Source organism: Streptomyces mashuensis, from assembly GCF_014654785.1.
GTDB lineage: Bacteria > Actinomycetota > Actinomycetes > Streptomycetales > Streptomycetaceae > Streptomyces > Streptomyces mashuensis.
Genome location: NZ_BNBD01000020.1, coordinates 1 through 97,756, shown reverse-complemented (window position 1 = coordinate 97,756; position 97,756 = coordinate 1). Strand labels below are relative to the sequence as shown.

The 97,756-nt window shown below is 70.7% G+C and carries 99 protein-coding genes and 5 pseudogenes; 49 read left to right on the top strand and 55 right to left on the bottom strand.

Translation table 11 applies throughout. The features are described 5' to 3' along the window. The 5 genes from IE305_RS30070 to IE305_RS30050 all read left to right on the top strand — a co-directional run. Positions 1 to 575: transglycosylase SLT domain-containing protein (locus IE305_RS30070; protein WP_190132972.1), on the top strand; the 575-nt coding region annotated here is incomplete at its 5' end. Between the two features lie 177 nt (positions 576 to 752). After that, positions 753 to 1,652 carry an HNH endonuclease family protein gene (locus tag IE305_RS30065; protein WP_190132971.1) on the top strand — a complete coding sequence of 300 codons (900 nt, stop codon included), beginning with the start codon at positions 753 to 755 and terminating at the stop codon, positions 1,650 to 1,652. Positions 1,653 to 1,695: 43 nt separating this feature from the next. After that, positions 1,696 to 2,709 carry a hypothetical protein gene (locus IE305_RS30060; RefSeq protein ID WP_190132970.1) on the top strand — a complete coding sequence of 338 codons (1,014 nt, stop codon included), beginning with the start codon at positions 1,696 to 1,698 and terminating at the stop codon, positions 2,707 to 2,709. Between the two features lie 105 nt (positions 2,710 to 2,814). Beyond that, on the top strand, positions 2,815 to 3,624 hold the full coding sequence (locus IE305_RS30055; RefSeq protein WP_190132969.1) for an alpha/beta fold hydrolase: 810 nt from the start codon (positions 2,815 to 2,817) through the stop codon (positions 3,622 to 3,624). Between the two features lie 202 nt (positions 3,625 to 3,826). After that, positions 3,827 to 5,488: an ABC-F family ATP-binding cassette domain-containing protein gene (locus IE305_RS30050; RefSeq protein WP_190132968.1), complete on the top strand. Its 1,662-nt coding sequence runs from the start codon at positions 3,827 to 3,829 to the stop codon at positions 5,486 to 5,488. Positions 5,489 to 5,562: 74 nt separating this feature from the next. Here the strand turns inward: IE305_RS30050 and IE305_RS30045 are convergent, their stop codons facing one another. Then, positions 5,563 to 6,444, bottom strand: a complete 882-nt coding sequence (locus tag IE305_RS30045) for a geranyl diphosphate 2-C-methyltransferase (RefSeq protein WP_190132967.1) — start codon at positions 6,442 to 6,444, stop codon at positions 5,563 to 5,565. Positions 6,445 to 6,900: 456 nt separating this feature from the next. On the opposite strand from IE305_RS30045, the gene IE305_RS30040 reads away from it, so the two are divergent. Together IE305_RS30040 and IE305_RS30035 are read left to right on the top strand one after the other, a co-directional pair. Beyond that, entirely contained in the window at positions 6,901 to 8,112 is a 1,212-nt protein-coding gene (locus IE305_RS30040; RefSeq protein ID WP_190132966.1) for a family 2 encapsulin nanocompartment cargo protein terpene cyclase, read from the top strand. 190 nt (positions 8,113 to 8,302) lie between these two features. Beyond that, on the top strand, positions 8,303 to 8,608 hold the full coding sequence (locus IE305_RS30035; protein WP_190132965.1) for a hypothetical protein: 306 nt from the start codon (positions 8,303 to 8,305) through the stop codon (positions 8,606 to 8,608). Between the two features lie 93 nt (positions 8,609 to 8,701). On the opposite strand, the gene IE305_RS30030 is transcribed toward IE305_RS30035, so the two are convergent. After that, entirely contained in the window at positions 8,702 to 10,030 is a 1,329-nt protein-coding gene (locus IE305_RS30030; protein WP_190132964.1) for a YhgE/Pip family protein, read from the bottom strand. 148 nt (positions 10,031 to 10,178) lie between these two features. Between IE305_RS30030 and IE305_RS30025 the strand changes: the two genes are divergently transcribed. Then, a complete protein-coding gene (locus tag IE305_RS30025) occupies positions 10,179 to 10,823 on the top strand; it encodes a MerR family transcriptional regulator (protein WP_190132963.1) in 645 nt (214 codons plus the stop codon). Between the two features lie 6 nt (positions 10,824 to 10,829). Here IE305_RS30025 and IE305_RS30020 read toward each other — a convergent pair whose 3' ends face one another. Continuing rightward, the gene (locus IE305_RS30020) at positions 10,830 to 11,393 is read right to left on the bottom strand and encodes a YbaK/EbsC family protein (protein ID WP_190132985.1); all 564 of its coding nucleotides are present in this window, start codon (positions 11,391 to 11,393) and stop codon (positions 10,830 to 10,832) included. 144 nt (positions 11,394 to 11,537) lie between these two features. Here IE305_RS30020 and IE305_RS30015 point away from each other — a divergent pair, with 144 nt between their 5' ends. Continuing rightward, positions 11,538 to 12,053, top strand: coding sequence for a hypothetical protein (locus IE305_RS30015; protein ID WP_190132962.1), 516 nt, complete (start codon positions 11,538 to 11,540; stop codon positions 12,051 to 12,053). Positions 12,054 to 12,073: 20 nt separating this feature from the next. On the opposite strand, the gene IE305_RS30010 is transcribed toward IE305_RS30015, so the two are convergent. After that, positions 12,074 to 12,814, bottom strand: a complete 741-nt coding sequence (locus IE305_RS30010) for an AfsR/SARP family transcriptional regulator (RefSeq protein ID WP_190132961.1) — start codon at positions 12,812 to 12,814, stop codon at positions 12,074 to 12,076. A gap of 184 nt (positions 12,815 to 12,998) precedes the next feature. Here IE305_RS30010 and IE305_RS30005 point away from each other — a divergent pair, with 184 nt between their 5' ends. Continuing rightward, entirely contained in the window at positions 12,999 to 14,186 is a 1,188-nt protein-coding gene (locus tag IE305_RS30005; protein ID WP_190132960.1) for an SUKH-4 family immunity protein, read from the top strand. Positions 14,187 to 14,321: 135 nt separating this feature from the next. Beyond that, on the top strand, positions 14,322 to 14,699 hold the full coding sequence (locus IE305_RS30000) for a hypothetical protein (protein ID WP_190132959.1): 378 nt from the start codon (positions 14,322 to 14,324) through the stop codon (positions 14,697 to 14,699). On the opposite strand, the gene IE305_RS29995 is transcribed toward IE305_RS30000, so the two are convergent. Continuing rightward, positions 14,696 to 15,031, bottom strand: a complete 336-nt coding sequence (locus IE305_RS29995) for a cupin domain-containing protein (protein WP_190132958.1) — start codon at positions 15,029 to 15,031, stop codon at positions 14,696 to 14,698. The two genes, IE305_RS30000 and IE305_RS29995, sit on opposite strands and share 4 nt — an antisense overlap. 72 nt (positions 15,032 to 15,103) lie before the next feature. On the opposite strand from IE305_RS29995, the pseudogene IE305_RS29990 reads away from it, so the two are divergent. Together IE305_RS29990 and IE305_RS29985 are read left to right on the top strand one after the other, a co-directional pair. After that, positions 15,104 to 16,030 (top strand): annotated as a pseudogene (locus IE305_RS29990) (GlxA family transcriptional regulator); the annotation flags it as partial. A 202-nt stretch (positions 16,031 to 16,232) separates the two neighbouring features. Further along, a complete protein-coding gene (locus IE305_RS29985; RefSeq protein WP_190132957.1) occupies positions 16,233 to 17,384 on the top strand; it encodes a methyltransferase domain-containing protein in 1,152 nt (383 codons plus the stop codon). On the opposite strand, the gene IE305_RS29980 is transcribed toward IE305_RS29985, so the two are convergent. From IE305_RS29980 to IE305_RS29960, 5 genes are all read right to left on the bottom strand, one after another. Then, complete coding sequence (locus tag IE305_RS29980) at positions 17,377 to 18,561, bottom strand: acyl-CoA dehydrogenase family protein (RefSeq protein WP_190132956.1); 1,185 nt, start codon at positions 18,559 to 18,561, stop codon at positions 17,377 to 17,379. The genes IE305_RS29985 and IE305_RS29980 overlap by 8 nt on opposite strands. Positions 18,562 to 18,605: 44 nt before the next feature. After that, on the bottom strand, positions 18,606 to 20,231 hold the full coding sequence (locus tag IE305_RS29975; RefSeq protein ID WP_190132955.1) for a purple acid phosphatase family protein: 1,626 nt from the start codon (positions 20,229 to 20,231) through the stop codon (positions 18,606 to 18,608). Between the two features lie 104 nt (positions 20,232 to 20,335). Next, a complete protein-coding gene (locus tag IE305_RS29970; protein WP_190132954.1) occupies positions 20,336 to 21,151 on the bottom strand; it encodes a nucleotidyltransferase domain-containing protein in 816 nt (271 codons plus the stop codon). Positions 21,152 to 21,286: 135 nt separating this feature from the next. Then, the gene (locus tag IE305_RS29965) at positions 21,287 to 22,279 is read right to left on the bottom strand and encodes a PI-PLC domain-containing protein (protein WP_190132953.1); all 993 of its coding nucleotides are present in this window, start codon (positions 22,277 to 22,279) and stop codon (positions 21,287 to 21,289) included. Then, positions 22,276 to 23,544 (bottom strand): MFS transporter, encoded by a 1,269-nt coding sequence (locus IE305_RS29960; protein WP_190132952.1) that lies wholly within the window; start codon positions 23,542 to 23,544, stop codon positions 22,276 to 22,278. Before IE305_RS29960 ends, IE305_RS29965 begins: the two co-directional genes overlap by 4 nt. 86 nt (positions 23,545 to 23,630) lie before the next feature. Here IE305_RS29960 and IE305_RS29955 point away from each other — a divergent pair, with 86 nt between their 5' ends. Beyond that, positions 23,631 to 24,098, top strand: a complete 468-nt coding sequence (locus IE305_RS29955; RefSeq protein WP_190132951.1) for a winged helix-turn-helix transcriptional regulator — start codon at positions 23,631 to 23,633, stop codon at positions 24,096 to 24,098. 44 nt (positions 24,099 to 24,142) lie between these two features. Here the strand turns inward: IE305_RS29955 and IE305_RS29950 are convergent, their stop codons facing one another. Then, a complete protein-coding gene (locus IE305_RS29950; RefSeq protein ID WP_190132950.1) occupies positions 24,143 to 25,072 on the bottom strand; it encodes a LysR family transcriptional regulator in 930 nt (309 codons plus the stop codon). Between the two features lie 119 nt (positions 25,073 to 25,191). Here IE305_RS29950 and IE305_RS29945 point away from each other — a divergent pair, with 119 nt between their 5' ends. Continuing rightward, positions 25,192 to 25,794: a maleylpyruvate isomerase family mycothiol-dependent enzyme gene (locus IE305_RS29945; RefSeq protein ID WP_190132984.1), complete on the top strand. Its 603-nt coding sequence runs from the start codon at positions 25,192 to 25,194 to the stop codon at positions 25,792 to 25,794. On the opposite strand, the pseudogene IE305_RS29940 reads toward IE305_RS29945, so the two are convergent. Further along, positions 25,781 to 26,296: pseudogene (locus IE305_RS29940) on the bottom strand (sigma-70 family RNA polymerase sigma factor family protein); the annotation flags it as partial. The gene IE305_RS29945 and the pseudogene IE305_RS29940 sit on opposite strands and share 14 nt — an antisense overlap. Positions 26,297 to 26,477: 181 nt before the next feature. Between IE305_RS29940 and IE305_RS29935 the strand changes: the two are divergent. Then, positions 26,478 to 27,377: a hypothetical protein gene (locus tag IE305_RS29935; RefSeq protein WP_190132949.1), complete on the top strand. Its 900-nt coding sequence runs from the start codon at positions 26,478 to 26,480 to the stop codon at positions 27,375 to 27,377. Here the strand turns inward: IE305_RS29935 and IE305_RS29930 are convergent. The 5 genes and pseudogenes from IE305_RS29930 to IE305_RS29910 all read right to left on the bottom strand — a co-directional run. Beyond that, on the bottom strand, positions 27,347 to 27,787 hold the full coding sequence (locus IE305_RS29930) for a hypothetical protein (RefSeq protein ID WP_190132948.1): 441 nt from the start codon (positions 27,785 to 27,787) through the stop codon (positions 27,347 to 27,349). The genes IE305_RS29935 and IE305_RS29930 overlap by 31 nt on opposite strands. After that, positions 27,784 to 29,853 carry an integrase gene (locus tag IE305_RS29925; protein WP_190132947.1) on the bottom strand — a complete coding sequence of 690 codons (2,070 nt, stop codon included), beginning with the start codon at positions 29,851 to 29,853 and terminating at the stop codon, positions 27,784 to 27,786. Before IE305_RS29925 ends, IE305_RS29930 begins: the two co-directional genes overlap by 4 nt. Further along, positions 29,850 to 31,763: a hypothetical protein gene (locus IE305_RS29920; RefSeq protein WP_190132946.1), complete on the bottom strand. Its 1,914-nt coding sequence runs from the start codon at positions 31,761 to 31,763 to the stop codon at positions 29,850 to 29,852. Before IE305_RS29920 ends, IE305_RS29925 begins: the two co-directional genes overlap by 4 nt. Beyond that, entirely contained in the window at positions 31,747 to 33,129 is a 1,383-nt protein-coding gene (locus IE305_RS29915; RefSeq protein ID WP_190132945.1) for a site-specific integrase, read from the bottom strand. Before IE305_RS29915 ends, IE305_RS29920 begins: the two co-directional genes overlap by 17 nt. A gap of 203 nt (positions 33,130 to 33,332) precedes the next feature. Continuing rightward, a pseudogene (locus IE305_RS29910) lies at positions 33,333 to 33,713 on the bottom strand (sigma factor); the annotation flags it as partial. Positions 33,714 to 33,814: 101 nt separating this feature from the next. Between IE305_RS29910 and IE305_RS29905 the strand changes: the two are divergent. Then, positions 33,815 to 34,234: a hypothetical protein gene (locus IE305_RS29905; protein WP_229891709.1), complete on the top strand. Its 420-nt coding sequence runs from the start codon at positions 33,815 to 33,817 to the stop codon at positions 34,232 to 34,234. Between the two features lie 49 nt (positions 34,235 to 34,283). On the opposite strand, the gene IE305_RS29900 is transcribed toward IE305_RS29905, so the two are convergent. Together IE305_RS29900 and IE305_RS29895 are read right to left on the bottom strand one after the other, a co-directional pair. Further along, on the bottom strand, positions 34,284 to 34,616 hold the full coding sequence (locus tag IE305_RS29900) for a DUF6355 family natural product biosynthesis protein (RefSeq protein ID WP_190132944.1): 333 nt from the start codon (positions 34,614 to 34,616) through the stop codon (positions 34,284 to 34,286). A 163-nt stretch (positions 34,617 to 34,779) separates the two neighbouring features. Beyond that, entirely contained in the window at positions 34,780 to 35,166 is a 387-nt protein-coding gene (locus IE305_RS29895) for a hypothetical protein (RefSeq protein WP_190132943.1), read from the bottom strand. Between the two features lie 102 nt (positions 35,167 to 35,268). On the opposite strand from IE305_RS29895, the gene IE305_RS29890 reads away from it, so the two are divergent. Then, the gene (locus tag IE305_RS29890; RefSeq protein ID WP_190132942.1) at positions 35,269 to 36,099 is read left to right on the top strand and encodes a rhomboid family intramembrane serine protease; all 831 of its coding nucleotides are present in this window, start codon (positions 35,269 to 35,271) and stop codon (positions 36,097 to 36,099) included. A gap of 11 nt (positions 36,100 to 36,110) precedes the next feature. Here the strand turns inward: IE305_RS29890 and IE305_RS29885 are convergent, their stop codons facing one another. The 5 genes from IE305_RS29885 to IE305_RS29865 form a co-directional block, all read right to left on the bottom strand. After that, positions 36,111 to 36,326 (bottom strand): hypothetical protein, encoded by a 216-nt coding sequence (locus tag IE305_RS29885; RefSeq protein WP_190132941.1) that lies wholly within the window; start codon positions 36,324 to 36,326, stop codon positions 36,111 to 36,113. 105 nt (positions 36,327 to 36,431) lie between these two features. Next, the gene (locus IE305_RS29880) at positions 36,432 to 36,944 is read right to left on the bottom strand and encodes a class F sortase (RefSeq protein ID WP_190132940.1); all 513 of its coding nucleotides are present in this window, start codon (positions 36,942 to 36,944) and stop codon (positions 36,432 to 36,434) included. A 107-nt stretch (positions 36,945 to 37,051) separates the two neighbouring features. Continuing rightward, positions 37,052 to 37,750 carry a DUF4142 domain-containing protein gene (locus IE305_RS29875; RefSeq protein WP_190132939.1) on the bottom strand — a complete coding sequence of 233 codons (699 nt, stop codon included), beginning with the start codon at positions 37,748 to 37,750 and terminating at the stop codon, positions 37,052 to 37,054. A gap of 166 nt (positions 37,751 to 37,916) precedes the next feature. Continuing rightward, positions 37,917 to 38,432, bottom strand: a complete 516-nt coding sequence (locus IE305_RS29870; protein ID WP_190132938.1) for a hypothetical protein — start codon at positions 38,430 to 38,432, stop codon at positions 37,917 to 37,919. Positions 38,433 to 38,520: 88 nt separating this feature from the next. Beyond that, positions 38,521 to 39,051: a YqxI family protein gene (locus IE305_RS29865; RefSeq protein WP_229891707.1), complete on the bottom strand. Its 531-nt coding sequence runs from the start codon at positions 39,049 to 39,051 to the stop codon at positions 38,521 to 38,523. Between the two features lie 557 nt (positions 39,052 to 39,608). Between IE305_RS29865 and IE305_RS29860 the strand changes: the two genes are divergently transcribed. From IE305_RS29860 to IE305_RS29835, 6 genes are all read left to right on the top strand, one after another. Further along, positions 39,609 to 40,475, top strand: a complete 867-nt coding sequence (locus IE305_RS29860) for a GDSL-type esterase/lipase family protein (RefSeq protein ID WP_190132937.1) — start codon at positions 39,609 to 39,611, stop codon at positions 40,473 to 40,475. A gap of 10 nt (positions 40,476 to 40,485) precedes the next feature. Then, positions 40,486 to 40,770 (top strand): ribosomal protein L7/L12, encoded by a 285-nt coding sequence (locus IE305_RS29855; RefSeq protein WP_190132936.1) that lies wholly within the window; start codon positions 40,486 to 40,488, stop codon positions 40,768 to 40,770. 45 nt (positions 40,771 to 40,815) lie between these two features. Then, entirely contained in the window at positions 40,816 to 41,487 is a 672-nt protein-coding gene (locus IE305_RS29850; RefSeq protein ID WP_190132935.1) for an SMI1/KNR4 family protein, read from the top strand. A gap of 69 nt (positions 41,488 to 41,556) precedes the next feature. Continuing rightward, positions 41,557 to 42,177 (top strand): LysE family translocator, encoded by a 621-nt coding sequence (locus tag IE305_RS29845; RefSeq protein ID WP_190132934.1) that lies wholly within the window; start codon positions 41,557 to 41,559, stop codon positions 42,175 to 42,177. 245 nt (positions 42,178 to 42,422) lie between these two features. After that, positions 42,423 to 43,190: a class I SAM-dependent methyltransferase gene (locus IE305_RS29840; protein WP_190132981.1), complete on the top strand. Its 768-nt coding sequence runs from the start codon at positions 42,423 to 42,425 to the stop codon at positions 43,188 to 43,190. Positions 43,191 to 43,271: 81 nt separating this feature from the next. Next, positions 43,272 to 44,570: a glycosyltransferase family 4 protein gene (locus IE305_RS29835; protein WP_190132933.1), complete on the top strand. Its 1,299-nt coding sequence runs from the start codon at positions 43,272 to 43,274 to the stop codon at positions 44,568 to 44,570. Here the strand turns inward: IE305_RS29835 and IE305_RS29830 are convergent. From IE305_RS29830 to IE305_RS29820, 3 genes are all read right to left on the bottom strand, one after another. Continuing rightward, positions 44,542 to 44,808, bottom strand: a complete 267-nt coding sequence (locus IE305_RS29830) for a hypothetical protein (protein ID WP_190132932.1) — start codon at positions 44,806 to 44,808, stop codon at positions 44,542 to 44,544. The genes IE305_RS29835 and IE305_RS29830 overlap by 29 nt on opposite strands. A 556-nt stretch (positions 44,809 to 45,364) precedes the next feature. Next, the gene (locus IE305_RS29825; protein ID WP_190132931.1) at positions 45,365 to 45,739 is read right to left on the bottom strand and encodes an RDD family protein; all 375 of its coding nucleotides are present in this window, start codon (positions 45,737 to 45,739) and stop codon (positions 45,365 to 45,367) included. Between the two features lie 417 nt (positions 45,740 to 46,156). Further along, a complete protein-coding gene (locus tag IE305_RS29820) occupies positions 46,157 to 46,510 on the bottom strand; it encodes a zinc ribbon domain-containing protein YjdM (RefSeq protein ID WP_308440287.1) in 354 nt (117 codons plus the stop codon). Between the two features lie 373 nt (positions 46,511 to 46,883). On the opposite strand from IE305_RS29820, the gene IE305_RS29815 reads away from it, so the two are divergent. The 3 genes from IE305_RS29815 (at position 46,884) to IE305_RS29805 (ending at position 49,159) form a co-directional block, all read left to right on the top strand. Further along, a complete protein-coding gene (locus IE305_RS29815; protein ID WP_190132929.1) occupies positions 46,884 to 47,582 on the top strand; it encodes a hypothetical protein in 699 nt (232 codons plus the stop codon). 49 nt (positions 47,583 to 47,631) lie between these two features. After that, positions 47,632 to 48,267, top strand: coding sequence for a hypothetical protein (locus IE305_RS29810; protein WP_190132928.1), 636 nt, complete (start codon positions 47,632 to 47,634; stop codon positions 48,265 to 48,267). An 85-nt stretch (positions 48,268 to 48,352) separates the two neighbouring features. Next, positions 48,353 to 49,159, top strand: coding sequence for a DUF2625 domain-containing protein (locus tag IE305_RS29805; RefSeq protein ID WP_190132927.1), 807 nt, complete (start codon positions 48,353 to 48,355; stop codon positions 49,157 to 49,159). 94 nt (positions 49,160 to 49,253) lie between these two features. On the opposite strand, the gene IE305_RS29800 is transcribed toward IE305_RS29805, so the two are convergent. Then, complete coding sequence (locus IE305_RS29800) at positions 49,254 to 50,153, bottom strand: AraC family transcriptional regulator (protein WP_190132980.1); 900 nt, start codon at positions 50,151 to 50,153, stop codon at positions 49,254 to 49,256. A 153-nt stretch (positions 50,154 to 50,306) separates the two neighbouring features. On the opposite strand from IE305_RS29800, the gene IE305_RS29795 reads away from it, so the two are divergent. Then, on the top strand, positions 50,307 to 51,110 hold the full coding sequence (locus IE305_RS29795) for an alpha/beta fold hydrolase (protein ID WP_190132926.1): 804 nt from the start codon (positions 50,307 to 50,309) through the stop codon (positions 51,108 to 51,110). Here IE305_RS29795 and IE305_RS29790 read toward each other — a convergent pair. Beyond that, a complete protein-coding gene (locus tag IE305_RS29790; RefSeq protein WP_190132925.1) occupies positions 51,101 to 51,703 on the bottom strand; it encodes a TetR/AcrR family transcriptional regulator in 603 nt (200 codons plus the stop codon). The two genes, IE305_RS29795 and IE305_RS29790, sit on opposite strands and share 10 nt — an antisense overlap. Positions 51,704 to 51,805: 102 nt before the next feature. On the opposite strand from IE305_RS29790, the gene IE305_RS29785 reads away from it, so the two are divergent. Next, positions 51,806 to 52,192, top strand: coding sequence for a nuclear transport factor 2 family protein (locus IE305_RS29785; protein ID WP_190132924.1), 387 nt, complete (start codon positions 51,806 to 51,808; stop codon positions 52,190 to 52,192). Between the two features lie 129 nt (positions 52,193 to 52,321). Next, a complete protein-coding gene (locus tag IE305_RS29780; RefSeq protein WP_190132923.1) occupies positions 52,322 to 55,486 on the top strand; it encodes a tetratricopeptide repeat protein in 3,165 nt (1,054 codons plus the stop codon). Here the strand turns inward: IE305_RS29780 and IE305_RS29775 are convergent. Next, positions 55,483 to 56,418: a LysR family transcriptional regulator gene (locus tag IE305_RS29775; protein ID WP_190132922.1), complete on the bottom strand. Its 936-nt coding sequence runs from the start codon at positions 56,416 to 56,418 to the stop codon at positions 55,483 to 55,485. The genes IE305_RS29780 and IE305_RS29775 overlap by 4 nt on opposite strands. Before the next feature lie 148 nt (positions 56,419 to 56,566). Between IE305_RS29775 and IE305_RS29770 the strand changes: the two genes are divergently transcribed. Then, positions 56,567 to 57,811 (top strand): MFS transporter, encoded by a 1,245-nt coding sequence (locus IE305_RS29770; RefSeq protein ID WP_190132979.1) that lies wholly within the window; start codon positions 56,567 to 56,569, stop codon positions 57,809 to 57,811. Positions 57,812 to 57,825: 14 nt separating this feature from the next. Here IE305_RS29770 and IE305_RS29765 read toward each other — a convergent pair whose 3' ends face one another. Further along, entirely contained in the window at positions 57,826 to 58,767 is a 942-nt protein-coding gene (locus tag IE305_RS29765; RefSeq protein WP_190132921.1) for a helix-turn-helix domain-containing protein, read from the bottom strand. Between the two features lie 121 nt (positions 58,768 to 58,888). On the opposite strand from IE305_RS29765, the gene IE305_RS29760 reads away from it, so the two are divergent. Next, the gene (locus IE305_RS29760; RefSeq protein ID WP_190132920.1) at positions 58,889 to 59,473 is read left to right on the top strand and encodes a quercetin 2,3-dioxygenase; all 585 of its coding nucleotides are present in this window, start codon (positions 58,889 to 58,891) and stop codon (positions 59,471 to 59,473) included. A 94-nt stretch (positions 59,474 to 59,567) separates the two neighbouring features. Here the strand turns inward: IE305_RS29760 and IE305_RS29755 are convergent, their stop codons facing one another. Together IE305_RS29755 and IE305_RS29750 are read right to left on the bottom strand one after the other, a co-directional pair. Continuing rightward, the gene (locus tag IE305_RS29755) at positions 59,568 to 60,515 is read right to left on the bottom strand and encodes a Gfo/Idh/MocA family protein (protein WP_229891705.1); all 948 of its coding nucleotides are present in this window, start codon (positions 60,513 to 60,515) and stop codon (positions 59,568 to 59,570) included. 111 nt (positions 60,516 to 60,626) lie between these two features. After that, complete coding sequence (locus IE305_RS29750) at positions 60,627 to 61,475, bottom strand: VOC family protein (protein ID WP_229891716.1); 849 nt, start codon at positions 61,473 to 61,475, stop codon at positions 60,627 to 60,629. A gap of 139 nt (positions 61,476 to 61,614) precedes the next feature. Here IE305_RS29750 and IE305_RS29745 point away from each other — a divergent pair, with 139 nt between their 5' ends. After that, on the top strand, positions 61,615 to 62,649 hold the full coding sequence (locus IE305_RS29745; RefSeq protein ID WP_190132918.1) for a helix-turn-helix transcriptional regulator: 1,035 nt from the start codon (positions 61,615 to 61,617) through the stop codon (positions 62,647 to 62,649). Here the strand turns inward: IE305_RS29745 and IE305_RS29740 are convergent. Together IE305_RS29740 and IE305_RS29735 are read right to left on the bottom strand one after the other, a co-directional pair. Continuing rightward, a complete protein-coding gene (locus tag IE305_RS29740) occupies positions 62,613 to 62,936 on the bottom strand; it encodes a hypothetical protein (RefSeq protein WP_190132917.1) in 324 nt (107 codons plus the stop codon). The two genes, IE305_RS29745 and IE305_RS29740, sit on opposite strands and share 37 nt — an antisense overlap. Positions 62,937 to 63,279: 343 nt before the next feature. Beyond that, the gene (locus IE305_RS29735; protein ID WP_190132916.1) at positions 63,280 to 63,933 is read right to left on the bottom strand and encodes a cutinase family protein; all 654 of its coding nucleotides are present in this window, start codon (positions 63,931 to 63,933) and stop codon (positions 63,280 to 63,282) included. A gap of 264 nt (positions 63,934 to 64,197) precedes the next feature. Between IE305_RS29735 and IE305_RS29730 the strand changes: the two genes are divergently transcribed. The 3 genes from IE305_RS29730 to IE305_RS29720 all read left to right on the top strand — a co-directional run bounded on the left by IE305_RS29730 (position 64,198) and on the right by IE305_RS29720 (position 66,152). Continuing rightward, positions 64,198 to 64,701 carry a hypothetical protein gene (locus IE305_RS29730; protein ID WP_190132915.1) on the top strand — a complete coding sequence of 168 codons (504 nt, stop codon included), beginning with the start codon at positions 64,198 to 64,200 and terminating at the stop codon, positions 64,699 to 64,701. 200 nt (positions 64,702 to 64,901) lie between these two features. After that, a complete protein-coding gene (gene nbaC, locus IE305_RS29725) occupies positions 64,902 to 65,426 on the top strand; it encodes a 3-hydroxyanthranilate 3,4-dioxygenase (RefSeq protein ID WP_190132914.1) in 525 nt (174 codons plus the stop codon). A gap of 147 nt (positions 65,427 to 65,573) precedes the next feature. Continuing rightward, positions 65,574 to 66,152 (top strand): hypothetical protein, encoded by a 579-nt coding sequence (locus IE305_RS29720; RefSeq protein ID WP_190132913.1) that lies wholly within the window; start codon positions 65,574 to 65,576, stop codon positions 66,150 to 66,152. A gap of 512 nt (positions 66,153 to 66,664) precedes the next feature. On the opposite strand, the pseudogene IE305_RS29715 reads toward IE305_RS29720, so the two are convergent. From IE305_RS29715 to IE305_RS29675, 10 genes and pseudogenes are all read right to left on the bottom strand, one after another. Continuing rightward, a pseudogene (locus IE305_RS29715) lies at positions 66,665 to 67,105 on the bottom strand (hypothetical protein). 91 nt (positions 67,106 to 67,196) lie between these two features. Further along, positions 67,197 to 67,802: a class I SAM-dependent methyltransferase gene (locus IE305_RS29710; RefSeq protein ID WP_190132912.1), complete on the bottom strand. Its 606-nt coding sequence runs from the start codon at positions 67,800 to 67,802 to the stop codon at positions 67,197 to 67,199. After that, complete coding sequence (locus tag IE305_RS29705; RefSeq protein ID WP_190132911.1) at positions 67,799 to 69,088, bottom strand: MFS transporter; 1,290 nt, start codon at positions 69,086 to 69,088, stop codon at positions 67,799 to 67,801. Before IE305_RS29705 ends, IE305_RS29710 begins: the two co-directional genes overlap by 4 nt. After that, on the bottom strand, positions 69,085 to 69,720 hold the full coding sequence (locus tag IE305_RS29700) for a hypothetical protein (protein WP_229891714.1): 636 nt from the start codon (positions 69,718 to 69,720) through the stop codon (positions 69,085 to 69,087). The genes IE305_RS29705 and IE305_RS29700 overlap by 4 nt, the downstream gene beginning before the upstream one ends. A gap of 117 nt (positions 69,721 to 69,837) precedes the next feature. After that, positions 69,838 to 71,628: an ABC transporter ATP-binding protein gene (locus IE305_RS29695; protein WP_229891703.1), complete on the bottom strand. Its 1,791-nt coding sequence runs from the start codon at positions 71,626 to 71,628 to the stop codon at positions 69,838 to 69,840. Beyond that, positions 71,603 to 73,624, bottom strand: a complete 2,022-nt coding sequence (locus tag IE305_RS29690; protein ID WP_229891702.1) for an ATP-binding cassette domain-containing protein — start codon at positions 73,622 to 73,624, stop codon at positions 71,603 to 71,605. Before IE305_RS29690 ends, IE305_RS29695 begins: the two co-directional genes overlap by 26 nt. Before the next feature lie 177 nt (positions 73,625 to 73,801). Beyond that, positions 73,802 to 74,266, bottom strand: a complete 465-nt coding sequence (locus IE305_RS29685) for an NUDIX domain-containing protein (protein WP_229891700.1) — start codon at positions 74,264 to 74,266, stop codon at positions 73,802 to 73,804. Between the two features lie 897 nt (positions 74,267 to 75,163). Further along, positions 75,164 to 75,286, bottom strand: coding sequence for a hypothetical protein (locus tag IE305_RS33610; RefSeq protein ID WP_268255956.1), 123 nt, complete (start codon positions 75,284 to 75,286; stop codon positions 75,164 to 75,166). 264 nt (positions 75,287 to 75,550) lie between these two features. Next, complete coding sequence (locus IE305_RS29680; RefSeq protein ID WP_190132909.1) at positions 75,551 to 75,748, bottom strand: hypothetical protein; 198 nt, start codon at positions 75,746 to 75,748, stop codon at positions 75,551 to 75,553. Positions 75,749 to 75,920: 172 nt separating this feature from the next. Then, positions 75,921 to 76,334 carry a hypothetical protein gene (locus IE305_RS29675; protein ID WP_190132908.1) on the bottom strand — a complete coding sequence of 138 codons (414 nt, stop codon included), beginning with the start codon at positions 76,332 to 76,334 and terminating at the stop codon, positions 75,921 to 75,923. A 585-nt stretch (positions 76,335 to 76,919) separates the two neighbouring features. On the opposite strand from IE305_RS29675, the gene IE305_RS29670 reads away from it, so the two are divergent. Together IE305_RS29670 and IE305_RS29665 are read left to right on the top strand one after the other, a co-directional pair. Next, positions 76,920 to 77,921 (top strand): aldo/keto reductase, encoded by a 1,002-nt coding sequence (locus IE305_RS29670; RefSeq protein WP_190132907.1) that lies wholly within the window; start codon positions 76,920 to 76,922, stop codon positions 77,919 to 77,921. Positions 77,922 to 78,100: 179 nt separating this feature from the next. Then, positions 78,101 to 78,298, top strand: a pseudogene (locus IE305_RS29665) (IS5/IS1182 family transposase); the annotation flags it as partial. 24 nt (positions 78,299 to 78,322) lie between these two features. Here the strand turns inward: IE305_RS29665 and IE305_RS29660 are convergent. Beyond that, the gene (locus tag IE305_RS29660; RefSeq protein ID WP_229891698.1) at positions 78,323 to 78,706 is read right to left on the bottom strand and encodes a winged helix-turn-helix transcriptional regulator; all 384 of its coding nucleotides are present in this window, start codon (positions 78,704 to 78,706) and stop codon (positions 78,323 to 78,325) included. Positions 78,707 to 78,799: 93 nt separating this feature from the next. Here IE305_RS29660 and IE305_RS29655 point away from each other — a divergent pair, with 93 nt between their 5' ends. The 4 genes from IE305_RS29655 (at position 78,800) to IE305_RS29640 (ending at position 85,232) form a co-directional block, all read left to right on the top strand. Next, positions 78,800 to 79,444 (top strand): NADPH-dependent F420 reductase, encoded by a 645-nt coding sequence (locus IE305_RS29655; protein WP_190132906.1) that lies wholly within the window; start codon positions 78,800 to 78,802, stop codon positions 79,442 to 79,444. Positions 79,445 to 79,973: 529 nt separating this feature from the next. Then, positions 79,974 to 81,230 (top strand): serine hydrolase domain-containing protein, encoded by a 1,257-nt coding sequence (locus tag IE305_RS29650; protein ID WP_229891696.1) that lies wholly within the window; start codon positions 79,974 to 79,976, stop codon positions 81,228 to 81,230. A gap of 1,226 nt (positions 81,231 to 82,456) precedes the next feature. Next, positions 82,457 to 82,807 carry a hypothetical protein gene (locus tag IE305_RS29645; protein ID WP_190132904.1) on the top strand — a complete coding sequence of 117 codons (351 nt, stop codon included), beginning with the start codon at positions 82,457 to 82,459 and terminating at the stop codon, positions 82,805 to 82,807. Between the two features lie 844 nt (positions 82,808 to 83,651). Further along, entirely contained in the window at positions 83,652 to 85,232 is a 1,581-nt protein-coding gene (locus IE305_RS29640) for a TROVE domain-containing protein (RefSeq protein WP_190132903.1), read from the top strand. 372 nt (positions 85,233 to 85,604) lie between these two features. Here the strand turns inward: IE305_RS29640 and IE305_RS29635 are convergent, their stop codons facing one another. The 7 genes from IE305_RS29635 to IE305_RS29610 form a co-directional block, all read right to left on the bottom strand. Continuing rightward, positions 85,605 to 85,934 carry a hypothetical protein gene (locus IE305_RS29635; protein ID WP_229891694.1) on the bottom strand — a complete coding sequence of 110 codons (330 nt, stop codon included), beginning with the start codon at positions 85,932 to 85,934 and terminating at the stop codon, positions 85,605 to 85,607. Positions 85,935 to 86,384: 450 nt separating this feature from the next. After that, positions 86,385 to 86,870, bottom strand: coding sequence for a hypothetical protein (locus tag IE305_RS29630; RefSeq protein WP_190132902.1), 486 nt, complete (start codon positions 86,868 to 86,870; stop codon positions 86,385 to 86,387). Between the two features lie 789 nt (positions 86,871 to 87,659). Further along, positions 87,660 to 88,388 carry an NUDIX hydrolase gene (locus IE305_RS29625; RefSeq protein ID WP_229891693.1) on the bottom strand — a complete coding sequence of 243 codons (729 nt, stop codon included), beginning with the start codon at positions 88,386 to 88,388 and terminating at the stop codon, positions 87,660 to 87,662. A 625-nt stretch (positions 88,389 to 89,013) separates the two neighbouring features. Continuing rightward, positions 89,014 to 89,154: a hypothetical protein gene (locus IE305_RS33280; protein ID WP_229891719.1), complete on the bottom strand. Its 141-nt coding sequence runs from the start codon at positions 89,152 to 89,154 to the stop codon at positions 89,014 to 89,016. A gap of 109 nt (positions 89,155 to 89,263) precedes the next feature. After that, the gene (locus tag IE305_RS29615) at positions 89,264 to 90,382 is read right to left on the bottom strand and encodes an NUDIX hydrolase (protein WP_229891692.1); all 1,119 of its coding nucleotides are present in this window, start codon (positions 90,380 to 90,382) and stop codon (positions 89,264 to 89,266) included. A gap of 52 nt (positions 90,383 to 90,434) precedes the next feature. Continuing rightward, complete coding sequence (locus tag IE305_RS33605; protein WP_268255955.1) at positions 90,435 to 90,560, bottom strand: hypothetical protein; 126 nt, start codon at positions 90,558 to 90,560, stop codon at positions 90,435 to 90,437. Next, positions 90,544 to 91,059 carry a type 2 periplasmic-binding domain-containing protein gene (locus IE305_RS29610; protein WP_190132901.1) on the bottom strand — a complete coding sequence of 172 codons (516 nt, stop codon included), beginning with the start codon at positions 91,057 to 91,059 and terminating at the stop codon, positions 90,544 to 90,546. The genes IE305_RS33605 and IE305_RS29610 overlap by 17 nt, the downstream gene beginning before the upstream one ends. A gap of 85 nt (positions 91,060 to 91,144) precedes the next feature. Between IE305_RS29610 and IE305_RS29605 the strand changes: the two genes are divergently transcribed. The 3 genes from IE305_RS29605 to IE305_RS29595 all read left to right on the top strand — a co-directional run bounded on the left by IE305_RS29605 (position 91,145) and on the right by IE305_RS29595 (position 92,618). Then, positions 91,145 to 91,576, top strand: a complete 432-nt coding sequence (locus IE305_RS29605) for a VOC family protein (protein ID WP_190132900.1) — start codon at positions 91,145 to 91,147, stop codon at positions 91,574 to 91,576. 200 nt (positions 91,577 to 91,776) lie between these two features. After that, positions 91,777 to 92,163: a hypothetical protein gene (locus IE305_RS29600; RefSeq protein ID WP_190132899.1), complete on the top strand. Its 387-nt coding sequence runs from the start codon at positions 91,777 to 91,779 to the stop codon at positions 92,161 to 92,163. Beyond that, positions 92,160 to 92,618, top strand: coding sequence for an NUDIX domain-containing protein (locus IE305_RS29595; protein WP_229891690.1), 459 nt, complete (start codon positions 92,160 to 92,162; stop codon positions 92,616 to 92,618). The genes IE305_RS29600 and IE305_RS29595 overlap by 4 nt, the downstream gene beginning before the upstream one ends. Positions 92,619 to 92,871: 253 nt before the next feature. Here IE305_RS29595 and IE305_RS33275 read toward each other — a convergent pair whose 3' ends face one another. Further along, complete coding sequence (locus IE305_RS33275; RefSeq protein ID WP_229891688.1) at positions 92,872 to 93,342, bottom strand: hypothetical protein; 471 nt, start codon at positions 93,340 to 93,342, stop codon at positions 92,872 to 92,874. Between IE305_RS33275 and IE305_RS33270 the strand changes: the two genes are divergently transcribed. The 3 genes from IE305_RS33270 to IE305_RS29580 all read left to right on the top strand — a co-directional run bounded on the left by IE305_RS33270 (position 93,265) and on the right by IE305_RS29580 (position 95,120). Further along, complete coding sequence (locus IE305_RS33270; RefSeq protein ID WP_308440288.1) at positions 93,265 to 93,564, top strand: peptide deformylase; 300 nt, start codon at positions 93,265 to 93,267, stop codon at positions 93,562 to 93,564. The genes IE305_RS33275 and IE305_RS33270 overlap by 78 nt on opposite strands. Before the next feature lie 203 nt (positions 93,565 to 93,767). Next, on the top strand, positions 93,768 to 94,358 hold the full coding sequence (locus tag IE305_RS29585; RefSeq protein WP_190132898.1) for a hypothetical protein: 591 nt from the start codon (positions 93,768 to 93,770) through the stop codon (positions 94,356 to 94,358). 396 nt (positions 94,359 to 94,754) lie between these two features. Continuing rightward, positions 94,755 to 95,120 carry a hypothetical protein gene (locus IE305_RS29580; protein WP_190132897.1) on the top strand — a complete coding sequence of 122 codons (366 nt, stop codon included), beginning with the start codon at positions 94,755 to 94,757 and terminating at the stop codon, positions 95,118 to 95,120. Between the two features lie 157 nt (positions 95,121 to 95,277). On the opposite strand, the gene IE305_RS29575 is transcribed toward IE305_RS29580, so the two are convergent. Next, the gene (locus IE305_RS29575; protein WP_190132896.1) at positions 95,278 to 95,691 is read right to left on the bottom strand and encodes a DUF5959 family protein; all 414 of its coding nucleotides are present in this window, start codon (positions 95,689 to 95,691) and stop codon (positions 95,278 to 95,280) included. 199 nt (positions 95,692 to 95,890) lie between these two features. Here IE305_RS29575 and IE305_RS29570 point away from each other — a divergent pair, with 199 nt between their 5' ends. After that, a complete protein-coding gene (locus IE305_RS29570) occupies positions 95,891 to 97,180 on the top strand; it encodes a DUF4241 domain-containing protein (protein WP_229891684.1) in 1,290 nt (429 codons plus the stop codon). The last annotated feature ends 576 nt before the right edge of the window (positions 97,181 to 97,756 follow it).

Genomic DNA, 97,756 nt, shown 5'->3' with positions numbered 1-97,756 from the left:
TCGCGGGCAACGCTGTTGCCGCCGATTCCGCCACGGTGAAGCCGGTGGCGTGGAACGCGGGGACCTTTGGTGCGACGCAGGATGCCGAGCTGGCCAAGGAGCTGGACGCCGTCAAGGACAAGGCTGCTGCCGATGCTGCCGCTGCCGTGAAGGCGAAGGCGGACGCCGGTCGCAAGGAGCAGGCCGCCAGCCGCTCCACCGACCGCGCGGCCCTCAAGCCCGCCGCCCCGGCCGCCCCGGCGCCGAAGAAGTACGCGGACAACCTGGACGGCTGGATCAACCAGGCGCTGGACATCATGCACGCCAAGGGCATCCCCGGCTCCTACGAGGGCGTCAAGCGCAACATCATGCGTGAGTCGACCGGTAACCCGCGGGCGATCAACGGCTGGGACGTCAACGCCGTCAACGGTGTGCCGTCGAAGGGTCTGCTGCAGATCATCGACCCGACCTTCAAGGCCTACCACGTCGACGGCACGTCGTGGGACATCTACGACCCGGTGGCCAACATCGTCGCGTCCTGCAACTACGCCGCCGACAAGTACGGCTCCATGGACAACGTCAACTCCGCCTACTGACGCAACAGGCACGGAGAAGACACATGCACCGCCGATGGGCGGCACCCACCCCGGGTGCCGCCCATCGGTGTGTTCGGTGCGTGGTGAACGGGTGAATCGCCATGCAGGAGTGCATATATTTCCGCCCGCGGCACACTCGGACGGTCGCCATCCCCGTCGAGCGTTGGAGGAGCGACCATGCGCCGTGCCCGGGAGCCGAGAACCGTCCGCGCGATCTCCGCGATATCCGCTGCCGTACTCCTGGCCACCGTCCTGCCCGGTGCCGTGGCCGGGGCCGCGTCGCGTCCCGCAGGGACGGGACACGCCACCGGGGGCGCCGTGGCGCCGCAGGACTACGACGAGACCGCGTGCGAAGGCCCGCCGGCGGACGAAGGGGACGTCTACTCCCGGCCGCCCAAGACCTCGCCGAACAGCACGCCCCCGCGAACCTCCCAGGGCACGCCCCCCAAGGGCGCGCCGAGCGGCAAGCCCGCGGAAACGGCGTCGAAGGGCGGGGCGCCGGGCAGGCCCGGCAAGTGGCCCCGCGGCATCCCCGACCGCGACGACGCCGAGCGCATGCTGGACGACCTGAAGGTCCGGCCCTTCGACGACAAGGGCTACGACCACAAGAAGTTCGTCGGCGGATCCTGCTGGGTGCAGCACGGCGTCGACCGGTGCACCACCCGCCAGATCGCCCTGCGGTTCCACTCCGTGACGCCGGTGAAGCTCGACGGGCCCTGCCGCATCGTCTCCGGCGAGTGGCGCAGCGAGTACGACGGCCGCGTCATGGCCGACCCGCTGCACGTCGACGTCGACCACGTCGTGCCCCTGCGGAACGCCTGGGGCTCGGGGGCGAGCCAGTGGTCGTTCGAGAAGCGCCGGGAGCTGGCCAACGATCTGGTGGCCAGCCCCGAGCTGATCGTCGTGTCGACCTGGAGCAACCGCGCCAAGGGCGACAAGGGGCCGGAGAAGTGGATGCCGAAGGGGTCCGAGTGCATGTACGCGCGGGCCTGGATCGCGGTGAAGGACTACTACCGGCTCTCGGTGACCAAGGCCGAGCAGTCCGCGCTGTACAAGGCCCTCGACAGCTGCACATGAGAGAGGGACCGGAGCCCTCCAGCACACCGGCTACAGTGCACGGATGATATTCGGACATGGCCGGTTTCCGGCGGCCGTCGCGGCTTACGAAGCGGCCGTACGGGCCCGGGACGCGGACGCGGCGGAGCCGGCCTTCGAGCGGCTGACGCGCGCTTTCGGCAAGGCGGCGGACGCCGGTCTACGGGCGGCGGGCCCCAGGCTCGCCGCCCTGCTCGCCGAGACGCCGCCCGGGCCGCGGGCCGTGGTGGCCGTCATGACCGGGGCCTGCGCCGAGCGCGGCGCCGACCCGCTGGCCTGTGCGCCCGCCGTGTTCGCGAGCGCACAGGACGCCTTCGAGCAGGCGGCCGTGTTCTGCGAGCGGTGGACGGCGGCGGGCCGTGGCGAGCTGCCCGGCCACGAGGGCGAGGGACTGGAGGAGGGCGACTTCGAGCGGTTCGGCTTCCTGCCGGTCATGGCGTGGCAGTCGCTCCCGCAGTTCGAGATGACGTGCGTGGCGATGCTCAACTTCTCGCGGGTGCGCCGCGAGGTCCCCGGCCGTGAGGGGCTGGCAGCAGCCGTGACGAGGGTCGCGGAGCTGTCCGCCGAGCCGTTCCAGTGCCTCACGTACGCCCTCGCCGTCCTCGACGACGAACCGCTCGTCGCCCTCGACCGCGCGACGGGCGCCGGCTTCGTCCTGCGCATGTCCGGCATCGGCGACAACTTCCAGCTGCACACGCTCCTCGCCGACGCCCTGATCGGCCGGGGCCTGGTGGCAGGTGAGGCGCCGTCGCCCGAGGCGGTCGCCCGCTGCCGCGACCAGCCCGGGATGGTGACCACCACCGGCTCCTTCAACCTGGTCGGCGCCGACGGCGAGTGGATCTGGAACGAAGGCAGACCGTCGGACATCCCCCTCGTCTCCGGCGTCCGGCTCGTCCTCCTCGACCCGCCCCCGTACCGGCGCAGTTGGCCCGCCGGCCGCTTCTTCCCCGGCATGCCGGGCGACCTCCTCTACGAACGCGCCCTGGCCCCGGAGGAGGCGGCGACCCTCTGGGCACTGACGGCCCCGCCGGCCCGCTGACGGCCGGGCCCTTCGCCGGCGGCACCCGCAGGTCGGCCTCCGGGCCGTCCGGCGGCACGGCTACTCTCGTCCCTCCTCATTGATCTGCTGGCAAGGAGTCAGGCCGTGCGCAACGCCGTTGTGACGCCCCAGGGCGACCGGATCCGCTGGGTCGAGCTGCCGGGGCGGGAACCCACCCGTGTCTACGTACACGGGCTGGGCGCCACCTCACCCGCCTACTTCGCGGAGATCGCGGTTCACCCGCTGCTCGCAGGCAGCCGTTCCCTGCTGATCGACCTCCTCGGTCACGGCATCAGCGACCGCCCCACCGCCTTCGACTACACCCTCGAAGCACACGCCGACGCCCTGGCGCAGGCACTGACCTCCGCCGGCGTCGCCGGCGCCCAGCTGATCGCCCACAGCATGGGCGGTTCGGTGGCCATCGTGCTGGCCGCCCGTCATCCGCACCTGGTGTCCCGCCTGGTCCTGGTCGACGCCAACCTCGACCCGGTTCCGCGGCGGCCCGGCGCAGGCGGCAGCAGCGGCATCGCCGCCTACTCCGAGGAGGAGTTCCTCGCGCACGGCTGGCGCGAGGTCCGTGACCGCGTCGGCGCCCACTGGTGGTCCACCATGCGCCTGGCCGGCCGCGAGGCCCTGCACCGCAGCGCGGTCCACCTCACCCGCGGCACTGTTCCGACGATGCGTCAACTCCTCCTTGGCCTGGACATCCCCCGCACCTACCTCCTGCCGGCGGCCGACGGCCCGCTCCCCGGCGGTGACGTCCTCGCCGCGGCGGGAGTGGCCGTCGTACCGATCCCCGACTGCGGACACAACATCATGCTCGACAACCCCGACGCCTTCGCCCGCGCCACGGCCGCCGCGCTGACCGGTGACGGCCAGGAACGACCGGCTCCGAACCCGTCCCTGCTACACTGAACGAACTTTTGATCATGCGTTGAGGAGACCGGACATGGTGGTGGACGACGACATCTCCGGGTGATACCCGGACCCGACAGGCCACCGGCCGGTGCGCGGAAGCACCGCCGTCGTGGCTTCGTTGTCGTCCCTCCCTTCCCCTTGTCTGCTGCCGAGGCAGAAGTGCCGCTCCTGCCTCCTGCTCCCTCGCGAGGTCACCTCCATGTCCGGCGTTTCCGTCGTCTGTTCCCACCTGTCCTTCGCCTGGCCCGACGACACCCCTGTCTTCCAGGACCTGTCCTTCACGGTCGGCCCGGGCCGCACCGGCCTCGTCGCGCCCAACGGCACCGGCAAGAGCACCCTGCTCAAGCTCATCGCCGGTGAACTGCGGCCCCGCACCGGGTCGGTGTCCGTGGCCGGCACCCTCGGCCACCTCCCGCAGAACCTCCCCCTGACCGGCGACCTCACCGTCGCCGAGGTGCTCGGCGTCGCCGCCGTCATCCGGGCCATCGACGCCGTCGAGTCGGGGGACACCGACGAGAAGCACTTCACCACCATCGGCGACGACTGGGACATCGAGGAACGCACCCGCGCCCAGCTCGACCGCCTCGACCTGGCCGACCTCTCACTGGACCGCACGCTGAACACCCTCAGCGGCGGCCAGATCGTCTCCCTCGGCCTGGCCGCCCAGCTCCTCAAGCGGCCCGACGTGCTGCTGCTCGACGAGCCCACCAACAACCTCGACCTCCACGCCCGGCACAAGCTCTACGACGTCCTGGCCGACTTCCCCGGCTGCCTGCTCCTCGTCAGCCACGACCGCGCCCTCCTCGACCGCATGGACCGCATCGCCGAACTCGACCGCGGCGAACTCCGCCTCCACGGCGGCAACTTCACCATCTACGAAGAGGCCGTCAGGGCCGAGCAGGAGGCCGCCGAGAGGAACGTCCGCAACGCCGAACAGGAGCTGAAGCGCGAGAAGCGCGAAATGCAGCAGGCCCGGGAACGGGCCGAGCGGCGGCAGAGCAACGCCGCCCGCAACCTCAAGAACGCCGGCCTGCCCCGCATCTTCGCCGGCACCATGAAGCGCGGCGCGCAGGAGGCCGCCGGACGGGCCGGCCAGATGCACGCCGGCCGGGTCGACGAGGCCAGGTCCCGGCTGGACGAGGCCGGGCGCGCCCTGCGCGACGAACAACGCATCACACTGGACCTGCCCGACACCACCGTCCCCGCCGGCCGCACCCTCTTCTCCGGCGAACAGCTCCAGGTCCGGCTCGGCGACAACGACCTGTTCGCGAGCAGCGGCACCGGCCCTGGCCACCGGACCGGCATCGACCTGACGATCCGGGGCCCCGAACGCATCGCGCTCACCGGCCCCAACGGCGCGGGCAAGAGCACGCTGCTCCGCCTCCTCAACGGCGACCTCACGCCCCGGCACGGCGAGATCAGGCGTGCCGACGGGCGCATCGCCCACCTCTCCCAGCGCCTGGACCTGCTCGACGAGGACCGTACGGTCGCCGAGAACTTCGCCGCCTACGCCCCGGCACGGCCGGAGGCCGAGCGGATGAACATCCTCGCCCGATTCCTCTTCCGGGGTGCCCGCGCCCACCTGCCCGTCGGTGTGCTCTCCGGCGGCGAGCGGCTGCGCGCCACCCTGGCCTGCGTGCTGTTCGCGGAACCGGCCCCGCACCTGCTGCTCCTGGACGAGCCGACGAACAACCTCGACCTGGTCAGTGTGGGCCAACTGGAGAGCGCCCTCAACGCCTACCGGGGGGCGTTCGTGGTGGTCAGCCACGACGAGCGGTTCCTGGACGGGATCCGCGTGGACCGGTGGCTGCGGCTGGCCGGCGGTGAGCTGACCGAGACGGCCGGCTTCGGAACGAACTGACGCGAGGGCGAACTGACGCGAGGGCGCGTGGCGGAGCCGGTGACGGCCCCCACGCGCCCTCGCAGCGCGTCGCCTCAGATGCGGTCGGCGGCGATGAGCAGGTAGTGGAAGCTGCCCTCCCGGTACGCGGTCAGGAACGGGTCCTCCACGCCGGTGGCCACCGAGGACTGCGCCCGCAGCTCCCAGTACGGGATGGTCGCCGCCGTCAGGTCGACGACGTTCATCGGCACGAGACCGTTGGCGGCCATCGCCTTGAAGTAGGCGCTGCGGGGGTGGATGTTGCACGTGTAGTGCTCGTCGATGCGGCTGACGGCCTTGGAACGGCCGCCGGTGACGTCGTTGTAGCAGCCGGTGATGACGACGTAGCGGCCGCCGTACGCCAGCTGGCGGGCGTGCTCGGCGAAGAGCTCGAAGAGGTCCACGTACATGGTGGACTCGTTGTTCCAGATGCCCTGGAAGGCGCCGGTGGGCAGCCCGGTGTCGAGCATGTTGCGGAAGTGGTAGCGCACCTTGTCGGCGACGCCGCGCTTGCGGGCCTGCTCGTTGGCGAAGTCGACCTGCGCCTGGGAGATGGAGACGCCGTCGACCTGGCATCCGAAGCGGGCGTTGGCCATGATGCTGCTGCCGCCGCGGCCGCAGCCGGCGTCCAGGAGGCGCTGGTCCGGCCGGACGGTGCCGAGGTGGTCGAGGAGGACGTCGGCCTGGGCGGACTCCAGGCGGTGGAGCTCCTCGATGATGCGGGCGTCGCGGGTCTCCTCCGGGCCCTCCAGGGCCGACGGGTCGTAGTCGCCGATGCCGTAGTGGTGGTGGTAGAGGCCGTCCACGTCGCCCAGACGCAGGTTGACCGGGTCCTTCTCCTTGTTCCAGTAGTCGGCGACCGACTTCTGGTAGGCGGTGCGCAGGACGGTGGAGGGCAGCACGGAGGTCTGGGCGGGCGCGTCGGGAGTGGTGGTCATGGGCGGGGGCTCCTTACGGCGGTGCCGGTGCTTCCAGGTATGCGGAACGTGCAGACACGGCAGGGATCGCGCAGACGGGAACGACCGGTCCACGACGGGTGGTTGGGCTGGATCCGGAGCTGCGCGCCGCAAGTGAAGCAGCGGGTAACGATGTTGGTCGAGCAGGCCGGAACGTGCCCCCTCTGTTTTCGCCACCCTCCGCACCCTCCACGTGCCGTGTGCGGCGTGCACGGATGCCCCGGAACGGCCGCTCCGAGCGGAAGCAACCGTTCCCGAGGATGGCTTGAATCGCGCGAACTGATCGCGGCCACCCGGCCGTGCGTACGAAGAAAGACCTTGGCGAAGGCGCACGTCAGGGGCGCGTGAGAGGGCAGGGGCGACCTTGTGGCGCTCTCTTCACGAGTGCTATCCCTTCGACGAGGACGGCGAGTCAAGCCATTGCGGACGGAGTTGCGGATGAAGGCACCAACCCCCGGCACGACCGATGCACTTCCGGCCGCTGCCGGCTCGTCCCCTCTGGTGGCGCGCCTGTTGTACGGGCCGACCGGGATCGGCACGCACTCCCTGCGCTTCGCCCCCGCGCTGCAACCGGTCCCCGCCCCGCCCGCGGTGCCGGAGCCGCCGCACGCGCTGCATGCGCCGCAGCCGCCCGAGCAGCCGGAGCCGCAAGCTCCCTCCACCCCCTCGTCCTCCTCTCAGCGGATCGAGGGGCTCTACTGCCCGCCGGCCGTACGGGACGACCGCGCGCTGGCCGACGAGGTCAACGCCCGGCTCGTCGAATGGGCCGAGAAGGAGGTGGGCCTCTACCCGGAGACCGAACTGCGCGACGCGCTCGTCGGCTTCGACGCCGGACGGTCGGTGGTCCTGTGCCACCCGGACGCCGTTGGCATCGACCACCTCATGGCCGCCGCCCGTCTCCTGATCGGTGAGAACGCCGTCGACGACTACTTCTGCGAAGCCGAGTACGGCGGCACGGCCGACCGCCGTGGCGCGGCCCTGGCCGTCGCCCAGTCCGCGATCGACCCCGCCCACAACATCCCGCGCTACGAGGCGGACTGGCGGGCGGGGCTCGACTCCCATCCCGCCCTGCGCTCGATGCGGTCGGCCATGGACTACTTCGAGGCCCTGGCGACCCCGGCCCAGGCGCACCGCTTCCGGCACGACATCGCCAACCTCTACCTCGGCTACAACGCGGAGGGCGACTGCATCAGCCGCGAGCGCACCCCCACGGTGTGGGAGTACCTCGTGCAGCGGCAGTTCAACAACTTCCGCCCCTGCCTGACCCTCACCGACTCCGTCGGCGGCTACGAGCTGCCCGCCCACCTCTTCGCGGACCCCCGCGTCCAGCGGGCCGTCACCCTGTCCTCCAACGCGTCGACGATCTGCAACGACCTGTACTCCCTCCGCAAGGAGCAGGCGAGCGGCCGCTTCCACTACAGCCTGCCCACCGTGATCGCCGCCGAGGAGGACTGCTCCATCGAGGACGCCTTCCAGAAGGCGATCGAGGTCCACAACGACATCGTCCACCTCTTCGAGGAGCAGGCCGCCGAGCTCTCCGCGACGAACCCGCTCGTCGCTCGCTTCGTGGCGGGGCTCGCGAACTGGATGAGCGGCAACCACGAGTGGCACGCCGGCAACGTCGGCACCCGGTACGCGACGTCGCCCTGACACGCGCGCACCATCTGTGGGCGTACGCGGCCCGGCCGCCCACGCCGCCTGCTCGCGCCGCGTCCGTTCGGGGCCGCCCGCGCGGGGCGTGCGGGCGGGCCCGCCCCGGTACGCCCGGGGCACCCGCTTCCTGCGGCACGGGCTCCGGGCCCACCATCGGGGGACACGCTCGAACGAGAGAGGCAATCCCGTGATATCGAGGAAGATCCGCCTTGCCCCGGTGGTGCTGGCCACCGCGGGAGCGCTGTTCGCCGGCACGGCGGGAGCGGCCGTCGCCGCTCCACTGGACGACCCCCCGAGCCCGTCGAGCAGCGCCACGAGCGAGGAGGCGAAGGCGGACTGGAAGCCGGGCGGCTGGTACGACGACGAGGCTTCCTGCAAGAAGGCGGGCGAGCAGGGCCGGCACGACGGCAAGTGGGCCGAGTACCGCTGCAAGCGCGAGGAAAGGCATCCGGGCCAGTACGACTACCAGTGGCACCTGTACTACCACCGCTGAACGGCGGACCGGGGCCGCTACGACGCGACCGTGCCCTCCGGGGGAGACCCGGAGGGCACGGTCGTGGTGGTTTGTGGGCCCGTGGCCCGTGGCTCAGGCCGTGGCGGGCGCCGGCTCGGCCACCGGCTCCGAGGAGTCCGAGGAGGGGGTGTCGTCGGTGGGCCGGGGGATGCGGTCCATGCCCTTGCGGTCGTAGAAGCGGGTGACGCCGAAGCCGAAGAGGACGGAGACGACCAGCGCGATGCCCATGGACACCCAGGCGCGGGTCAGGCCCGCGTCGGCCTGGGCCCCGTAGTACAGGATGGAGCGCGCGCCCCCGGTGATCTGCCGGAGCGGCTCGAACGCGGCGAGCCCGCGGAAGAAGTCGGGCAGTGCCTGCAGCGGGACGGTCGCGCCGGAGGAGGGCACCGCCATGGCGACGAAGATGATGGCCGAGAGCAGCATGCCCGGCACGCCGAACGCGGAGAGCAGCGCCAGGGCGCTCACGCCGACGACCGCGATCGCGGCCACCGAGTAGAGCCACAGCAGGCCGAGGTGCGAGGCGTCCATGCCGAGGATGCCGACGGTGGCGAACTCGACGAGGCTGCCCATGACGACGGAGAGCGCGAGCATCAGGACCACGCCGACGCCCAGCGTGCGGACGCGGCTCGTGTGCTGGAGGGGCTTGCGCAGGCGGACGGGCCCGTAGTCGGCGTGCAGGTAGCCGAGCGCGGTGTCGACCTGGGAGTTGATCGCGTTGGCGCCGAGCATGCCGCAGACGACCAGGACCAGCGCGTAGTAGAAGGCGCTCAGGCCCATGGCGCTGTGGGTGCCGAGCGGGTGGCCGTCGGCGACCTGCACGGTCGCCGGGTCGGCCAGCATCAGCTGGGCGGCCGGCGGGAGCGGGGTCTTCTGCGCGGCGGCGCGCTTGAGGAGCTCCTGGCCGATCTTGGCGGAGGCGCCGTGGGCGGCCTTCTGGGCCGCCTGGCTGGCCATGGAGGAGCCGATGCTGCCCGCCGACTGGTTGGTCAGCACCGTCAGGACGGGGCGGACGGGCTCCTTCTGCTGCGGGCTCGACAGCCCCGCCACCGACGCGGTGAAGTTCTCCGGCACGACGAGCGCGCCGAAGACCTTGCCCTGGCCCAGCCGCTTGTCGGCCTCCTTGCGGCTCACGACCTGCCAGTCGATGCTGCGGTTGTCCCCGGCGCTCTTCGTGATGCCGGAGACCACCTGGTCACCGAGGTTGACGTGCTTGCCGCCCGCGTCGGCCCCGCGGTCGCTGTTGACCAGGGCGACGGGCAGGTCGCGCAGATTGCCCTTCGGGTTCACGTTGCCACCCACGTAGAGCAGGGCGAACAGCGTCGAGACCACGGCGAGGATGAGTCCTGATCCGATCCACAGCCGTGGGCTGCGCAGCGCGGAAGAGGGCTGAGGGGAAGGCATTGACCGCTCCGGGGGTTACATGCAGTAACTGAGTAGCTAGATAGTCAAGGTATCGAGTACTGGATAGTGGCACTATCTTCTTAAGGTGTCCAGTCGGCGACGTCCGACGCCGAGGGACGCCCGCCCGCACCACCAGCGAGGACGCCGCATGAAGATCTCCGAGCTCAGCCGCAGGACCGGCGTGCCGGTCGCCAGCATCAAGTACTTCCGCCGGGAGGGCCTGCTCCCCGCCGGCCGGGCGACCGCCGCGACCCTGGCCGAGTACGGGGAGGAACACGTCCAGCGCCTCCGGCTGATCAAGGCCCTGACCACCCTCGGCGGGCTGTCCATCGCCGCCACCCGCGACGTCCTGACGGCGGTCGACCAGGCCGAGACCACCGACGGCACCCTCCGGGCGATCAGCTACGCCCTGCCCGTACCCGTCACGGCGGCCTCGGCCGGGGACCCCGACCGTGACGCACAGGCCGAGGCCGCCGCCCGAGCGGACGTGGCCGACCTGATCGCCAGGATGGACTGGGAGGTCGCCGACAGCTCCCCGCACGTCCAGGCCCTGACGACGGCGCTGAGGGAGCTCAGGCGGCTCCACGCGGACTACCGTCCGGAAGGACTCGTCGCCTACGCCGAGCTGGCCCATGCGATCGCCGGCCTGGACCTGGAGCGAGCGGCCGCCCTCGGCGATTCGCCGGCCCTGGCCGAACAGGCGGTCATCGTCCTCGCCCTCTCCGGCCCCGTCATCGAACTGCTGCGCCGCCTCGCCCAGGAGGACCAGGTGCGCCGCCGCTCCCTGGGATGAGCGGACTCACCGGGCCAGGCCGGTGACGACCTCCGCGTTCGGCAGGCCGGCCAGGGCGGCCCCGGGCAGGATCAGCTTGCTCCGGCGCAGGCCGCTGCCGATCAGGACGGACGGCGTGGCGACGACGGCCTCGTCGAGGAGCAGGGGCCAGCCGTCCGGCAGCCCGACGGGCGTGATCCCGCCGTACTCCATGCCGGTCTCCGCCACGGCCGTCTCCATCGGCGCGAACGACGCCTTGCGGGCGCCGAGGCGCTTGCGCACCACCGAGTTGACGTCCACGCGGGTGGTCGCCAGGGCGACGCACGCCGCGTACGTGACCTTCTCGCCGCGCCGGGCGGCGACGACCACACAGTTCGCGGAGACGTCCAGGGGCACGCCGTACGTGTCGCTGAACGCGGCGGTGTCGGCCACCGCGGGGTCGGTGTCGACGACCAGGACGGAACCCCCCGGCCCCGTACCGCCCCATCGGCCGAGCGCCGCGGCCACGGGCCCGGCGAGCAGCTCGGGACGGGACACGGCCGACCAGGACTCCTCGAAGCGGCCGAAGGGCGTCGACGGCGATGAGCGGATCACGGCACCAGGGTAGGGCCCGCGGCCGGTGCAGGGGCCACCTGCGGCGTTGCACGGGCGTCACGCGGCGGTGACGCCGCCACGACGAGACTGGCAGCGTCCGGGGTTCGCCGCAGAACGAGCAGCACGAACGGAGCCGTCACCATGAGAGTCCTCAGCCGTGGCCGACCGCTGACAGCCGCCTGCGCGGCGGCACTGCTCGGAGCCGGCCTGATCTGCGCACCGGGAGCGGCGGCGGCCGCAGTGGGACACACCCCGGCCTCCCTGTGCGTCACGCGTCCTCCCCACACCGGCTTCCCGCCCGCCGGAGGCACCGACATCGGGGGATCCCCGCCCCGCTACCAGTCGGGCAACAGCCCGTACCTCGGGGCCCGCTTCGACAGCTGCCCCAGCACGGTGAGGGCCTACTACGGCGGCTACGCCGGAACGGGGCTCTTCCACTACACGTACTACGTCATGCAGTACACAAAGCCCGGTGAACTCGGCTGGAAGACGATCAACCTCACCATCGGGGAACACCGCCTCCTGACCTTCCACGAGGCCTCCAACGGCGACTGGAACTTCAAGGTCAAGGCGTGCTTCGACGCGACGGTGCAGGGTGGCGGGCAGCGCGCGTTCTGCAGCCCCTGGTCGCCGCAGATCTACCTGAACGCCCGGTGACGGTGACCGGACGCCGGTCCTCACCGGGACCGGGAGCCCGGGCTCTCCCGCACGAGCCGGCGCAGCCCGGGCGCCGGCCGCAGCCCGGTCTCCGCCCGAAGGCGCCGCTCGTAGCGCTCGAAGCTCTGTGCGGCATCGGACGTGTTGCCTTCGGCGAGGTGGGCGCGGATCAGTGACGCCTGGCTGCTCGCGCGCAGCGGGGCGGCGCGCACGGCGGCGTGGGCGGCGGTGACCGCCTCGGCGAAGCGCCGCGCTGCGAGGAACTCCGCCGACAGCCGTTCGAGGGCGTGCGTGCGCAGGTCCCGCCAACTGTCCGCCTCCAGCAGCACCCAGTCCTCGTACCAGCCGGGGAGGAGGTCGGCGGAGAGCGCGAGGACGGTCGTGGCCCCGAGGCCGGCGTCCGCCACGGCGGTACGCCCGTCGAGGACGAGGTGGGCGAGCGACCGGGCGCGGTGGAAGTCGACGCCGACGTCACGGGCCAGACGTACGGTGGTGTTGGTGACGTCCAGGGCCGCACGGCCGGAGTGCTGAAGGCGCGACAGCGCGGACCGGAGGTTCGCGAAAGCGCAGTGCTCGGGCGTGTCGGGCCACAGGGTTCCGGCGACGAGGGCCCGGGGGACGGCGCCGTTGCAGGAGAGGGCGACGAAGGCCAGCACGCGCTCCGACGACGGCGGGACGCTCAGCGGCTCGTCACCGACGGTCAGCGAGAAACCGCCGAGGAGCGACAGGCGTACGGCGGACGGAGCAGGACCGCGTTCCATGACAACCCTCAGCGCGTGGTCGCCGGCAGCATGCGGCGCCGAGTGGCGGACCGAGCCGCCGGGTTCGTCCCTTCCAGGCTAATCGGCGCGGCGCGTTCCGTCCTGCCGTGCTCGGGCCGGTGTCAGTGGCTCCGGCTAGGGTCGGCCACGACGACGGGCATCACGGAAAGCAACGGGCGGGGACATGAACGCGACGGACATCCAGCAGGGCGGCAGAGCGACGGGGGAGAGCGCGGTGTGCCGGCCGGCGCCGCGGGCGTTGCCGAAAGGGCTGACGCATGAGGCGAGCCGTCGTTTCCTCGTGACGGAGGGCCTGCCCGGCCGGGCCGCGGACCTCGACCTCCGCGTGGTGGGCGAGGACCGGGAGCTCGAGGTCTTCGACGACGAGGGAAGGCTGTTCGTCATCGGGGAGACCGACTACTGCGACAGCAACGTCGTCCTCGACGGCGTGACGGGCGAGGTGCACCTCGCCCGCTGGGACGTGGGAGACCTGTCCCGTGACCTCCTGGCGTCGGACCTGACCGCGTTCACCGGCCTGATACGGGAAGTCGAGGCGCTCGCCCCGGCGCCGGTGGACGAGGGCGCGGACGATGACCGCCGCGGGCCGGGGACCGTGGCCGAGGTGGTGGAAGCGGCCGGGCGCCGGATGCGCACCATCGACCCGCGCCTGTTCGCGGCCGGCGCGGCCGTGGCGCACTGGCCCACCGCCGTGATGGTCCGTTCGCTGCGCTGGGGTGCCCGGCCCGGCGGGCCCGGAGAACCGGCGTACGTGCTCGGGCCGGACCTGGTGGAGGACCTGGCCCGGCTCACCGGCGAGGGCGCGGTACGCCGCTTCCGGCCCGAGGAACTGCCGGCCGGCCTCACCCACGCCCCGACCCGGCGGCTCCTCACCGAAGCCGGACTGCCCCTGGACGGCCAGGCGTTCGTGGCCCACACCGGGCCGCTCCGCACGATGGGCGAGGCCTATCCCCAGTACTTCGAGGACCCCTCCGACGACCGGGCATACCAGCGCGACTTCTTCGCCGTCGGCTGGTGGCCCCACGACCTGGAGATAGCGCTCGACGGCACCACCGGCCGGCTGGAACTGCCCGACTGGTACGACGACGGCGAGCCGGACGCCTACCTCAATCGCGACCTGTCCGCGCTGCTGTACGCGCTGTGGACGCACGGGCGCATGAGGGCCGAGTGGTACCGCTACGAGTACGACGGCGACGGCGACCTCGGCGCGTGGGAGGCGTTCGACCCCCGGGCGCTGCTGCACCATCATGTCGACGCGCTGGTGCAGGCCGTCGACCCGGAAGCGTTCGCGACGCCCGGCCGCTCGTGGCGGCTGCTCGCCGAGGACGACTACACCGGGGGCCTGCTCTCGTGAGGACCGCCGGGGCCGATGCCAGGGGCCCGGCACCGAGGCCACCGCCGAACTCCTCAGCCAGGAGGAAGCGACGGTGGCCCACCACTTGTGCCTCGCCCACCACCGCCTGGACGCCCACCACTCGCCGCCCGGCGGGTGAGGGTCACGACCGGATGCCGACCGAGCCGCACGTCCTGCACAAGCACCGGAGGTGCGCCTCCTTCCGCACGGCCGTGCACCTGGCCGCTGTTCCACGCCGCCTACCAGCGCATCGTCCGCTGCATCCTCCTGGGCGACGCCGCCACCGACGACGAACGGAGCACCGAGCTCCGCGACCGGCTCCGGGCCGACGGCAACTGGTTCATGCTCCACCGCCGGCACCACGCCCTGCGCCGCGAACTCTTCGCCCGCACACAGCAGTACATCGACCGGGCCGGGCCCGGCGGTGGCCTCGCCCGGGCCATTGTCGAGACGCCGCGCACGGCCGACCACACCTCCCTGCGCTTCACCGCCGCGCCCCGGCCGGCCGGCTAACCGGCCGGATAGAAGAGGAACAACGTGCAGCCCGTGGTGGTCGCGGGCACGTGCCACGTGCCGGCCGGGGCGTGCAGGAATGTCCCGGCCGGATAGTCGCGTGCTCCGTCGTTGAAGGTGCCCGCGACCACGTAGACCTCCTCCGGACCGGGCTCGTGGACGTCGCGGTGCGGCCAGGAGGCGCCCGGGTCCATCTCCAGCACGTTGGCGTGCGCGCCGGCCGGCCCCTGCCACAACCGGCGGAGCCGGATGCCGGGGAAGAGCTCACGGACGGGGGACTCGTCGACGGAAACTGAGGTGTAGCCCTCCTGGGCAAGAATCTCGGGGTGCATGCCTCCCACGGTGCCGTGCGCGGGCCACCGCGGGTCAGAGCCCCGGACGACATCATGGGGTACTTTCCTGCCATGCATCGCGTGGTGGTCCTGGTCCGGCCGGTGCAGCCGACGTTCGAACTCGGCTGTGCCCACGAGGTCTTCGGCACCGAGCGGACCGGCGTCCCGCAGCACTACACGTTCGAGGTGTGCACGGAGACGCCGGGCGCGGTGCAGACGTCGAGCGGGTACGCGATGCACGTGCCGCAGGGACTGGAGGCGCTCGGGTCCGCGGACACCGTGATCATCCCGGGCTGGCTGCCGGTGGAGTCGCCGCTCTCCGACGCCGTACGCCGCGCCCTGCTACGGGCGCACGCGCGGGGAGCACGGCTGGTCACCATCTGTTCCGGCGTGTTCGCGCTGGCCCGGACGGGCCTGCTGGACGGCCGCTCGGCCACCACGCACTGGCAGCGGGCCGAGCAACTGCAACGGGAGTTCCCCCAGGTGCGGGTGGAGCCGCACAGGCTGTACGTGGACCACGGCGACGTCGCCACCAGCGCCGGCGCGGGCGCGGGCATCGACCTGTGCCTGCACCTGGTCCGGAACGACCACGGGGCCGCACACGCCGCCCTCGTCGCACGCCACATGGTGATGCCGCCGCACCGCGAGGACGGCCAGGCCCCGTACGCGCCGCCCGCACCCCCCGGGGACGCGCTCGGCGACCTGCTCGACTGGGCCGGCGCACGCCTCGGGACACCGCTGTCCGTGGACGACATGGCCGCACACCTCGGCGTGTCGCCCCGCACCCTGGCCCGCCGTTTCGCCGAGCGGCTCGGCACGAGCCCCGGCGCGTGGCTGCTCTCCCGCCGGGTGGCCGAGGCACGCACCCTCCTTGAGGAGACGGACCTGCCGGTCGAGGCGATCGCCGCCCGCGTCGGTCTCAGCTCGGCCGTCAACCTGCGCCGCCGCTTCCGCGCGCAGGTCGGCACGACCCCGGGCGCCTACCGACGGGCGTTCCGGGGGACCGGACCCCTGAACCACTGTCACGACGCGCCGGCCGGGCAGTACCGTCGGTCCGACACCGACCCGAAGGAGGCGCGCATGGGCAAGCACGGTGACGGCAAGGGCGGCGCCGAGGGGGACAAGCAGCAGTCCCCGCGGGAGAGCGACGGACAGTGGAACAAGCCGGTCTCCAACCCGCCGAAGAAGTAGTCGCCGTCGTATGAGCTCCCCGGAACGCCTCCTCGAGATCCTGATCAACAAGGGTTCCCTGGACCCCGCTTCCCGCTGGGCGGCCGCAGTGGCCGGAGTCCGGCGGGAGCTGTTCCTGGGGAACACCTTCGAGGCCGACGGCCGGACGTTCGACCGGCGGGCGGACCCGGAGCGGTGGGCGTGGGCCGTCTACGCCGACCTGCCGCTGACCACCCAGGTCGACGAGGGCCAGGACCTGGGCGAGGACGCGTACCGCAGACCCACCTCGTCCAGCTCCATGCCCACGGTCATGCTCCAGGCCCTCGGCCTCCTCGACGTGCACGACGGCCACCGCGTCTTCGAGGCCGGGGCCGGCACCGGCTACAACGCCGCCTGGCTGTGCCACCGCCTGGGCCCGGACCGCGTGACCACCATGGACATCGACGCGCGCGTCGCCGCACAGGCCGAGGCCGCCCTCGCCGCCGCGGGCTTCCACCCGCACGTCCTGTGCGGCAACGCCGAACGGGACCTCCCCGACGGCGAAACGTACGACCGGATCCTCGGTACCTACACCGTGCCCGACATCCCGTACGTCTGGGTCGAGCGGGCACCCGGCGGCCGGATCGTCACCCCGTGGGGCGGCGGCATCTTCCACTACTCCTTCGCGGTCCTCGACGTCGGCGAGGGCGAGGCCCACGGCCGGTTCGCCGGCCACCCCGCCTTCATGAGCACCCGGGCCCGCCCCGCCGCCGGCGGCCGCGTCAGCGACGTCTACCGCCCCGGGGACCAGGGCGTCGCCGGCCGCACGGACATCAGCCCCCGTGCCGTCGCCGGCGACCGGGACGCGCTGTTCTGGACCGACCTCATGGTCCGTGACGCCTGGCACCACGTCGGCGAGGCCGGCGACGGCAGCGACGAAGCCACCCTGTGGCTGTTCTCCACCGACCGTTCCTCGTGGGCCACCGCCGAGTACGTGCCGGGACACGACGCGTACGAGACCGAGCAGTACGGGCCCCGCCGGCTCTGGGACGAGGTGGAGACCGCCTACCGGACGTGGCAGCGGCTCGGCTCACCGGACCGCGACCGCGCGGGCCTCACGGCCGACCGGAAGGGCCAGCACGTGTGGCTGGACCGCGTCGGCAACACGGTTCTCGACGTGCCTCCTGCCGCGGAACTCATATGAGGGGCGTGACCTGCTCCTCGATGCCGAGCAGCGCCCGGCCGTAGAGCTCGCTCGCAACGGCCGGGTTGGTCATGGCGTGCCGGCTCGCGGTCTCCTGGTCGCGCCACAGCCGCTGCAGCGGGTTGGCCTCGGTGAAGCTCCCCGCGCCGTGCAGGTTCAGCAGGATGTCCAGCGCCTCCCGCGAGCGCCGGGCGACCGTGGCGGTGTCCATGCGGACGCGGGCCCGCTCGCGCAGCGGCATGCGGCGGCCGCTCGCCGCGCACGCGTCGATGTCGTCGGCCGCGCGCATCAGGTGCAGCCCGGCCGTGTCGACCAGCTGGGCGGCCTCGGCGAGCTGCATCTGCGTGGAGGACGCCTCACGGGCCCGGGTGAAGAACGTGTGCGAGAGGGGACGCCCCTCGGCGAGGGACGCCGTCACCAGTTCCAGCCCGCCGCGGGCCATGCCCCACTGGGGGCCCACGAGCACGGAGGCGAGGACGGGCACGAACGGGGCACGGTACAGGGCCTCGTCCGTGAACTCGGTGGGGTACTCGCCCCGCAGCGCCCTCGACACCGACAGGATGCGGTGGCCGGGCACGAACACGTCCTCCGCGACGAGGGTGTGGCTGCCGGTGCCGCGCATGCCCACGGTGTGCCAGGTGTCCTCGACCGCCAGCTCGGCCATCGGCACCAGCGCCACGCCCCGGTCCAGCTGCTCGCCGGCGGCGCCGGTGACCGGCGTGCCGAGGAGCGCCCACTGCGCGTGCAGACAACCGGACGCGAAGGGCCACCGCCCGCTGATGACCTGCCCCGAGCCCGCCGCCCTGCTCGTTCCGCCGGGGGTGAAGACGGAACAGACACGGGCGCCCGGGTCCTCCCCGAACACCTCCCGCTGGGCACGCTCCGGGTACAGGGCGGTGATCCAGGCGCACACGTTGACCAGAGCGGTGGTCCAGGCGGTGGACCCACAGCCACGACCGAGCTCGGCACTGACCTCCAGGAGCGCACGGACGCTCGCCTGATGGCCACCGAACCGCCCGGGCACCGTGAGTGCGAACAACCCGGCGCCGGCGAGGGCCTCGATGTTCTCCTCGACCACCCGCCGCCCCTCCTCGGTACGCGCGGCATTGCCCCGTAACAGCCCGACGAGCGCGGCAGCCCGCTCGGTCAGGTCCTTGCCCTTGGTGTCGGTCGTCATGACGTGCCCTCCATGCCGGAGTGTCGGGAGCCTGCCCGGAGCGCTCAGTGGCGCACGTCCGAACGCGGCCGCTGCAAGGTGAAGGTGTCGACGGGCGTCAGGTCGCCGTGGGGGCCGTCGAACGTGTAGTACGTGACCCGCATGCGCGTCAGGCCCTCGCGGTGGTCGCCGGGGTCGACGTCGAACGCGGCGAAACCGCGGTTGTACTTACGGTCCTGGACGGCTGCCCACGGTGCTTCCTCGGGGATCCAGACCGCCTCGCGGTGGCCGGAGGCGGTCCTGTCGTCCTTGAGGCCCACCAGGACCCGGGCCTGCGGCGTGTCGAAGAGGTCGTCCTGGCTCGTGGCGATGTTGCCGCCCGCGCCGATGACCATGTGGACGGTGCCCTTGCCCGTGTCGATCAGATCGGTGCGGGTGGAGACCGGAACGGGGGTGCGGGCCTCGTTGGGCAGCGTGCCGCGCACCGGGTGCGACCGCTCGTAGTGGTGCTCGTGCCCGCTGACCACCAGGTCGACGCCGTACGCGTCGAACAGCGGACCCCAGGCCCGGCGCACCCCCAGGTCGCTGCCGGCGCTCCGGTGACTGGAGATCATCGGCTGGTGCATGCACACCACGATCCAGTCGATGCCCCGGTCCGCCCGCGCCGCCTTGAGCTCGCGCTCCAGCCAGCGCCGCTGGGCGCCGCCGGAGTAGCCGCTGATGTACGTGTCCCCGCCGTCCTGGAGCGCCACGTCGTCGTTGGCGAGGCTGATGAAGCGGACGGCGCCGACCGTGAAGGCGTACCACATGCCCCGCGTCTCCTCGTCGGAGGAGGTGGACGACGAGGGAAGGGCGAAGTAGGTCTGGTAACCGGCCGCGCCGATGGGCCCGTTGCCCTTCTCGTTCTCGTGGTTCCCCGCACACGGCATCCAGGGGCGCAGGCGGGTGGAGCGGCTGTTGTTGATGAACCAGTCCGCCCAGGTCGCCACCCGGCTCGTGCCCCACGCCCCGGCGATCGCCGCGTAGCACAGGTCACCGTTGACGAAGTTGAACAGCGGAGCGACCCGCTCGACGGCCGCGACGATGTCCGCCGAGGCGGGCGAACCGACCTGGCTGCTGGTGTGCAGGGGGTACCGGTTGACGGGGGAGGGGACGCCGTCGGGGAGGTGGACGACCCGGCGCAGGTTCGGCGTCGCCTGGTCGCCGAAGCTGGTGAAGGTGAAGGCGGCGCGGCCGCGCGGCGCCGTGGTGAACGAACCGGTCTCCGGGGTCGCGCCGTCGTGCCCGGCCGCGTACAGGTACGTGGTCGAGGGCCGCAGGCCGGTGATCCGGGCGTGGTGGACGTACACCTCCTCCTTCGACAGCCCGTCCCGGTACGTGCGCGTCTCGGCGTCGACGACCCGCCCGCCGTGCCCGCCCGCGGGCGAACCGAGCCGCACCTGCGGCCGGCGCACCGACTGCGGGGTGATCCAGGAGACGGTCATCTCCGAGGACGGGTCGGAGCCGAACTGCAGGTGGACGCCCAGGACCCCGGGCGCGCCCAGCCGGTGCGGCCGGCTCTGGAGCAGCGGCCCGGGCTCCGGTGCCGCCGGCGCCGGGGCCGCGGCGGCCTCCCCTGCGGCGCCGGTGACGAACGGGACGGCGGCCGCGGCCGACGAACCCTTGAGTACCGATCTACGCGTGATCGCCATGAAACGCCCTGCTCCTGTGGGGGAGTTGCTGGTCCTGGGCACTGTAGGTGATCGACGCCCGATGATCTACGGTTGATCCGCCGGCGGCCGCATCCCGCCCACCCTCACCGCGCGAGCGCGTGGCACACCTCGGCGGCCAGCCTGTCGGCGGCGTCGAGGACGGCGGCGAGCGAGTCCGGGCTGGTGCCGAGCCCGGAGAAGAGCCCGTGAGCCCGCCCGGCGAAGTCCGCAGGGGCCGCGGCCAGCCCGCCTGCGGCCTGAACAACCCCTTTTTCGTTGAGTACCCAGCACCCGGCATGGGCGTGGAGGGCATGCACGAGGAGTCCCACCGCGCGGAACAGGCAGCCGGCGACGTAGAAGGCGTCCCCGCGGGCCGCCCCCTTGCGGGCGTTGGCGAGGATGAAGGGGGCCTCCCATCGCGCGTTGTCGATGAGTGCGGTGCGCAGCGGCGGAGGGTAGTGGCGGGTCTGTTCCTGGAGCGCCAGGAGCTTGCCGCTGGGGTCGGAAAGGATGCGCCCGAGCGCGATTTCGCCGGCGTAGGAGTGGGAGTACACCCCCAGGGGATGGCCGGGCTGGGCGCCGATCTCGAACTGCCCGGCCCGGCACTGCTGCCAGACGTGGTGCACCCGGTCGAGGTTGCGGTAGATCCAGTCGACGCGGTGGCCGTCGATGGTCAGCCAGGCCCCACCGTCCACCCACGGGCCCCAGCCGCCCGGCTCGGTCACCTCCACCGTGTCCCCGGTGAGCTCGGCCGCGAGCAGACGCAGGGCAGCGGTGTCCAGCGGCGGCCGGTAGTACAGGCCCAGGTCGTAGTCGGAATCGGGGCCGTGCGTCCCTCTCGCGCGGCTGCCTCCGAGACACACACCGACGACGCCGCCGACAGCGGTCAGCCGGTCCGCGATGTCCGCCAAGCGTTCCATAGTGGGCAAGTCTGCCCAGACGGATCACCGTCCGCCACCGATTTCCCTCGCAGCCGACGGCCCGGGGGCGCCCTCGGGCGCCGGGCCCGCGGGCCCCGGGCGGTACGGAATCCGCCCGGGGTCCGCGGCTGTCCGCTACCTGAACAGGCGGTCACCGCTGGTGGCCATGCGGTGGGTGGAGCCGTGGCGGTTCACCCAGTCGCGGATGAGCTTGATGGAGTTGGCGCACTGCCAGCTGTTGTCGTACTCGCGCACCCCGGTGAACGCGCCGTAGCCCGCGATGATGCCGTCCACCCGGGCGTCACCCAGCAGTTTGTCGACGTACCACGGGTCGTTGTAGGTGGTCGTCCAGGACAGCGTGGCGACGAGCCGGCCGGCGGCACGGTCCCCGGCGCCCTTCTTCAGTTCGGCGCACGTGTTGTAGCCGGCTTCCGTGCAGTTGCCGAACCCCTTGGTGATGTCGGTGTCGCCGTAGTCCATGGCCCGGTGACCGGCCGGGAACCCGGCGCCGGACCGGTCGAACGCCTTCCGGACCTGGTCGCGGGTGCCGGTCGTCGTGATGCCCTCCAGCGTGCCGAGCCTGCCTTCGAGGCTCTTCCAGCCCCTGCCGCCGACGTCCGGGTTGCTGCCGCCGTGGTACTCGTAGAACCCGTACAGCACCTGGATCCCGGCGGCCGTCAGCCGCTGCGCCTTGTCGCGCAGCCCGGCGACGCTGCATCCGCGGTTCGGTGCCTCTCCGCAGTAGTTCGGGTCCTTGATGTCCAGCCAGACCAGTGCGAGCCGGCGGCCCGCCCTGGCGTGGGACAGGATGCGGTCGATCATGCTGTCGAAGCCGGGCCCCCGCCGGTTGTCACCGGCCGAGGAGCAGTCGTGGTAGGCGCGCCATTCGTTGGGGTTCCACCAGGCGCATACGTCGATCTCGATGGCGTTGGCGCCGTGGCCGAGCGCGGCGTCCACGCCGTCGAGGGTGTCGACCCGGTGGGCGATGGCGTAGATCGCGTGACGTTGACCGGCTGCTGCCGCGGACGTCGTACCGAGCGCGGTGGCACCGATGATCCCGCACAGTGCCGTCAGCAGCGCCGCCAGTGCCCTCCGCGGGCGGGCGCCATGACGTAAGTGGGTGCTCAAGGGAGGTACCCCTTCATGTCGGTGTGCTGAAGCGGAATGCCGATCCCACCATCCGCGCGTTGGCATGTGATGAATGGCGGCTGAACGTATCCGGGTGAGCAGGGGCGGTGACGGCGGGACAGCAGCCTGTCGGCCGCCTGGACGGCCAGTGCGCAGGCGGCGAAGCCCGCCCCGAGGAGGCAGCAGCCCGCCCAGCCGTGGGCGGCGAAGACCGCGGTGGTTGCGGCGGCACCGGAGGCGGAGCCGAGCGAGTAGAAGACCATGTAGCTGCCGATGACGCTGCTCGTGCGATCCGGGTGCGCGGTGGTGAGCACGTGCTGGTTGCTCACATGGACGACCTGGACGGCGAAGTCGAGCAGCACGATTCCGGCGGCGAGGAGCCACAGCGACCACGGCAGCTGCGCGATCGCCGCCCACGAGGCGATGAGCAGGGTGAGCGCCAGGCCGGTGACCCGGGTCGCCCGTCCTGCGTCCGCCCACCGTCCGGCGCGGGCCGCGCCGAGTGCGCCGGCGAGTCCGGCGATGCCGAACAGCCCGGTCTGCCCCTCGCTCAGCTGCCACGGCTCGGCGGCCAGGGGCAGGGACAGCCCGCTCCACAGGGTTCCGAACGAGGCGAACAAGAAGAACGCGACGAGCCCGCGCGTGAGGAGGACGCGCTGCCGGAACAGTCCGGCGAGCGAGCCGACGGCCTGCCGGTACCCCGACGGCCGACCGGGGCGCCTCTCCGACGGCAGTACGGCGAGGACCAGGGCGGCGAGTGCGAGCGACAGCACCGCGAGCAGGGCGTAGATGCTCCGCCAGCCCCACGTCTCGGCGAGCGTGCCGGTGACGATCCGCGCGCCCAGGATGCCGGCCACCACGCCCGACGTCACGGTGCCGATGTTCCGTCCTCGTTCGGCCGGTGGTGACGCCGACGCGGCGTAGGCCACCGTCGTCTGCACCACGACGGCGAAGGCCCCGGCCGCCGCGAGCCCGGCGAACGCCATCCATGCGGCGGACGCCGAGGCCGTGAGGGCCAGTCCCCCCGCGGTGACCGCCAGATGGGCGGCGATGAGCCGGCGCCGGTCGGCCGTGTCGCCGAGCGGCACCAGCAGCACCAGCCCCGCCAGGTAGCCGAACTGGCCGGTCGCGACGATCCAGCCGGCGAGCCCCGCCGGCACACCGAGATCGTGGCCCATCGGCTCCAGAACCGGTTGCGCGGCATAGACACCCGCCACGGCAACCCCGCACACGACTGCGAGCAGCAGCCGTCGCCACACGTTCACGCTCCCCAACCCCAATCGGTAGCAGATTGCAACCGTTTGGACGGTACGGCATGATGGTTTCAATCTGCAACCCATCAGGAGGTGTCATGCCGCGCACCACCCCGCGCGCCCCGGGCCTCGACTGGACCGACCCGGAGTGCCCCGTCGCGCGCACGCTCGACCTCGTCGGCGACCGGTGGAGCCTTCTCGTCGTCCGGGACGCAATGGACGGGGCGCGCTCGTTCACCGAGTTCCAGCGGCGCACCGGCATCGCCCGCAACATCCTCACGGACCGCCTCCGCAAGCTCACCGCCCACGGACTCCTCGCCCAGCGCACCGCACCGTCGGGCCGCCGCCAGGAATACGTCCTCACCGACGCCGGCCACGACCTCTTCGCGGTCGTCCTCGCCCTGCGCCAATGGGGGGAACGCCACGCCTTCGCACCCGGCGAGCCCCGCTCCACCCTGGTCGACCGGCACGGCACGCCGGTGCCGGAACTCGCGCCGGCCGGCGCCGACGGCACTCTCCTCGACGCCGGCACCACCCGCGTGCACAAGCCCGAAAAGCCCGAGTAGAACTTGGCCCTTCAGGCGTGCCCCGGGTCCTCGAATGCCGAGAGCTACAGGTCCTGCCGGCCCAGCGGCGTCTTCGGCAGGGCCTCGCGGAGGCGGTCGAGCAGTGCCCGGGACGCCGGGCTCGGCAGGCCGGTGGCCCTCCAGGCGAGGACGATCCGGGCCCGTACGCCGGGTTCGGCGATGCGCAGCGTACGCAGCGGCCCGCCGGAGTCCGGCTCCTCCTCGCCGAGGGGCAGCACGGCCACACCCAGGCCCCGCGCGGCCAGCTGCGCGAGGACGTGCGGGCCGGCCGCCTCCAGGGTGACGCGGGGCCGGAACCCGGCCTGAGCGCAGGCCCGTTCGAGGGCCGCCCGGACCCCGGTCCCGTGCGGCAGGCAGATCAGCGGGCGGTCCCGCAGCTCGGCCAGGGGGACGTCGGTGCGGCCTGGGGAGGTGAGGAGAGGGTCGCCGGGGGCGACGGCGGCGCCGAGCGGGGTGTCGATGACCGTCTGCCAGGAGAGACCCGGCGGGGGCTGTTCCCCCGTGGGCCCGAGGAGGGCGACGTCGATCCCGCCGGCCAGCAACGCCGCCTGCATCCGCTCCGAGGTGTCCTCCGTGAGCGCGATCTCCAGAGCGGGATGGGTGCGGTGGAAGTCCGCGAGGAACGAGGCGATGTCGAAGGCGCGGCCGGTGGCGCCGGAGACGAGCCCGAGCGTGACCCGGCCGCGCAGCAGCCCGCTGTGCTCGTCCACGGTCTGCCGCACCGCGTCCGCGGCGGCCAGCGCGGCGCGCGCGTACGGCAGAACGGCGCGGCCCACCTCGGTCGGCGTGACCGAGCGGTTGGACCTGTCCAGCAGCGGCTGCCCCAGCTCCTTCTCCAACTGGCGTATCTGCGCGCTGAGTCCGGGCTGGGCCAGGTGAAGCCGGGCGGCTGCGCGCGTGAAACCGCCCTCCTCGACGACGGTGACGAAGTAGCGCAGCTGACGGAGCTCCATAACTGCTGATTCTAGGCGGCAGCAGATGAATCTATTGGAGATATGGCCCGGCCGGCCGCAGGCTTGACCAGGTGAACAGCACGACATCGCGCAAGGACAGCAACGCCGCGCTCAGGGCCATGATCGCGGCGGAACGCCAGGAGCTGGCCGACCTGCTCGACGGCCTGCGGCCCGGTCAGTGGGACGAACCGAGCCTCTGTACCGGATGGCGGGTCCGTGAGGTCGCGGCCCACATGTCGACGGGGTTCCGGCTCTCCCTGCCCGCGACGGTCGGCGCACTGGCCAAGGCCCGGGGAAACCTGCACCGCATGACCGACCAGGTCGCCCGCAAGGACGCGGCGGCCCATTCCACCGCCGACCTCGCCGCGTTCCTGCGGCGGGGCGCGCACCACCCCTGGACCCCGCCGGTCGGCGGATTCACGGCGGCGCTCGGCCACGACGTCGTCCACGGACTGGACATCACGGTCGCTCTCGGCCTCGGCCGGCGGGTCCCCGAGGACCGGCTGCGGGTGCTGCTCGACGCGATCCGGCCCAGCGGCCTGCGGTTCTTCGGCGTCGACCTCACCGGAGTACGGCTCTGCGCCGAGGACCTGGACTGGTCGTACGGCTCCGGCGCCCCCGTGCACGGCGCCGCCCAGGACCTCCTCCTGCTCGCCTTCGGCCGCCGGCTCCCCGGCGGCCGGCTCAGCGGCGAACCGAGCAGCCGTTTCACGGCCGCCTGAGCCCACGCCACGGCCGCAGCTTCTCCGGGTTCCGCACCACCCAGATCCGGGTGACGCGCCCGTCGAGGACGCCGAACGAGGCCACGGTCTCGACGACGCCGGCACGCAGGGCCACCAGGCCCGGCCCACCGTTCACCGACCGCTCCTGGAGTTCGAGGGGTTCGAGGCGTTCGGGCCCCGGGGCCCTGCCGGCCATGGCGACCATGTACTGGGCGATGCGCGCACCGCCCTCGACCGGGCGCAGGACGGCGCCGGCCACGCCGCCGCCGTCGGCGGTCATCACGGCGGCCGGGTCGAGGAGACCGACGAGAGCGGCGATGTCCCTGGCCTCCCACGCTTCCTTGACGCCCCTCACCACCTCGGCGCGGCCGGCCACCGCCGCTGTCGCTGCCGGCGCAGCGCCCGCGCCGTCCACCCGCCGCCGGGCGGAGGCCGCCAGCTGCTTGCAGGCCGCGGGGCTCCGGCCGAGAACACCGGCGATCTCGGCGAACGGGTACCGGAAGTGTTCTCCACCGTTTGGGACTCTCATGAGACGCGAGCCAGCGGAAGCAGCGAGGGCGTGAGAAAACTCAGTTGTCCCCCGTCCCACCTGTCTTGAGAGTTAGCCTCTCAGCCCCAGACCACCCGAGCGAGTGACACGTGAGGGCAAGCTCGGCATGTCAGGCAAGACAGGAAGGCGGGGGATGACCGCGGAAGCCAGCACAGAGTCCGTTCTGCGGCTGATGGCAGACAAGCCTCGTGAACAGACGGCCTTCATGTCCCTCATCGCGGGCCTGCGGACGGTAGGACTCGAAGCCGACCTCCTGGGAAGCCCTGAGCGGCAGGAAGGCTTGTACGGGCATGCCCCACCGATTCCTATCGACGCAGAGGTCGCAATCAATGGAGTCGCCGGGTTCGTCGATCACACTGTGGTGCCTGCGCCGCAAGAAGATCCCCGCCGTGTCGCCACTCAGGATGTCGTTGCGCATGAGCTGATCGGGCGGCTTCAGGACCTGGCGGCGGAAGCGCCAGGTGGTGGCCTGTGGGTGTCCATCAGTGCCAGTCCATGGCTCGGCGCGAAGAAGAAGGATCGCGAGCGGCTGTATGACCGGGTCGTGGAGATGGCCAGGAAGGCAGTCGAACGGAGAAAGCCTTTCGTAGACCTCAAGAAGCTGCCGCAGAAGCCGTTCCCCGTCCCCACGATCGGTTTCTGTGAGGCGCCGGAAGATCACCGGGTAACGATCGCTTTCGATGATCTCACCTTGGGCTGGTCAGGGCGCTTCGGTTCTGATGGCCAGTGGTCGTGCACGATCGGAGAGATGAGAAACAGCGTCGGTCGTGCGATCGAGGGCAAGCTGAAGAAGCAGTTGGCTCGTGTGCGCGCCGTCGAGGCGGACAAGCCGATCGGCCTGCTGCTCGACAGCAGGCCGATGCATGGAGCGAAGGGCAAACCTGAACCTGTTTTTGATCTTCCTCCCTTGGTGCTTCGACACATGCTTTTTGAGATTGCTGAAGATTGGCCCGGTGTGCTGTCCAAGGCATGGCTCATCTCGCCGCAGGGCCTCAGCGCGGTTTATGGCGACCCAGATGCGTTCGATTGGTGACTTTGCTGCTGGATAGGTAACGCGACAAGCCTGCCCGCCTGGTGGTGCTCGGCTCGCAGCAGCTGGTTGTCGTGGTGGAGCGAGGCAATGACCGTGGTCGCGGCGGTCAGCCGCCGGTTGAGTTCGGTGATCTCCTTCTTCGCTGCGGCGAGTTGTCGGCGGAGGTCGTCAATGTCGGCGTCCCGGCGGGCCTCGCCGGGGGTGAGGCAGCCGTGGGTATCGATGTGGGCGTCCCAGTCAGCCAGGACGGCCTTCGCTCGGAACATCGTGGCGGGGCTGACACCCGCTTCCAGGGCGAGGTTGTTCTTCGTGAGCCGGCCGTCGCTGTGCTGCGGCTTGCCCGCCAGGAGCCGGTCCATGGCCCCGCGGAGCTTGTGCTCGGTCTTGGTCGAGACGTTCGCGTCGGTCATCGTCCGGCCTTCCGCAGAACGGCCTGTGCTTCGGATCGCTGCTGTTCGAGGGCCGCGCGATGGCCGGGGGCAAGGCGGCGGGTTTCCAGGAGCCTGGTGAGGGACCGTTCCTCGCTGTCCCAGATCTCGACGTGCTGGGGGCCAATCATGCTATTGCCGCAGCGGTCCGGGCGGCAGCGGTCTTGCAGGGGGCCGGTGTGGCCGGAAGGGATCACGGTGTTCTCCAGGCAGACGGCGCCGGCCGGGTTGGCGGCGTCGAACAGGCAGTTGTTCAGGGTTCCGAAGCGGATGGAGACGCGGGCCTGCTTCAGCAGGGCGTGTTCGACCGTTGCGTCACCGCCCTGGGCGGCGACGGTGTCGCGGATCTTGTCGAAGGTCCTGGTCAGCTGCTCGACGCCAGGGCCGAAGCCAATCGGCTCGTTCGCCTTGTGGGCGTCGAACAGGTCCCGCAGGCCGCGGAACCGGGCGGCTTCGGTCGCCGCGTCCAGGTGCTTGGCCCAGGAGGCCGCGGAGGCTGCATAGCCCTGGGTGGTGCGGTTGGCCAGGGCCCGTGAGGCGACGTGCTTGAGCTGGATGCCCAGGGCGATCTCGGAGCTGGGGAACTGGTCGGTCAGCATGGCCATGGTCCGGCGGAACATGTGTGGGGCGACCCGCTCGGAGGGGATGGGGGCCAGGCCGTTGACGTCGGTTCTGGCGTTCACGTGCTCGACGAACGCCTTGATCCCTTCGTTCGCCGTGAACCGTTCAGCGTTCCGGACCTCTCCGGCGATGCCCGTGAACAGCCGCTCAGGGTGTGAGCTGATCTCCTCGGCCAGGGCGAGGGCTCGGGCGACGGGTTCGATAATCCACCAGTGCTTGCGGGGGAAGTCCTCCTCGCCCTTGACCTCCGTCGAGACCACGGCGGGCGCCCCGAAGTACTCGACCACCGAGCCCTTGACGATCTCCTGAACCTCAGAGTCGCGCATCATGCTCAGCGCGGTGACGAAGATGTAGCAGGCGATCCGGAGGATCTCGATCTCCCGGTTCAGGCTGCGGGGCGCGAGTCCCCGGGTCCAGCCGCCAGCGGTGCCGTCCGCGCGCCTGACCTGCGCATACTCCGGAAGGACACTGGCGCTCGCGCACTGGCCCCGGTCGACCGCCGCCATCACGATCTCCCGCAGACCACGGGGCTTGTTGAAGATGTGGGCCCGTTTCTCGATGCCGATCAGGAACGACAACAGGCCCCAGTGGACCTGGCCCGCGTCCGTGCTCCGCGGCGGCAGGTGCTCATCGTGCAGCGGGACGAGGTTGCTGGGGTTGGCCAGCCAGGCCCGCAGCCGGGCCTCCGCGCCCGCCGCCGACCTCGTCGCCTCCGCCTGAAGTTGCCGCCAGCGCTCCTGGGCTCGCAGGACGTCGGGGGCGAAGGCGTCGATGTAGGTCCAGGCGGCCTGGACCAGCGGGAACCACACTTCCGGAGAGATGACCGGGGTCGACAGCGTCCGGCTGCCGCTCGGCGACATTCCCAAGGCCGCGTGTGAGGACATGCCGGGCCAGGGGTCTTGGGGCAGGCCGCCGCAGGTCAGCAGTGGCCCGTAGCGGTGAAGCTCGCGGATGACCGTCATGTGGCCGACCACGGTGGAGACGGCCCTGTCCTCTTTCAACTCGGCAACCCGGATGTGCAGCTGGTGCTCGGGCCAGGCTCCAAGGCCCTCGGGCAGTCCCCGTTTCTCGGCCCATGCGGCCAGTGCCCGCAGACCGCGGAGTCTCTGGATTGCCGTCTTCGGGCTGACCGGACGGCGCCGCGTGGTGATCCCGGCGGCCAGCACCGTGGGGTGCCGCGGGTTCAGCAGGATCATGGCCAGCTCGCGGGCACGAAGATTCCAGACGTCGGTGAAGGCGTCGAACTTCAGCTTCCAATCGGCCGGGTGCAGGTTAGCCGGCCGACGCAGGACCCCGTTCAGGTTCCACTCGTCGCGTTGTCCGAACAGGGGACTGACGGCGCCGGGCATCAGCGTGTGGGAGGTCAGGACCGGTTCATCGGGTCCGAAGGCCGTGTAGGTCGACGGCTTGAGGGCGGTGTTGTTCATGCGTCGAATTCCGCTTGGGCAGTGAGGGGAAGCTGCAAGGCGATGTCGCCTTCGTCGATGTGGCGGCGGGCGGCGGCGGTCTCCGCCTCGGACCGTTGCGTAAGGACAGCCGTGAGGTTGGCCGCGGTCTGGCCCCAAAGGGTGTGAAAGTGGGCCGGGCTCAGCCGAGTGCGCAACCTGTCCAGGTGATCCGCGAACAGCAGGAGCTGAGGCAGATGGGAGGGCAGGATCCAGGCATTCCGGCACTCCAGGCAGCGCAACGGCGCGACCGCGCAGAGATCACCGGGGCGGGAGAATGGTGAGTCGAACGGGTCACGGCAGCTGGTGACGCCCATCTCCAGGGCCCCGCTTCGCAGGTCCTCGACCTGTTCGGCACTCAGCCCCAGCTCGACCAGGGCCGGGGTGGTCTCCTCCAGCGCCGACTCGGCGGCGGCGTCCAGGACGACTGGGCCGGCGGTGGCCTTGTCGAACCAGGACTGCTGAGCGGTGGTGATCACCCGCCCGGAGACCACCCGCAGGGTGGTGCCCTGCGCGTAGTGGCCGCGGAACGTCTCCTCGTGGTGGTCGTCGGCGATGTCCGTGATCCGGCCGCCGAACGCGACGGCCTTCTCGACCTTCACCGACTTCCGCAGCCGCCGGATGTCGATCCGGCCCTCCAGATCGAGGCCCATCTCCTTCACCCAGCATCCGAACCGTCTCAGCCGACCCCGGCCGACGGTGAACTCGGAGGATGGCGTCAACGCCCCGTGCAGGAACAACGGCGCCGGACGCTCGCTGTAGAGATCCCGCAGCGGTGCGGTCGCGTCCATCAGCTGCCGGACGATCGCCGACACCTCCAAGCGGGGCCGGTCCGCGTACTCGCGAACGTGCTCAACCGCGTCCAGCACGTCGATGCGGGTGAAGGCCCGGCGATGAATCCTGCGGGCCCGGTTCTTGATCATGGTCAGCCGGACCCCGCCCTCGGTGAACTCCACTGCCTCCTCCGCCAGCCCGGCAACCTCCTCCGGGGAATGGCCGGTCGCGGCGACTAGCAGCACCCGGAACGCGTGCAGGTCCCGCTCGTTGGGATAGAGCTGGTTGAGCAGGCTGCGGACCAGGACGTGGCCGCGCATCCCGCAGCCCTGCCCCTCGGTCCGGACGTTGTCCGGAACCAGGACCGCCAGCTCCGGCGGCAGCGGGAACGGGACCTTCTTGGCCATCTCCCGAGGGTGCACCGCCCTGTGGGCCAGAGCCCAGAGCAGATCCGGCAACCGCGACCAGCCGTGCTCGGCCGGGTGCCCGCCGGCCTCGGCCATCTCCCACCCTGCCTTCAACCGCTTGCGGAGCCGGGCGATGTCGTCCCATGCCGCCTTGACCAGAGCCGCCTTGTCCTTGCGGGAGAACTCGTCCAGCTCCTGAGTGACACCCCAGGCCAGGCTGTGGTTCTGGGCAGAGATCTGTGCCAGCCGCAGCGCGAGGCCCCTGTCGGGGTGCCGCTGGCGCCGGTTGATCAGGATGCGGAGGTTCGCCGCGAGGGCCCCAGGGCGCGTTGACCCGCGCGGCCACTGAGCTGGCAGCGACTGTTCCCAGGCCAGCAGCACCTCGGCCAGATCCGGCTCCGACCTGGCAAGGGACGCCTCCGCCGCCCGGTCGGCCAGATGCTCGTCGACGAACTCACAGAACAGCCGCAGCCCCTGGCGGTGGCTGCTGGCCGTGCCCGTCCGACGGCTCGTGACCTCGATGTATTCGACCCACTCGTCCGCGAGCTCGGTTGCCAGCGTCTGGCAGGCGAACTGCGACGGGTCGAACTGCAGGACCCGCTTCTTGCCCCTGGAGTCCGGTGTGACGGCCTGCCGGATGCCGATCCTCACCGGCCCCAGGTCGGGGTCCTCGTGCCGGAAGTCCCGGCGCCGTTCACCGCGTCGCGGCATGACCAGCCTCCTCGACCCTCATGGCCCGAAGCGCGATATCCGCGTAGGTGTCCCCGTCGCCGGCCGCCCACTGGGCGAACGCGGCATCGACGTAGGACATCGGATCCTCCAGGTAGCGCAGGTACTCGTAGGTGACAGCCGGGCTCGCGTGGCCGAGCCGACGGCTGACGATCAGCAGCGGGTTGAAGGCGATGTGCTCGGCCAGCGTCGCCGTGCCCGCCCGGCCCGCCATCCGCTCGCGCTCGGCCGCCTGCCGCATAAGGAAGTCCAGGAGCCGCAGGGCGAACGTGTGCCGCAGATCGTGGAATCGCCATCGCTTCTGGGGGAGTTGAGGGGCCCGCTCGTCGCCGCGGACCGCCGTCATGCGGTCCCATGCCTGGTAGCGGACGCGGTCCCAGGACGACGAGGTGAGCATCAGGCTGCCGTGGCCGATGAACACCGCCAGCGGCTCCAGCCCGGTCGGCCCCTCGTGGACCGTGATCCGCCGCAGCTTCGGCGGCATCGCCGAGCAGGCGTACGCGCGGTCTCGGCCCTGCCAGCGTCCCCGCAGCCGACGGCGTGCGTAGTCGATATCGACGACGACGAACAGGTCCCGGTGGCGACGCTCCAGCGTGCGGGCCATGGACTCTGCCATCTCCGGCCGCTCGATCAGCACGAACCGGTCCACCGAGGTCAGCGTGTCCGGCGGAACGTAGGCGATCCGGTGCTTCTTGTATTTCGCGCACGCCTGGAGATCGAACTCCGTCCCCTCGCCCGGCCGCCGCATCCCGACCGCGAGTTCCGGCAGCAGCACCGTGGACCACTCCTGCGGTCGCATCCCCGACGTCAGGGCCAGGTCGGCCGCCGCCCGGCTCCGGTTCGGCGCCTGGCCCCGGAAGGCCCGGTCCACCTCGCCGTCCAGGGTCTGCCCGCCCAGCCCAACGTCCCGGAAGAACACGTACTGCCTCAGCGTCAGGTGCCGGATGTCCATGTCCCGGCTCATCCCGGTGGACAGCGGGTTCGTCGTGCCGACCGCCCGCAGCGGCGACGCCCGGCGCAGGCCCTGCCCGACCATCCAGTCCAGCAGCATGTTGATCACCGACGCCTCGCGGTCCCAGACCGTCCCGCCCACCGGCACGTCCTGCAACTCGATCCGCGACCGCCGATAAGCCACCAGATCCGACTCCGCCGCCGTGGCCAGGTCGCGGCCTCGCTCCGCCAGGAACTCCATCAGCCGCAGCACGATGTAGGCGTAGTGCCGCAGTGTGTCCTCCGGATCCCGCCCCAGGTAGGCCAAGTGACGGAACCAGGAGCAGGCCGGCTCGACCGGCCGCATCTGATCGTCCACGAACAGCGGCAGACGATCCGGCAGGGCCCGGAAGTCCAACCGCCGTACGGCTTCCTCCCCGACCCTGCCGAACAGCGCAGGCCGTTCCTGTACGCGGGCCCGGCTGACGAAGAACAGATCCACTTACCCCTCCGGCTGAGAGAACCCACAACCGTCGGAGGTAACGAGGAAGCCCGGAAACAGTGCTGGGCGGCCCCTGCGGGGCCGCCCTTCGATGAGAGTGTCCGGAACTACCAGGAGAAGAAGACGTCGTGCAGGACGAACGCCACCCGCTCGGCGGGCGTCATCGACTCCAGGACGACGAGGAAGGCCATGCCCACCGACTCGTCGAGAACGATCTGGTCGGCGGGGTCCCACTCGGTACCGTCGGGCAACGGCTCGGGCAGCCATGCACCGACGTAGCGTTCCCGGCGGGCCCGCGCGGAGCCGAGCACGTCCAGGCAGATGCGGCCGGTCACCGTCGTGAGCCAGGCACCGGGGGACCGGATCTCCTCCCGCCGGCTGCGCGGCAGCCCGTACCAGCGTGCGTAGGCCTCCTGCACGGCGTCCTCGGCCTCGGTCACCGAACCGAGCAACCGGTACGCGACATTCAACAGCTGGCGCCGCTCGCCGGATGTCCCCATGCTTCGGGCCGCCCCCTCGCCTTACTTTTCGCACCCCTGCGTCGTCGGGCCGGGTGAGACCTTACCGAGCCACTGCCGAGGGCGGAAAAGGAGACGGCCACATGACCACTCAGGAAACGACGAAGACGAGGAAGACGAGAAAGCCGGCGAGGACGGCGAGGACGACGACGGAGCCACGCGGTTCCCGCTTCCTGCGGATCGCGCTCGCCCTGCAGACCCTGACCGTCTTCCTTCAGGCGGTCTCCGCCGGACTGCTCCTGACCTCGACCTACGGGGAGACGCTGCACAGTGGCGGAGCCCGCGTGATGTACGGGGCGTCGATGCTGTACGTGCTGGCGGCGGTGCTGGCGTGGAAGCCGGGCGGCGGCTCGCCCAGACCTGTCCTGCAGGCGTCGGGCTTCCTGGCCCTCGCCTCGGCCCAGGTCGTGCTGGGCATCGCGCACGTCCCCTCGGTCCATGTCCCTCTGGGCGTCGCCATGTTCGGCCTGAGCATGCTGGCGCTGGCGCGGCACCGGAGGTGAACGCCGTACCCCCCTGACGTACGGCGTTCACCGCGATGCGGCCGGTGTATCAGGGCCCGGTGTCGCCGGGGTGCGAGCAGAGGCCGCCCTGGTAGTTGCTGTCGTACCAGGCCCCCGTGGCGTCATAGTCCAGGTTGGTGCGGCCGGGCCCCACGCAACGGTGGTAGTTGGACCGCGGCCAGCGCTTGACCTGGATCCAGACGTTGGTGTTGGTGGCGCAGTGCTCGTAGTACGCCCGCTCGCCACCGCGGCTCTCGTTCCACCCGCAGCCCGCGAGCTTCGCGGGCGCGGCCGCGGTCGCGGTCACGGGGGCGACGGCGGAGCAGGCGAGCGCTCCGGCCAGGGCGACGGTCGCGAGGCCGACCGATGCGCGGAATGTCATGTGTCCTCCCTTTCGACGGGGACTGCCGGCTGATGCCGTGGGCACCAGACTGGCCATCACACCCTCATCGTGACCAGACGCTTCGAAGGTGGTCGAAGGGAGCGGATGGAACGAACAGGATCGAACAGCCTGACGAGGAATGAAGTACCGCAAGGGCACCGTCTCACCGGAACACGCCCCCGGCCATCAACAGGAGAGCCAGCCCGCCGAAGAACGCCACCGCCTTGCCGTGAGTGAAGCGCGGATAACGTTCCCCGATGTACACCAGGTGGGCGGACTTCGGGTCGTAGGTGATCAGGGTCTCCTCTCCCGGACTCACCATCTTCTCCTTGCTCCGCACCAGCACCAGATCCCTCTCCTGGCCCACCGGGCGGCGGCGCAGCATGTGCCGGTAGCCGCCCTTCTCACGGCTCACATGCTGGCACCGGGCCAGGACGGTGACCCTGCGGCGGTACGACCGCACGTTGGACGCCGCCAGGGCCGCAGCCCACACCAGCCAGACGGCCCCGAAGAGGAACAAGGGAAAGGCGCTCCGGTCCATGTCTGCCATCTGCAATCACCCCGTCAGTCGGACGATCTCCGCCTTGTACCCACGGGTGATCAAGTCTGTCGCCTTCTGATTCGGTGTCTGCCGATGGGGCACTGATCTGCTGTGGTCATCCCCGTTCATGACGTGAATCCGGTACGCCGGACCCCTTGGGTGACGTACGCGCTCATCGCCGTCAACGTCCTGGTCTTCCTGCGTACTCCAGGAGTGGCGAGCTCGCTGGTGGGGGAGAGCGGTCTGGCGGATCTGTGCCGCCTGGAGGCTTTCACCGACCGGTGGGCGGCCGTTCCGCGCGAGCTGATCCACGACGTGACGCCGCGCCTGGTCGCCACCGGGCAGACCGGCGTCGGCCCCGCCGGCCCCGGCTGCCTGCTCGCACCGCCCGACTACGTCAAATCACCGCCGCTGTCCGTACTGACCTCGATGTTCCTGCACGGCAGCTGGCTCCACCTGCTCGGCAACATGCTCTTCCTGTGGATCTTCGGCGACAACATCGAGGACCGCCTCGGCCACCTCCGCTACCTGCTGTTCTACGGCGTGTGCGGTTACGCGGCCGCCTACGGATTCGCGCTGGCCGACGCCGGTTCGGGCACACCCCTCGTCGGGGCGTCGGGGGCCATCGCCGGTGTCCTGGGCGCGTACCTGGTCCTGTTCCCCAAAGCCAGGGTCTGGGTGCTGGTGCCGTTCCTGTTCTTCCTGCCCCTGCGCCTGCCCTCCTGGGCGGTGCTCGGGCTGTGGTTCGTCCTCCAGGCCGTCTACTCCTACGGCACCGGCGTCTCCCAGGCCGGGTCCGTGGCCTACCTCGCGCACGTCATCGGCTTCGGGACGGGCATCCTGCTGGCCCGGCCGCTGCGGCGGCACACCTGTCCCCCACCCGAGCCGCACGGCCCGCAGTGGGGGAGACAGGCACGGCCCGGCGGGCCGTGGAGGTGGTGACGCCCGGACGGTCAGCCGTCTTCGTACTTGGCGAGCGCCAGGCCGAGACCGAAGAATGTGGGCGCCCACTCGCCGACGAAGATGCCCCAGCGGTCGGCCCGGTCCGTACCTGCCGATTCGCCCTTGACGGAACCGAGCCAGGCCAGGAAGGACAGCCCGATCGAGGCGACCGCGGCCGTGTAGGCGTGCTCGCTGCGCAGACCTGCGTCATGAAGCTTCTTGATCACGGTGATCAGCTCCTGGGAGTCGGGTCGGAATGGAGTCGACAGCTGTCCCAGCGTCTCCGCGGCCGACCGGGTGAGCCACCGCGCTTGGGCCGAAGGAGTGACGCATCACCGACCCCGCTCCCGCTCCCACCGTTCGCCCAGCAGCACCAGGTTCTGCGTGTACTGGTGCCGGGCCCGGTCGAAGCGACCCGTGCAGGTGACCAGGGCCAGGCGGGCCCGGCGGCCGTCCGCGAACAGATCGGGCGGCAGCGCCTCCTTGCCGTAGATGCGGCGCGCGACGATGACGTACGTGTACCGGCGGCCGTCCGCGCTGGTCACCACCACCCTGGTGCCCGCCCGCACGGCGTACAGGGCGGCGAACGCACCCAGCCCGCGGTCACGGGAATCGACGTGCCCCGCCAGCAGGACCGTGCCCCGGTCCGCACCGGGCCGTGCCCCCAGCGCCCACCACCCGACGGTGTCCGGCGAGGACGGCACGTCCAGGGCCCCGTCAGGACGCGCGGCCACCGGCACCACCGGCGCCCGGAAACGGCCCCGGACCTCCACCAGGGCGGGAGGCGCCGGCGCCTCCTCGCCCTGCGGACCCGTCGGCCCGGCGGCCGGTCCGCCGGCGGACAACGGGCCGACGGACGTGGACCACCCCGCCGGCTGAGGCGCGCCGGCTGCCAGCGCCACCACCGCCGCGCCGGCCAGACACCGTACGAGGCGGCCGGCGCGCTCCGTCCTCAGCGGCGTACGGAGGCGGCCTTCGTACGGCGCCTCCGCACGAACAGGACCGTGGCACCGGCGACGAGCGTCCCGGCGACCGCCGCACCGCCCGCCACCGCACCGGTCATCCCACCGGAAGCCTCCGCACCGGCGGCCATGCCGCCGTCGCCGGCCGGGACGGTCCGCGTGGACGACTGGCCATGGCAGACGCCGCCCTTGACGAGGGCCAGATGCATGGCCACCACGGGGCGCGCTGCCTTGGCGGCCGCAGTGATCTGGGCGTTCCGTCCCGAGGCGATCTGCTGGTCGATCAGGCCGAGGGTCTTGCGGTGGTTCTCCGCCTGCGCCGACAGCCAGGCACCGTCGTACGCCCCGGTGCCCGCCTTGGTCCGTATCTCCATCAGCTGCTGCTTCTGCTCGGCAGTGGGGGCGGAGGGCAGAGAGACCTTGAGCTTCCCGGCCAGCGCCGTCACGTCGCCGTCGAGCTTGGTGTGGTCGCGTACGAAGATGGCGCCGGTGTTCTTCACGCAGGCGCTCGTGCCGTTCTTCTGGGCGTCGTGGCCGGCTTCGATCTCCGCCAGGTTGCCCTGGTGCACGGTCTTGAGGAAGGCGCCGTCCGTCACGCCGGGGTCGCTCTCGGCGTGCGCTGGGCCGGTCGTCGCGGTGGCAACTGCGAGCGCGGTGACGGCGGCGGCCGCCCACTGTCGGCTCCTCATGGTGGCTCCAATCATCCGTTTCACGGAAAGCACAGGAGCCGACGAGTGCCACTGCCGCGCCTCACCACACATGAGGGGCGCGACTCTCATGCGATCGGCCCACGGCATCCACCCGGACGGCGCACGGCCGACCGTCCACGGGACGGCCGGCCGTGCGCCGTCGGCGTCACGCGCGCTTCTTGCGGTTCCTGCGGTCCTCGTAGTGCTTCAGTGCCACGTTGAGCGCGGCGACCAGGACCGTCGCAAGGAGAGCCGGGATCCACGACCGGGCCACATGCAGCCCGGGAGTGAGGGCCGCGACGAACAGGGCGGTCAGGAAGGTGCCGGCGAGGGAGCATCCCGCCGCTGCCGCACGCCGTGCGCGGTCGCCCATGGCTGTCGCCTGCACGAGCAGCCGCAGCGGGTGGACGAACAGCGAGGCGAGCGCCCCGTAGGGCAGGCAGAGCAGAGCCGCCCAGGCCAGCGCGGCCGGCCCGTCCGTCTCGATCAGGGGCCGGCAGACAACGGTGATGACGAGGACGCCGAGGAGAAGGAACAGGACGACCAGCCCGGCCACGCCCACCCCGAGGCCGGCCATGCCGAACGCCGCGAGGACGCGTTCCCTCGGGGACATTTGGGCCCATGTGGCGTTGTCGGGGCCGGCGGAACCGGAGTCCGCCGGCGGGTGCCGGTCTTCGTGCATCCCGCGCTCCTTTCCACGTGCTGGGAGCGGGAGGCGGCCGGCGCACCGCCCACAGAACGGGCGCCGGCCGCAGGGCTTCCGGTGGGCGTCAGACGGCGACCATCATGATGGCGCGCGCGATGTCGTAGGCGACGTCGGTGGGGATACCGGCCTTCACCATCGCAACGGCCAGGGCCGTCTCGCTCCAGCCCTCGACGTCCTCGATCGCGTCAGCGATCTTGTTGCCGTTCCGGGCGATGAACCGGCCGCTCTTCTTGCTGACCTTGCCGACGATCTTCCCGGCCCACGAGCCGCCGTGGCGGAGGCCGGCGACGATCAGCTTGCGGACGATGGTGCCCATGCCCAGGGCCCGCTTCGCCCGGTGGTGGCCGGAGCCGTCCTCGAGCTGGGCGGCGTACTGCTCGAACTCCGCGATCTCGGCCGGGTTCGCGCCGTGGGCGCGCATGCGGGAGACGAGGTCGCGGACGTCGGCGGCAGTCGGCCGCAGCGTGTCGGCGGCCTGCTCGGCCGCGGCGTCGGCCCGGCGGGCCTCGGCCGCGGTCGCGGCGGGAGCGGCGACGCCGAGGGCGACGGCGGTGACGGCGGATGCTGCGGCTATGCGGATGGAAAGGCGGTTCACGTACAGTTTTCCCTTGCAACAGGGAAGTGGGCATGGCATGCGCGCTGGCAGGCGGTCAACCCCGACGCGCTCGCCGTGCCGCTTCTTCCCCCTGTGATTTCCCCAAGGCCCGCCATGGCGTGGTCACGGCCGTGGTCAGGGCCGGGGGCGGACGCACATGATCTTAAGCGGCGCTCCCGGCCGTGACGGCCTCCGGAACGGGTGAAGAAGATCATCGATTGTCAAGGGTTTGCCCTGCCGTCCTTCGGCAAGGTTCCTCCGGTTGTGCCTTGGCGGGGTGGCATCAAAACTGCACGTCGGCCCGGGAGACGGGCTCGGCCGATCGGGTGGGGCCGCAAGCCACGCCACGGCCGTGAGGTGACAGCACGGGCCCTCGCCGATACCGATGGAGCGGATCAGATGGAGCGGATCAGGCGAGACGCGACGGGGAGTGGTCCGGTGCACCAGATGCTGGCCGGCATGCGAGAAACGGGTTACGCCACGTCAGGCGCCTGCGATCCGCGGCGACTTCTCACCCCGGCCCGAGTGGCCACCCGGGGGACGCCATGCTCGCGGGCATGACCCGCGCGGCCCTCGTCGCCGTGGTCGCCGGCCGCATCGGCACGGCAGCGGCCCGGCGCGCCCGGCCGGCACCGCCACCGTCACTGCCGACCGCGGGCCGGGCCGCCGCCCCGGCCGACGGACCCACCGCGGGCCGCACCAAGCGGCGCAAGCAGGTGCTTCTCCTTCTCGCCCGTGCCTGCATGGCAGCCGTCATGACCCGCCCGACCAGCCCGTCCGCCTTTCGCGTCCCCCGGCCCGACGGCCGCTACGGACCGGAGGAAGGCGAGGCTCTCTCCCTGTTGCTCCTGGGCGATTCCCTCGCCGCCGGGGTGGGGGTCCGCTCCTGCGAGGAGACCACCGGCGCACAACTCGCCACGGCTCTCGTCCAGGCCACCGGCCGGCCGGTGAACCTCCGCGTCGGTGCACGCCCCGGTGCCACCACCCGGTCCGTACGCACCCAGTCGTACGACGCCACCGGTCCCGGCCTCGCCGTCGTCATCGTCGGCGGCAACGACGTCCTCCTGCCCGTCCGCCTGTCCCGGTCCGCCCGCCGGCTCGGCGCACTCGTCACCCGTCTCCGTCACGACGGGTGGGCCGTGGCAGCGGTCACCTGCCCCGACTACGCCGCTGCCACCGGCGTGCGCCCCTGGATCCACACAACGGCCGCCCGCCGCTCCCGGCGACTGGCCCGCCTCCAGCAAGAGGCCGCACAAGACGCCGGCGCCCACGTGATCCCGCTGTCCGCCGACATCTTCCTGCGCAACCCGGCCGACATGTTCAGCGAGGACGGCTGCCACCCGTCGGCCCGTGGCTACGCCGCGCAGATCACCCACTGCCTGCCGGCTGTCCTCGAGGCACTACCTGTACGGCCCCCGCACTAAGCTGCACGTCATGGACATGGCGCTACTCTTCCTCTTTCCGCTTCTCGGGCTCCTGGCCTGGAACATCGAGAGCCGGATCGAGAGGGTCAACCGCAAGGTCTCGCGCCTGGAGCGCAAGATCGACCTGATCCTCGATCAACTGGGCCTCCAGGAGGAGAACCCCGAACTGGCCCGCATCGCCGACCTCGCGCGCACCGGGCAGAAGATCAAGGCGATCAAGGCCTACCGCGAGTTCACCGGCGAGGGCCTGGCGGAGGCCAAGAACGCCGTCGAGCGGCTGGCCACGCGAGCCTGACGGCCACCGGTCACCGGCCCGCCCCGGCTCGGTACCGTGAGGGCGATGACGACGATATGGACGGGGGTCCGCGAGCGCGTGCTCGCGCTGCGCACGGCTCCCCGGATGAGCGAGGTCTTCGGCGCTGTCTGGCTCGACGACCACGGCCACCGCTTCGAACTCCTGCCCCCGCTCACCCGCGACGAACTCGACGAGCTCGAGCACGAGCTCGGCACACGGCTGCCCGACGAGTACCGCGCCTTCCTCCGGGAGGTCGCCGCCGGCGGCGCCGGCCCCGACTACGGCATCTACCCCCTACGACCCGGCGCCGAGAGCAACGCGGCGCGGGCGAAGAACCTGGCCGTGCCCTTCCGCCCCCAGGAGGTCGGCGCCCTCTTCGACGAGCACCAGTACAACGAGCCGTCCGGCGACTGCTTCACCAGCGCCGAGGAATTCTCCGCCGCCTACCGCGCGTGGGACGCCCGGGACGACGAACTGCGCGAGGAACTCTTCACCGGCACGCTGTACCTCAGCAGCCAGGGCTGCGCCTACTACACGGTGCTCGCCGTGACCGGACCCGAGGCGGGCACCGTCTGGGACGACGTCCAGGCCGCGGGCGAGGGCGTGGCCCCCAAACGCCACAACGGCGCCGAGCGCATGACGTTCGCCCAGTGGTACCTCGACTGGCTCGCGTACGCCGAACGCACGGCGTGGAAGGAACCCGGCCCGGCCGCCTGACGGCGGACCGGGCGTGTGCGGCCCCAGTGGCCGGCCGGCAGAGGCGCCGGCCGGTGCGAAACTGAGCCCATGCTCGTACAGATACTCGCGGCCATGGGCGTACTGGCCGTCCTGACCATGGTTCCCGGCCCGGACATGGCCGTCGTGACGAAGCGGGCCATCACGTCCGGCTGGCAGGACGGCCTGCGTACGGTGGGCGGCATCACGGCGGGACTCCTCACCTGGGGTGCGCTCACCGTGGTCGGCCTGGCGGCCGTCCTGGCTGCGTCCGCCACGGCCTACACGGTCGTCAAGCTCGCCGGTGCCCTCTACCTCGGCTTCCTGGGCGTCCAGGCACTGCTGCAGAGCCGGCGCAGCCGTACCGCGTCGCCGACGGCAGCCCCGCCGGCCCCGACCGGCAACCCCTGGCGCACGGGCCTGGTCAGCAACCTCTTCAACCCGAAGATCGCAGTCTTCTACACGGGCCTGCTGCCCACGCTCGCACCGTCCGGCCTGTCGCCGCACACGGGCATGGTCCTGCTGGTCCTCGTCCACGCAGCGCTGACGCTGGCCTGGCTGGGGAGCTACGTACTGGTGCTGGCCAAGGCCCGCGCATTCTTCGAGAGGCCGGCGGTACGTCGCACGATGGACCGGATCACGGGTGTCGTCCTGATCGGCTTCGGCGTGAAGGTCGCCACCTCTCAGCCCTGAACGCTGCCGGTACCCGGGCGACCAGCGCGGCGTCCGCCCGCTGGCGAGCCGTGCACGGGCGCCCGTACGACCGTCCGTACGAGACCCCGGCCAAGGGCCCGCTTTTTGTGGCTTCTGCGAGTACGACGGCCGGCCGGGGTGCGGGGAGACTGCTTGCCAGAGGCGGTCACATGTCCCGGGAGCCGGCAGCCGGCAGCCAGCAGCCGGGCCACGGGCATCGCGAACCCACGGGGGAGGGCAATCCGGTGAGCAGACAGCAGTACGACGAGATCGGTGAGGCGTTCGAGGGCTTCAAGTCCCTGCCGTTGGAGCAGTACGTGGTGGTGCCCGGCTTCCTGGCCATGGTCGGGGACGTACGCGGGAAGACGGTCCTCGACCTGGCCTCGGGGACCGGCTTCTACAGCAGGGAGTTCAAGCGCCGCGGCGCCACCGAAGTGCTCGGTATCGACATCTCGGGCGAAATGGTATCGGTGGCGAGAGCCCTGGAGGAGCGCGATCCGCTGGGCGTGCGCTACGAAATCGGCGACGTGGCGGAACTCAGGAACCTCGACCGGCAATTCGACATCGTCTTGGCGGTCCAGCTGCTCGGCTACGCGGAGGACATCGCCACCGCGGAGCGGATGTGCCGTAACGCGCACAGGAGCCTGAAGCCCGGCGGCGAGTTCTTCCTGCTCAACCAGTCGCCCGACTTCCGCTTCGACGGGCCGTCCCCGGAGAAGTACGGATTCCGTAGCGAACTCACCGGGGAAGAGGCCGAGACCGGACCGCAGGTCCGGGTCACGGCGCTGCTCGACCCGCCGGTCTCCTTCGTCGCCAACCGGCCGCGCCGCGAGGTCTACGAAGAATGCTTGCGGGTGGCCGGATTCAGCGACGTGACCTGGGTGCCCCTGGAGGTGTCCGAAGCAGGCATGCGCAAATACGGCGCCGACTTCTGGGCGGACTACCGCGCCAACCCTCCACTGGAGATGCTCCGCTGTCGCGCCTCCGGTGTTTCGGTGATCCTTGACGATTAACGTTCTCTTCATGAGATGTCCCGGAAAGGCCATCACCGCGCGACGTACGGCCGGCCCTCACGCAAAGGGCCGGCACTCGTAATGCGCATCGCATTTCTGCTGCACAATGCCTACGCCATCGGTGGCACGACCAGAACCACCTTCACCCTCGCCGCCTCCCTCGCCGAGCGGCACGACGTGCGCCTCGTCTCCGTCTTCCGGCACCAGACGACACCGCTGCTCGAACCACCCCCGCAGGTGCCCCTCGCCGCCCTGGTCGACCACCGCGATTCCGCGGCGGACAGGACGGACCCGCGCGCCGCGCAGCCCGGTGTCCACTTCCCCGCCGGCGAGAGCCGCGTCGGCCAGTACCATCGCCTCGCGGAACAGCGGATCATCGACTGGTTGGCCGGGACCGACGCCGACGCCGTGATCAGCACCCGTACCGGGCTCAACGTCCTGCTCGCCCGCTTCGGGCCGCCCCGCGCCCTGCGCATCGGCCAGGAGCACCTCACGCACGACACCCACCCGCATCGCCTCCGCCGCCAGCTGCGCCGCTGGTACCCGCACCTCGACGCCCTGGTGACGATGACGCAGGCCGATGCCCGGGCCCACCGCACCGGCCTGCGCCTCCCGCACCACATGGTCGAGGCCATTCCCAACAGCGTGCCCGCCACCACCGTGCCGCCGGCCGACGGCACGGCCAAGGTCGTCGTGGCGGCCGGCCGCCTGACCCGGGTGAAGCGGTACGACATGCTCATCGAGGCCTTCGCCCGCGCCGGCGCACAGCACCCCGACTGGACCCTGCGCATCTACGGCGAGGGCCCCGAGCAGGACCGCCTCGCCGCGGACATCGAACGCCGCGGCCTGGGCGACCGCGTGCGGCTGATGGGCGCCAGGACACCCCTGGACCCCGAGTGGGCGAAGGGATCGGTGGCGGCGGTCACCTCCGCCCAGGAGTCCTTCGGCATGACCATCGTGGAGGCCATGCGCTGCGGCCTGCCCGTGGTCAGTACGGACTGCCCGCACGGCCCGCGTGAGATCATCCGCGACGGTGTCGACGGCCTGCTGGTGCCCCGCGACGACGTCCGCGCCTACAGCGCGGCCCTGCTGCGTCTCATGGACGACCAGCCACTGCGCACCCGGATGGGAGCGGCCGCCCGCGAACGCGCCGCCCGCACCTTCGCCCCCCAGGACGCCGCCCGCAGGTACGACGACCTGCTCACCGCCTTGCGTACCCGCCACAGCGCACTCCCACCCGGCGTACGCCGATCGGCCGCGGACAACCGGCTCCTGGGCACGGCCGCGCTGTACGGCACCACCTGCACCCTCCTCGCACGCGGGGGACTGCGCCGCCTGCGCCGCACAGCGCTCAGAGCGGCAGCGCACCGGCCTCGCTGACCTCCGCATTCAGGTCGCACCACGCGGTGGACGTGCCACCGGAACGAGCACGGTTGCCGAAGCGGAGGTACACATACCCGTCGGGCTGGTGACAGATGACGTACCCCGTGAAGGAACTGCCGTGGCAGGTGATCGAGGCACCGTGCCCCTGGCTGCTCCTCCGGTACTGCCAGGCGTCGCAGGAGAACGAGGACGCGGCAGCGCCGCCGGAGGCCGCAGCAGGTGCTGCCCAGGCCACCGCACCTCCACTTGTGAGGGCAAGGACAAGGCCGGCGGTGGCTGCCTGGTAGCGGATTCTCATGTGCCCTCCAGTCGATGTTGTGTTCGACCGATGCGGAGGGGACGCTACCGCCGGACACGCTCACCCGATAGTGCCGGACCGGCGACGACTGCCCTTTGGCCGGAAGCGTTGCCTCCGCCCGCCGCGCCGAGCCACTCCATGCCTGGGAACCGACCTGCCAGCGGCTACGAGGAATGGAGCCTGCGCCCCACGGGCCGCGTACCACCACCATCCCGGCCGTCGGAGGTATCACCTCTGCGCCGGGGAAGCGGCGCGCTGGTAGAGCTGTTTGGTCTCTTCCAGGCCGAGAGGCGGCTGCCCGGTTTCTCCTCTGCCCGGATGACCCGCCTGTCGGGTGAATCGACGAGGCGGCACGGGCGTGCCGAAAGCGCCGCCGGTGCGCCTCGTCGGCGTCGACCCCACCGAGGCGGGCAGCGGTGAGCCGCGCCGCAGCTCGCGAAGCACGGCGCGGCGCCACGGTGTCGTACCGGACGGCCGACTGCTGCGAGGTGGCTCAGCGGCGCAGGTCCCTGCTGCGTACGTACCGCAGGCCGCACCCGTCCTCGTAGGGGTCACCGCCGTCGCCGAGCAGCCCCCAGATGGGTTGCATCGGAAGCCAGGTCAGGCCGAGGAGCCAGCGACGCACGGCCTGCCAGAACCGTGGCCTCCCCGCGTCGTCCGCGCGCACCACGCGCGTCATGAACAGGAACTTGCCCACGGTGGTCCGGAACAGCATCGCCCCCAGCACGTGGTGGACGAAGGACAGGCCCAGCACGCAGAGCACGGCGTAGGTCAAGTGGGTGCCCGTGCTCTTGCCCTCCGTGAGCGGCGCGGCGAGGGCGAACCCGCCGAAGAACGAGATCAGGCCGTCGATCGTGGCGAAGAGCATGCGGCGCTCGTCCCCGACCTCCCTGGGGACGGCGGGGGGCTGGGGGAAATGAGGAGGCTGAGGCTGCTGAGCGTAGGGGTGCGCAGGCGCGGGATATTGCGGATGCGGATAAGGGTGCGCGTACGGGTGCTGCGGTGGATAGGGCTGATGCGGCGGAGACTGGTGGTGCTGGTGATCGATCACAGGGTGTCATCTTGCTCGGAGTTTGTGACAGGTCATTCACAGATCGATGTATGCGAGGTAACTGCCGTGTCCTCGGTGGAGGCGGGGTCGACACCAGGCGCGGAATAGTCGGCTACGGGGCACTTCGGCCGGCTGCGAGCCGGACCTCCTCGGACGCCATCACCTCACCGATCCGTACGAACAGAACTGCCCGGGTAATCACCCGGGCAGTTCCATTCGTCACGCTGCATGAGTTCAGGCTTTCTTGACCACGCTGGACTTGAGGTGCATCTGGCCGAATCCGTCGACCTTGCAGTCGATGTCATGGCCGTCCGGACCGTCCACGAGGCGGATGTTGCGCACCTTGGTGCCCGCCTTGATGCCGGCGGGGTGGCCCTTGACCTTCAGGCTCTTCACCACCGTGACCGTGTCGCCGTCGGCCAGGACATTGCCGACCGCATCCCGGATCACCTTGTCACCCGCCTCTTCCGTGGCCTCGGCGGGCGCGGGCGCCCACTCGTGGCCGCATTCGGGGCAGACCAGGAGCGTGCCCATTTCGTAGGCGTACACGCCGGCGCATTCGGGGCACGGCGGGATGTTCTCGTTCACCTGGACATTGTAGGTCCGCGGGCTCGTAATCATGACGTGACGGTTTTCCTCGTCGAAGCGCCCCGGAGCGCGACCGAGCCCCCGGTCGCCGCCTCGGCCGTGTCCGCTGCATTTCGGTCACCTTGCACGTCCCCACCGGCTGAAAACGGAACCCGCCCCGGGCTCACCACCACGAGCACATGAGCTGCACGTCGCCCAACTCCCCTGATGAAAACGGCTATTGCCGTTGACCACGATATGCGATGGCCGATTCACCCCCGCAGGGGTCGACGCGTCACATGCGGTCTCCCTAGCTTGCTGGGTGGCCGGATCGCATCGTGAGGTCCGGCTACGGAAGTGCACGGCAGTCACCTCGAGGGGGACCATGCGCAAGGTGAATGCACGTCGGTACGCCGTCGCCTCCGCGACCCTCGGCCTCGCGGCCGGGTTGTTCGCGGCAGCGCCGGCGTCCGCGATGACAGCGGCGCCCTCCGCTCAGGGCACGTCCGGAGACGTGGAGTTCTCCGTCTTCGACAACGGATCCGGAATCCCGAGAAACTCCTCGTTCCGGCTGGCCGACCTCGGCAGGCACGGAATTCCGGACTCGGCGGTGAAGCAGCTCGGCGCCGGCAGGGCACCCCGTACCGTCGAGACGGAGAACACAACGCTCAGCGGTCCCGACGACGTGGTGGGGCAGTGGAAGGACCGTGACGGCTGGACCGTCTACATGCGGCGGGGGTACTACGACCCCGTCCGGGACCGGGGCTTCGGGCTCACCAAGATAGAGCAGAAGCACAACCTCACCATGAAGGCCGTCCGGGCCACCACGCAGTATCCGCGCCCCGGGGCCGCGGGGAAGCAGAAATTCGCCGGGTACCCGGACACCTGGAACTACTTCACCGACGTGCTGCACGTGAAGTGCAGCGGCTGGTGGATCTTCCGGACCTGCCGCGTCGACAAGGTCCAGGCCGTCCGCGCGGGAGTAGACTTCCACGTCAAAATCCCGATGCTGCCCAAGGGCGTCATCACGGCCTACTGCGAGGGCGTGCAGGGGCGCTGCCCCGACTGGGTCAAGAACGCCATCAACATCTGATCCATCATCTGCTCCATCTGATCCGCCACTCGCCAGGAGGGTCCTGCCGATGAGCCGACGTCCCGTCCGGCCGTCCCGCACACTGCCTGCGGCCGAGTGGTGGGCGCCGTTACTCGTCGACCTGGGTGCCGTCCAGCGCGGGAGCGTCTGGGCCGGCCTGTGCGTCCGTAGCGTCGATCTCGCCTCCGGCCGCGCGCAGGTGACCGTGCAATGGCCCGGCACTCCCGCCACCACCCTCCTGCCCGACCCCGATGCCGGCCGCGGCGCGCTCCTGCAATCGATCGCCGCGGCCGGCCCGGCTCGGCTCGCCGCCGCCGACGATGACGAGCCCACGGATTCCAACTCCGCCCCACTCGCCGGCCACGGCTGGCTGCTCGACGAACTCGGCCGGCGCAGCGACGCCTGGTACGCGTACCTCGCCGAACCGGTCGAGCTGCTCCGGGTGCAGACCGACGGCCACCGCACCACGGAAGTCGCCGTGGGGCGCACCTCGCGCTGCGACGTGGTGGAGGTCCGCGTCCCCCTGGCCGGGCTGGGGGCCGACGGCATGGACGCCGGCCTCGCCTACACCATCGTCGAACGCGCCGTGACCGTGGCAGCCCATGACCTCCGGCCGGCCGACCCGGCGGTGCAAGGAGGCCGGCCCACGTTCTCCACCGGCCTGCCGGGCGAGGAACCGGGCTAGAGGGCGGCTTCGTCCCGCTCAGCGGGCGGACCGAGGCCGGGCGCATGGTGCCAGTGGGACGCCAGGGGCATGCGACGATACCGGCATGCGTGAGTTGAGCCAGCTGATCGACGTCGACGAACCGGCATGGCCGGAAATCAGGGAGACCCTGGAGGCAAGCCCGGTGTCTGTCGAGGTGCTGCCACCCGACAGCGACCTGGGCCGGACGACGATTCTTCAGCTGCAGGTCACGGCCAGGTCGTACCTGGGCGCGATGGCGCTGCACTGCGGCGGTCTGCTGGTGGACGACGGATGGCTACGGGTCTTCGGCAGCCCCGTGAGGGGAGCCGCGCACGGCGTGCCGGATCTGGCGGGCGTGAACCGGTTCCCTGAGACGTTCGACCCGGCGTGGCAGCCGGAGGCCGGTCTGGTCGTGGCCCAGGACGTACTGGGCGGCGTCTTCACCTTGAACGGCGCTGCTCCCGCCGACGCCGGACGCCCCGGCAGCCCGGGCGAGGTCGTCTACTTCGCCCCGGACTCGCTCCGCTGGGAAGCTCTGGGCGCCGGTCACTCGGCGTGGCTCACCTGGCTGCTGTCGGGCGCCCTCCACGAGTTCTACGCCGATCTGCGCTGGCCCGGCTGGCAGGACGAGGTCCAGGAGCTGAACCGCAGCCGGCACCGGAACCACGCCTCCAACCAGGACCCCGACCGGGACCCCGACCAGGACGGCACCAGCACTCAGGGCCACGCCCGCGGCATATCCGTCTTCCCGCCGCTGTGGTCCGCCGAGGCCCGCCAGGACCTCTCCGCGACCAGCCGTCGCGCCGTGCCCATGCGAGAGCTGCTCGACGTCGCCCGTGACGCATGCCGGCAGTTCGACGGCGTCGATCCCGGCTTCCTCGGAGCCGCCTGAGCCGCCTGAGTCGGCTGAGCCGCCTGAGTCGCCCACTCGCCAGTGGCCACGGCCACCGGCCGTGGCCGCCCCGTCGGCCGGCCGCGGCAGCAGATCAGGGCAGCGCAACCGTTCCGGTGCCGGCCCCGCCGTACACGGTGCGCCGCCACGCGCCCGGCGGCATGGCGGCCTGACGCCGGAAGAAGGCGGTGAAGTTGCTGACGTCCTGGAAGCCGAGACGCCGGGCGCAGCCGGAGACCGGGAGGTCGGTCCGGGCGAGCAGCCGCTTGGCCTCCAGCAGGATGCGCTGGTCGAGGAAGGTCTTGGCGCCGGTACCCGTGGCGGCGCGCGTCGCCCGCGTGAGGGTGCGTACGTCGTAGCCCAGGGCCCGCGCGTAGTCCGCCACGTGGTGCCAGCTGGTGAAGTGCTCTTCGACGGCGGCCCGGTAACGGCGGAACACGTCCGTGTCCCGGCCGTCGGCCCCACTTCCCCCGGCCGAGGACCCGACGTCGTCGGGCAGTGCGCGCAGGAGCAGTGCCGCCAGCAGGTGGGAGAGCAGCGCTGGGGACGCCGGGTGCGGTGTGTGCGCTGCGGCGTCGTGTTCGCGGCCGAGGTGTTCGGCTGCGAACAGGGCGAGTTCCAGGTGCGGTTGCTCCAGGCGCCAGCAGGCGGGGGCGGTGGCCTCCGCTGCTGTGAAGCCGGAGAGGAAGCCGGGGCGGAAGAGGACGAGCGGGCCGTCGCAGGAGTCGACGTCGCTCCAGCGGTGCACCATGCCGGGCCTGATCCATATCGCGCTTCCTTCCGCCAGCCGGTAGCTGTGGAAGTCGGCTTCGTGGGTTCCGGCGCCGGAGCCGATCAGGGCGAAGACGTGGAAGTCGGGGCGCTGCGGGAGGACACGACGGCGGTCCGCGTCCATGGCCCGCAGCGCGGCGAAGTCGAGCACCTCCACGCCGTACGGCGATCCCACGGCAGGCAGATAGCGCAGCTGCCGCACAGCGTCGTGTCCGTTTTCCACCATCGTTGCGTTGCTTTTCACCCAGGGGTCGACCTTGCTTCCCATACGGTCGGGCGTGGGCCTGACAGGCACGTCAGGCTACCCGTTCGTGGCAGCGGCAGAGGCGAGACGATCGCCTCGCAACAGCCGGTGCGAGAGGTGTGATGAGGCGTGATGTCGACGGAAACCACCATCCCGGTGCCCGTGGCCGGCGGGGTCCTGGACGTACGAGTCGGCGGCCGGAGCGGACCGGCGTTGGTGTTCGCCCACTACTGGGGCGGCTCCGCCGACACCTGGAGCGGAGTGATCGGCCATTTGCCGCCCGCCCAGGCAACGGTCTGCTTCGACCAGCGTGGCTGGGGCGCCTCGCGCGCCCTGCCCGGCCCCTATCACCTCGGCCGGCTCGCCGACGACCTGGTGCGCGTGGCCGACGCGTGCGTGCCGGGGCCGTTCGTCCTCGTCGGTCACTCGATGGGCGGCAAGGTGAGCCAACTCGTCGCAGCCCGCCGGCCCGCAGGGCTGGTCGGCCTGGTGCTGATCGCGCCCGCGCCGCCGCAGCCACCCGCCGCGGTGACCGAGGAGTACCGGGCAGCGCTGTCCCACGCGTACGACTCGCCGGAATCGGTGGTGCACGCCCTCGACCACGTCCTGACCGCGACTCCGCTGCCCGAACCGGTACGAGCCACCGCGGTGCGCGACAGCATCGCCGCCGGTGCCGAGGCACGGCGGGAGTGGCCGCTGCGCGGAATCGCGCAGGACATCACCGGCGCCGTACGCGGCATCGACGTCCCCGTGACCGTCCTGGTCGGGGAGAACGACGTGGTGGAACCGCCGTCCGTCCTGCGCGAGCACCTCCTGCCGCACATCCCGCACGCAACGCTGACCACCATCCCGTCTGCGGGCCACCTGCTCCCCGTGGAAGCCCCCGGAGCCGTCGCGACCGCCCTTTGCGCCTTCCTCGCCCACCTTCAGCGCTGACCGCGCGCCATCCCCGCAGCGCCGGCGTCGACGGCGTCGCACAACTCGGCGACGAGACCGCGTGCGAAGCTCTCGTCCGTCCCCGGTATCGAGAACACCACGCGGAAATAGAGCGGGGCGACGACCCGGTCGAGCACACGCTCCAACGAGGGCGTCGTCTCGCCCCGCCGGGCGGCGGCCTCCAGAGGGGCCCGGAACCGTGCGCTCACCCGCTCCAGGCAGGCGCGCAGACCGGCCTTGCGGTCGTCCACGTCCGGCGCCACTTCGGCGCGGAAGAACGCCACGCCTCCCGGCCGGGACAGGTCCGTCAGCGTCCACACCGCCACCCGCTCCAGGTCCTGGCGGAGGTCACCGACCAGCTCGGGTGTCTCCTCGTCCTGACGGCGGGCGGCCACGTCCGCCAGAAGGGCGGAGGCCGTACCCCAACGCCGGTAGACGGAACTGGGGTTGACGCCGGCGCGGCGCGCCACCGCCGGGATGGTCACCTTGTCGGCTCCGGCTTCCTGTACGAGGTCCACCACCGCCCGGTGGACGGCGGCGCGTACACGGGCGCTCCGGCCCCCGGGCCGGCTGTCTTTGCTTTTGGCGGGCATTCCCCCACCTTAAAGCAAAGAGTTGCGCTTTAGTGCTCGAGCCCCCTAGCGTGCTTAAAGCAAAGACCGCCGCTTTAACTGCTCGTAGGGGAACGAGGAACAATGCACGGTTACGAGGCCGCCCACCAGCTCGGCATGAAGTTCCACGCCTGCCTCAGCGTCGGCGACTGGGACGGCATCCGGTCCCTGCTCACCGACGACGTCACCTGGACGCTGCCCGGCGACAACACCGTTTCCGGCACGGCGGAGGGCGCGGACGCGGTCGTGGAACGGGCCAGGAAGATCGCTTCGTACGGTCTCCACTTCGAACTGCTCCACATCCTGGTCAGCCGGGAGAACATGGCCCTGTCCCTGCACAACACCGCCACCCGGGGCGACGTACGCCTGGACGAATACCTGTCCACCGTCTGCCGCCTGCGCGAGGGCAGGATCGCGGAGATCGAGACCTACCTCTCGGACGTCGCCGGCATGAACGCCTTCTTCGTCTGACCACGACAACCTCCGAACGCCCTACGGGCTTAATCCCGTTCGGCGTACGCTGCCCGACACGGCAGGCCCGGACGACCGGCGCCAAGGGCGAACCGGCGAACGGGACGGAGGACGGGGGACAGCAGCTCCATGGACGGCGACCCGAACGCAGCAGGCGGGGACACCACCAATGTCATCGGCGACGGAGGGTTCTTCCACACCGTCGTCCAGGGCCGGAACATCACCATCCGGTTACCGTGGCAGGTCCCGCCCGCAATGGCAGGCCTGCCCCCGGCGTCCCCCGCCTTCACCGGCCGCGACACCGAACTGGCAGAGCTGCTGCACCTCCTGGAACCGAACCCGCACCCCAACCCCAACCCCAACCAGCAGCCCCCCACCGCCGCCGTCGCCGGCCTGGCCGGCGTCGGCAAGACCGAGCTCGTGCTCCAGGCCGCGGACCGGGCGCTCCGCGCCCCCGGCTGGTTCCCCGGCGGAGCGCTCTTCATCGACCTGGCCGGGTACGACCCGGCGCGTCGCGTCGGCCCGGAAGGCGCCCTCGACCAGCTGCTGCGGGCCCTCGGCCTGCCCGACGAGGTCCTCCCCGAGGGCGTCGAGGACCGCTCTCGCCTGTACCGCTCGGTGCTGGCGGCCTGCGCCGCGCAAGGGCGGCGCGTCCTCGTCGTCGTCGACAACGCGGCAAGTGCGGAGCAGGTCCGACCCCTGCTGCCGGCGGACGGCACCACCGCCGCCCTCGTCACCTCCCGCCACACCCTGGACATCGACGCCCGGCTGTTCGACCTCGACGTGCTGGAGCAGCCCGAATCCGTACGGGTGCTCCGCCAGGCCCTGCACGAACGCCGCGGCCCGCACGACACCCGCGTCGACGACGCCCCGGCCGACGCCGAGCGCCTCGCCGGGCTGTGCGCGGGACTGCCACTGGCGCTCCGCATCGCGGCCGCCCTGCTGGCCGACGTGACCGGTCGCCCCCTGGCCGACCTGGCCGACGACCTCGAAGCAGCCCACACCCGCCTGGACCATCTCGCGCGCGAGGAACGAGCCGTACGCGCCGCGTTCGACCTGTCCTACCGCCATCTCACCGGGCCGCAGGCACGGCTGTTCCGGCTGCTGCCCCTCAACCCCGGACCGCACGTCTCGACCGAGGCCGTGACCCGGCTGGCGGGGGCGGAGAAGCCCGCCGTCAAACAGCTCCTGCTCGACCTCGCCCGGGCCCACCTCGTCGTCCCGGGCAGCACCTGGGGCCGCTGGGGCATGCACGACCTCGTACGTCTGTACGCGGACGAGCAGGGCACCCGGCACGCGGAGGACGACGAACGCGAGGACGCCCGCGACCGGCTGTTCGAGCACTACCTGTTCACCGCCGTGGCGGCCGGGAACCAGGCCGGCAACGTCGACGACACCCCTCTCTTCCCCACCCCCGAAGAGGCACTGGCCTGGCTGGAGGAGGAACGGCCGAACCTCACCCTCGTCGCCACCACGGCCGCCGCGGTGGGACGGCCCACCATCGGCCTGCTCCTCGGCCTGAACCTCGCCCACCTCTTCGAGCGACGTCGCTACTTCGACGACTGGCTGGCCGTGACCGATGTCGCCCTGACGACGGCCCGCTCGGCCGGCGACCGCCGCTCGGAGGGCCGCGCCCTGGACCAGCGCGCCAACTGCCTGCGGCTGATGCGACGGTTCGAGGAGGCAGTCGCACACCACCATCAGGCCGCCGCCGTCTTCCGGGAGCTCGGCGACATGGCCGGCGAAGCGTCCGCCTTGGGCAACCTCGGTGTGGCACTGCGGCGCCTGGGCCGGTTCGACGAGGCCGTCGCCGTCCTCTCGGCAGCAGCGTCCGCCCACGAGGCACTCGGCGCGCACCGGTTCCTGGGAATGACCCTGGACAACCTCGGCATCGCGTTGCGGCAGGCCGGCCGGTACGAGGAGGCCGTGGCGGCCCAACGACGGGCCCTGGCCATGGCCCGGGAGCACGGCAGCCGCGCCGACCAGGGGAGAGCGCTGTCCAACCTCGCCAACACCCTGACGACGGCGGCGGCCTGCGACGAGGCCGTGGGCCTGCTGCACGAGGCCGAGGCCATCTTCCGCGACACGGGGGACCGCCACCTCCGGGCCGGTGCCCTGAGCGGCCTCGGCAACGCCCTGATCGCCGGCGGCCGCTTCACCGAAGCGGCCGAGACCCTGCACCGGTCCATCGGCCTCTTCCGGGACGTCGGCAACGACCCGCACGGCGAAGCCGGCGCCGTACGGAATCTCGGCTCCGTCCTCCTCCTGACCGGGCGCCTCCCGGAGGCAGTCACCCACCTCCAGGCAGCCGCGGACATGTTCCAGGAGATGGGCGACACGGGCAGCGAGGCGGAAACGAGGACCAACCTCGGCGACGCCCTCGAAGGCGCCGGGCAGTACGAGGACGCCGAACACGCCTACCGCGCCGCCGCGGAACTGTTCCACCAGCTCGATGACCACAAGGGCCAAGGCGGCGCATGGCACGGCCTCGGCAACACCCTCGACGCGACCGGCCGGCACAACGAGGCCGTCGTCGCCCATGCCCGCAGCCTCGCCGCTTTCCGGGCCGCCGAGGACGTCCACGGCACGGTGGTGGCCACCGGACGCGTGTCCCGCGCCCTGCTGCAGGCCGGACGGCTGGACGAAGCGGCCGACGGCTACGACATGGCGGTACGCCTCGCCCGCGAAGTGGGCCACCCGGACGAGGAACGCAACCTTCTGGCGGGCCTGGGAACGACACTGCGCCGCCTGGGACGCTTCGAGGAAGCCGTCGCCGCACTGGAACAGGCCGTCGGCCCCGACCCCGCGACCGGCGGTGGGGACGGGACGGACCCCATCGTCCTGATCAACCTGAAACTGGCCCGCGAACGGGTGGGTGCCCTGGGTGAGGCGCAGCTCCAGTGGCGCCTGGGACGACCCGAGATCGCCATCCACGTCTACCGGCAGGCGGCCGCCCTGGCCGTCAGCCGCGGTGATGCGGCCGAACACGCCACCGCGCTGAACGACGGAGCCATCGTGCTGTGGGAGCTCGGCCGGTACGAGGAGGCCGTCGCGGACCTGGAGCAGGCCCTGGAGGTCTACCGGAAGCTGGGCGACCACTCCCTCGAAGCCGGATCCCTCACCAACCTCGGCGTCATGCTCGGCCACTCCGGCCGCCCCCAGGAGGCCGCGGCCGCACTGCGCCGCGCGGTGGAGCTGTACCGGGCACTCGGTGAGGGGGAGATGGAGGCCGCGGCGACCGAGAACCTGGAAGCCGTGACGGGTGGTGCCGAAACCGACGGAGCGCCGCTTTAGCGCGGCAGCACCCACTGCGGCACCCACGTCCCAGGAGCGTCGCGGCCGGCCGCCGTGGCGGTGAGGTGGGCACGGAGGGTGGCCAGCGCCGGGTGGGGGTTGTCACGGTGCCAGATCAGCGAGTGCGGGTAGACGGGCGTCGGGTCGGTGACCGGCATGCGGCGCAGGCCGTGGCCGGCGGGCCAGACGAGTCTGGTCTGCTCGCTCATGAAGGTGGCCAGGGCGGGGGTGTCGGCGATGGTGTCGAGGAGGGCGTCGGAGCCGAAGTTGGGGCCGGTCGCCTCGATGGTGAGCCCGAACTCGGCCACGAGGTCGTCGTAGTAGGCGCCCCACTCGGAGCCGGGGACGATGCCGGGCATCCAGATCCGGTGCCCCACCAGCTCGGCGACGGTCACCGACTTGGCGCCGGCCAGGGCGTGGGCGGGCCCGGTGAGCAGCTGGAGCGGCTCGTCGAGCACCCGGACGGAGGCGATGTCCTCGGGCAGGGGCCGGCCGGGCGCGGCGACGGCGCGGAAGGACGCGTCGATGGTGCCGGACCGGATGGCGGCGACGGCCGCCTCGATGTCCCACAGCATCAGCACGTCGAGGTCGATGTCCGGGTGCGCGCGGTGGAAGCCGCGCATCAGGCCCGACGCCGCACCGCGCGAGTTGAGCACGTCGACCCGCAGCGGGCGGCGGCCGGTTTGCACGGATGCGACCGCGCGCTCGGCGACGCGCAGCAGCTCCCGTGCGTGAGGGAGGAACGCCTGCCCGTCGATGGTGAGCTCCGCGCCGCGCGGCGTGCGGGCGAACAGCCGCACGCCGAGGTCCCGCTCCAGCGCGGCGACGCGCTTGGAGACGGCCTGCTGCGTCACCGACAGGTCGACGGCGGCTTTCCGGAACTGGCCGGATTCCGCGATGACGGCGAAGGTGCGCACTGCTTCGAGATCCATGCCGGCCACCGTAGCGAACAACCAAAGGTTGTGCACCGAGCCGGGGTCGGTTGTTTGACCGCCAACTGACCTGCCGGATTAGCTCTCCCCGGACAACGCTTGTTTGTTCGATCGGGGTGTCGAGGGGAGCGTGCCGGGCATGACGGCGATGAGGAGCAGGAAAAGGCTGGGCCGGCCGTTCGGCTGGCTGTGGGCGGCGTACGCGGTGAGCGCGTACGGGTCGGGGCTGGGGTTCGGGGCCTTGCCGCTGATCGCCGTACTGATGCTGCATGCCGGCCCCGCCGAGGTGTCCGCGCTGTCCGCGGTGGGGCCTGCGGTGGGCGCGCTGATCGCGGTGCCGCTCGCGCCGTGGGTGGAGTTCCGGCGCAAGCGCCCGGTCATGATCGCAACGGACCTGGTCCGGTTCGGGGCCATGGCGACGATCCCGGTGGCCTACGCCTTCGGTCTGCTCGGCTTCGTCCAGCTGCTGGTGGTCTCGACCGTGGTCGCGGCCGCCAAGATCGCGTTCGGCGCGGCCAGTGGCGCCTACCTCAAGACCCTCGTCCGGCGGGACGACCTCCTCGTGGCCAATGCGCGGTTCGAGTCCACGAACTGGAGCTCCATCGCCGTCGGGCCGCCCCTGGGCGGGGCGGCGATCGGCCTGCTCGGACCGGTCACCACCGTGGTGGCCGACGCGCTCAGCTACCTGCTCTCCGCACTCGCCATCACGGCGATCCGCGGCCGGGAGGAAGCACCCCAACCGGCCGAGGGGACCCCGACCCGGACGGGCGCACTGTTCGACGGCTGGCGGCACATCATGGGCCACCGGGTTCTGCGGGCCCTCTTCCTCAACCAGATGCTCGTCTCCGGCCTGATCATGGCCACGGAGCCGCTGCTGGCCGTACTCCTCCTGCGCCGGCTCGGCTTCGCACCCTGGCAGTACGGCCTCGCCTTCGCCGCCCCCTGCCTCGGCGGACTCATCGGTTCCCGGCTGGCCCGCCGGGTGGTGGCCCGCCACGGCCGGCACCGCGTCTTCCGGACCGTCGGCACCCTGCGCGCCATCTGGCTCATCGGCCTGGCCTTCGTCCGCCCCGGCGTCGTCGGCCTCGTCACCGTGATAGCCGTCGAACTGGCGATCGTCATCAACATGAGCCTGTACACCCCCGTGCTCGCCACCTACCGGCTCGAACACACCCCCCAGCACCTCGTCGCCCGCACCCTGTCCGCCTGGTCGATCGCCCAGCAGGCGTCCATCGCCACCCTCACCGCACTCGGCGGCCTGCTCGCCGACACCACCGACCCCCGCACCGCCCTCACGGCCGCAGGACTCCTCATCCTGGCCACCCCGCTCCTGCTTCCCCGAGGGGACGAGACACCGCACCCCGAACCGGAGCCGTGCCGCAGCCCCGCATGACGCCGGGATACCTGTCAGCCAGCCGGACGAGACGCGCCCGCCTCACCTCCGTCACCGACCGCCCGGCGGCGGAAGGCCGTGGGGGTCAGCCCTGTGTGCCGGCGGAAGAACGCACTGAAGGCCGTCGCGTGGTCGAAACCGGTGCGATCGCCGACGGCGGAGGGGGACAGCGTGGTGTGCACGAGGAGCCGCTTGGCTTCCAGCAGGACACGGTCGTCGATGAACTGCTTGGCACCGCACCCGGCAGCGGAACGGGTGGCGCGGGTGAGGGTACGCGGGCTGTAGCCGAGGAGGGCGGCGTAGTCCTCGACCCGCCGGGTGCGGGCGAAGCTCTTCTCCACTTCCCCCTGGAACCGGCGGAACGCCTCGTTCTCGGTGGCGGCCGGGGCCGGCGACGGCTCGGCGTGGGCGAGGCGGACGAGCAGGGCGGACAGCAGATGCCGCATCGCCTCGATGTGCGCGGCCGGCGGCATGCCGGCGGGCGGGGCGGCGTATCCGTCCTCCAGCGCACCGAGGACCCGGTCCAGGAACGCCGCGTGCGCGGGGGAGGGAGTGATGCTCCGGCACCGGGTGTGATCGTCGGCACCGCTCAGGGCGACCGTGCTGCCGCTGAGGAACCCGGAAGGGAAGACGACCACGGCACCCTCGGCGCCCTCCGCCGCGGAACAGAACCGCACCACCTGCCCCGGCCGCACCCAGAGCCAGTCGCCGGACGTCACGTCGTGGGTGGTGAAGTCGACGGAACAGCGGACCGTCCCCACCCGCACGACGATCAGCAGGTGGAACGCCGGGCGGCTGGGCCGGTGGAGATCATCGCCGTGAGCGGCGGCCCGCTCGGCGAGCCGCGCGAGGGTGAGCACCTCGATGCCCGGCGGCGCCCCCGGCGCCGGCCGGTAGGGGACGGGGGCGACGCCCCGCGGAACCGGGCCCCGCTCATCGTGTCCGTTTTTCTTCATGACGTGTCCGGAGCCTAGACGATCACTCCTGCCGACGGCCCTAGCGTGAAGGAGGGAACGCGAAGGAGGAAGGGGACCGACCGCCCCGCCACCGTTTCCACGACGACACCGGAGACCACAGGTGACCATCGAGTACGCCACCCGCTACCGCACCCGCTCGCACATCCCGGCCGAACCGGGCCGGCCCTACTTCATCGAGAAGGGCAAGGGCGACCGCGCCCATCTCTTCGGGGACCTCGTCACCATCTACGCCGGCGGCGAGCAGACCGAGAACACGTTCAACTTCTTCACCGTCGAGGGCCCGAAGGGCGACCTCGTCCCCGCCCACTCCCACCCCGACACCCACGAGGTCTTCTACGTCACGGACGGCGCCGTGCGCCTGTTCGTGGAAGACCTCGACGGCAACCAGCAGGAACGACTCCTCACCCCTGGCGACTTCGGTTTCGTCCCCAAGAACTGCCCCCACGCCTACCGCATGGAACGCCACCACAGCAGGGTCGTCGGCGTGGCCGCCGGGCCCGGCGGAACGTTCGAGCGGTTCTTCGAGAACCTCGGCGTTCCCACCGACGACCTCACCCTGCCGCACAGCCCGGTCGTTCCCGCTCTCGGCACGTTCCGCACCGTCCCCGAGCAGTACGACGTGCGCTTCCTGCCCGACCACCAGTGGCACACCGGCAGCGCATGCCAGGGCCGCCCCACACCATGACGGCGTGATCCGGACGCTTCCGCGCCCGCTGTCGAGCGCGGGCCCCGTGCGCTGCCCGTTCCGCAACGACGAGCCGCCGGCCGGCGGAAACTGTTCAGCGGGAGCCGTTCACCCTCTGCTCGAGGTCGAGCGTGAGCTTGAGGGCGTCCAGCACGCTGTCCGGGCCGATCTGGTTCTCCGCCCCGCCGTGCAGCACGTCCATGACGTGGCCGATCATGGCGGCGTACTGGTCGGCGGGCGGCAGCGCGAGCTCGTGTGCACCGTCGGCGGTGTACGCGGTGACGGCGCCGGACGGCTTGCCGTCGAAGCCCATCGTGGAGGCGGCGTCGAGCACGCCGCGCTCGAAGGTGGCGGTGTAGCCGCCGCGCGCTCCCCAGGACATGGGCATCAGCGAGGAGACCGAGCTGCGGGCGGACGCGCCGTCGAACCGGAAGGCGGCGTCGACGGCGGCGGAGTGCTCGTCGCGCTCGACCGTGGAGACGGTGATGTCCCGGGGGAGACCGAGGACGCGCGTGATGATGTCCATGTCGCTGTGCAGCGCTTCCAGAGGCAGCACCTTCAGCCCGAGCGAAGCCCCCGGCCACAGGTGGGCCGTCAGGTTCCACAGTGTCAGCTGCTCCAGCCGTCCGTACGTGCCCTCGCGCACCGCGTCGAACAGTGCCCGGTTGGCCGGGATGAACCGCTCGAACATGTCCACGAACACATGCTTGTCGCTTCGTGCGGCGGCTTCGGCGACCCGCTTCGCGTCCACCAGGTTGTCGGCCAGCGGCAGCTCGACCAGGGCATGCTTGCCCGCTTCCAGGGCACGCAGCACGAACGGGGCATGCAGCCCGACGGGCAGGCAGATGTCCACCAGGTCGAACGAGGGGTCCTCGAACGCCGCGTCCGTCTCCGTGGAGGACGCGAACCCGAACCGCCCGGCCATCTTCGCGGTCTTCTCCACGTCCCGGCCGAACACCACCACTTCCACGTCGCCCCGAGCCGCGTAGACGGCGGCGTGCGCCTGCCCGAACCCGGTCCCCAGCAGTGCGATCTTCATCATCTTTCTCCTTACGGTGTGTGGTCGAACGTTGCTTCACGGAAGAGCTCACCGCTGCGACCGACGCGCAGGCACAGATGGCAGCAGCCGGCAGCGGCAGCGGCGGCGAAACGATCAGCCGGCCGATGGCGCGAGGGGCGGCACGGCGGGCCGGGAGAACAGGCCGAAACGGTTGCCGTGGGGGTCGACGACGCGGGAGTGGACCAGGCCGTCGCGGTTGCTCTCGGGCCCGTGCTCCACGCGCGCACCCGCCTCCTGCGCGGCCGCCGTCGTGGCGGCCACATCGGTGACCATGAAGCACGGCATGGCGTAGTCACCCCTGGCGCCACCCCCCGCGGTGCCGTCGCCGCTGTGGTCCCGCATGCCCCCGGACGGCCACTGGGCGCCGGACCCGAAGACGGTGAAGTACCGGTCGCCGCCGGCGGTGTCGTCCTCCTCGATCCGCCATCCGAAGGCGTTCGTGTAGAAGCCGATGGTCGCCCGAGGGTCCGTGGTGCCGATCTCGAACCAGGCCATCGACCCGGGCTTCGGGGCGAACACGGCCTGCTGCATGGACTCCCCGGTCCCGGCGATCCGCTCCTCGAACCGCTCCGAGGCCGACCGGGAGAAGAGGGAGAACAGGTTCCCGCGCGGGTCCTTGAACCGGGCGAAGACGGTCACGTCCCCCACCCGCGTGGCCGGCACCACGACCGTCGCACCCAGCGCCGTCAGCTTCTCGACATCGGCGTGGACGTCGGCGGAGAGGACGGAGAGGTTGACGGCCTCGTCACCGGTGTCGCCCTGCTGGATCGCACCCATCGGCCACGGCGCGCCCGGGGCGAGGATACGGGTGTAGGTGCGGCCGTCGATCGAGGAATCCGGGTCGACCTCGAACGTCCAGCCCAACAGGGGCCCGTAGAAGCTGGTGACGGCTTCGGGGACGTTGGTGCCGATCTCGAACCAGACAACCTGGCCGGGAGACATGAAACTCACAGGAATCGTTCCTTGCGTAGGCGGGAGCGGGGGAGAGGGATGGGGATGGGGGGCGGATCCACCGCATGACTCTCACGCTAGGAGCCTTTTAGGACACCTCACGTCCGCAAAGAGGGGCAATCTGGACGGCATGACCACTGACCTCCCCGCCCGGATGCTCCGCCTGCTGTCCCTCCTGCAGACCCGCCGCGAATGGTCCGGCACCGAACTCGCCGAACGCCTCGGCGTCACCACCCGCACCATCCGCCGCGACATCGACCGCCTGCGCGACCTGGGCTACCCGGTCGAGGGCACCACCGGCCACGCCGGCGGCTACCGCCTCGCGTCCGGCACCGCCATGCCGCCCCTCATCCTCGACGACGACGAAGCCATCGCCACCGCCGTCGCCCTGCGCACCGCCGCGGGTCACCTCACCGGCATGGAGGAAACGTCACTCCGCGCCCTCGCCAAGCTCGAACAGGTTCTCCCCACCCGGCTGCGCACACAGGTGGCGGCCCTGCAACGGACGACCGCCACCATCGGCTGGGAAACCCGCGGCCCGCGCGTCGACCCCGAGTTGCTCGGCGCCCTGGCCGCCGCCTGCCGCGACCATGAAACCGTCACCTTCGACTACACCACCCGCCGCGGCACCTCCACCGCCCGCCGCGCCGAACCCCACCACCTCGTCGCCTCCGGCGGCCTCTGGTACCTCCTGGCCCACGACACCGACAGGAACGACTGGCGCGTCTACCGCCTCGACCGCATCACCCACCCCGCCACCACCCGCCACCGCTTCAGCCCCCGCCCGGTCCCCGGCGGCGACCCGGCCGCCTACGTCGCCGACAGGATCGCCACAGCCCCGGCCCGCTACCGCGCCACAGCCACCGTCCACGCCCCCGCCGAAACGGTTCGCCACCGCACCGGCGCCCTGCCCGCCCGTATCCACCCCCTCGACGACGCCACGTGCACCGTCGACTTCGCCACCGACCACCTCCCCGGCATCGCCCAGGCCCTGGCCGCCCTCGACGCCGACTACACCCTCGACGCCGACCCCCACGTCACCGCGTACCTGCGGCAGACCGTCGAGCGCGCACGCCACGCGCTCGACGGTGAGCCGGCACCAGGAAACGGAACGAACCCGGTGCCGGCTCATGCGGTGAGCTGCCCCAGCTGCCCCCGCCAGTAGCGCAAGGCCTTGATCAGCCGGTTTCCGGCCTGGTGATCGATGGCCTGGGCAAGTCCGTGCAGGAGGGAGGTGAACATGGCCCGGGTGGTGGGATCGGTCAAGCGCCCGGCAGAGCCGGCGGTGGAGCTGAGGCGGGGGTGGACCTCGGGCACGGCGACCTGCGGGCCGCCGACCACGTGGACGTTGAGCAGGGCGAACAGCTCGCGCAACTGGGGCGTCGCGACGATCAGCCCCTCGGCGTCGGCGATGGCCTGCCACAGGTCGCGCACGGCGGCCGCAACGGACAACCCTGCCAGGGGCCAGCCGGGCCTTCCCGGGACCGTGGTTCATCCCGCCCGGGGTGATGCTCGCCCCACCACCGCGCCGTCACCCGCCCTGAACCGCGCCCTGGAACTCATCCACACCTACGCCCACGCCCGCGACTGGCACCGCCGCCCCACCACGGCGTGGTGGCTCCCGGACCCGGACCGCCAAAGCCTGCTGGGGGCGGCCTCGCCGGGAACGCGAGCGGGCTGACGGAATCGAGGCCCTCAACGGAACATCACCTGTCAGCGGCCTGTGCCGGGCCGTTGACAGGTGACGAAGGGAACTCAGGGGAATTCGGGCCAGGAGAATTCAGCGGTCCGTGGTCTACCAGGGATACCAGGCGCCGTTGTACCACTGCTCGTTGGCGCTGTCGTTGTGGTGGTCCATGTTGAAGTCTGCGGGGTAGTTCTTGACGTGGTTGTTGGGGTAGGTCCAGATGCCGGCGGACTCGTCGCAGACGTAGTCCCAGTGGCAGATCGACTTCACCGGAATGTTGCCGAAGAACCTGTCGGCACCCGCGAGCGGAGCGCCGACGATACCGCCGAACGGCACCGCGCCGCCGTTGGCACCGGGAGGGCCCTGACGCTTCGGGTCCGCGATCAGAATGGCGTTGACGTTGTCGAACGTCTGCCAGTTCTCGGTGACCCAGATGTGCACCACCGCGGCCCCCAGCGAATAACCGCCCATCTTGACGTGCTGGTACGGGCAGGCGGCCCGCTGCTCGCGCACGAGCCGGTTCAGCTCGTTGACGCCTGCCCGGGCGCTCGCACCGTTGGGGATCTGGGTGGGGTACCCGACGTGCTGCTGGATGTTGCCGTAGAAGCCGTCGTTGTTCCACGAGCTGCCCGTGCCGCCGACGACGATCGTGTACGTACCCTCGCACGGAGCCGTGGCCCGTGCCGCCGAAGCCGGCTGCACGGAAAGCCCGGCTGCCATCAGAAGAGCGGCCACCACGGCCGCGATCCGTCTCAGTCGCACTCGGTTCTCCTCTGATCAGGTCTCCGGACGAGAGTGGCAACGAGCGGTGAAATCCCGATGAAACGCGCGCTCAGGAGCTGCCGACAGCGCAGGCAGAGGGGCAGCGAGTGAGGTGAGGCGTCGGCGCGCGAGAGCGAACGCGTGCGGTCGGCGCGCTTCGACCGACCCGGGGCAAGGGGGATCCGCGGGGGTAGCAAGGGGGGCGACGGTGTCTCGGGGCACTCTGGAGGATGTATGGCCGGCAGGCGTGGTGCGGTACTGGCGTTGACTTCCCTCGTCCTGGCGGGCGCGGTGGTGTGCGCCCCGGCAAGTCAGGCCGGCACGGCCAACAGCGGTGGTGCCACGTGCACAGGTTCTTTCAGCAACGCTTACGACCCGCCCCTGACCCTCACGCCGCAGACGGCCCGCATCCACTCCGAGGCCCACTACGCGTGCACCACCGCACCCGGCCACACGGTACGGGCCACCGGCTCTCTCGACGCGGTGGCGCCGAGAGCGTCCTGCGTCACGGTGACCGCACCCCGCGCCACGGAAACCGTCCGGTACGCCGACCACCACCGCTCGGTGATCGTCTACGACCGCGCCACAGCTGTCTATGCCGGGGGCGTCCTCGTCGTGAAGCTGTCGGGCCGGGTGACGGAGGGACGAGGTCAAGGACACCCCGCCCAGCGAACCGTGACCACGCTTCCCAGCCAACTTCCCACGGAATGCCTCGGATCGGGCCTCCGCGGCGACAGGGGCGGGGCCCAGCTGGAGATCCGGCCGTAACCGCCCCGGAGGGGCCTGCCTCGATGGTCGAAGACGTGATACGACTCGGCGGAGTTCTTCGCCGAGTGCCGGAACGGGAGCTCGGCCGCCTGACATCTGGGTGAGCTGGCCGGAAGCATGCTGCGCTTCTTCGGCACGTACACGCTGAACACGCTGCCGCACTACTTCTACGAGCCACCGGGGAAAGGGAGTGGTGCAGTATGCGGGACCGACTGGCCGTCGTCGACGTGACCCAATGGGCCCTCGACAGCGCCGCCACCGGCGCAAAGCCGGTGATGCACCACGAGCTCCTCTGGAACGGCGGCCTCATGGTCGCGCTGTTCGACGGCCCGAGCCCGCCCGGCAGGAGCGATTTCCACGTCAACACCTCGCCGGAACTTTTCTACCAGGTGCACGGGGAGCTGCTCACCCGCGTACGCGAGGACGGAGACTTCCGCGACGTCCTGATCCGCAAAGGCGAAATGCTCCTGATCCCGGCGGAGGTGCCCCACCTGAACCTCCGGCCCGAGGGAAGCGTCGGACTCGTCATCCACCGCACCCGAGCAGCAGGAGCCAAGGAAGCAATCGTGTGGTACTGCGACCAGTGCGGCCATGAGCTGTACCGCGAAGAATACGTGCACGAAAACGTTCAACACCAACTACCGGCCCTCATCAATGCCTTCCACCAACATGAGGAACGCCGCACATGCCGACAGTGCGGAACGGTAAAGCCGGTACCCGCTTAAATCCGACGGTGCAGCGGGATCCGGCGGAACACAGGATCGTCAGCGGTGTTTCACAGGACGGCACCAGCCGGTGACCACCACTGGTCTCACGGCCGTTATGGTTTCGGTGGGTGGGGGAGTGTGGGCTGCAGCGCTTACAGCTTCACCATGCGCGGCGAGTGGGACAGCCGCCTGACGAAAGCGGAGAAGGCCAGTCCTCGCACCAGGGGGCAGCGCACCGGTCGGCAAGAATTCCCTTCCTGGCCCGGCCTGCAACAGCAGCGGAGAGAGGCGGAGCGCAAGGAGAAGGCAGCAGCTGCTCTGGCTGCGACCCGCTTCTCACCGCAGCTCGCCAAGGCCGTCCAGGCCGCGGAAGCCGTCGTGGCGGATCCGGGCAGCCACACCTTCCGCACGCTCGAACGCCGCCGCCAGGCAGTGATACTCCATATGGAAAAGCAGGCCCGCCGAGCCGCCGCCCAGCAGGGTCATGACGACTTCTTGAGCGGCACCGTCGATGACGAACTGAACCGGCTCCTGCAGCTCACGCGCGAACTGCTGCGCTCTTTGCGCGCAGCAGAAGACCTCCTGCCACCAGAGGAGGCATTCAAGTCGGCAGCGAGCCGGTACAGTGCCCGGATCGATCAGATCGCGACCGACCGCTACGCCTCTCTGCCGTCGTCCGGGGACGGCGCCTCGGCCGAACGCAGCAGTCTCGGGGTTGCCCGACAGCGTGCCGGACGCCGGTAGGCAAGCCGAAGGTGCCGTCACGCACTCAGGCTGCCCGAGCCCAGGACCTCTGGCACTGGCCCACAGGACAGCGCGGACGGAAGTCGTGAGCGGATGGAGACGACGAACCGGGGCATGCATCCCCTGCCCTGCGGCACCTACCGGCAGGCGCCTGGGCAGGAGCCCTATGTGGCTTTCCTCGCGCCGGCGGTGACGAAGGCCGCGTGGCACCGTCGAGACCGTCGCTTTCCGCTGCGTGGGCTCTGCTGACGCCGTAGGCGAGGAGTAGCGGGTACGGCTGGAGCCGGAAGGGGGCATGGCTCCAGCCCCCTGGCGCGCTGCCAAGCCCCCGAGCCGGCGGGTAGCGGTGGAGGGCAGAGCGGAGGACATGCTTCTGCTGCTCTACGGGCGGCGCTCCTACCGGTAGAGCGCCTTCACCGTCTCCGGCGACGCCGTAACCCTCGAGCACTGGTTCGCCCACACAGCCTTCTGAAGGACGACCACCCGGCGACCATCGCTACCCGCCCCTGCGGTCAGTAGCCCGTGTCGTCCCCGTCCGGCCCGGGGGTCTGCTGTCCCAGGCCCCGGCGTATTGCGATCTCGACGGCCGAGCATGCGCCGTCGGCCCGCTCCAGTTCATAGGGTGTGGCCGGCATCAGCGGAGGCTGCGCCATTTGCCGGCCCGCATCATCCGGCTCCTCCCCGTGCGGGAAGCGCAGCGGGAACGTGCCCAGCGAGTACCACGGCTCCCAGCGCCCCGCACCCACAAGCACGTCTTACGCGTGATGCAGAGAGGGGGAGTTGGACGCGGCGGCGAACGGCCCCTGCGCCATGCCCGCCACCCAGTGCACGGGCTGGGTCCAAGTCGCCGGATCGTCCGGGTCACAGCCCGTCTCCCGCCACAACAACCGCGCACAGTCCGCCGCCACGCGCGGCGCAACAGCACCCTGGGCCCGTCGCCGTAGAACCCCCAGTTCAGCCGCTGGGGGTCAGGTGGGGTGGTTCCGCGGTCGAGGTGGAAGCGCCCGAAGTCCGTCCACACCTGGTTGGTGGTCTCGTCGTTCATCAATGTCCCCTCGTCTCCTTGCCGGCGTCGTCCCCGCCCCCGTCGCGCAGGGCGTAGCAGCGCAGGATGCCGACGTCCGTGGCGCGGACCATGGCCCACGGGCTGGTCAGCAACTCCTCGTCCTCGCCGGTGATTCCGATCGACGCGTGGTTGGGCGGGAGAGATCTGGCCATGGGCGTGACTACCCAGAAGAGCCCTCCGGGGGCGAGGAGGCCGCGGATGCGGGAGAGGAAGGCCGGTTTGTCCTTGATGAATGCGTAGACGAGGCGGGTGGTGATCAGGGCGTGGGCCCGCTGGGGCAGGGGCGGCGGCTGCTGGGCTTCGATGTCCGCGCAGTGGTAGCGCACTGGTCCCGTGCTCCGCTCGGTGAGGGCGGGGGCGGCCGGGGTGCAGTCCAGGCCGGTCGCCTGGTAGCCGAGGCCGGCCAGGTGGCGGGTCAGCGCGCCGTCGCCGCACCCGATGTCGAGCGCGAGGCGCTCCCGGCCCGGGCCCGCGTACTGGCTGAGGAGCGCGGTCTCGGGGGCGCTGAGCCGGGTGTACCGGCGGCCCGATGTCCACAACTCACCCCAGTAGGCCGCGGGGTTGTCGATTCCCTCGGTGGTCATGTCGGTTCTCCTTCCGGATGGGCGCGAGAGGCGGTGGGTGCGGCGGGGACGTGGTGCAGGGAGCGGATCGAGGAGGCGAGCAGTACCAGGTACGGGAGGGCGAGGGCGGCGGTGCCCAGCGCGAGGGTGTTCCACAGGCCGAGCCAGGTGCCGGCGGCCCCGGCGAGGAGGGCGGCGAGGGGGCGGGTGCCGTAGGTGATCCACTGGCCGGTGGCCAGCATCCGGCCCTGCATGCCGGGCTCACACACGGCCTGGCGGATGCTGCGCTGGGTGGAGCCCTGCGCGGTGGCGCACGCCAGCTGCACGAACAGGCCGGTGGCGATGAAGACCTGCCCGGCGCGGCCCGGTGCGGCGAGCAGCAGCGGTACCTCGGTCAGCGGCGTGATGGCCAGCGCGGTGAGCATGACGCGGGCGGGCCCGTACCGGTCCACGAGCCGGCGGACAGCGAGCGCACCAGCGACCCCGCCGAGTGCAGCCACGCTCAGTAGCGTACCCAGGGCGGTGGGGGAGTAGCGCAGGTCGCGGATCAGGTACACGCTCCACAAGGTGGTCAGGACCGCGAAGACGGCGGTGTAGGCGGTGCCGGTCAGCAGCAGCGGCCGGATCGTGGGGTGCCGCACCACGTACACCAGGCCCTGCTTCATCTCCCCGAACAGCGAGCTGGAGCCGCTGGCCCGGTCGGGTGCGGGCTCGGGCGTGCGGATGCTGCCGAGCAGGAAGGCGCAGGCAAGGTAGGAGGCGACGTCGAGGTAGACGGCGCGAGCCGCGCCGAGGACGGCGACGACAGCGCCGCCGAGCTGCGCGCCGGCGCTGTCCGCGAGGGAGGCCACGGCGCCGACCTTCGCGTTGGCCTCCAGCAGCCGTTCACCGGGAAGCAGGGAGGGCAGGTAGCTGATGCGGGCGGTGGATCCGAAGAGGGAGGCCGTCGAGCTCACCAGCGCCACGACGAACAGCACCTCGAGCGACAGGTGGCCGGCGGCGTCGGCCGCGGGGATGGCGGCGTACGCCGCTGCGGTGACGAGGACGGCGCCGACCATGACAGGACGCTTGCGGTGCCGGTCGGCCAGGGCCCCGGCGGGAAGCGCCACCAGCAGGGGTGGCAGCCGCTCGGCGAAAGTGAGGAGCGAGACCTCCCACACCGATGCGTGCAGGGAGACGACGGCGATCAGCGGCAGTGCCACCGAGGTGACGCCGCTGCCGACGAGGTCGACCGCGCACGCCGACCAGTACCGGACGAAGTCCCCGTGCCGCCACAGACTGCCGTTTCCCGCCGGGGCCGTGCTCACCGGGCGTCGCTCCTTTCCGCCGTGTCGGCCGGCTGGCGCTGGCCGGGCAGGGTGGCGTCCTGTTGCCGGAGGGCTTTCAGCTCCAGCAGCTCGCTGACGGAGGGCGCGGTGGCGTAGGTGAACGGTGCGCAGACGTCGGTGCTGTGATGACTGGCGGCGGCGAGGGCGGCGGTCAGGCGTTCGCGTGCCGCCAGGTTCGCGGTTGCTAGGGTGTGGAGGGCGCCGAGGGCGAACTGGTTGCCGCAGCCGACGGCCGCGTACCCGTCGGCGGGCTCGGCCACCTGGTAGTCGTCGTAGACGATGAAGAGGCGGCCGTGGATGCCGACGAGGAAGGTGCCGGCCTTCTCCTGCTCGGACTCCTTGCGTGCCCAGCCCGCTTCTTTCAGACAGGCGCGCAGTTTGTCGACGAACCGGGTCGTCATGAAGCGGTGAAGGCCGTCGCCTTTGGGCTTGGGTGCCTTGAAGGCGTGGTGCAGCAGCTGGCCCATGCGGAAACTGCCGCTGAAGCCGAGGGCGTACGGGCCGTTGCGGAACACCTTGGGGTCCTTGCGGACAGTGAGTCTGCAACCGGAGATTCCGGCGGAGTCCCCGCCGAGGTGTACCCGGCCTTCTTCGACGAGCCCGACGATCACGGTCAAGATGCGCTCTCCTATCGGTTGGTCGGCTTCGTGGAGCTCCGTGCTGGTGGCGGGCTGAGACCACGGTGCTCGCCCACCCCGACGCGCGGTCACCCCGTATGCCTCTTGTCGTCAGGCGTCTGCGGACTCCCCCTTCCTGGAAGCCGGTACGGTCCCGTGCCCGTACTGGGCGGCCTGGAGTTCGTACAGCTCCCGGTAGTGGCCGCCGGTGATGGCCGTCAGCTCGGCGTGCGAGCCGGATTCGAGGAGCCGGCCCTGGTGGAGGACGTAGATCACGTCGGCGTTGGCGGTGGCGGCGAGCCGGTGCGTGATGAGCAGCACGGTGGCGACGCCGTCATCGGTGAAGGAACGCAGCGACTCGAACATCTCGATCTCGGCTTTCGGATCGAGTGCAGCCGTCGGCTCGTCGACGATCAGCAGGTCGCGTTCCCGGTAGACGGCGCGGGCGACGCCGATGCGCTGCCACTGTCCGCCTGAGAGCCGTACCCCGCGCTCGAAGTCCTTGACCGCGATGGAGTCCCACCCGTAGGGCAGTTCCTCGACCACGGTGCGGATGTCGGCCCGCTCGGCCGCGGCCTCGATCTTCTCCTGGTCCAGGGGTCGGCCGGCGTCGCCGATGTGGATGTTGGCCCGGATGGTCATCGGCCAGCAGTCGACGTTCTGGGGCAGCAGCGCGATGCGGTCGAAGACGCTTTCGCGGTCGGCTTCGCGGACGTCGGTGCCGTTGTAGGAGACCGTCCCCGAGCCGGGGAGGTAGAGGCCGGCGAGGGTGGTCTTGCCCGACCCGTTCTCACCGACCAGGGCCACCACCTTGCCCCTGGGAATGGTGAGCGACACCCCGTGGAGCGCGTCACGGTCGGCTCCTGGGTAGCGGAAGGTGACGTCGCGGAGGACGACTTCGACACCGTCGCCCTCGACGCCGGCGCCGTGGGCGGGGATGGCGTGCTGGGCGCCGAGCTCGATGGCGTTGTTCATGTCGGTCAGGTACAGCGACTCCTCGGTCATCTGGTTGAGCTGGGAGACGATCTGGTTGAGGTAGCTGGTGGCGTTGCGGATCGCCAGCACCGCTGTCCCGGCCGCGGCCAGGGGCATGCCGCCGGCGACCAGCAGCCACCACAGCAGCCCGTAGGCGACGATGCGGGCGGTGCCGGACATGGCGGCCGTGGCGATCTCGGTCTTCGCCTCGGCGCGCGCCAGGCGGGCCTTCTCCGCGGCCGCGGTGCGGCCCATGTCCTTCTGGGCGTGGATCAGCAGCCGCCCGGCGCCATGGACGCGGAGTTCCGGGGTCGCGCCGGCCCGGGTGATGGGCCAGAGCAGGACGTCGGTGGCCCGGCGGTGGTCGATCCAGGCGTGCTGGGAGGCGTAGGCGCGGCGCATGACGACGACCGCTCCCCACCACCGTGGTGCCGCGATCAGCAGCAGCGCGGCGAGCAGCAGGGGATGCAGTGCGACCAGGACGACGGCGGCGGCACCCAGGCTCATCAGACCGCTGACGATGCCCACCGAGTTCGACAGCATGCGTCGCACGGAGTCGGTGCCGTACTGCCCCAGGGCGAGCTGGCGGTGGATGTCCTTGTCCTCCATGGCGGACATCTCGACGCGCGTCATCATCCCGTAGTACGCCGTCCGGCACGACAGCTCGATCTTCGGATACAGGCGCCCCTCGACCTGGACGACCAGGCAGCCCAGGAGCACCGACCCGGCCGAGGACGCGCCACCGAGCAGCAGCGCGGGCAGGGCCTCGCGCAGCTTGTCCGGGGTGGGACCGTCGGCGAACAGGTGCACCAGCACCTGGTTCGTCGCCACGAGCAGGAACGCCGACATCGCGCCGGAGGCCAGCTGCGCAGCCATGAGCACCACCAGGGCGCGGGGGTCTTCACGCCACGCGATACGGCCGACCATCGCGAGCATGCTGGGAAACTGGCGGGCCATGGCCCAAAAGCTCATGCGCAACAGAGGGGCGGAGTACTTCGCCCACGCCTTGTCGTGCCGCAGCGCGCCGGAGAACAGCAGCTTCTCGCTCTCCGACAACGGCGCCCGCTTCGTACCTGTCACCGGCTGTGCTCCCCTCGGTCCAGACTGAGTTCGTGGAGCTCCTGGAAGAGCCCGCCTCCCGTGGCGAGCTGGTCGAAGGTGCCGTGCTCGACGATGTGCCCCTTGTCCATGACGACGATCCGGTCCGCGATCTTGGTGTTGGCCAGCCGGTGCGTGACCACGACCGTGATCCGTCCCGGGGCGGTCTTGCGCAGCAGCTGGAACATCTGGTCTCGCCGCGCGGGTCCATGTCCGAGGTCGGCTCGTCCATGACGACCACGGCCGGCCGCCGGTACAGGACGCGGGCACAGGCGATGCGCTGCCACTGCCCGCCCGACATCGACACCCCGCCCCACAGCTCAGCGGCGAGCAGCGTGTCCAGACCGTGGGGGAGTTCCTCGAAGGCCTCTCGCAGCCCCACCGCATCGACGGCCTCCCACACCCGGTCGTCATCCCGCGAGAGGGGCTGGCCCAGGGTGATGTTGTCGCGCGCGGAGACGGGCCAGTAGCCGAACTGCTGGGTGACGAACCCCGTCTGCTCCCAGATCTCGTCGACATCGACGCTCGACAAGTCGACGCCATCCCACCGGACGTGCCCCTTGTCGGGGGTGTAGAGGCCGGTCATCAGGCGGGTGAGCGTGGACTTGCCCGACCCGTTCTCGCCCAGCACCGCGACGAGCTCGCCCCGACGCAGCGTCAGCGAGACCCCGTCGACCGCGGGACGGACCTTGTTCGGGTAGGTGAAGACCGCGTCCCGGACCTGGGTGCACTCCGGCCCGCGCGGCGCCGGGACGGTGCCGGCCGTGGGCATCAGGGCCTTGGACCCTTCGATGAACTGCTTCCAGTCCCCGAGGAACAGCGACGAGTGGAACAGCGAGGCCGCGTAGTGCACGACGTTGGCCAGGTTCCCCAGCGCGGTGCGCACCGCCAGGACGGCGGTCGCCGCGATCGCCAGGGACATGCGGCCGGACACGGTGAGCCACAGCAGTGTGCCCCATGCCAACGACAGACACAGGCCGCCGAAGACGGCCGCGACGAGGTTCGCGCGCAGCTGCCGGCCCGCCCCGGTCAGGCTCCGGTCGTCCAGGCGCTTGGACAGGGTCCGGTACCAGTACGACAGGTACCCGGCCATGCTCATCCCGCGGACTTCGTCAGCGAGCTTGCCCGCGGTGACGAACCAGCGCATCATGCCGCGCACGTTGCGTCCCGTGCTGTTCGCGGTGTGCACCTGGTGCTCGATCCGCGCCTCCGCCATCGCCCCCACCCCCGACGGCAGCACCGCCAGCACCAGCACGGGAAGCATCAGCGGATGCAAGGCGGTCAGCACACCGAACGCCGCCACCAGCTTGATCAACGCCGACATGAACGACTGCACGTCATAGATCAGCCGGTCACAGCGCACCGCGCCGGTCTCGGCCGCCTCATGCTCCTCGGAGAACTCCGGCCGCAAGAACGCGCCCAGCTCCACCCGCAGCATCGTCTCGACCACCGCGACGTCCGCAGCCGTCATCAACCGCGGCTTCAGCCGCGCCACCGACCACGACGCCAGCCCGTACGCAACCCTCCCCACACCGGCCGCGACCGCAATCACCACCAGCGCCGGCAGCGCCTCGTGCACCCGGTGCGACACCGACCCGGACCCCAGAATCGGAACCATCGCCCGCGCCGTCGCCGCCAGCGCCACCGCCGACCCGACCCCGTAGGCGACCTGCGCACCAACCATGACGAGCACGTCCCGGCGGTCGATCCGCCACGCCATCTTGAACACCTGCGCCAGCACGGCCGGGATCGTCGTCACCAGCTGCCGGACGCCGTACCGGTCGAACGCCGATTTCGTCCACTGCGCCTTGCGCTGGATGTCCACCGGCTCCGGATACGGCAGCCGGAGCCGCCCTCGGGCGTGCTCATCCCCTGGCACACGGTTCATGAACGTCTTCCCTCCCCTTCACGGCGCTCCAGCCGATGAGCGCGTCCTGGCCCGCCGGTGCCCCCTCGGTCTTCTCGCCCGGCGCGGTGGCTGCCCTCGCCCCCTTCGCCGTCTTCACGCCGCCCCTTCCGTCGGCCAGCCGTGCTCGGACAGCAGGTCCCCGGCACAGAAGCGTTCGAGGATGGCGGCGGTGTAGGGCACGCAGTCCGCCGGCGGCCGCGCCGGGTCCGCCCACACCAGCTGCGAGCACTTCTCCGGCTCGCGGATGAAGGGGTGGCCGGTCCACTGCTGGGTGGTGAAGACCACCCCCATGCGGCCTTCGCCTTCGGGGCTACGGTGGTGGATGGCGTGGCAGAACTCCAGATCGGCAGGCGCGATCACGACGCCGACCTCTTCGGCAACCTCACGACGGGCGCCGGCGGAGACGGGCTCGTGCTCCTCCAGGTGCCCGCCGGGCGGGCACAGCAGCCCGGAGGCGTAGACCTGTCCGGCCCGCCGGAGCAGCAGGACCCGGCCGTCGTCGCGGACCATCAGCACCATCACGTCGACCACGAGCCGGTAGCGCGGCGGCTGCCTCACGCCCACCTCCCCATGGCCGTCCCAGCGTGGTGGCCAAGCCCTGTTTGACGGTGTTCGATTTGCAACCACACCCCTGTGCTGCTTGCGGGCCGATCCTGACGGTGACGCACGATGCCTCCTCGTTGACGAGCGGGTCGGACGAGTGATCGGAAAAACGGCCCCCGGACGGGTGTGGTCACGGCCACTCAAGAGCGTTTTCTCGTGCAGAAATTCGAGTGATGGTCAACCGGCCCGTGATCGCTGGGCGGGCGGCCCACGGGGCGGTGTGCGATTCACCCGGGCGTGGCCGCTCACCCGATCCGGTACTTGCGTTGCTGCCGGAAACGGCTGACCGCAACCCCGGCCCAGGGGACGCCGGGCCGGGGTGGCAGGTGCTTTGCAGACGGCCGGGTGACGCCCTTCACGACGCCGCGGCCGGAGCCCGCACCGTCGTCTTCTTCGAGGAGTTCTTCCTGGAGGGCGGCGTTCGTGCGGTCGACGGGGGTGCTGGGCTGCCGCGAAGGGCGTCAGCGCAGAAGCGGCACGAGGACACCGACGGCGCAGGCCGCGGGGGCAAGCACGAGGGCGAGCGCGATGCGGAGGCTGCAGGGGGACGCCGCGATGGCGTCGCCGGGGGCGGGCATGCCGTCGCTGTCCCGGCCGCGTCATCACCGCCGCGGCCGCGCGGGGCGCCGGCGGCGGGCTGAGGACCAGAGGCATGGGCAAAACCGGCTCGACCGGACTCCGGCGCAGCGCGAGACCGATCCGCTGCAACGTCCCGGTGTCCACGACGGACTGGTTCTCCAGCATGGCTTGGAACGCTTGCCGATCCTGCTCATGATGGTGGGCCGCGGGGCCCCATCCAAGTCGGGAAGGCGGCCGGCATCCGGAACCTCGGTGTGCCCTCGGCCCGGTACATCAGCCACTCGCCGGCGAACGTGAGCCGGCCGTGGCCCAGCGCCAGTTGTCGAGCAGGTATCCCTGCCCGACGCCGAGGAACACCCGTCGCCGGGTGCGTTCGACGGCGACCTCCAGGGTCACCAGGCGCCGTCGCGCAGCGATGCTCCAGCAGTCATCCGGGCCGGAGGGAAGGCGGAGTGCAACAGTGGCCGGCCCGTGAGAGCCGGAAGACCGGCGCGTAGACGCCGGGCGCTGTCCGCATCGTTGTCTGTCGCGTAAGCGGCCTGGGTCAGCGAGGCGGTGGCGGGCCAGTTCGAACAGGAGGCCCTGCCCGTCGACCAGCAGGGCGCCACCGCCTGTGTCCGACAGACGGGCGCACACCAGCAGCAGGAGCCGGGGCGGGTGCTAGAGGTGGGCACCAGCGGTGTGCAGGCGCATCGGCGCCCGCGTTGTCGACCTGTTGCCGCCAGGAAGTATGCGCGACCCCCACTGGGCCATCCGGCCGACGAGGGCGAGACCACGACCGTGCTGGGAGCCGTCGTCGATCAGTTTGCGAGCGGCCGGGCTGGTGGGGCTGCCACCGGCGACCACTTCGATCAGCAATTTGTCGTCACCTAGGGCGTATTCGACGGGTCGGTGCGGGCCCCGCAGCGTCTGGTGCTGGGGGCACCTCCCAGCGATAGCTGGGGGAGCGTCGCGGGGCCTGTACCGACCCATCGGACACGCCCCAGGGGCGGGGCTCTGTGGAGTGGCCGGGGGGAGGGAGCAACTGGTCCTACAGATCCGCTGAGCCGGAGTCCCGGGCTCGCGCGGCGGCTGCAGCCTCGAGAAGGGACCAGCCGTCGACCTCCGCCGCCCCCTGCTCGTCTGGTTGCCAGCCGCGTGCCAAAGCCAGGTCGAGCAGGGCCCGGACGGCGCCGGGTTCATGCAGGTTGAGGGAGCCACCCTGTACGTATCCGACCTCCCCGGAGCCCATGGATGCCCCGCCCGGGACGTACCGGCCCGGGCCGGCGGTGAAGACGATGCGCAGTGGGCCGCCGGTGCGGGCCAATTGCGGGTACAGCGTGAGCGTCTGACGGCAGCCCGCAGGTCGGCCGCTGTCCGGGATGCGGTGGCTGTGGCGGAGCGTCCACAGGTACGTGCGCCCGTCGGCAACCAGACGGCGGGGCTTCTTTCGATTGCGGGGCACGGAGCCGAAGGTACGCGTTCTGACTTACAAGACGTCCGTTGTGGTGAGCAACTTCGCTACTGGTGAGGTGAGGATGCGGCCGTGCTGTTCGACGTCTCATAAGAGACCCTCTGGCGCGCAACGTCGGGCGCGAATGCATGGTGCCCGCGCGAGCACTACGTGATCTTCACATCCGACTCCCAGTGCCGGTCAGCTGCGCGCCGAGGGTTGGGCACCGCGCATTTGGTCCCCGCATTCCCCGGTGCCGACGGGAGTCTCCCCATGGATGGATGAGCCCTGGCTCACCGCTATGGCAGCAGCGGAACCAGGCATGGGCGTGCGACGGAGGCATCACCGCTCGAGGCGGTAAGTCTCGGTATCGCCGCTCCTTCGACCGCGAGAACAACAACATCGCTGCGATCCCGCGCGCGGCCGGCTCTGTCCCTGAAGGGCACAGAAAGCCCAACCTGACGGCTTGCCGATGCACGCCACGTCCCCTCTTGCCGAGCCTGGCAGGGGAGGGAAAGGATGACTACCTGGACGAAGCCGGGCTGTTGCACGCCGCGTGGGCCTATGTATCCCTCCCACCGGAGGAAAGGATTCATTGTGAGATTTCGCAAGCTGGGCAGTAGTGGCCCGGAGGTGTCGTCCCTGGGCCTTGGGTGCATGGGCATGTCGATCGCCTACGGGACTCCCGACGAGCAGGAGTCCCAGCGGACCCTGGACCGCGCCTTCGACCTGGGCATCAACTTCCTCGACACCGCGGATGCCTACGGCCGTGGCGCCAATGAGGAACTAGTGGGCCGCTGGCTGCGCAGACGTACCCGACAGCGGGACGCGATAGTGGTGGCGACGAAGTTCGGACTGCGGCACGACGCGGTCACCGGCCGGGTCACCGAGGTGGATACGTCCGCACCATACGTCCGGACGGCCTGCCATGCCTCACTGCGCCGCCTGGGTGTCGATTACATCGACCTCTATTACGCTCACCGTCGCAACCCTGCCATCCCCATCGAGGAAACGGTAGGTGCCATGGCGGCCCTGGTTGACGCCGGCTCGGTCCGCCACCTCGGGCTCAGCGAGGTCAGCAGCACCACCCTCCGCAGGGCCCATGCCGTCCACCCCATCAGTGCCGTTCAGATGGAGTACTCCCTGTTCACCCGCGACGTTGTCGAGAAGGACATACTCGCCACCTGCCGGGAGTTGGGCATCGCCGTGGTTGCCTATTCACCGCTGGGCCGCGGAATGCTCACCGGAACTCTCGCTTCACGGGACGATCTCAACACCGAGGACAACCGTCGGCGCTGGCCTCGTTTCTCCGAGCAGAACTTCCACCACAACCTCGGCCTCGTCCGCACCCTTGGGCAAGTCGCCGCCCAGATCGGCTGCTCGCCAACCCAGGCAGCACTCGCCTGGCTGCTTGCCCAGGGCGAAGACATCGTGCCCATTCCCGGCACCAAGCATCAGCGGTACCTGGAAGAGAACGCAGCAGCAGCCGATATCCGACTGAGCGCCGAGCAGATCGCCCAGCTCACTCAGGCAATCCCTGCAGAAGCTGTGGCAGGAGGACGTTACCCCGCCCAGGCGCTGGAACGTCTCGGGCACTGACCTCTGCGACCTGCACTGGAGACCAGAGCCACCTCGTCGACCATGCTGACCACAACCGGCCGCGTCTCTGCCACCCACCCACGTTGTCGACTGCCTCCCGAGGGCGGGCCTTCCACGTGAGCTGGGATCGTCCCCCTGCCCGGCCAGAGCGCGATCTGGTCCATCCTCTCCTCGGCTGGGCCAGTCGGCGTTGGCATGTCGAACGCACCCACGCCTGGCAGAACGCCTTCTACCGGCTCGCCTGCTGCTATGAGCGGCGCGCCACCATCATCGACGCGTTCTTCGACCTCGCCGACACGAGCATCACCGTACGAATCTTGATCCGGCAGGCATGGACGACTCGTCGCTGGTACGAACGCCCGAACCGCCGACCATGACCGCACGCTTATCGGCACGACCTTTTATCCGATCGCTGCTCGGTTGCCGATGCCAGGGCTGTGGTGCTCTTGAGCGGCAAGGACCTGATCGGCGTGATCGATCGCCCATTGGCCGAAGGCAGCCAGCGGTCCGTCAGCGAGGCTGCCGCCCAACTCGGACAGCTCATACGCCACGGAGCGGTCGGCCATCGTGGTGATCCGATTGATCAAGCCGTTGGCGTGCAGACGGCGAAGCGTCTGGGTCAGGACTTTGTCGCTGACGCCCGCGATGCCACTCAGAAGGTCGATCCGGCGCCGTCTGCCCGTTCGCAGCGCCATCAGCACCACTGGGTCCCAGGTGTGAGCGATCAGGTCAGCGGCCAGGCGCACCGCACAGTCGGCGGCGAAGGGCGAGCAGTGGTCGTTCACGCGTTTCTTCCTACCGGATTCGGGCCTACCGATTGGTAGGCCCGAGGTTCCTACCGTGGCGAGGCATCAGGCTACGAGGAACAGGAGAGCGACGTGCGTATCGGAATTCTGGGGACCGGCGTGATGGCCTCGGCACTGGCGGAGGCGTGGACGCGACGTGGACACCATGTCCTTGTCGGAGGCCGTTCACAGGACAAGGCTCGGGCGATCGCCGAGCGGCTCGGCGACGGGGTCGAGGCGGTCGGCCCCGCACAGGTGGCCAGGGCAAGCGATGCCGTGGTCGTGGCAGTGGCGTGGGCGGGGATCGACCAGGTGCTTGCTCTCGCCGAGGCCGACGAGGGGTCGTTGGCGGGCAAGGCCGTGATCGACTGCACCAACGCAGTCGACCACGCTTCCGGCCTGCTCAAGCCGCCCACCGGGTCGGCGGTACAGCACGTCGCCGAGCGAGCCGTGGGCAGCCGCGTGGTCAAGGCGCTGCACCTGTTCGCAGGGACGAGCTGGCTGGCGCCGACACCGACGGGGCAACCGAAACGGACCGTGGCAATGTGTGGAGACGACGACGTGGCGCTCGACATCGCCGCTGAGCTGATCCGCGACCTCGGGGGCGTGCCCGCCGTTATAGGCGGACTGGAGCACGCCCGGCAGCTTGAAGACGTGGCGGGTTTCGTCATGCGGCTGGTAGCCGCCGGCCACAACCCCGTCACCGCCGTGCCCGTCGTCGACCAGTCGCAGGATTGACGACGTCGCTCGTCGCATGCGCTGGGAGACGACCAGCACTCACATCCGGCAGCACCCATCCGAGGTCATGCAGTCCATCAAGATCTCTGACTGGCTGTGGGCCGGATGAGCCACTCATCCCAGACCGTGTGACCCCCGACGGGATCTCGAAGGTACAGCCGCCATCATGGAAGGACGGGTAGGGGTCCCGGCGATCACTGAGCGTCACACCTCCGTGATCACCGGGACCTGTGCCCGCGTTACGGCCGGTGCTTCCCACGCCGCCAATCTGCGCGGGCTCTAAGCCTGAGGTGGAACCGAAGGTCGAATGCCTGTCGCCGAGGCACCCACCGCACCGACTCACCCACGGCGACGTTGCTGAACGTGCAACTGTGCTCGTGCTTGTTACCCGAAAGCCCCCTGTTCTGCACGGGCCGCATGCGGAATGCTGACCGGCATGACATCAGGATCCCGCCGCGCCGGCGCGCACGGACCGTCGCGAACGAGCCCCGCTCACCGTGGACGCCGTATCCGCCTCGTGGCGGCGTCCTTGCTTGCCGCTGCCGGCCTGGTCGTCACCGTCGACCAGCCGGCGCAGGCCGTCGCACGCCCGGTCGCGACGCCAAACGCCACACCGGCCGCCGTCTTCAGCGGCGGCACCGAGGCACAGCAGACGGCCCAGCTGAGGCAGTTGGCGCGGAAGCTCGTCGCCGCCGGGGCGCCGGGCGTGATCGTGCGGGTGGACGACGGCCGGGGCCGAGTGGTGCGGATCACCGAGCAGGCGCCGTGGACCACGAAGGACCACCGGCTCGGGGTGGGGGACGAGTTCCGGATGGGCTCCAACACCAAGACCATGATGGCCACCCTCGTACTGCAACTCGTCGGTGAGGGCAGGCTCGCTCTGACCGACCCGGTGGAGAAGTGGCTGCCGGGCCACGTCCCCAACGGCCAGGCGATCACTCTGCGGATGCTGCTGAACCACACCAGCGGCCTGTTCGACTACACCGAGGACACCACGCTCTGGCCGTCCATTCTGGGCAAGGACCGCAGGACGTGGACGTCGGAGCAGTCGCTCGCCGTCGGTGTGCAGCACGACCCGCTCTTCGCGCCGGGCACCAAGTGGTCGTACAGCAACACCAACTACGCCGCCGTCGGCGCAATCCTGGAGAAGGTGACGGGCAGGAGCCCGGCCGACCTGGTGCGTGACCGGATCGCCCGGCCACTCGGCCTGAAGCACACCTACTTCGCCACGGACTCCACCTGGCACGGCCACCACGCACGCGGCTACGAACCCGACGAGGCCCATATGCCGCCGGGAGTGCCGGCCGGGGCCAGGGACTACGCCGGGCCGCACCGCGCCGGTCATGTGGACGTCTCCGACAACAATCCCTCCTGGGCAGGCGCAGCCGGGGCGGTAATCTCCACCGCCCACGACTGGGCCCGGTTCTACAACGCGTTGATGTCCGGCAAGCTGCTGCCCGCCGCGCAACTGGCACAGATGCGCACCACCGTGCCGACGGTGCCGGGACAGCCGGACGGGCCCGGCTACGGGCTGGGCATCTTCACCGCCACCACCCCCTGCGGCACGGTGTGGGCCCACGAAGGCGGCATCCCCGGCTACCTGAGCCTCAACGCCACCGACCCCACCGGTAACCGCACCGCGAGCATCCTTGTCTCCACCGAGGCATACAGCGAGTACCCGAACGCCTTCCCGGCGGAGATCGCCAAAGCCGACCAGGCACTCAAGGCTGCCGCGATCTGCGCCATGTTCGACAAGCCGGCACCGACCGGGGCTCCCACCGGCTGATCACCGAGACCGGCCCGGAGCGAGTCAGCCGTGCGGCAGCGCGTCGCAGGTATCGCGATGGCGCACCGGTCGAACGGCAGGGTGCAGCTGCCCGAGTGCGGAGGTGACGAGCTCATGGTCTGCTGTTACATCACCATGGGAGCGGCGATTGCAGCGGCGGCCTGCCGCGCCAGGGCTCCTTGGGCCCGGCCCCAGGAGAACCGGTAGGGGGCTGGTGCACCGTCGACGCTCACGTCCATCGACATGGTCAGGAGGTGGGTTCGCAGAGGGCCGGCGTGCATCTGGGCTCTTGGAAGCACGCCTTCCACTCTCTGGCCTACACGGCCGTTGTGGTTGCCCAGGAGGATGAGCCGGTGGTTCGTGAGGACGAAAAAGTATGCGGCGGGTTTGACCGCCACTGTGGCCATTCCGCCAGTGACCAGACCCACGACTGCTGCGGTAGCTATCTGTCTTCTGGCCGACACTTTGCCGATTTTGCACGACAGAGACCAGCTCGATGCTTTCGCCCGGCACCAGCGCGGGGCCCGCCACGTCGAGGCAGCGCTGGATGGTCTTCTGATTCACACGGTTCTCCCTGGTCTTGGAATGACCGAGTATGCAAGATCGGAAGATGCCCTACCGCACCAGGGGCCGGTCCTGATTCGCTGGGCAAGGAGGCGCTCGATCGGGCGGTCTGGCCGTGGAGTGCCGTGGTGGCGACGGAGTTCTTGCTGGCAGGGCCGATTTACAGAGATGTTCGATTGTTGATCAGCAGGTACGGATTGGCGGTGTTGGGCCCGCGGTGTCGCGGTGGTGCAGCCAGTCGAGCGCCGCCCGCAGAGTGGGCTCGTCCAGCGGATCGGCTGCCCTCGGTTGGGTCGCCCACATGGGTCCGTAGGACTCGTTGCAACGCTGGGCAACATCACGGACCTCGGAGGAGCTGCTCCCCTGGGCCTTGCGGGACGAGCCGCTCGAGAAGCGTGGCCGAGGAAGGGCGCTTCAGGGAGGCCGCGGAGACCGATGAAGAGGCTTGCTGGAACGGAATTCTGGAGCATATGCGCGATCGCCGCCGAGTGGGCCCAGCGCCTGGTCCCCGCCCCCATGGGCGAGCCACCCACCATGCTCGAGTACGAGGTGCTGCGCAACGTGAACACCACCCCCCTCTTCCACGACCCCGACACCCTTCCGCCGGCCGCTCTGCCGGCACTCCCGGAGACGAAGAGGACCCTGACGCCTTCCACGCTCTGGTGCCCCAGCGCCTGCCCACCACCGGCCAGCTCGAGAGCGTGCACTTCGGCGACGGAAACGTGTGGATCCGCACCGCCGCCGACCCCGAATCCGGCCGAGCGGCCGGCCTGTGGCTCGCACCCCACCGCCCCGGCGCCGGCCTCGGCTACGGCTACAGCGGTGGCGGCCCCCACACCCTCGCTCAGCTCCTGGACCGCCTCCTCGACGCCAGCACCGCTCCTGCAGTCGACCACAGGTGCCCCGAACCGCCGCCCGGTCTGTTCCGTCTGATTCGCACCGCCCCGAAGAACAAGCCCTCCCACTACACCCGCGCCCAGCTCCTGGCCGCCCGCGCCCGAGGAACCGGATGACGGCCGCTCAGCCGGGCCCGCCCTCGCAGTCAGGGCGGCCCGGCCCCTGGGCCGTGCTCTCGCCTCTCGCCCTACTCCGGCAGCCGAGTACCCGCCCCCGCCTCCCACAGCTGAGCGCCTGATGCTGGCCCCCGAAGCACCAGCAATTGCGGCGGAGCCAGGGGCGGATCAGACGCGCCAGCGGGTACGCGAAAGCGGACTTCGGCGAGCAGCTCCCGGATCCTGGTCTACAAGGAAACCGGCCGGCGGCTGCGCTACCCGGCAAAGACCTCCATCACCGCCTCTGCCACGGCACGGACCTGACCGGACAGGTCCTCCCGCAAAGGAGAGCCGGGGCACTTCTCGGTAAACCACTACCGGTCTGCTCGACGGCCAGGCACGCGAAAAATCCGTAGCGCGCTGCTTCTCCGCACCCCTACAGTGATCAGCGTCCAGGTGCGAAGGCAGGACCTACTTCCACTCTTAATGGGGCGGTCGCGGGTTCGAGTCCCGCCGCCGGCGCACAGGCCGGTGTAGCTCAGTTGGCAGAGCACCTTGTCGGTTCCGCCGCCTTGACCTCTGGACACCAAGCTTCACGCACCTCCCGGTGCGCGGGCCACGGCTACTTCGTTGTGTTCGAATCTCATGCCGTGACCACATTTGAACTCGGGAGGCGCGGCACCGGGGCGTCCGGTGCGCAGGTGACGGTTACTTCTCGGAACAGCGGGCCGCGGGTTCAAATCCCGTCCCAGATTTCGTCTGGTGTAGCTCAGTCAGGAAGAGCAGCTGTCTTGTACCGTCACCGACCCCTCGATCTCGGACGCCCCCTCGCCGTGCTTCCCCTGACGAATTCGGGGGAATTCACATGGCACGCTTCAACACTCGCACGCCCAAGACGAGCCGACCGACCTCGCCTGTCACCACGACCGGACGCACGCGTACGCACCTCGGTGGCAAGGGATACGTGCGCGACGACCGCTCGGAGCTGTTCCTGCTCGCGGTCGCCAACTTCGTCTCCCAGCAGACCTTCCACGAGGACGGCACGGCGCGCGACGACCGGTTCATCGCGCTCATACGCAAGCTCGCCGTCGAGGACCCCGCGTGGACCGCCGGCCTGCTGGGCTGGCTGCGCGGCGACGGGCAGATGCGCACCGCCTCCCTGATCGGCGCCGCCGAATACGTCAAGGCCCGCCTCGACGCCGGCGCCACCGACGGCCCGGCCAACCGCCAGGTCATCGACTCCGTGCTGCGCCGCGCCGACGAGCCCGGCGAGATGCTCGCCTACTGGACTTCCGCTCACGGGCGGAACGTGCCCAAGCCCGTCAAGCGCGGCATTGCCGATGCCGTACGGCGCCTGTACACCGGCCGTAACCTGCTGAAGTACGACACGGCGTCCAAGGGCTACCGCTTCGGTGACGTTCTCAACCTCGTCCACCCCACGCCCGACCCGGACAAGCCCTGGCAGGGAGCGTTGTTCCAGTACGCCCTGGACCGGCGCCACAACCCCGACACCGCCACCCCGCCGGCCACGGACCGGACCCTCACCGCGCACCGCGCGCTGATGGCCGTACCCGTCGCCGCACGGCGCGCCCTGGTCACCGGGCCCGGTGGCGCCGAGCGGCTCGCCGAGGCGGGCATGACGTGGGAGGCGCTGGCGGGCTGGCTGCAGGGCCCGATGGACGCGGCAGCCTGGGAAGCCGTCATCCCCTCGATGGGCACCATGGCTCTGGTCCGCAACCTGCGGAACTTCGACGAGGCAGGCGTCTGCGACGACGTCGCCCAGCGAGTGGCCGCCCGGATCGCGGATCCGGCGGAGGTGGCCCGGTCGCGGCAGTTCCCCTTCCGCTACCTGGCTGCCTACCAGCACGCTCCCTCGCTGCGCTGGTCCTACCCGCTCGAGCAGGCCCTGGGCCACTCCCTGGAGAACGTGCCCCGGCTCCCGGGTCGCACGCTGGTCCTGGTCGACCGCTCGGGCTCGATGTGGTCGCCGCTGTCCGACCGCTCCGAGCTCAACCGGGCGGACGCCGCGGCCATCTTCGGCACGGCCGTTGCCATGCGCGCCGCCGACGCCGACCTTGTCGAGTTCGGTACCACCAGCGCGGCAGTGCAATACCGCCGGGGCGAGTCGGTCCTGAAGGTGCTGGAGCGGTTCGGCAGCCTGGGAGGTACGGACACGACCGAGGCAGTACGTCGGCACTACCGGGGTCACGACCGGGTCCTGATCGTCACGGATGAGCAGGCGTCCTACCACTACGCGGGCGACCCGACCGAGCAGGTCCCGGCCGACATCCCGGTCTACACCTGGAACCTCGCCGGCTACCGGCCCGGCCACGGCCCGTCCGGCTCCGCCAACCGGCACACGTTCGGCGGCCTGACCGACGCCGCATTCCGCATGGTGCCGCTGCTCGAAAGCGGGCGGAACGCTCACTGGCCCTGGGAGGACTGAGCGGGAGCAACGCCGCCGCCTGCCGGTGACGCAACGGTCTTGTGTCATCGGCCGGTGGCGCCTCGCTCGCCACATCCGCCCGCGAGCCCGTGTCACGAGCCACCCGCCCCTCCTCCTGGACCACCCGCTTCACCCAGACCGTGATCAAGAGCCGGCCCTCGACTGAGTCGCTGCCCTCATGCCGCGTACGGTTCACTGAATATCGCCGACTTCATGCACCGGAGACTGCGCGTGCTGGCCGTTCACGGAAACCACCTGGCCCCGGTAGTGGCCAGCCCTGCCGGGGTGCCGCCCACTCCGGCAGGCCCGCAGCCCCGAGGCAGAGCTGATGTTCCAACCGCAGGACCGCTGTGTTGTGAGTGCCGTCGTCCCTCAGATGAGCCAGCACGCGGCGGTGACGGTGGCTACCACTGTCATGGTGGCCATCGTGCCCAGGGTGATCCCGGCCCGTGCCCGGATGCGGCCGGCCCGCTCGTCGCCGCGCATGCGTCGAAGGGCGATGCAGCCTGAGCCGACCGCCCAGATTCCCAGGGGGAGGATGGAATAGACGGGCAGGAGGCGGAGCTGTGGCGGAACGGATTCCGGAAGCAGGGGGCAGCCGGTGGCCAGGACGGCAGCGGTGCCCAGCACGAGTGACCAGGTGCCCGTCAACTGCGGAACATCCTCGTCTTCGACCGGATCGGCTTGCTGTGGGGAACTCATGGTCCGGAGGCTAATGGCGGACAGCGAGTCCGGCCTGAGCGCGGCTACCTAGATGACGTGAGTAGGCCGTGTTGTCCGTCCTGTGAGGTAGCGTCGACGGCAGTGATTTCATTGCGTGCAATTCGGTCACGCCAGTATCCGGGCCAGTGACGCCCGCGACTATCCCCGTCCGGGGCGCCGAGCGGTGTCTTCCAATGGTTTGTTCGTTCCCGGGTCCTTGCCGCCGCGGTGGTTGCCCTTCCCGTCGTTCGTCGCGCCCTTCCCCGTTCCCATCCCATGGCCGGTTAGCGGGGCCGGAAGAGGACCAAGCCCGACGCTTTCTGGTTCGGCCCTCGAGTGCAGGGCTGGGTTTGCCTCCTTACGTGTCTCGGAGAAGGGACCCAGGAGGGGGAAGGAATGTGGTTGATCGTGCTGTGTGTCGGGCGCCCCGTTTTCCTGTATTGCGCGGGCTTACTGGCAAAAGGCGTAGGTCCGGACGGGGTCGAGGTGCAGTTCGTAGGGCCCGAAGCAGTCGGCCGCGAGCGTCGCGACGGGAACACCACAGGGGCAGGCTCGGCTGAGCCCCTCGTTGCCTGCCGGTCCGCAGCACCCGTCGCTGTTCTCCCAATTGGGCAATGGCTGAAGGCCGACGGCATCGTCGGGGTGCAGCAGCACTGTCCGTCGGCTGCCCGCCGAGATAACGAAGCCTTCCTCCCGGCAGACCATAGGCCCCCGCGACTGAGCCGGCTTCGGATCCTCCTGATCGTCCTGCAGGACGTAAGGAGGCCCCCAGGGCTCGGGATCGATCGCGTAGCAGCCCCGCGGAACGGTGGAAGGCGCGCGGCGTGTTTCCTTGTCCCGGTCGCGCTCGTCGTCGGAGACGTCCGGGATGGCGGCAAGCTCGGCCAGCTCCGGCGTGATCGCGGTGCCGCACTTGGAACAGAGGAAGACGGTCATCCCCTTCTTGTAGTCCTTATTGCTGCCGCTTCGCATCCTCATTTCGCTGCTCGGAGTCGATGCGCGCGACGAGGCCACGGAAATCGGGCATGCCAAGATGGACGGCGGGGGTACCGGGCCGCGATGCCGCGCATCGCTGCGAGCTTGTGCTCTGCGGCGGCAAGGCTGGCCGTGATTGCGACGACCTCGCCGAGCCAGCCCTGTTCCTGGACTTCCCGGAGCCGGTCGAGCAGGTTCGCGTAGAGCCTTGCCAGCCGAGGCAGCTGCTTGGAACCTGGCCGCAGGACGGGGCAACGGATGCCGCATGCTCGTCAGCCGGACCGCGTACCGGAGCCGGTTATGCGCACGCGGCTTGGCCTGCCCCACTCCTCGGTCAGCGCCGTCGAGGAAAAGCACCGCCCCCACTCCGGCGAATGGCGCCCCTGACAAGCCCGTATCTGACTGCCTGCTCATCCGAGGAGGAACTCGACCATCACAACAGCTCTCCGAAGGCCGACACACCGGCCGGCGGCCTCCGGACCACGGATCTTCAGGGCGGTCCAGCCCAGGGGTCTGCTTCATCACGCGGAAGGTGTGACAGATGCCGAAACGTCGCAGGACCACCTGCCAGCACCAGCCGACGTCAGCCGCAGGGGCACCCCTCCTGAACCACCACAGCCATACGGCTTGGTATCGGCTCTGGACGGAAGGCAACGACAATTCCAGGCGGATGACCGTGCCTTCGATGACGGGGTAACGCGGCGATGGAAAGCACCCCCGAGGCACCATCTGACAGGCAACCCGCCACGATCACCGTATACGGTCAAGGCCAGCAGCTGAGACCGGTGGTACACGAGGCCTTCGCCGGCCCCGTGACCCCGCTCCCGCCGATACTCCCCGGCGCGAAACCGCATCGTCGTGGCACCGGTGCGTGCGCGCCGGGAGGCACCGGGGCCTGGTGTCCCGCCTCAGCGCCGCCTCGAGCGAGGGCCTACGCACGCGTGTGAGGTCAGCACCAGGTGTAGTTCTCATCCGTGACCGCTGGCAGCGCAGCGTTGCTGACGGCGGCGTAGGGGCTGGCGAGGGTCGCGAGGGCCGGGCCGATGGGCGGGAAGAAGGGTGAATGGGTGGTCTTGCGGTAGTCGATCCACTCGATCGCGCCGGTCTCGAATATGTGCCGTCCTCAAGCTCGTCGTGCTCCTCGGTGGCCAGAGCCGCCCGGATGTCTTCGCTGATGTGGAGCCGGTAGAGCAGGTGGATTTTGCGCGGGGGCGGCGTGGAGCCGGGACGGGAGACACGCTGGTCGACGACCCACAGCAGCTCCGGCTCGCTCGCCTGTGCCGTGTCGAGGGCGAGTTCTTCAAGGAGTTCGCGGCGGAGTGCGGTGTCGAGGTCCTCGCCTGGCTCGACGTTGCCGCCAGGCGGGGTGTAGTGGACGGAGCCGGGGCGGTCACGGCGGATGAGGGCCACGTCGGTGCCGCAGAAAACGATGGCGCCGGTGCGGATTTTGATGTGGGAGAACGGTGCTGGGCTGGTCATGCGCCGCAGTATCGCGGTGGGGCGGCCGGCGCCGGGCGGGAACCAGGCAGGTTCCCGCCCTCGGGCGTCGGCCACCGTAGGGCGGGCGGGCAGATGGCGGCCGGACCGGACAGGGCGAAGTCCTTGCACCCCTGGTCAAGGTCGGCGTGCTCGAGGCCACCGTCGGATGAGAACGCGGCGGCGCAGGCGGCAGCCGATGGTGCGCGTCGCGGGGGAGAGGTGGCGGGGGTCGACTGCCTCGACCAACAGACTCGGCTTGGTCGCGTCCGGGTCTTCATCTTCGAACACCGTCTCATGAGTGAAGGCCGGATCCCCCGCAAGCAAGGCGCACACGAAATAGGGCCCGCGCTTCACCCGAGTGGAGTGGGCGCCAAGATCCATCGGCCGCCGCTGCGGCCAACCCGCAGGCTCTCCCGCTGCGGCGGGGATCACGCTTGCCCACCGGTGCCGGCCAGCTGCGTTGAAATCGGCTCCTCCAGCTCTGCCATCGTGCGCCGGAAGGCGCCGGCCAGGTCGACGTCGTACAGGTGGGCGAGTATCAGCACGGACCAGAGGCAGTCGGCCAGCTCGTGCGCCAGGGCAGCGCGCCCTCCCGGGACCTGCCGCGCCCTTTCCTCAGCCGTGATCAGTTGGCCAGGTCCCCGACGTCTCCCATGAAGCCGAGGAGGAATTCGTCGCGCCGCCAGACGCGTCGCTCGCGGCGGTTCAGTTCGTCGCACAGATCGTAAATCTCGACCGCTCGCTGCTGCATCTCGTCAAGGTCCACGGCAGATCCTCCTCCTCACGGGCGTGCTTCTCGTCGCGGAGTCGACGCGAACAGTGTCCGGGCAGTTGCGCAGCACCGACGCGGCAGTGTTCTTTCCGGCCCTGCGGTGCTACCGAACCGCAGAGCCCCGGGTGGGCCGGTGCGACGGGAGTTCGGTGAGCGGTTGCCGGGCTGGAGCCGGCATGCCGAGCTTCTCCCGGGCGGCGTGGACGGCGGCCAGCTGCGGTGCGGCCTCGCTGCCCCAGTCGAAGAGCTGTGCCGCTTGCTCGGGCGTGGCCAGGAGGCGGGTGTAGGTCTGGCCGGTGGCCTCGTCGAGGCTCGGCGGTTCCCAGTCGGTGATAACGGCCGCGTACCGGGCCCGGGCACAGTGCCGGTCGGTGGTGTCGTCGTGGAGGTAGCCGAGGTAGAGCGCATTGCCGATGCGCATCCTGGCCTCCTCCCACGCCTCGCGCCGGAGCGTTCGTGCCGGATCGCCGTGATCAGCCGGCTCGACCGTGCCGCCGGGCAGGCACGCCGAGCCGGTGTCCTGGCCGACGAGGACGAGGACCCGGCCGTCCTCCGAGAACAGCCAGCCCCAGGACTGCCGAATGGGGAGCTCGGCCGGCACGGGGCCGGCATGCCAGGGCCATAGCTGGGGTTTGCGTGGAGTGCGCAGCACCTCAAGGTCGTCGAGGCATGTCGGGGCGAGGGGCCGGCCGTCTTCGAGGATCGCGGTGCCGGTGCCGTTGATCCGCGCGCGGAGCGCGGCCAGGGCGCGCCGGGCGTTGCCGGGCGGCATGTGGTGGGGGAGGAGCGCGGGTTCGACGCAGCGGATGCCGGTGACTTCCCGTTCTGGCAGGCGGATCCGGGTGATGTCGTCCTCGGATAAGGCCCCGCCGTCGAACACGTAGATGACCTCGCCGGGGAACCCCTGCGGGTAGCCCGGGGTGCCGGGAAACACCCAGTCGACGGCCAGAGTGCGGGAGAAGCGGCGGATGAGTCCGAGCTCCTCGCGGATCTCGCGCGCAACAGCCAGGGAGGGGGCTTCGCCGGCGTCGATGGCACCGCCGGGAAGCAAGCACGCACGGCGGTAGTCGACGTCCTCGAGGAGCACCCGGCCACGGCCGTCGGTGAACAGAGCCGATACGCCGCTCCACAGCACGCTGCGACTGGCCATGTACTGCGCATCGGTCATTCTGGGCCGCCCGGGCTTGGCGTTCTCGTCGGAGTCCTGGCTGAGCAGGGCCATGAGCGACGTCCCTTCTGTCTGGTGAGCGTCATGTCCAGCAGGGTGATTGCTGTCAGGGGCGGTGGGGGAGGGCGTGAAGGAGCTGCTCGGCGGCGCGGCGGCCCACGGCGTCGGTCTGATGCACCGCCCCGGTGGCTCGGATGCGGATGGCGGTGTGGCCGTCAGGGGCGAACACCACGGCGTGGACGGTCACCGTGTCGCCGGTGAGGGTGGCATGGACGCAAGGCCGCCGTCATGCAGATGCCGCGCCGGGCCGCAAGGGTGGCGCGTTCGGCGACGAGTGCGGTGGCGGTGGCCGGGCGGATGATCGGCGGGAGGACATCGCAGACGGTGGTGTCGCCGGTGCGGTATTCGGCGACGACCATGCCAGCACCGGAGGCCGGGAGCCACAGGGCCGGATCGAGGATCTGTGTCGCTCGGTGGGCCTGGCCGAGGCGGTGCAACCCGGCGTAGGCGACGAGCAGCGCGTCGAGTCCGCTGCTGCCGTCGTCCAGGCGGGCGATGCGGGTGTCGGCGTTGCCGCGGACGAGCACCGGCTCCAGTCGCGGGTGGTGCTGGCACAGTTGGGCGACGCGACGCGGGGCGCTGGTCCCCACCCGGGCGCCTCGCGGCAGCTCCGCGAGAGCACAAGGCGGTCGGCCGGCGGATAGGACGAGGGCGTCGCGCCATCCCGACACAGCAGCGGGTAGCAGCCGCCTCCTCCCGACAACGTGCGGACTTCCCGACCTGGGGAGATGAGCAGGGCCCTGTTATCGTGCGCCGATGTCAACGATCAAACAGTTCCAAGTGACCTTCGACTGCGCGGAGCCTGCGCGCCTCGCCGCCTTCTGGTGCGAGGTGCTGGGGTACGTCGTGCCGCCGGTCCCGGAGGGCTTTGCCACGTGGGAGGAGTACCACCGCTCGCTGCCGCCCGAGGATGAGATCTACTTCGCGTGCACTGATCCCTCGGGTGTGGGCCCGCGCTTGCTCTTCCAGCGAGTTCCCGAAGGCAAGGTCGTCAAGAACCGGGTGCATCTCGATGTGCGGGCCGGCGCCGGGCTCGTGGGTGAGGAGCGCCTTGTCACGCTCGAGGCCGAATGCGCACGGCTGATGGCGCTCGGCGCGAAACACGTGCTGACGCAGCGCGCCGATGGCGTCAACGAGTCGTGCATCACGATGCAGGACATCGAGGGCAACGAGTTCTGCCTCGACTGATTCTCCTCCGAGGCTGCGGGAAGGGGAGCCGTCTCCGGCCTTCGGTAACATCGGGCCAGCGGATATCGCCTGCCCCGATGTTCCCCGAGGCCGGTCTCCCGTGGACCACCTCTCGCTGCGGATACCGCCTCTCGGGCAGGGCTGCCTATTCTGCACGCAGCTGCTCGAGTGTGCGGTCACCGTGGGGCCTGCTGGAGGGTGTGCCGGGCATCCACGTCACCGATCTGCCGGCAGCGGCACGGCCGTCGTGGTACGCGTTGCCGCTGCGCTACGAGCCGGCCGAACTGGGCGGCCTGCCGATCGGGCGGTTCCTCGACGCCGTCCACGCCGAAGACGCCACCGAAGTGGATGTCCCCGGCTTCACCTGCCCGCTGTACGCCCATCCGCTGTTCCGCATCCCCGGCGCTTTGCTGCCCGGCTACGCTGACGGCCACCACCTGCCTGCCGACGGTTTCCCGGCAGCGGAATACATGCACGCCACGACGCTGAAGCTGTCGGTGTGGCACCGGCAGGGCGACGTACACCTCGCCGACGCCTACACCACCGCCATCGCGAAAGTCGCCACCCACGCGAAGGGCCTGACGTGACCCCCTCCACCGTCACCCCCGACCTTCTGGACGACCTCCTCCACACCGCCGCGCGCGACGGCATCGAGAAGACAGTCGTCGGCGCCGTCATCACCGATCCCGACAACAAGATGCTGTTGCTGCACCGGCCGGCCGGCGACTACCTCGGCGGCCTGTGGGAGCTGCCCTCCGGCGGCGTCAAGCCCGGCGAGAGCCTGACCGAGGCCCTGCGGCGCGAGGTCGCCGAGGAGACCGGCCTGACCGTGACGGAGGTCGGCACCTACCTGGGGGACTTCGACTACCGCTCCAGCTCCGGCCGCTCCACCCGGCAGTTCAACTTCGCCACCGCCGTCACCGGGCAGACGGTCAAACTCACCGAGCACGACGCGCATCTGTGGGCCGGTGACGGCCAGCAGGGCGAGGTCTCCAGCGCTGTCCGAGCCGTCCTGGACACCTGGCGCCGGCAAACGACCTGACCTCCACCACGGGCAAGGTCCCGGCATGCCGCCTTCGGGCGGCGGCGGGGGCCCTGTGCTGCACGCACCGGCGTCCCAGCCGGGCGTAAGCTGAGGCTGGCCGGTCGAGAGCGCCGGTGCCAGTGGTGCCGGGAACCGATCGTGGCGGCTGCCCGCGCGTACGCCCTCTACAGCGGCCTGGCCTGTACGGCCCGGTTTCGACGCGACCGACGCCAGTACGGCGAAGGGGCCCCGACCGGCCTGTACATGACCCTCAACGGCCCGGACCCGAGCGCCGTGCTGCCCCGTCTGCGGCCGCCGCTTCCTGCCAGGCGGCGGACACCGCCGCGACGCCCGTCTTCGACTGGCCGGCCTGCTGCATCGCCCCACACCGCGCGCGCCGGTCCGGCACGCGCCTACGCGAAGGCGTTACACCGAACTCACGGGTACACACCGCTGTTGACCCGCTGACTGGCGCAGACACGCTCGCCGAGTCGGGGATGGCCCGGTCGCAACCGGGAAAGAAGACCTCGAGGCCGCCTGTCCCTTCGACCTGCCGGACGAGAAGGACACTGCCGAGCAGACCGTCGAGACGCTGTCCGTTTCGATGAGTCGGATCGCCTCCGTCCACCCCTTCGCCAAAGGCATGGGGATTGCGGCCTAGCAGATCGGCATCGGTCGCGCGGCGGCCGTCGTCCAGCCGGCCGACCCAGCCGCCGCGGCGATAGTTCTGCTCAACCCGCACATCACTGCCGGCTCCGAGGAAATGGACGAGCAGTACGAGGGCTGTCTGTCCTTCTTCGACGTCCGCGGCATGGTTCCCCGCCCTCTGACGATCAGGCTGGCGACCACCGAACTGGACGGCACCGAGGTGACCACGATGTACGAGCGAGGGCTCGCACGGCGCGCACGAGATCGATCACCTCGACGGTCTGCTCAACACCGCCCGCATGCGGCCCGACGTTGAGCCGATTCCCGTGGAGGAGTACCGGCAGACCGGACGTGAGTGGACGTACGACCACTAGCCCCCCAGCTATGGCCTGTGGCCGGCCAGGCAGGTACGAACTCAAGGCTGATCAGGACCTGTCTAGGCGATCGCGACGTGATTACCCTTGCCCCGTGACTGATCACGTCGGCTCCGCACCAGATCGAGGACCAGCACACCGCGTCATGACCTCGCACCCGGACGCCGTCCGGGCCCATGCTGCTGCCGTCTTCGACCTCGATGCCAGGTTGCCCGCGGGGGTCTTCCGGAAGCTCGCCGACGAGGCGGTGTTCTTCGAGTTCGATCTGCTGCTCACCCCAGACGCCTGGCCGGCACTCACCGCGCTGGCCAGGCTGCACGGCGACCGGCAGATCGACCTGCTCGTGGTCGAGGCGGAGGGCATCGCCGGACCGGCGCTGTCGCTGTCCGTCGAGGCCACGCCGGGCGACTACTGGGCGGAGGTCGGGTTCGATCCGGGCGGGGAAGCCCTGGACTCGGTCACCATCGCGGCGAAGACAGTCGCGCTGACCGGTCCTTCCGGGCGTTGGGGCTGTTGGGGCGAACGAGGCCCGGAGCTCGCCGTCGTCCGAGGCTTCCCGGACGAGGTCGCGCGGCAGCATTGGCTCGTCCGGTACGGGCCGTTCGTCGACGCAGCCCACGTGTTGGCGTTCTGGCTGCCGCAGCTTTTCCCGAACCGGCGCGTCCCCGACGCGTACGCCGCCGAGCTGGCCGCCCACTACGGTGTGCCGCAGAGGAACCGGGAGTCTTCTGCCTGATCGTGCGACGTCGCCTGTCTTGGCCGTTGGCCAGGGTATAGGCCGGGGCGATCTGACGGATGACCGCGGCCTCGCCCGACTCATCGCCCACCAGAGCGATCACCTCGACGGCCTCCTGTACACCGCCCGCATGCGGCCCGGCGTCCAGCCGATCGCCGTGGGGAGTACCGGCAGAGCGGCCGTGAGTGAACGTACGACCAATAGCTCCCTCACCCCTGCACCTGTGGCCCGCCGGGGCGGGTGCGCCCGCAAGGCCGAATAGTTCCTCGCCTTCGTCGGCATATCCGCAGACCTCGTCGGATACGCCGACTCACCAGATGACGCACAGCAGCATCAGCCGATCCTGGAACACTCAGCAGTGTGATCGGCTGGATACGCAGGACCCCGCGGTGGGCAGTGGCACTGATCGTGCTGTACGTCATCGTCCTGGTCGTGGGCGCCGCCTCCCACGTCGCTGCCCTCTTCCTACGCGGACTCCACCCTTACCCGTGGGCTCCGCAGTGGCTGAATCTGTTCTGGTCATCCTTGGCGATCTTCGACCCTCTGGCAGCGGCGCTTCTGATGTGCGGCAAGCGAGCCGGAGTAAACCTCACGTGCGGCATCATGGCAACCGATCTGGCCGCCAACTGGTACGCGGCCTACGGCATCCAGCACACCACCCTGTCCACGCAGCCAGGGCTGCAAAGGCTGACGGCCTTCGCCCTCCTCGTGTTTCTCACTGCGCCGTTCATACACTCTCGCCTCCGACTCTTCACCACCTGAAACAACGTCGAGCAGCGGAACACCATCGATCGGCGCGTCAACCATTGGAAGAAGGCCCCAGGCCGACCCCGTGGTGCGGCAGACAGTGAGCGCCGATGAGACCGCACTCAACCTCGCCGCCACCTGATCTGGAGCAGGCACTGACAGGGGTAGGGGTTCAGCCGTCCCGCCCGAGGAGCCTGCTCACGGCATCAAGCCTCTGACGCGCCTCCTTGATCCAGTCCTCGTCCATGTCGAGCGGGACTCTGACGGAGACCTGGGTCTGTGGCGCATCGTGGACCTCCACCACGTAGGGGTCCTCTGCGATGAAGCGGAGGTATCCCTGGCGGCCGGCGGCCGGCCAGTCGACGGTGAGTGCCTCCCCTTCAGTGGGCTGATGCTCATCCGACTCGATGCGGTCCAGTGCCTCAGCCCACTGATCCAGGTCTTCAAGCGTCACGTGGATCCGAAGCTGTGCGTTCACGAGGTCGCTGGTGATGACGATGTCGGCGGCGTAGTAGTCCGGCTCCCACGCAGGCAGGTGGTGGACCAGCCTGACGCTGACAACCCGACTCCAGTCAGACAGGCGCATCAATTCAAGAGAAGCCGCTTCATCCACCGGATGAGTCCCCCAGAGCCACTCGCCCCGCCATCACCCGCCCGATCAAGAGACGCGCTCTGGCCTCCGCATCGGCCCTTGTCAGTGGCGGTGTCTATTGTGTTCGACCGGATCAAGCAGAGCAGGCGGTGGCGGTATGGGTGGGGATCAGGGACCGGGGACGGTCATCGAGGTGGCGTACGCACAGGCGTGGGATTTGGAGGCCCGCGCATTGTGGCGGCCCTTGACTGCCGAGGCGGCGCGGGAGCGTGATGTCGCTGGGCTGCCGTACGTCGTGGTGTACCGGATTCCGGGGCAGGAGGTTCCGCTGGAGGTCCGGCTGGTTTCCTGGCGGGACCACTACGTCGGCCTATGGGTCTATGACGACCAGGGCCGGCGCACCGACGAGCTGGACCTGCGGCTGCTGGACGATCCGGACCGGCTGCTGAGGCGACGTACCCGCAGATGGCAGTACACCGAGCCGGATGTGGCGGAGTTCGACGAGGAGTGCCCCCGCTTCGCGATGGAGCTGTTCCCGGACGGCAAGGGGTTGATCACGCAGGAACCCCGAGGCGGGCGCGGGCGGGGAGAGACAGTGCCTGGGGCCGACGTAGAGCGTTGGCAGGTACGTCCCGCGTTCGGCGACTGGCCGGTGGCCAGTTTCCACTGGCGGGGACTACCGGGACCGGTCGCGCTCCAAGCCGTGGCGCTCGACTCAGGCGCGGCTGCGACGCCCGACGGTACGTCCGAGGTTCCCCCTACCTGTTGGCGACCACCGCTCCCCGCGCAGCCCGGACCGCTCGACGCCCTGTTCCGGCCCGGGACGCGTGTGACCAACGGGTACTACACCGATATGACAGTCGTGGAGCCGCGCCGGACCGGGACCTTGCGGGTGCCGAGCGGCCTGCTGGCCGTCTCTGGTCCGGATTACCCCTCTGATCAAGGTCCCGCCATTACGGTCCCTGTCCCACCGGGGGAGTATGCCCTCGAAGAAGCAGAGGTCGGCATCGGCTATTACTGCGAGTGGAGCGAGGGCTGGGTGACCCGTACAGACACCACAGCAGTCCGGCTGCGCATCAGCGAGATCCCCGCTGCGTCCTGGGAGATGGGCCTGGGACCGGATGACGACCCCAGGCTGCTCGCAGAGGACGAAATCTTCGGCTTCAACACTGACGGCGCTACGGGATGCTTCGCCGATGCCGGGGCTTGGAAGCCGCTCCACCGGCTCTTCGAGCAACACCTTGTCCTCAGGGAGCCGGGAGTCGGGGAGAACATACCCGACTCCATATACCTCCTGCGGGTTCAGGACGAGGCATCCGGCGGTGAACTGGTCGCCTTCGCGACGACCGGCGACGGTACCTACCCCGTATGGGTGGGGCGCTCCGCGGACGGGGAGGTAGCCGAGGTGGTGGTGCTGGTCGGCGAGATGCTTACGCCGCTCGAAGACGGCAGTGCTCACGGGGCGCAGGCGGCGCCGGCTTGAGATTGGGGCGAGCAACGGGCGTCACGACATGGGATAGCGCCGACGGCGTGAGTTACCACGGCCCTCTTGAGCGCTGAGACTGCGGAGACATGGCCGACCCTTCGCCCGTGTCGGTGGACAGCTCGTGTGTGAGACGCGCGACGACGCAGGCAACGCCATCCGCGACGACCTAGCGAGCGAGGGCCGACGAGGCGGGGCAGTGGCCATAACAATGGCGAATCGTCTACAAGCAGGCCAACAGCTCACGGTTCAACGGCATCGAGGCCCAGCTCCCTGGCCTGCGTCACTTGGCCCTCGACGGCACAGAGCACCCACTCGCAAGACCCAGGGCAGCATGATTCGCCGTTACGTCGTCGGGTGGAAACAGAACACTGCTGACAAGCACCTCAAGGTCACCGTAAGAGGGCCAACGCGTCTTGACCTGCAAGGGCAACAGGCAGGGTCACCACAGGTGGAGGAAGCTCCGGACGTCGTCATAGCCGTCCTGGGCCCGACCGTCTACGTCCGCTGGGTCTGCCTCAGAGGCTGTTGTCTTTCCGAGTCTGACGACTGCGTTTCAGCTGGTCAGGGGTAGGG

What these genes read in the sequence shown, in the direction of transcription:
- IE305_RS30060 (WP_190132970.1), top strand. Translation starts at nt 1,696, where the DNA reads ATGATATTCGGACATGGCCGGTTTCCGGCGGCCGTCGCGGCTTACGAA.
- IE305_RS29985 (WP_190132957.1), top strand. Translation starts at nt 16,233, where the DNA reads ATGAGCTCCCCGGAACGCCTCCTCGAGATCCTGATCAACAAGGGTTCC.
- IE305_RS29720 (WP_190132913.1), top strand. Translation starts at nt 65,574, where the DNA reads ATGCGCGGCGAGTGGGACAGCCGCCTGACGAAAGCGGAGAAGGCCAGT.
- IE305_RS29895 (WP_190132943.1), bottom strand. Translation starts at nt 35,166, where the DNA reads ATGGCAGACATGGACCGGAGCGCCTTTCCCTTGTTCCTCTTCGGGGCC.
- IE305_RS29635 (WP_229891694.1), bottom strand. Translation starts at nt 85,934, where the DNA reads ATGAGTTCCCCACAGCAAGCCGATCCGGTCGAAGACGAGGATGTTCCG.
- IE305_RS29575 (WP_190132896.1), bottom strand. Translation starts at nt 95,691, where the DNA reads ATGCGCCTGTCTGACTGGAGTCGGGTTGTCAGCGTCAGGCTGGTCCAC.
- IE305_RS29795 (WP_190132926.1), top strand. Translation starts at nt 50,307, where the DNA reads ATGTCGACGGAAACCACCATCCCGGTGCCCGTGGCCGGCGGGGTCCTG.
- IE305_RS30030 (WP_190132964.1), bottom strand. Translation starts at nt 10,030, where the DNA reads ATGCCTTCCCCTCAGCCCTCTTCCGCGCTGCGCAGCCCACGGCTGTGG.
- IE305_RS29765 (WP_190132921.1), bottom strand. Translation starts at nt 58,767, where the DNA reads ATGAAGAAAAACGGACACGATGAGCGGGGCCCGGTTCCGCGGGGCGTC.
- IE305_RS29785 (WP_190132924.1), top strand. Translation starts at nt 51,806, where the DNA reads ATGCACGGTTACGAGGCCGCCCACCAGCTCGGCATGAAGTTCCACGCC.
- IE305_RS29855 (WP_190132936.1), top strand. Translation starts at nt 40,486, where the DNA reads ATGGACATGGCGCTACTCTTCCTCTTTCCGCTTCTCGGGCTCCTGGCC.
- IE305_RS29625 (WP_229891693.1), bottom strand. Translation starts at nt 88,388, where the DNA reads ATGACCAGCCCAGCACCGTTCTCCCACATCAAAATCCGCACCGGCGCC.
- IE305_RS29920 (WP_190132946.1), bottom strand. Translation starts at nt 31,763, where the DNA reads ATGCCGCGACGCGGTGAACGGCGCCGGGACTTCCGGCACGAGGACCCC.
- IE305_RS30015 (WP_190132962.1), top strand. Translation starts at nt 11,538, where the DNA reads ATGAGAGTCCTCAGCCGTGGCCGACCGCTGACAGCCGCCTGCGCGGCG.
- IE305_RS30050 (WP_190132968.1), top strand. Translation starts at nt 3,827, where the DNA reads ATGTCCGGCGTTTCCGTCGTCTGTTCCCACCTGTCCTTCGCCTGGCCC.
- nbaC (WP_190132914.1), top strand. Translation starts at nt 64,902, where the DNA reads ATGCGGGACCGACTGGCCGTCGTCGACGTGACCCAATGGGCCCTCGAC.
- IE305_RS29710 (WP_190132912.1), bottom strand. Translation starts at nt 67,802, where the DNA reads ATGACCACCGAGGGAATCGACAACCCCGCGGCCTACTGGGGTGAGTTG.
- IE305_RS29905 (WP_229891709.1), top strand. Translation starts at nt 33,815, where the DNA reads ATGACCACTCAGGAAACGACGAAGACGAGGAAGACGAGAAAGCCGGCG.
- IE305_RS29825 (WP_190132931.1), bottom strand. Translation starts at nt 45,739, where the DNA reads ATGCTCTTCGCCACGATCGACGGCCTGATCTCGTTCTTCGGCGGGTTC.
- IE305_RS29870 (WP_190132938.1), bottom strand. Translation starts at nt 38,432, where the DNA reads ATGCACGAAGACCGGCACCCGCCGGCGGACTCCGGTTCCGCCGGCCCC.
- IE305_RS29835 (WP_190132933.1), top strand. Translation starts at nt 43,272, where the DNA reads ATGCGCATCGCATTTCTGCTGCACAATGCCTACGCCATCGGTGGCACG.
- IE305_RS29930 (WP_190132948.1), bottom strand. Translation starts at nt 27,787, where the DNA reads ATGACCGACGCGAACGTCTCGACCAAGACCGAGCACAAGCTCCGCGGG.
- IE305_RS29945 (WP_190132984.1), top strand. Translation starts at nt 25,192, where the DNA reads ATGATCGCGGCGGAACGCCAGGAGCTGGCCGACCTGCTCGACGGCCTG.
- IE305_RS29630 (WP_190132902.1), bottom strand. Translation starts at nt 86,870, where the DNA reads ATGACCGTCTTCCTCTGTTCCAAGTGCGGCACCGCGATCACGCCGGAG.
- IE305_RS29950 (WP_190132950.1), bottom strand. Translation starts at nt 25,072, where the DNA reads ATGGAGCTCCGTCAGCTGCGCTACTTCGTCACCGTCGTCGAGGAGGGC.
- IE305_RS30040 (WP_190132966.1), top strand. Translation starts at nt 6,901, where the DNA reads ATGAAGGCACCAACCCCCGGCACGACCGATGCACTTCCGGCCGCTGCC.
- IE305_RS30005 (WP_190132960.1), top strand. Translation starts at nt 12,999, where the DNA reads ATGAACGCGACGGACATCCAGCAGGGCGGCAGAGCGACGGGGGAGAGC.
- IE305_RS29775 (WP_190132922.1), bottom strand. Translation starts at nt 56,418, where the DNA reads ATGGATCTCGAAGCAGTGCGCACCTTCGCCGTCATCGCGGAATCCGGC.
- IE305_RS29850 (WP_190132935.1), top strand. Translation starts at nt 40,816, where the DNA reads ATGACGACGATATGGACGGGGGTCCGCGAGCGCGTGCTCGCGCTGCGC.
- IE305_RS29845 (WP_190132934.1), top strand. Translation starts at nt 41,557, where the DNA reads ATGCTCGTACAGATACTCGCGGCCATGGGCGTACTGGCCGTCCTGACC.
- IE305_RS29970 (WP_190132954.1), bottom strand. Translation starts at nt 21,151, where the DNA reads ATGGAACGCTTGGCGGACATCGCGGACCGGCTGACCGCTGTCGGCGGC.
- IE305_RS29605 (WP_190132900.1), top strand. Translation starts at nt 91,145, where the DNA reads ATGTCAACGATCAAACAGTTCCAAGTGACCTTCGACTGCGCGGAGCCT.
- IE305_RS29975 (WP_190132955.1), bottom strand. Translation starts at nt 20,231, where the DNA reads ATGGCGATCACGCGTAGATCGGTACTCAAGGGTTCGTCGGCCGCGGCC.
- IE305_RS30010 (WP_190132961.1), bottom strand. Translation starts at nt 12,814, where the DNA reads ATGGAACGCGGTCCTGCTCCGTCCGCCGTACGCCTGTCGCTCCTCGGC.
- IE305_RS29780 (WP_190132923.1), top strand. Translation starts at nt 52,322, where the DNA reads ATGGACGGCGACCCGAACGCAGCAGGCGGGGACACCACCAATGTCATC.
- IE305_RS29995 (WP_190132958.1), bottom strand. Translation starts at nt 15,031, where the DNA reads ATGCACCCCGAGATTCTTGCCCAGGAGGGCTACACCTCAGTTTCCGTC.
- IE305_RS29935 (WP_190132949.1), top strand. Translation starts at nt 26,478, where the DNA reads ATGACCGCGGAAGCCAGCACAGAGTCCGTTCTGCGGCTGATGGCAGAC.
- IE305_RS29770 (WP_190132979.1), top strand. Translation starts at nt 56,567, where the DNA reads ATGAGGAGCAGGAAAAGGCTGGGCCGGCCGTTCGGCTGGCTGTGGGCG.
- IE305_RS29810 (WP_190132928.1), top strand. Translation starts at nt 47,632, where the DNA reads ATGAGCCGACGTCCCGTCCGGCCGTCCCGCACACTGCCTGCGGCCGAG.
- IE305_RS30045 (WP_190132967.1), bottom strand. Translation starts at nt 6,444, where the DNA reads ATGACCACCACTCCCGACGCGCCCGCCCAGACCTCCGTGCTGCCCTCC.
- IE305_RS30025 (WP_190132963.1), top strand. Translation starts at nt 10,179, where the DNA reads ATGAAGATCTCCGAGCTCAGCCGCAGGACCGGCGTGCCGGTCGCCAGC.
- IE305_RS30065 (WP_190132971.1), top strand. Translation starts at nt 753, where the DNA reads ATGCGCCGTGCCCGGGAGCCGAGAACCGTCCGCGCGATCTCCGCGATA.
- IE305_RS29615 (WP_229891692.1), bottom strand. Translation starts at nt 90,382, where the DNA reads ATGGCCCTGCTCAGCCAGGACTCCGACGAGAACGCCAAGCCCGGGCGG.
- IE305_RS29875 (WP_190132939.1), bottom strand. Translation starts at nt 37,750, where the DNA reads ATGAGGAGCCGACAGTGGGCGGCCGCCGCCGTCACCGCGCTCGCAGTT.
- IE305_RS29860 (WP_190132937.1), top strand. Translation starts at nt 39,609, where the DNA reads ATGACCCGCGCGGCCCTCGTCGCCGTGGTCGCCGGCCGCATCGGCACG.
- IE305_RS29955 (WP_190132951.1), top strand. Translation starts at nt 23,631, where the DNA reads ATGCCGCGCACCACCCCGCGCGCCCCGGGCCTCGACTGGACCGACCCG.
- IE305_RS29925 (WP_190132947.1), bottom strand. Translation starts at nt 29,853, where the DNA reads ATGAACAACACCGCCCTCAAGCCGTCGACCTACACGGCCTTCGGACCC.
- IE305_RS29750 (WP_229891716.1), bottom strand. Translation starts at nt 61,475, where the DNA reads ATGTCTCCCGGCCAGGTTGTCTGGTTCGAGATCGGCACCAACGTCCCC.
- IE305_RS29900 (WP_190132944.1), bottom strand. Translation starts at nt 34,616, where the DNA reads ATGACATTCCGCGCATCGGTCGGCCTCGCGACCGTCGCCCTGGCCGGA.
- IE305_RS29755 (WP_229891705.1), bottom strand. Translation starts at nt 60,515, where the DNA reads ATGATGAAGATCGCACTGCTGGGGACCGGGTTCGGGCAGGCGCACGCC.
- IE305_RS29640 (WP_190132903.1), top strand. Translation starts at nt 83,652, where the DNA reads ATGGCACGCTTCAACACTCGCACGCCCAAGACGAGCCGACCGACCTCG.
- IE305_RS29745 (WP_190132918.1), top strand. Translation starts at nt 61,615, where the DNA reads ATGACCACTGACCTCCCCGCCCGGATGCTCCGCCTGCTGTCCCTCCTG.
- IE305_RS29980 (WP_190132956.1), bottom strand. Translation starts at nt 18,561, where the DNA reads ATGACGACCGACACCAAGGGCAAGGACCTGACCGAGCGGGCTGCCGCG.
- IE305_RS29790 (WP_190132925.1), bottom strand. Translation starts at nt 51,703, where the DNA reads ATGCCCGCCAAAAGCAAAGACAGCCGGCCCGGGGGCCGGAGCGCCCGT.
- IE305_RS29805 (WP_190132927.1), top strand. Translation starts at nt 48,353, where the DNA reads ATGCGTGAGTTGAGCCAGCTGATCGACGTCGACGAACCGGCATGGCCG.
- IE305_RS29585 (WP_190132898.1), top strand. Translation starts at nt 93,768, where the DNA reads ATGACCTCGCACCCGGACGCCGTCCGGGCCCATGCTGCTGCCGTCTTC.
- IE305_RS29695 (WP_229891703.1), bottom strand. Translation starts at nt 71,628, where the DNA reads ATGGTCGGCCGTATCGCGTGGCGTGAAGACCCCCGCGCCCTGGTGGTG.